Genomic DNA, 112,620 nt, shown 5'->3' with positions numbered 1-112,620 from the left:
GTAGCCCAGCGGGTGTGGGCGATGCCCAGGCGACCCACCAGCGGCTCGGTGGTCAATGCCTGCTCCAGCTCACTGACCTTGCCCGGGCGACGCAGGCGCTCGAGTTTTTCATCATTGGTGTAGACCGCCACGCCAGCGCTGTCATACCCACGGTATTCGAGGCGTTTCAGGCCTTCGACGAGGATGGCGGTGATGTTACGTTCTGCGACTGCGCCGACAATTCCACACATGTTATTTCTCCTGACTGACAGCCGCGCATATCAAATTGATGCCGCGGGCCTGAATCTGATCGCGAGCCTCAAGCGGCAGGCGTTCATCGGTAATAAGGGTATGGACGCTGCTCCAGGGCAGCTCCAGGTTGGGAATCTTGCGGCCGATCTTGTCGGCCTCCACCATCACGACGACTTCACGGGCAACTTCGGCCATGACCCGGCTCAGTCCGAGCAGTTCGTTGAAGGTGGTTGTACCGCGAACCAGATCGATGCCATCGGCACCGATAAACAGCTGGTCGAAATCGTAGGAGCGCAGTACCTGCTCGGCAACCTGCCCCTGGAAAGACTCGGAGTGCGGGTCCCAGGTGCCACCGGTCATCAACAGCACCGGTTCATGCTCAAGTTCGCTCAAGGCATTGGCGACATGCAGCGAGTTGGTCATCACCACCAGGCCAGGTTGTTGGCCGAGTTCCGGGATCATGGAGGCGGTGGTACTGCCACTGTCGATAATGATGCGCGCATGCTCGCGAATCCGCGCGACGGCGGCGCGAGCGATGGCTTGTTTGTACTTGGAAACCGGTTGACCAAGGTCGGCCACCAGTTCCTGAGGCATGGTGATCGCCCCGCCGTAACGACGCAGCAACAGACCATTGCTTTCAAGTGCCGCCAAATCCTTGCGAATCGTAACTTCCGACGTTTCAAAACGCTTGGCCAACTCATCCACACTGACTTCGCCCTGCTCGGTGAGCAAGGCGAGGATGTTGTGACGACGTTGAGGTGTGTTGCGCTTCGACATGACTTGGTAAGTTTCGATTCGAAAGATAACGGAAGCAATAAAAACCTATCGGCGAAACTTCGTCAAGCGCGGAGTGATGAAAAGATCTGTGGATAAATGAAAAAAGATCGCAGCCTGCGGCAGCTCCTACAGGGAAAACATAAACCCCATGTAGGAGCTGCCGAAGGCTGCGATCTTTTGATTTCCACGATCTGTGGATAACTCAGCCCTTCTTGACCTTCTCCGGCCGCTTCCAGCCGTCGATGTTCTTCTGACGAGCACGCCCGATGGCCAACTGGGATTTATCCACAGTCGACGTAATGGTCGAACCAGCCGCTGTGGTCGCGCCGTCGAGGATATCCACAGGCGCCACCAACGAGTTGTTGGAGCCAATGAACACGTCTTCACCCAACACGGTTTTCCACTTGTTCACACCATCGTAGTTGCAGGTGATGGTGCCGGCACCAATGTTTGTGCGCGCGCCGATCTCGGCATCGCCCAGATAAGTCAGGTGACCGGCCTTGGCGCCTTCGCCCAGGTGCGCGTTTTTCAACTCGACGAAGTTACCCACATGCGCGCGGGCTTCCAGCACAGTACCTGGACGCAGACGAGCGAATGGGCCGGCATCGCTGCCTTCACCCAGGATGGCACCTTCGATATGGCTGTTGGCCTTGATGACCACGCCTTTGCGCAGGGTGCTGTCCTTGATCACGCAGTTCGGGCCGATCACCACGTCGTCTTCAATGACGACCTTGCCTTCGAGGATCACGTTGATGTCGATCAGCACGTCGCGGCCAACCGTGACGTCACCGCGAATGTCGAAACGAGCCGGGTCGCGCAGCGTCACACCTTGAGCCATCAAACGACGACCGGCGCGCAATTGATAATGCCGTTCCAGTTCGGACAGCTGCTTGCGGTCGTTGGCGCCCTGCACTTCCATGGCGTCGTGCGGTTGCTCGGTGGCCACCACTAGACCATCGCTCACGGCCATGGCAATGATGTCGGTCAGGTAGTACTCGCCCTGGGCGTTGTTATTGGAGAGACGGCTCATCCAGTCGCCGAGACGGGCAAAAGGCAGCGCCAGAATGCCGGTATTGCCTTCGGTGATTTTGCGCTCGGCTTCATTGGCATCTTTCTGCTCGACAATGGCCGTGACCTTGCCCTGCACATCACGAACAATGCGGCCGTAACCAGTCGGGTCATCCAGCTCGACAGTCAGCAAGCCCAATTGCTCTGGCCCCACCTGCTTGAGCAGACGTTGCAGGGTATCGACTTCGATCAACGGCACATCGCCATAAAGCACCAGCACGGTGTCGGACTGAATGAACGGCACGGCTTGAGCAACGGCGTGACCGGTACCCAGCTGTTTATCCTGCAGGACGAAGTTCAGATCATCCGCCGCCAGGCGTTCGCGCACGGCATCGGCGCCATGGCCGATCACCACGTGAATGCGCTGTGGATCAAGTTGCCGGGCGCTGTGGATAACATGGCCGAGCATGGAGTTGCCGGCAATCGGGTGCAAGACTTTCGGCAAAGCGGAACGCATGCGCGTGCCTTGGCCAGCAGCGAGAATAACGATTTCAAGAGACATGACTGGCTACCAATCCTGGGTGGTCAGCGGCTGCGACCAGGTTGTAAAAATCGGAAAAGAAAAAAGGGTAGCCGAGGCTACCCTTTTTAATCAATCGCACAACAAGCGCAACCTTAGTGGCCGAACTTCTTGCGGATCTGCTGGACGGTGCGCAGCTGGGCTGCAGCCTCGGCCAGACGTGCGGCAGCAGAACCGTAATCGAATTCAGCGCCACGTTCATGCAAGGCCTTCTCGGCAGCCTTAACGGCTTCCTGAGCGGAGGCTTCATCCAGATCGGCAGCACGTTGCACGGTGTCGGCAAGTACCTTGACCATGTTCGGCTGAACCTCGAGGAAACCACCGGAGATGTAATACACCTCCTCTTCCCCGCCCTGCTTGACCAGGCGGATCGGACCTGGCTTCAGATTAGTGATCAGCGGCGCGTGACCCAGGGCGATACCAAGATCACCCAGTGCACCGTGCGCAATCACCATCTCGACCAGACCGGAAAAGATTTCCCCTTCCGCGCTGACGATATCGCAATGGACTGTCATAGCCATCTGATTGCCTCAACCTAAATTAGCGCCCGTTGCCGGGCGCCGGGATTACAGTTTCTTGGCTTTCTCGATCGCTTCTTCGATGCCGCCAACCATGTAGAACGCTTGTTCTGGCAGGTGGTCGTAGTCACCGTTGAGGATGCCTTTGAAGCCAGCAATGGTGTCTTTCAGGGAAACGTATTTACCCGATGCACCGGTGAAGACTTCAGCCACGAAGAACGGCTGCGACAAGAAGCGCTGGATCTTACGAGCACGGTTTACCAACTGCTTGTCGGCTTCCGACAGCTCGTCCATACCCAGGATCGCAATGATGTCCTTCAGTTCTTTGTAACGCTGCAGCACGTACTGAACGCCGCGAGCGGTGTCGTAGTGGTCCTGGCCGATTACGTTCGGGTCCAGCTGGCGCGAAGTCGAGTCGAGTGGATCGACCGCTGGGTAGATACCCAGGGAAGCGATGTCACGGGACAGAACGACGGTAGCGTCCAAGTGGGCGAAGGTGGTCGCTGGCGACGGGTCGGTCAAGTCATCCGCAGGTACGTATACCGCTTGGATCGAAGTGATCGAACCTTCCTTGGTCGAAGTGATACGTTCTTGCAGAACGCCCATCTCTTCAGCCAGGGTCGGCTGGTAACCTACTGCCGAAGGCATACGGCCCAGCAGTGCGGATACTTCAGTACCGGCCAGGGTGTAACGATAGATGTTGTCGACGAACAGCAGAACGTCGTTACCTTCGTCACGGAACTTCTCGGCCATGGTCAGGCCGGTCAGAGCTACGCGCAGACGGTTTCCCGGCGGCTCGTTCATCTGACCGTAAACCAGTGCCACTTTGTCCAGAACGTTGGAGTCCTTCATCTCGTGGTAGAAGTCGTTACCCTCACGAGTACGCTCACCCACACCGGCGAACACGGAATAACCGCTGTGCTCGATGGCGATGTTACGGATCAGTTCCATCATGTTTACGGTCTTGCCTACACCGGCACCACCGAACAGACCGACTTTACCGCCTTTGGCGAACGGGCAAACCAGGTCGATAACCTTGATGCCGGTTTCCAGCAGGTCGTTGCCGCCTGCCTGTTCAGCGAACGAAGGCGCTGGACGGTGAATGCCCCAACGCTCTTCGGTGGCGATAGGACCAGCTTCGTCGATCGGGTTGCCCAGAACGTCCATGATCCGGCCCAGAGTCGCTTTACCGACCGGTACGGAGATGGCTGCGCCAGAGTCGACAACGTCCAGACCGCGCTTCAAGCCTTCGGTGGAACCCATCGCAATGGTACGAACCACGCCGTCGCCCAGCTGCTGCTGAACTTCCAGGGTGGTCCCGGCCGCGCTTTGTACAGTCAGCGCGTTGTAGATGCTCGGTACGCTGTCGCGTGGAAATTCCACGTCGATAACGGCGCCGATGATTTGAACGATACGTCCGCTACTCATAGCTGGATCCTCTGAATATTTGAACCGTTAAACCGCGGCAGCGCCGCCGACGATTTCCGAGATCTCTTGGGTGATCGCAGCCTGACGCGCCTTGTTGTAGACCAGCTGCAAATCGCTGATCAAATCACCGGCGTTGTCGGTAGCGTTCTTCATCGCGATCATCCGCGCAGCTTGTTCAGCCGCGTTGTTCTCGACCACCGCCTGGTAGACCTGCGACTCCACGTAACGGACCATCAAGCCGTCCAGCAGCTCCTTGGCATCCGGTTCGTAGAGATAGTCCCAGTGGTGCTTGAGGTCTTGATCCGGGGTTGCCACCAGTGGAATCAACTGCTCCACGGTAGGCTGTTGCGTCATGGTGTTGATGAACTTGTTGGACACCACGGACAGGCGGTCAATACGGCCGTCCAGGTAGGCATCCAGCATCACCTTGACGCTGCCGATCAGATCATTGATCGACGGCTCTTCACCCAGGTGGCTGATAGCTGCAACGACGTTACCGCCGAAGTTGCGGAAAAAGGCCGCACCCTTGCTACCAACTACACACAGATCGATCTCGACGCCGTTTTCGCGGTTTACCGCCATGTCCTTGACCAGGGCCTTGAACAGGTTGGTGTTCAAGCCGCCGCACAGACCACGGTCACTGCTCACTACGACATAACCGACACGCTTGATTTCGCGGTCGATCATGAACGGGTGGCGGTATTCCGGGTTGGCGTTGGCCAGATGCCCAATTACCTGGCGGATACGCTCCGCATAAGGACGGCTAGCAGCCATGCGCATTTGTGCCTTGCGCATTTTGCTGACCGCCACTTTTTCCATGGCGCTGGTAATCTTTTGCGTGCTTTTGATGCTCGCAATCTTACTGCGAATCTCTTTTGCGCCTGCCATGTAACACCTATCAGGTTAGCAAGCGGGAGCCTTGCGGCTCCCGCTGCGGCTTACCAGGTTTGGGTGGCCTTGAACTTCTCGATACCGGCTTTCATGCCAGCGTCGATTTCGTCATTGAAGTCACCTTTCACGTTGATCTTCGCCATCAAATCGGCGTGATCGCGGTTGAAGAAAGCAATCAGCGCTTGCTCGAAGCTGCCGATCTTGGCGATTTCAACGTCAGTCAGGAACCCACGCTCAGCGGCATACAGCGACAGCGCCATGTCAGCGATCGACATTGGTGCGTATTGCTTCTGCTTCATCAGCTCGGTAACGCGCTGACCATGCTCAAGTTGCTTACGGGTCGCTTCGTCCAGGTCAGAAGCGAACTGGGCGAATGCCGCCAGTTCACGGTACTGAGCCAGAGCGGTACGGATACCACCGGACAGCTTCTTGATGATCTTGGTCTGAGCGGCACCACCCACACGGGATACCGAAACACCGGCGTTCACTGCAGGGCGGATGCCCGAGTTGAACATGGCCGATTCCAGGAAGATCTGACCGTCGGTGATGGAAATCACGTTGGTCGGAACGAACGCGGAAACGTCGCCAGCCTGGGTTTCGATGATCGGCAGTGCGGTCAGGGAACCGGTTTTGCCGGTCACTGCGCCGTTGGTGAACTTCTCTACGTATTCTTCCGAAACGCGGGATGCGCGCTCCAGCAGACGGGAGTGGAGATAGAACACGTCGCCTGGGTAAGCTTCACGGCCTGGTGGACGGCGCAGCAGCAGGGAAATCTGGCGATAAGCCACTGCTTGCTTGGACAGATCGTCATAAACGATCAGCGCGTCTTCACCGCGGTCGCGGAAGAATTCACCCATGGTGCAACCGGAGTACGGTGCCAGGAATTGCAGCGCAGGAGATTCCGAAGCACTGGCAGCCACGATGATCGTGTTGGCCAGGGCGCCGTTTTCTTCCAGCTTGCGAACCACGTTGGCGATGGTCGATTGCTTCTGACCGATCGCTACGTAGACGCAGTAGATGCCGCTGTTCTTCTGGTTGATGATCGCGTCGATCGCCAGAGCGGTTTTACCGATCTGACGGTCACCGATGATCAGCTCACGCTGGCCACGGCCGACAGGAATCATGGCATCGACAGCCTTGTAGCCAGTCTGTACAGGCTGGTCTACCGACTTACGCCAGATCACGCCTGGAGCAACTTTCTCGACCGCGTCGGTCTCGGTGTTGCCCAGTGGACCTTTGCCGTCAACAGGGTTACCCAGTGCGTCGACTACGCGACCCAGCAGTTCCTTACCAACCGGAACTTCCAGGATGCGGCCGGTGCACTTGGCGCTCATGCCTTCAGCCAGAGACTGGTATGCGCCCAATACAACGGCACCTACGGAGTCTTGCTCCAGGTTGAGTGCCATACCGAAGACGCCGCCCGGAAACTCGATCATCTCGCCGTACATTACGTCGGCCAGACCGTGAATCCGCACGATACCGTCAGATACGCTGACGACAGTGCCTTCGTTACGGGCTTGGGAGGTCACATCGAGCTTGTCGATGCGGCCCTTGATAATTTCACTTATTTCGGAAGGATTGAGTTGCTGCATTGCTCTGCTGCCCCTTCAAACTCAAGATTTCAATGCTTCGGCAAGTTTCGCGATTTTGCCGCGAATCGAGCCATCGATAACCAGGTCGCCGGCGCGGATGACGACACCACCAATAAGGGCAGCGTCCTCCGCAACTTGCAGGCGCACTTCCCGGTTGAGTCGTGCACTGAGAACCTTGGCGAGTTTGTCTTGCTGTTCTTGGTTCAATGCGAAAGCACTGGTCACTTCAACGTCTACCGACTTCTCTTGTTCGGCCTTGTACAGGTCGAACAGAGCGGCGATCTCCGGCAACAGCGGGAGACGGTCGTTTTCGGCAACGACGTGGATGAAGTTCTGTGCCTTGGCATCAAACTTGTCGCCGCACACGTCAATGAACGTGGCGGCCTTTTCTGCGCTCGTCAGTCGCGGGGCCTTGAGCACGCGCTGCATGGTGTCGTCTTCCGACACCGCTGCAGCCAGGCCGAGCATGGCTGACCAATTGGCCAGTTGCTGGTGGGCCTGAGCGTGCTCGAAGGCCGCCTTAGCGTAAGGTCGGGCCAACGTGGTCAGTTCTGCCATGATCGCCCTCGCTTAGATTTCAGCAGCCAGTTGGTTAACCAGCTCTGCGTGCGCGTTTTGATCGATTGTGGCACCCAGGATCTTCTCGGCGCCGCCGACTGCCAGCAAGCCCACTTGGGCACGCAGCGCGTCTTTGACACTGTTCAGTTCCTGTTCGATCTCGGCCTGAGCCTGAACCTTCACACGGTCAGCGTCGATACGGGCTTTTTCAACAGCCTCTTCAACAATCTGGTTACCGCGTTTCTTGGCTTGCTCGATGATTTCAGCTGCCTGAGCTTTCGCTTCGCGCAGTTGGTGACCCGCTTTTTCTTGGGCCAACTCCAGGTCGCGAGCTGCACGGCTGGCAGCGTCCAGACCATCAGCGATCTTCTTTTGACGTTCGTGCAGAGCCGCAATGACCGGAGGCCATACGAACTTCATGCAGAACAGTACAAAAATCAGGAACGCAACGGACTGGCCAATCAGGGTCGCATTAATGTTCACGCCAACACCTCGCAGTTACGTTGTCCATCACACCAAATTACCCGGAAGATCCGAGTAATTAGCCAGCGATCTGACCAACGAACGGGTTCGCAAAGGTGAAGAACAGAGCGATACCAACACCGATCATGGTTACGGCGTCGAGCAGACCGGCAACGATGAACATTTTAACTTGCAGCATTGGAACCATTTCTGGCTGACGCGCTGCGCCTTCCAGGAACTTGCCGCCCAGCAGGCCGAAACCAATTGCGGTACCCAGTGCGCCCAGGCCGATCAACAGTGCAACAGCGATAGCGGTTAGACCAACTACAGTTTCCATCTTTCCTCCCGACTTTTACGTCGTATGGTTTAGGTTTTTTTAATTTAAAGCGGTAAAACAAATCGTTTCAGAGGCCCCGTGAAGAGCCCCTTCCCGTTTGACCGGGAAGGACATCAGACTAGTCGAGACTGGTCTTAATGGTTTTCTTCGTGCGCCATCGACAGGTAGACGATGGTCAACATCATGAAGATGAACGCCTGCAGGGTGATGATCAGGATGTGGAACACAGCCCACGCCCACTGCAGAACGACGCCCAGGCCGCTGAGCCAGAGCAGACCGCTGCCGAACATCACAGCAATCAGAATGAAGACCAGTTCGCCGGCATACATGTTGCCGAACAGACGCAGAGCCAGGGAGATCGGCTTGGCGATCAGGGTCACGAATTCCAGCAGGAAGTTCACCGGGATCAGCAGGGCTTGAACGAAGATGTTCTTGCTGCCGAACGGGTGCAGGGTCAGCTCGCCGATGAAGCCGCCGAGGCCCTTGACCTTGATGCTGTAGAAAATGATCAGTGCGAAAACCGAGAACGCCATGCCCAGGGTCGCGTTCGGGTCAGTGGTCGACACGGCACGGAACGGGATGTGTGCGTCGCCGGAGATCAGGATGGCCAGTTGAGGAATCCAGTCGACCGGTACCAGGTCGACGGCGTTCATCAGGAACACCCAGACGAAGATGGTCAGTGCCAGCGGTGCAATCACCGGGCTACGGCCATGGAAGCTGTCTTTCACGCTGCCATCGACGAATTCGACCAATACTTCAACGAAGTTCTGCAAAGCACCTGGCTGACCGGAAGTCGCCTTCTTTGCCGCCATGCGGAAAAGAAGAACGAAGATCAGACCCAATGCGACCGACCAGCCGAGGGTATCGACGTGGAAAGCCCAGAAGCCCATTTCCTTGGCTTCTGCTGCGGTGTGGGCAAAGCCCCAGCCGCCGGTTGGGTGCTGACCGAAGGTCAGGTTCTGCAAGTGGTGCTGGATATAGCCCGAAGCGGTTGTTTCTGCCATGGTTGCCTCAAACGCCCTAAGGTCTCGAAAGTCTTGTTCTCATCAGCAGGGGAGCGAACCAGCTGACTGACTGAGTCAGCACGAAGACACCGAATACTGCAATCGGCGCCAATGGCTTCACACCTGCAAACACCAGTGCAAACAGCACTGCCGTCAAAATCAGTTTGCCTGCCTCGCCGGCATAAAAAGACCGGACGATGGACTGGGCTGCTCGGGCGCCGGAAAACCGAAATGCCCTGTGAGCGAAATAAACATTGGGCAGCAAGGCTATCAGGCCTCCGCAAAGTCCCGAGTACCCGGCAACGACTCCCCGCCATTGCCAGAGCGCCAAAGCAGCGATGAGCAAAACGACAAATTGAGCCATTAACACCGGAAAAACTGCCAGGCGATGGAAGGGCAAGCGGTTTGGCGTGCGGGTTTCCATCACTTTTGCTCTCCAATGGTCGGCTGCCAGAATTCAATAACTTGGCATAATTTGTGCCGACAAAATGCGCGCAGAGTATAGGGGCGGTTCTGCCCCTATTCAACTGTCAGGTAGTGATTTCCGACTGCGCGCTACATGAGGAAATGTTTCAGCGAATATGTGCAAGTACGCCTTGAAGCTCATCCAGGGAGTTGTAGCCAATCACCAACTGCCCTTTACCCTTCTTACCGTGGCGGATCTGCACCGCAGAGCCTAGGCGCTCGGCCAGGCGCTGTTCGAGGCGGGCGATATCCGGGTCCGGTTTTGCAGGTTCCACAGGCTCCGGTTTGCCACTCAACCACTGGCGAACCAGTGCCTCAGTCTGGCGCACGGTCAGCCCGCGTGCGACAACATGTCGCGCCCCTTCAACCTGTTGATTTTCAGGCAAACCGAGCAAAGCACGGGCATGACCCATTTCCAGGTCGCCGTGGGACAGCATGGTCTTGATGACTTCCGGCAAGGAAATCAGGCGCAACAAGTTGGCCACGGTCACCCGGGACTTGCCCACGGCTTCGGCCACCTGTTGCTGGGTCAGCTGGAACTCCTGCTGCAAACGCTGCAGGGCCACCGCCTCTTCAATCGGGTTCAGGTCTTCGCGCTGGATGTTCTCGATCAGGGCGATGGCGATCGCGGTTTCATCGGGTACATCGCGAACCATCGCCGGGATGGTTTCCTGCCCGGCCTGCTGGCTGGCGCGCCAGCGACGTTCGCCCGCAATGATTTCAAAACGACCGCTGCCGATCGGGCGAACCACGATGGGCTGCATGACGCCCTGGGCCCTGATCGACTGTGCCAATTCTTCCAGCGCCTGCGGGTCCATATCACGACGCGGCTGGTATTTGCCGCGCTGGAGCAGATCCAGGGGAAGGTGCTGCAGCTCACGCTGGTCGGCTTGCGCCGCTTGTTCTTCCAGCGAGCTGACAGTCGGACCACTCAACAGAGCATCCAGTCCACGTCCGAGACCTCGTTTCTTGACGGCCATGGGGATTCCTTAAGTTGCCTGAGCGGCGGCGATGCGTGAGTTTTTGCGTTGACGACGAACCATTTCGCCCGCCAATGCCAGATAGGCAACGGCACCTCGCGACGATTTGTCGTACGCCAGCGCCGGCATGCCGTAGCTTGGCGCTTCGGCCAGACGGATGTTGCGCGGAATGACGGTGTCATAGAGCTGTTCGCCGAAGTGTTCCTTGAGCTGCGCCGAGACATCGTTCATCAGGCTCAGGCGCGGGTCGTACATCGTCCGCAGCAGGCCTTCGACCTTGAGGTTCGGATTGAGCAGTTCAGCGATGCGCTTGATGTTATCCACAAGGTCGCTCAAGCCTTCGAGTGCGAAGTACTCGCACTGCATGGGGATAATGACCCCATCGGCGGCAACCAGTGCGTTCAAGGTCAGCATCGACAGCGACGGCGGGCAGTCGATCAGGATGTAATCGTAGTTTTCCCGGATCGGCGCCAGCGCACTGCGCAGACGGCTTTCCTTCATCTGCATTTCCAGCAGCACCACTTCGGCCGCGGTCAGGTCGCGGTTGGCCGGCAACAGCTGGTAACCACCGTGTTCGGAGAAGTGCATGGCCTGGGCCAGGTCGCACTCACCGATCAACAGGTCGTAGACCGAGTTTTCCAGGCCATGTTTATCCACACCGCTACCCATGGTGGCGTTGCCCTGTGGATCGAGATCGATCAACAGCACCCGGCGCTTGGTCGCGACCAGGGATGCTGCGAGGTTGATGCAGGTGGTGGTTTTGCCCACGCCACCTTTTTGGTTCGCTATCGCGAATACCTTAGCCATTCTTGCTTGTGTTCCCAATCATGCCGTGCGGCGCAGTATCAGCAGATGGCGTTGGCCTTGGCAACCAGGTACGGCCAGGGCGTGTTCGCTATCGAGGTGGAAGTCTGCCGGCAATGCTACCAGCTCATCGGCCGGATGAACGCCCTTCATTGCCAGCCAGCGTGTTTCGCTATCGCCGAGGTGGCGAGTCCAGTTGCTGAAGTTTTCCATGCTGCTGAACGCCCGGGAAATGATCCCGTTGAAGGGTTGGGCAGGCTGGAACGCTTCGACGCGACTGTGGATAACTTGCAGGTTATCCAGTTTGAGCTCGAGTTTGACCTGGGTCAGGAAGCGGGTTTTCTTGCCGTTGCTGTCCAGGCAAGTCACCTGGGACTCGGGAAACAGGATAGCCAGCGGAATGCCGGGCATGCCGCCGCCACTGCCGACGTCGAGCCAGCGTCCGTTTTCGATGAATGACATCACGCTCAGACTGTCGAGCAGGTGACGGGAGACCATTTCGTCCGGATCACGCACGGCGGTGAGGTTGTAAGCCTTGTTCCATTTGATCAACAGGGCCAGATAACCCAGCAGTTGCGCGTGCTGGGTTTCTGTCAGCGTGACGCCAAGCTGGCGGGCACCTGTGGATAACTCTTCTGCATGTTGCGAAGTGACCAACGAACTCAAGCGCTTTGCTCCAACTGACGGCCCGCGCCGCGTTTTTTCAAATGAATCATCAACAGCGAAATGGCTGCCGGCGTTACGCCCGGGATACGCGAGGCCTGGCCCAAGGTTTCAGGGCGGGTCGCACCGAGCTTGCTCTGGATCTCTTTGGAGAGTCCGGAAATATTCGTGTAATCGATATCCACAGGCAGTTTGGTGTCTTCGCTGGCGCGCAGGCGGGCGATTTCATCCTGTTGACGATCGATGTAGCCGGCGTACTTGGTCTTGATTTCGACCTGTTCGGCGACTTGTGGATCTTCTGCACCGCCACCGGTCACGGCGATCAGACCAGCGTAGTCGATTTCCGGACGGCTCAAGAGATTCAGCAGGTTGTATTCGTGGGTCAGCGGCGTGCCGAATTTTTCGGCAATCGCATCGCCCTGTTCAGTGCCCGGGCGAACCCAGGTGCTTTTCAGGCGCTGCTCTTCCAGTTCGATGCTTTCGCGTTTTTTGCAGAAAGCCGCCCAACGCGCGTCGTCCACCAGGCCCAGTTCGCGACCTTTTTCGGTCAGGCGCAGGTCAGCGTTGTCTTCGCGCAGGATCAAACGGTATTCGGCGCGGGAGGTGAACATCCGGTACGGCTCTTGGGTGCCGAGGGTAATCAGGTCGTCGACCAACACACCGATATAGGCCTCGTCGCGACGCGGGCACCAGGCGTCTTTGCCTTGCGCGCGCAGTGCGGCGTTGGTTCCGGCGAGCAAACCCTGGGCGCCGGCTTCTTCGTAACCGGTCGTGCCGTTGATTTGCCCGGCGAAGAACAGGCCGCCGATCACTTTGGTTTCCAGGCTGTACTTCAGGTCGCGCGGATCGAAGTAGTCGTACTCGATGGCGTAGCCCGGGCGCACGATGTGTGCGTTTTCCATGCCGCGGATCGATTGCACGATCTGCAATTGCACATCGAACGGCAAGGATGTGGATATCCCGTTCGGGTACAGCTCGTTCGTGGTCAAACCTTCCGGTTCGATGAAGACCTGGTGGCTTTCCTTGTCGGCAAAGCGATGAATCTTGTCTTCGATCGACGGGCAGTAACGCGGGCCGATGCCTTCGATCTCGCCTGCATCGGAATACATCGGCGAACGGTCGAGGTTGGCCGCGATGATTTCGTGGGTACGGGCGTTGGTGTGGGTAATCCAGCAACTGATCTGACGTGGATGCTGCTCTTTGGAACCCATGAACGACATCACCGGGATCGGCGTATCGCCGGCCTGCTCGGTCATCACCGAGAAATCCACGGAACGGGCGTCGATACGCGGCGGCGTACCGGTCTTCAGGCGACCGACCCGCAAAGGCAATTCACGTAGACGGTGAGCCAAAGCAATCGACGGTGGATCACCGGCACGGCCGCCGGAGAAATTCTGCAATCCAATGTGGATAAGTCCACCGAGGAAGGTGCCAGTGGTCAAAACCACCGAGTCGGCGAGGAAACGCAGGCCCATCTGGGTCACTACGCCGCGCACTTGTTCCTGCTCGACGATCAGGTCATCAGCGGCCTGTTGAAATATCCACAGGTTCGGCTGGTTTTCCAGGATTTCGCGGACAGCGGCCTTGTACAGAATCCGGTCGGCCTGTGCACGGGTTGCACGCACGGCCGGGCCTTTGCGGCTGTTCAACACGCGAAACTGGATGCCGCCTTTATCGGTGGCCATGGCCATCGCGCCGCCGAGGGCGTCGATTTCCTTGACCAGGTGGCTTTTGCCGATCCCGCCAATGGCCGGGTTGCAACTCATGGCACCGAGGGTTTCCACGTTATGCGTCAGCAACAGGGTTTTCACCCCCATACGTGCTGAGGCCAGTGCTGCCTCGGTACCGGCATGACCGCCGCCGATGACGATCACTTCAAAACGGGAAGGGAAATCCACCACGCACCTCGTGCCTGCTTAAGTAGGTAATTCAGGAATAGTTTGAGCTCAGGTTTTCGGACCTGGTCGACAAGTATAGGGACTTCGCCCTTCCTAAAGAACCCTTTGCACAAAATTTAACCAGCTGTGGAAAAGTCGGAGTTATAGAAATTAAAAAGAGAGAAATTTATTAAATCTTTGTTTTTATGTTTATTTCTATGCACCTGCCTTTCTGTGGATAGATCTCTACAGCCCTTAATTTTCAATATGTACAGCGATTCAAAACCCTGTGTTCATGTGCCAATGAGGCCCTTGGATAACCGGTGTAAGCCTGTGGATGAAAGGGGTGGTTATCCACAGAGGCGGTTATGTTCAGTTTTCGGGCCCTGTTATCAACTGACCTTAGCGGCGGTTATTCACAGGGCTTAATCCACAGAAAATCGTTGTTTGCCCGAAATTCAGGCACGAGAATTTCGCTCAAGCAGACAAAGTCCGCTCGGCACTGGAGGGTTTATTCAGGAAAAGAGAGAGCAGACAGGCACGAACGGCCTGTCTGTGAATAACAGGAGGGCTACTTGCCGATACAGAAGCTGGAGAAAATTCGCCCCAACAGGTCGTCAGAGCTGAAGGCGCCGGTGATTTCTCCCAGCGACTGCTGAGCCTGGCGCAGATCCTCGGCCAACAACTCGCCAGCGCCAGCCAGGGTCAATTGGGCACGACCATGCTCGAGGGCAGTACTGGCATGACGTAGCGCCTCCAAGTGGCGCCGGCGAGCACTGAAGCTGCTTTCGGACGTTTGCTCGTAGCCCATGCAGGCCTTGAGGTGATCACGCAGCAGCTCCAGACCGACACCTCCGGACCTGGCGCTCAGGCTGATGGTGACGTGGCCGTCGTCGCTGATCTCCAGGGCAATGGCTTCGCCCGTAAGGTCGGCCTTGTTGCGGATCAGGGTTACTTTCGCGGGATCGGGACGGGTTTCGAGAAATTCCGGCCATAGTGCGAACGGATCGAGGGCTTCCGGTGCCGTGGCATCGACCACCAGCAGTACCCGATCCGCTTCACCGATGGCTTTCAGGGCACGTTCGACGCCGATTTTTTCCACATGGTCATCGGTATCGCGCAGACCGGCGGTATCCACCACATGCAGCGGCATGCCATCAATGTGGATATGTTCACGCAGTACGTCACGGGTAGTGCCGGCAATTTCGGTCACGATCGCCGCTTCGCGCCCGGCCAGTGCATTGAGCAGGCTGGATTTACCGGCATTCGGACGACCGGCAATGACCACGGTCATGCCGTCACGCAGCAAGGCACCCTGCCCGGCTTCGCGCATGACAGTGGATAACTCGTCGCGGACTTTGTCGAGCATGCTCAGGACATGGCCATCGGCGAGGAAGTCGATTTCCTCTTCCGGGAAATCGATGGCCGCCTCGACATAGATGCGCAGGCCGATCAGTTGCTCGGTGAGATTATGCACACGTGACGAGAAAGCACCCTGCAGGGAGCGCAACGCGTTTCGCGCAGCCTGGGCAGAACTGGCTTCAATCAGGTCGGCAATGGCCTCGGCCTGGGCCAGGTCAAGCTTGTCGTTGAGAAACGCGCGCTCGCTGAATTCCCCCGGCCGGGCGAGCCGGCAACCCAGTTCCAGGCAGCGCTTGAGCAACATATCCAGAACGATCGGGCCACCATGCCCCTGGAGTTCCAGCACATCCTCGCCGGTAAACGAGTTTGGCCCCGGAAAATACAGCGCGATGCCCTGGTCCAGCACCTCGTCGTGTTCACCAAAAAACGGACCGTAGTGGGCAAATCGCGGCTTGAGCTCGCGACCACTGAAAGCCTTGGCCGCAACACTGGCCAACGGCCCGGAAATACGCACGATGCCTACACCGCCACGACCTTGAGCGGTGGCGACGGCGGCGATGGTTTCACGAGGAACGCTCATAAACCGGAATCCAGACAAAAGTGACAGATAGCAAAACGCCCCACTAGGGGGCGTCTTGAGTGGTTATCCACAGTGTAAATCAGGCAGCTGCTTTGGCGGCCGCTTCGATCTTACGTGTGATGTACCACTGTTGGGCGATCGACAGGCAGTTGTTCACTACCCAGTACAGCACCAGACCCGCCGGGAACCACAGGAAGAAGAAGGTGAAGATGATTGGCATCAGCTTCATCACCTTGGCCTGCATCGGATCCGGAGGCGTCGGGTTCAGCTGCTGCTGGATGAACATGGTTGCACCCATGATGATCGGCAGAATGAAGAACGGATCCTTGATCGACAGGTCAGTAATCCACAGCATGAACGGTGCCTGGCGCATTTCAACGCTTTCCAGCAGAACCCAGTACAGCGAGAGGAAAACCGGCATCTGCACGAGGATTGGCAAGCAACCACCCAGCGGATTGATCTTCTCTTTCTTGTACAGCTCCATCATGGCTTGCGACATTTTCTGCCGGTCATCGCCATGTTGCTCTTTCAGCGCGGCCAGTTTCGGTGCCACTGCACGCATGCGCGCCATGGATTTGTAGCTGGCAGCCGACAGCGGGAAGAAGATCCCTTTGATCAGCATGGTCAGGAATATGATCGACCAGCCCCAGTTACCCACAATGGCGTGGATGTGTTGCAGCAACCAGAAGATCGGTTGGGCGATGAACCACAGAATGCCGTAGTCGACGGTCAGTTCCAGGCCTGGGGACAACTCTTTCAGCACGGCCTGGCTTTTCGGGCCGGCGTACAGCACAGCGCTGGTCTCGGCCTTGGCGCCCGGGGCAACACTCATCGATGGGCCGGTGTAGCCGATGATGTAGTTGCCTTTGCTGTCTTTACGGGTCTGGACGACGTTGTTTTCGCCCTTGGCCGGAATCCACGCGGTCACGAAGTAGTGTTGCAACCAGGCAACCCAACCGCCAGTGACGGTTTCTTTCACCGGCGCCTTGTCCATATCTTTCATGGACACTTTCTTGTACGGCTCCGAACTTGTCCACAGGGCGGCGCCCAGGTAAGTCGCGGTGCCGGTGGCCGTGGTCGACGAAGGATCGGCGCTGGCGTCACGCTTCAACTGGGCGAACATCGCACCGGTCCAAGGCTGGGCGCTCTGGTTGTCGATCAGGTAGGAAACGGTTACGTCATACTGGCCGCGTTTCAGGGTGAAACGCTTGATGTAGTTGACGCCGTCCTTGCTGAACTTCAGGTCCACGACCAATTGGTCCTGACCGTCAGCCAGTTGATAAACCTTCTTCTCCGAGGAATAAACCGGACGACCGGCCGGATTTGCATCCGGACCGTTGGTGCCGATCAGACCGCTTTGGGCCAGATAAGTACGTTCGCCGCCGTTATCGAACAGCTGGAACGGAATTTCCGGGTGATCCTGACGACGCGGATACAGCGGCAGGGTCAGCTGGGCAACATCACCACCTTGTGGGTCGATAGCCAGGTCCAGTACATCCGTTTTGATCTGGATGAGGTCCTTGCTCACAGCCACCGGTGTTTCGGCAGGTGCGCTGGTGTCGCTAGCAGCACGTGGAATGTCGTCACTGGCGGAAGCGTTGGAGCCAGATGCCGTATCCGGCAGGCCCGATGCAGTCGTATTGGTGGCAACATTCTGAGTCGGCAGGGCAGCCTGGCCATAGTCCTGGTTCCATTTAAGAACCATAACGTAGGACACGATTGCCAGGGCGACGATCAGGATCGTGCGTTTGATATCCATGATTACTCGGCCATCGAAGAAGAACGGGAGGTAGGGATAGGTGGAACCGGGTCATAACCACCGGGATTCCACGGATGACAGCGACCTAAACGACGAAAGGTCAGCCAGCCACCGCGAAGAAGGCCATGATTTTCGATGGCTTCTAACGCGTAGCAGGAACAACTGGGGTAGAAACGACAGTGACTGGCCATCAGGGGACTAATGGCATAGCGATAAAACTGGATCGGAACGAGTGCCAGTTTACGCATCTGGACTGTCTACCCCTACAGTTTCGGTTTTGACTGCTGGTACCGGCGAACTGCGAGCCAGGCGTTTCCAGAGTTTGCCGAAATGCTGAATCAATTCGGGGTTTTCTACGTCACCCAAACCTTTGCGCGCGACGATAACAATGTCCCAACCGACCAGTGAATCCTGGTTCAGGCGAAACGATTCGCGCATCAGACGTTTGAGGCGATTGCGCTCGACGGAGAGCTTTACGCTCTTTTTCCCGATAACCAACCCGAGACGGGGGTGATCAAGATCGTTGTTGCGCGCAAGGAGCAGGAGATTTTTCCCCGGAACCTTGCCGGTAGGGGAGTCAAAGACTGCCTTGAAATGCCGGGGAGTAAGCAGACGCTTTTCCCGACTGAAGTCCTGACTCACCTCCAGTGCCGGCTTATCAAACTGCCAGACGCGCACGACCTTTGGCGCGACGACGCGACAGTACGGCACGACCGTTCTTGGTAGCCATGCGAGCACGGAAACCGTGGGTACGAGCGCGTTTGATAGTGCTTGGTTGGAAAGTACGTTTCATTGTCGTGTTACCTGGTTCGTCCACAACGGGCCGGAATGGCCCCCGTTTTAAGAGACCGGGGATTCTAGAGAAAGCAAGCCTTCAGGTCAATTTCCAACCAGCGTTTCCTTATAAATAGATCTCCAGGCGTTTTGCGCTGAACGAACCGCCGGTAAATATAAAAATAAGAAAGGAAAGTATTTAAAGCTTTTCTGTAAAGCTTATAAAAGCTAGGCCTGCACCCTTCTGTGGATAAGTACCTTTAGCCCTTGTTTTACCTGCTGTACAGAGAATGACAACTACGGTGGAAAACCGTGTTCAGCCTGTGCTGCGCTGTCGGATAACCTGTGTGTGGAATGCCGGTTTATCCACAGGCCGGTTATCCACCGAGTTTCGCTCCCACTTGTGCAATGACCTTAACCCCGGTTATCCACAGAGCTTATGCACAGACCACTGGTCGTCTTTTTTGCGTATGAAACGGCGATTCTTCTTGGTCGATGAACCACCTTCGTGTGGATAAGTCGGCGTCTGGTCGCTACAATGGCCGCTTGTTTTTGCCTCACCGGCTTTCAACTTAGGGGATATCCGTGTCAGTGGAACTTTGGCAGCAGTGCGTGGAGCTTCTGCGCGATGAGCTGCCTGCCCAACAATTCAACACTTGGATCCGTCCACTACAGGTCGAAGCCGAAGGCGACGAGTTGCGTGTCTATGCACCCAATCGTTTTGTTCTGGACTGGGTCAACGAAAAGTACCTGGGGCGTGTTCTCGAATTGCTCGATGAGCACGGCAATGGCATGGCGCCTGCGCTTTCCTTATTAATAGGCAGCAAACGCAGTTCGGCACCGCGTGCCGCGCCAAATGCTCCCCTGGCAGCCGCTGCTTCCCAGGCCCAGGCTGCTCAAACACCCGCCAGTCCGCCGCCGCCAGCACCTGCTGCGGCTTCGACCAAGCGCGCCACGCAGAAAATGGCCGAGGTCACCGAGGAAGAACCTTCCCGCGACAGCTTCGACCCGATGGCCGGCGCCAGTTCGCAACAGGCCCCGGTTCGCGCCGAGCAACGTACCGTGCAGGTCGAAGGTGCGCTCAAGCACACCAGTTACCTGAACCGTACCTTTACCTTCGAGAATTTCGTTGAAGGTAAATCCAACCAGTTGGCGCGCGCCGCCGCCTGGCAGGTGGCTGACAACCCCAAGCACGGTTACAACCCGCTCTTCCTTTATGGTGGCGTCGGCCTGGGTAAAACCCACTTGATGCACGCTGTGGGTAACCATCTATTAAAGAAGAACCCGAATGCCAAGGTGGTGTACCTGCATTCCGAGCGTTTCGTGGCGGACATGGTCAAGGCCCTGCAACTGAACGCGATCAACGAGTTCAAACGCTTCTACCGTTCGGTGGATGCATTGCTGATCGATGACATTCAGTTCTTCGCCCGTAAAGAGCGTTCCCAGGAAGAGTTTTTCCACACCTTCAACGCCCTGCTCGAAGGTGGCCAGCAGGTCATTCTCACCAGTGACCGCTACCCGAAGGAAATCGAAGGCCTTGAAGAACGCCTCAAATCCCGCTTTGGCTGGGGCCTGACCGTAGCGGTCGAGCCACCGGAGCTGGAAACCCGCGTGGCGATTCTGATGAAAAAGGCCGATCAGGCCAAAGTCGAGCTGCCGCATGACGCCGCGTTCTTCATTGCCCAGCGTATTCGCTCCAACGTCCGTGAGCTGGAAGGCGCGCTCAAACGCGTGATCGCCCACTCGCACTTCATGGGTCGCGATATCACCATCGAGCTGATTCGCGAATCCCTGAAGGACTTGTTGGCGTTGCAGGATAAACTGGTCTCTGTGGATAACATTCAGCGCACCGTCGCCGAGTACTACAAGATCAAGATCTCCGACTTGCTGTCCAAGCGTCGTTCTCGCTCGGTCGCACGTCCGCGTCAGGTTGCAATGGCCTTGTCCAAAGAGTTGACTAACCACAGCCTGCCGGAAATCGGCGACGTGTTTGGCGGCCGCGACCATACGACTGTTTTGCACGCCTGCCGCAAGATCAACGAACTTAAGGAATCCGACGCGGACATCCGCGAGGACTACAAGAACCTGCTGCGTACACTGACCACTTGATGAACACCAGCGCAGCTAATTAAGGCAAGGGACTAGACCATGCATTTCACCATTCAACGCGAAGCCCTGTTGAAACCCCTGCAACTGGTCGCAGGCGTCGTCGAACGCCGCCAGACCTTGCCGGTGCTCTCCAACGTGCTGCTGGTTGTCGAAGGCCAGCAATTGTCGCTGACCGGTACCGACCTGGAAGTCGAGCTGGTCGGTCGTGTCCAACTCGAAGAGCCGGCGGATCCGGGTTCCATCACCGTACCTGCGCGCAAGCTGATGGACATCTGCAAGAGCCTGCCAAACGATGCGCTGATCGACATCAAGGTCGATGAGCAGAAGCTTGTGGTCAAGGCCGGCCGTAGCCGCTTCACCCTGTCGACGCTGCCGGCCAACGACTTCCCTACCGTGGAAGAAGGCCCGGGCTCGCTGACCTGCAGCCTGGAGCAAAGCAAACTGCGCCGTCTGATTGAGCGCACCAGCTTCGCCATGGCCCAGCAGGACGTGCGTTATTACCTCAACGGCATGCTGCTGGAAGTTTCCGCGGGTGTGATCCGCGCCGTGGCTACCGACGGTCACCGCCTGGCCATGTGCTCGATGCAGGCCGACATCGGCCAACCGGATCGTCACCAGGTCATCGTCCCGCGCAAAGGTATTCTCGAACTGGCACGCCTGCTCACCGAGCCGGATGGCAATGTCAGCATCGTTCTGGGTCAGCACCACATCCGCGCCACCACCGGTGAATTCACCTTCACCTCGAAATTGGTCGACGGCAAATTCCCGGACTACGAACGCGTTCTGCCAAAAGGCGGCGACAAGCTGGTACTGGGCGATCGCCAGGCGCTGCGCGAAGCGTTCAGCCGTACCGCGATCCTGTCCAACGAGAAGTACCGTGGTATCCGTCTGCAACTGGCCAGCGGTCAGCTGAAGATCCAGGCGAACAACCCGGAGCAGGAAGAAGCGGAAGAAGAAGTGGGCGTTGAATACAACGGTGGCTCCCTGGAAATCGGCTTCAACGTGAGCTACCTGCTCGACGTGCTGGGCGTGATGACCACCGAGCAGGTTCGTCTGATCCTGTCCGACTCCAACAGCAGTGCGCTGGTGCAGGAATCGGATAACGACGACTCGGCCTACGTTGTCATGCCGATGCGTCTGTAATCATGCCCAGCAGAAGCTAGATGTCCTTAAGTCGCGTCTCGGTCACCGCGGTGCGCAATCTGCACCCGGTGACCTTCTCCCCCTCCCCCCGAATCAATATCCTTTACGGCGCCAACGGCAGCGGCAAAACCAGTGTTCTGGAAGCCATCCATCTGCTGGGGCTTGCCCGTTCGTTTCGCAGCACCCGACTGTTGCCGGTCATTCAGTACGAGCAACTGGCGTGCACGGTCTTTGGCCAGGTTGAACTGGCAGAGGGTGGGCACAGCGCCTTGGGCATTTCGCGGGATCGCCAAGGCGAATTCCAGATCCGTATCGATGGGCAGAACGCCCGTAGCGCCGCGCAACTGGCCGAGATCCTGCCACTGCAACTGATCAATCCTGACAGCTTTCGATTGCTGGAAGGCGCGCCGAAGATTCGCCGGCAGTTTCTCGACTGGGGCGTGTTCCACGTGGAACCGCGCTTCATGTCAACCTGGCAGCGCTTGCAGAAGGCCCTGCGCCAGAGAAACTCTTGGCTGCGGCATGGTACACTTGACGCCGTTTCGCAAGCGGTTTGGGACAGGGAACTGTGCCAGGCCAGCGCTGAAATTGATGAATACCGCCGCGCTTATATCAAAGCCTTGAAACCAGTCTTTGAACAAACCTTGAGCGAACTGGTTGAGCTTGAAGGCTTGACGCTCAGCTATTACCGCGGCTGGGACAAGGACCGTGAACTGAGTGCTGTGCTCGCCGGGTCTCTGCAGCGGGACCAGCAAATGGGGCATACCCAGGCCGGACCACAACGTGCTGATTTGCGTCTCAGACTGGGCGCACACAACGCCGCGGACATCTTGTCCCGTGGCCAGCAGAAGTTGGTGGTTTGCGCATTGCGGATTGCCCAAGGGCACCTGGTCAGCCAGGCTCGACGCGGTCAGTGTATTTATCTGGTGGATGACTTGCCGTCCGAACTGGACGAGCACCACCGTCGCGCGCTTTGCCGCTTGTTGGAAGACTTACGCTGCCAGGTATTTATCACCTGTGTAGATCACGAATTATTGAGGGAAGGCTGGCAGACGGAAACGCCAGTCGCTCTGTTCCACGTGGAACAGGGCCGTATCACCCAGACCCACGACCATCGGGAGTGAAGGCATTGAGCGAAGAAAATACGTACGACTCAACGAGCATTAAAGTGCTGAAAGGCCTGGATGCCGTACGCAAACGTCCCGGTATGTACATTGGTGATACCGACGATGGCAGCGGTCTGCACCACATGGTGTTCGAGGTGGTCGATAACTCGATCGACGAAGCGCTCGCCGGCTACTGCGACGATATCAGCATCATCATCCACCCGGATGAGTCCATCACCGTTCGCGACAACGGCCGTGGCATCCCGGTAGACGTACACAAAGAAGAAGGCGTTTCGGCAGCCGAGGTCATCATGACCGTGCTGCACGCCGGCGGTAAATTCGACGACAACTCCTATAAGGTTTCCGGCGGTCTGCACGGTGTGGGTGTGTCGGTCGTTAACGCCCTGTCGGAAGAGCTGGTCCTGACCGTTCGCCGTAGTGGCAAGATCTGGGAACAGACTTACGTCCACGGTGTTCCGCAAGAGCCGATGAAAATCGTTGGCGACTCCGAAACCACCGGTACGCAGATCCACTTCAAGGCTTCCAGCGAAACCTTCAAGAACATCCACTTCAGCTGGGACATCCTGGCCAAGCGGATTCGTGAACTGTCCTTCCTCAACTCCGGTGTCGGCATCGTCCTCAAGGACGAGCGCAGCGGCAAGGAAGAGCTGTTCAAGTACGAAGGCGGCCTGCGCGCGTTCGTTGAATACCTGAACACCAACAAGACCCCGGTCAACCAGGTGTTCCACTTCAACATCCAGCGTGAAGACGGCATTGGCGTGGAAATCGCCCTGCAGTGGAACGACAGCTTCAACGAGAACCTGTTGTGCTTCACCAACAACATTCCACAGCGCGACGGCGGTACTCACCTGGTGGGTTTCCGTTCCGCACTGACGCGTAACCTGAACACCTACATCGAAGCAGAAGGCCTGGCGAAGAAGCACAAGGTCGCCACTACCGGTGACGATGCCCGTGAAGGCCTGACCGCGATCATTTCGGTGAAGGTACCGGATCCGAAGTTCAGCTCCCAGACCAAAGACAAGCTGGTGTCTTCGGAAGTGAAGACCGCGGTCGAACAGGAAATGGGCAAGTACTTCTCGGACTTCCTGCTGGAAAACCCGAACGAAGCCAAGCTGGTCGTCGGCAAGATGATCGACGCCGCTCGTGCCCGTGAAGCGGCGCGCAAGGCCCGCGAGATGACCCGTCGCAAAGGCGCGCTGGACATCGCCGGCTTGCCGGGCAAACTGGCGGACTGCCAGGAAAAGGACCCTGCCCTGTCCGAACTGTACCTCGTGGAAGGTGACTCCGCGGGCGGCTCTGCCAAGCAGGGACGTAACCGCAGGACCCAGGCGATTCTGCCCCTCAAGGGTAAGATCCTGAACGTCGAGAAGGCTCGCTTCGACAAGATGATCTCTTCCCAGGAAGTAGGCACCTTGATCACCGCGCTCGGCTGCGGCATCGGTCGCGAAGAGTACAACATCGACAAGCTGCGCTATCACAACATCATCATCATGACCGATGCTGACGTCGACGGTTCGCACATCCGTACCCTGCTGCTGACCTTCTTCTTCCGTCAGTTGCCGGAGCTGATCGAGCGTGGCTACATCTACATCGCCCAGCCGCCTCTGTACAAAGTGAAGAAAGGCAAGCAAGAGCAATACATTAAAGACGACGACGCCCTGGAAGAGTACATGACGCAGTCGGCCCTGGAAGATGCGAGCCTGCACCTGAACGAGGAAGCACCGGGTATCTCCGGCGAAGCCCTTGAGCGTCTGGTGAACGACTTCCGTCTGGTAATGAAGACCCTCAAGCGTCTGTCGCGCCTGTACCCGCAGGAACTGACCGAGCACTTCATCTACCTGCCGGCGGTCAGCATGGATCAACTGTCCGATCACGCAGCGATGCAGGATTGGCTGGCCCAGTACGAAGTGCGTCTGCGCACCGTCGAGAAGTCGGGTCTGGTCTACAAGGCCAGCCTGCGTGAAGACCGTGAGCGTAACGTCTGGCTGCCAGAGGTCGAACTGATCTCCCACGGCCTGTCGAACTACGTCACCTTCAACCGCGACTTCTTCGGCAGCAACGACTACAAGACCGTGGTTTCCCTGGGCGCTCAACTGAGCACCTTGCTGGACGACGGCGCGTACATCCAGCGTGGCGAGCGCAAGAAGCAGGTCACCGAGTTCAAGGAAGCCCTTGAGTGGTTGATGGCCGAAAGCACCAAGCGCCATACCATCCAGCGATACAAAGGACTGGGCGAGATGAACCCGGATCAGCTGTGGGAAACCACCATGGACCCGGGCTCGCGCCGCATGCTCAAAGTGACCATCGAAGACGCCATTGGCGCGGACCAGATCTTCAACACCCTGATGGGTGATGCGGTCGAACCTCGTCGTGACTTCATCGAGAGCAACGCCCTGGCGGTGTCCAACCTGGACTTCTGATCCCGGTCGACGCCAACGAAAAGGCCAATGCATCTGCATTGGCCTTTTTTTTTGGTTCAACGCACCGCGAGGCGAGCTAACGCTCGACCTCGTTGTTTGGTGGTGCACGCGTTCCCCCTGTAGGAGCTGCCGAAGGCTGCGATCTTTTGATCTTGCTTTTGCGATCTGGAGATGTCTGAAGATCAAAAGATCGCAGCCTTCGGCAGCTCCTACAGATATTTCGTAATCTGTGAACCTTTTTTTATTGCCTGCGACTCTCGCTCGCCGGTGCCACACTCTCCAACCGATACCCGTACCCATAAATCGTCAGCAACTGCCAACCGCGATCCGCTGTCAGGCCAAGCTTGTTGCGCAGGCGGTAGATGTGGGTGTCCAGCGGCCGGGACGAGGACATTTCTTCGTGGGGCCAGAATCGTTCGTACAGGTAATCCCGCGACAGCGGTCGACCGAGGTTGCTGAACAGGCAATGCGCCAGGCGGTATTCGCGTTCGGTCATGACGATCGGTTTGCCGTCGCGAGTGATGGTCAGTTCGGCGTCGTCGAACACCAGGTCATTGAAGCTCAACCCTTCGGCGGCCATGCGCTGCTGGCCATGGCGGCGCAGGACCGCGCCAACACGGGCTTTCAGTTCATTGGGGCGGAACGGTTTGCTGACGTAGTCGTCGGCGCCAGCATTCAGGGCCTGAACGATATCGCTTTCGCCGTCGCGGCTGGTGAGCATGATGGCCGCCGGTGGCGCTTCCAGGTGTTCGCGGGTCCATTGCAGTAATGACAAACCCGAGAGGTCGGGCAGTTGCCAGTCGAGGATCAGCAGGTCGAAGGTTTCCCGCCGCAGTTGGCGCAACAGGTCTTCGGCCCGTTCGAAGCTGTGCAGTGACCACGGCTGCTCTCCGGCCTCGGCCATCTGTTGCAGGGTTTGTTCGACCCGGCGCAGTTCGGCGGGCTCATCGTCCAGAATCGCAACGCGCATACAGGGTGATTCCTTGTTGCTTGGCAGCTCTTTATCGACGATAGCGGCTCATCCGACACAGTGAAAGCAAGCCGCCCGCCGTTGGTCGCGGCGTCCGCTATGATTCTTTGAGTCGACGCCTCAGACGCAGGAACCATGAAACCATTTACCCCGCCCTGCCCCGTTGGCCATGATTGACCAACGCCGCGGTGAAAGCCGAGAGCCAAGCCAGGTACAACGATTATTTCGGCAATTGGTGCGCGAATGGTTGTGGATAAGTCTTGTACTGTTACCGCTGACGACACTGCTGTCCTATCGCGTGCAAATCAACCTGAACGATGCCTCCCCCGGCTTGAGCGCATTGTTTTCCCTTGGTCTGGTGACGGGTGTACTCGGGCTGTTGTTATGGCGTCCGCGGCTGGCGCTCTGGTTGACGCTCACGGGGATGGCGTGTGCGTTGATGACCAGTGCCGGCCTTGCGGAATTCAAGCGCTGGTGGTGGTCGCCGACGCCTGCCTTGTTGGGGATGCTGTTTGGTTATCTGATCTGGAACTGGCGGCGTCTCAGTGTGGTGCTGACCTATTTCGGTTGGGAATTGGCGCGGCTGGACAGCGAGCCGAAAGTGTTTCCGGAGCGCCGTCGTGCCCGGTATCCCGGTGACGACCGTTTGCAGAAACAAATCATCGCGCTGGAACAAGCCGTGAGCCTGACCCGCGATACCCACCGATTCATCGCCGATGGTCTGGAATACTTGCCGGTGGCGACGTTGATCAGTGATCCCCAGGGGAAGATTCTGCTCGGCAATCGCAAGGCCCGTGATCTGTTTGGTGGGGATCTGGTCGGCGCAGATGTGCTGGAGCGACTTGAACAGCTCGGTTATCCGGACATGGGCCGCAAGCCGGATTCGTCCTTATCGACGCTGCCGCTGCTGGAGTTTCGTGACTTCAAGGAGCGCAGCCTGCGTCTGGAGCGCGCCGGGCTATTGCCGGTGGACGGTGAGGCTCCGGTCGGTTGGCTATGGAACCTGACTGATTTGAGCGTCGAGCGCGATGCGGAGCAACAGCGTGCGGTGCTGTTGCGGTTCCTGTCTCACGACCTGCGGGCGCCTCACTCGGCCATCCTTGCGTTGCTCGATGTCCATCGTCATCAAGTAGGCGGTGATTCACCACTCTTTGATCAAATCGAGCTACAGGTTCGTCGGGCGCTGGAGTTGACTGACGGCTTCGTTCAACTGGCGAGGGCCGAGTCCGAGGCTTATCAGTTTCAGCCGAGCCTGTTTGCGATGCTGGTGCTGGATGTGTTCGATCAGGCGCTGCCCATCGCGCAGTTGAAGCAGATCGAACTGGTTCATCAAGTGGAAGAGCAGGCACAGGAAAGCCTGGTTCTGGCGGACCAGGCGCTGCTGACCCGGGCGTTGTTCAATCTGTTGGAAAATGCCATCAAGTACAGTGTTTCAGGTACGCGTATCCGTTTGCATGTCAGTCAACTCGACGGCTGGCTGACTTGTGAGCTCATCGATCAAGGCAAAGGCATTGCCGCTGAGGAGCTGCCTGAGCTGTTCAGCCAATACCGGCGCTTTTCTTCCGCCCAGGGTATCGATGGCGTGGGGTTGGGATTGTCGATGGTCAAAGCCGTTGTGGACCGGCACGGCGGGCGAATCGAGTGTCAGAGCGAGGTGGGCCTGGGGACGACATTCAGGCTGCAATTTCCGCTGTTTACGGAATGAAAGCGAACGATCCAGGTTGCTCCGTCGTGTCGACTGCCGGCGATTATTCCGGGCATAAAAAAACCGGCTATATCAGCCGGTTTTTTTACGTCCAAAAAAAACTTATGCACGTTTTTATGGGATTTATCATTCTAAGAAATATGTAAAAAAATCATAAAGTTACGTACAAATAACAACGGTTTTAAAGGAAACGGTACACAGGTTATCCACAGAATCTCAGACAGTCACCTGATCGCTTGAAACCGGCGCTTGCGGAGCCGGTGGCAGTGAGCCCATTTCCCGTTGCATCTGCTCGTTCCAGGCCTGGACCCGGTCGTTCAATTCAGCAATGGCTCGTGGTCCGGTGCCTTCGGCATACATCGGTGTGCCAATGATCACGGTGATGACGCCCTGCTTCTTCGCCCAACCGGTTTTCGGCCAGAACTTGCCGGCGTTGTGCGCAATCGGCAGCACGGGCAATTCGGCGTTGACCGCCAATGCACTGCCACCGCGCGAGAACTTTCCGATGGTGCCGTAAGGAACGCGCGTGCCTTCGGGGAAGATCAGTACCCAGACATTGTCCTTGAGCAACTCATCGCCTTTCTGCGCCACATGCTTGAGTGCGGCTTTCGGGTTGTCGCGATCGATGGCGATCGGTCGCAGCATGGCCATGGCCCAACCGAAGAACGGCACATAGAGCAATTCGCGTTTGAGCACCTGGCTCAGCGGCGAGAAGTAGGCAGAGAGAAAGAACGTCTCCCAGGTGCTCTGGTGGTTCGACTGAATGACGCAAGGCCGTTCAGGTACGTTCTCGGCACCCTTCACTTCGTAGCGGATACCCAGAAACACCTTGCTCAGCCACAAGGCGCAGCGGCACCAGTACACGTTGATGAAGCGATAGCGCGCCTTGAACGGCAGAAACGGCGCGATAAAAAAACTCAGGCTGCACCACAGCAAGGAGCTGGTGCCCAGCAGCAGGTAAAAGAGGAAGGTTCTGATGGCCTGCAGTATCGACATGGCGACGTTTACCAATGCGGGCAATGCCCGCCCTATATAAAGCGCACTCCCGATCAATCCTTTGTCAGGAACAATCGAAGCACTCTAATTGTGGATAAGTTCTGCGGCAATCGCCGCCAGATCGTCAAAAATCAAGGTGCCTGCCGGTAAGGTCTTGCCCAAGGTTTTTTCGCCTTTTCCGGTCTTAACCAAAACTGGCTGTGAATCGACGGCTTTAGCGGCTTCCAGGTCACCAAGGCTATCGCCGACGAACCATAGATCAGTCAGCGATACGTTGTAATGTGCGGCGATGTTTTTCAACATCCCGGGTTTCGGCTTGCGGCAATCGCAGCCCTCGTCCGGCCCGTGGGGGCAGTAGACGATCAGGCCGACTTCACCACCCTGCTCCGCCACCAGCGCGCGCAAGCGCTCGTGCATGGCATCCAGGGTAGCGAGGTCGTAGTAGCCGCGAGCGATGCCCGACTGGTTGGTAGCGACGGCTACCGTCCAGCCGGCCTTGCTCAACTGCGCGATGGCTTCGATCGAACCGGGGAGTGGAATCCACTCCTCCACCGACTTGATGTAAGCGTCGGAGTCGTAATTGATCACTCCGTCCCGATCGAGAATCAGCAGTTTCAAACAGTCTTACCCCAGCAACGAAATATCGGCGACGCCGAGGAACAACCCACGCAGACGCGCCAGCAACGCATAACGGTTGGCGCGGACTTTGGCGTCTTCCGCGTTGACCATCACAGCTTCGAAGAACGCATCCACCGGCTCGCGCAATGCAGCCAGGCGTGCCAGGGATTCGCTGTACTGACGCGAGGCGGCCATTGGCTGTACAGCCTGGTCAGCCTGCTGGATCGCCGAGTACAGGGAGAACTCGTTGGCATTGTCGAAGTACTTGGCTTCGACGATTGTAGGCACCGAACCTTCGACCTTGCTCAGCAGGTTCGAAACGCGCTTGTTCACCGCGGCCAGGGCAGCGGCTTCCGGCAATTTGCGGAAGGCCTCTACCGCCTGCACGCGCTGGTCGAAGTCCAGGGCCGAGCCTGGCTTCAGGGCACGTACCGACAGGTAGGTGGCGACATCGACGCCTTCGTCTTCGTAACGGGCACGCAGACGGTCGAAGATGAATTCCAGCACCGAGTCGTTGAGGCCGGCAGCCTTGACCTTGGTACCGAACGCATCCACGGCGAAGGCCACGGCCTCGGTCAGGTCCAGGTCCAGTTGTTTCTCGATCAGGATGCGCAACACGCCCAGTGCCGCACGGCGCAGGGCATAGGGGTCCTTGCTACCGGTCGGCAGCATGCCGATGCCGAAAATACCGACCAGCGTATCGAGCTTGTCGGCGATGGCCACGGCCGCACCGGTCAGGGTGGACGGCAGTTCGGCGCCGGCACCGCGCGGCATGTACTGCTCGTTCAGGGCCAGGGCGACATCTTCCGGCTCGCCATCGTTGAGGGCGTAGTAGTAACCGGCGACACCTTGCATCTCCGGGAACTCACCGACCATTTCGGTCGACAGGTCGCACTTCGACAGCAGGCCGGCACGAGCGGCCCACGCGGCGTTGCCGCCGATGCGTTGAGCGATGAACGCGGCCAGTTTGGAAACACGCTCGGCCTTGTCGTAGACGCTGCCGAGTTTTTCCTGGAACACCACGTTCTGCAGGCGCAGGTTGAAGTCTTCGAGCTTCTGCTTCTTGTCCTGCTTGAAGAAGAACTCGGCGTCGGTCAGGCGTGGGCGAACCACTTTCTCGTTACCGGCGATGATTTGCTGCGGGTCTTTGCTTTCGATGTTGGCCACGGTGATGAAACGTGGCAGCAACTTGCCGTCGGCATCCAGCAGGCAGAAGTACTTCTGGTTGTCCTGCATGGTGGTGATCAGGGCTTCCTGCGGCACATCGAGGAAACGCTCCTCGAACGAGCACACCAGCGGCACCGGCCATTCGACCAGCGCGGTCACTTCATCGAGCAGGGCCGGCGGAACGATTGCCGTGCCTTCCTGGCGGGTGGCCAGCTCTTCGGTACGCTTGCTGATGATCTCGCGACGCTCGTTGGCGTCGGCCAAAACGTAGGCGGCACGCAGGTCGGCCAGGTAGCTGGACGGCGAACCGATACGCACGCTTTCCGGGTGATGGAAGCGGTGACCACGGGAATCGCGACCGGCTTTCTGGGCGAGGATGGTGCAGTCGATGACCTGGTCACCGAGCAGCATCACCAGCCATTGGGTCGGACGCACGAATTCTTCCTTGCGCGCACCCCAACGCATGCGTTTCGGGATCGGCAGGTCGTTCAGCGAATCTTCGACGATGGTCGGCAGCAGGCTCGCGGTCGGCTTGCCGGCGATGCTCTGGCTGTAGCGCAGTTTCGGGCCGCTCTGATCGATTTCGCTCAGCTCGACGCCGCACTTCTTGGCAAAACCCAGTGCTGCCTGGGTCGGGTTGCCTTCGGCATCGAATGCAGCCTGACGTGGCGGGCCATCGAGGTTGATGCTGCGATCCGGCTGCTGGGTGGCCAGTGCAGTGATCAGCACGGCCAGGCGGCGCGGGGCGGCATAAACGGTTTTGGTCTCGTAGTTCAGGCCGGCAGCTTGCAGGCCCTTGTCGATACCGGCAAGAAACGCCTCGGCCAGGGTGTTCAGGGCTTTGGGTGGCAGTTCTTCAGTGCCCAGTTCAACCAGAAAATCCAGAGCACTCATTGTGCAGCCTCCAGCTTGGCCAGTACTTCGTCACGCAGGTCCGGGGTCGCCATCGGGAAGCCCAGCTTGGCGCGAGCCAGCAGGTAGGCTTGCGCAACGGAACGCGCCAGGGTGCGCACACGCAGGATGTATTGCTGACGCGCGGTCACCGAGATTGCCCGGCGCGCATCCAGCAGGTTGAAGGTATGGGAAGCCTTCAACACCATTTCGTAGCTCGGCAACGGCAGCGGCTGGTCGAGCTCGATCAGGCGCTTGGCTTCGCTTTCGTAGAAATCGAACAGTTCGAACAGCTTGTCGACGTTGGCGTGTTCGAAGTTGTAGGTCGATTGCTCCACTTCGTTCTGGTGGAACACATCGCCGTAGGTCACTTTGCCGAACGGACCGTCAGCCCAGACCAGGTCGTAGACCGAGTCCACGCCTTGCAGGTACATGGCCAGGCGCTCGAGGCCGTAGGTGATCTCGCCGGTCACCGGGTAGCACTCGATGCCGCCCGCTTGCTGGAAGTAAGTGAACTGGGTCACTTCCATGCCGTTGAGCCAGACTTCCCAGCCCAGACCCCAGGCGCCGAGGGTCGGCGATTCCCAGTTGTCTTCGACGAAGCGGATGTCGTGGACCAGCGGATCCAGGCCGACGTGCTTGAGGGAGCCCAGGTACAGTTCCTGGAAGTTGTCCGGGTTCGGCTTCAGGACCACCTGGAACTGGTAGTAGTGCTGCAGACGGTTCGGGTTTTCGCCATAGCGGCCGTCAGTCGGACGGCGGCTTGGCTGCACGTAGGCGGCGTTCCAGGTTTCCGGGCCAATGGCGCGCAGGAATGTAGCAGTGTGGAAAGTGCCGGCGCCTACTTCCATATCGTAGGGCTGAAGTACCACACAACCTTGCTCGGCCCAGTATTGCTGGAGGGCGAGGATCAAGTCTTGGAAGGTACGCACGGCTGGCGTAGGCTGGCTCACGAAATTCACCTGTTTCTTGGGCTGCGATTTAAAGAGCGGGAGTATACCCGATTCATTGCTGCGCACGCCCCCTGGAGCCTTATGCCACGCTGCTTTTGGTGTTCCGAAGATCCGCTGTACATGGCTTATCACGATCAGGAGTGGGGCACGCCGCTACGCGATGCGCAGGGATTGTTCGAGTTGCTTTTGCTCGAAGGGTTCCAGGCCGGGCTTTCCTGGATCACTGTGCTGCGCAAACGCGAGCATTATCGTCAGGTGATGTTTGGTTTTGATGTCCAGCGCGTGGCGCAGATGAGCGATGCCGAAATCGACGAATTGATGCTCAATCCGGGGATCATCCGCAACCGCCTCAAGCTCAACGCGGCCCGACGCAATGCACAGGCCTGGCTGGCGCTGGAGGACCCGGTGGCGTTTCTCTGGTCGTTCGTCGGTGGAAGGCCGGTGATCAATCATTTCAAGGACCGCAGCGAAGTCCCGGCCGTGACGCCGACCGCCGTGGAAATGAGCAAAGGCCTGAAAAAAGCCGGTTTCACCTTCGTCGGGCCGACCATTTGCTACGCGCTGATGCAGGCCTCGGGCATGGTCATGGATCACACTCGGGACTGCGACCGCTACGCGCAGTTGGCGAACGGCGGTTAGAATGGCCGCCTCGCGCACAGCACAAGATCAGGAGTGACCTGTGGATAAGTTGAAAGGCGCCTTGCTGGTAGGCGCTCTGCGGCTGTTTGCCCTGCTTCCGTGGCGGGCCGTGCAGGCCGTGGGCTCGGCGATTGGCTGGGTCATGTGGAAAACCCCGAACCGTTCCCGCGACGTGGTACGGATCAACCTGTCCAAGTGCTTTCCGGACATGGACCCCGCCGAGCGCGAACGTTTAGTCGGACAGAGCCTGAAAGACATCGGCAAGTCCCTGACCGAAAGCGCCTGCGCGTGGATCTGGCCGGCCCAGCGCTCCATCGACCTGGTGCGCGAGGTCGAAGGCCTCGACATTTTGAAGGACGCCCTCGCCTCCGGCAAAGGCGTGGTTGGCATCACCAGCCATCTGGGCAATTGGGAAGTGCTCAATCACTTCTATTGCAGCCAGTGCAAACCGATCATTTTCTACCGCCCGCCAAAATTGAAGGCGGTGGACGAATTGCTGCAAAAGCAACGGGTACAACTGGGTAACAAGGTCGCTGCTTCCACCAAGGAAGGCATCCTCAGCGTCATCAAGGAAGTGCGCAAAGGTGGTGCAGTGGGCATTCCCGCTGACCCGGAACCGGCCGAATCCGCCGGGATCTTCGTGCCGTTCTTCGCCACCCAGGCACTGACCAGCAAATTCGTGCCGAACATGCTCGCCGGTGGCAAAGCGGTCGGCGTGTTTCTGCACGCCCTGCGCCTGCCTGACGGTTCCGGCTACAAAGTGATCCTCGAAGCCGCGCCAGAGGCCATGTACAGCACCGATACGGCGGAATCCTGTGCGGCCATGAGTAAAGTGGTCGAGCGTTATGTTGGCGCTTACCCGAGCCAGTACATGTGGAGCATGAAGCGCTTCAAGAAGCGGCCACCGGGTGAAGAGCGCTGGTATTGATTCAATTGGCATGATCTGTGGATAACCCGGGATTCGGGGTTATCCACAACCGTTCATCAAAGGGCGCAGAAGATGTCCGAACACCGCAAGTCATTCCGCATCAAGATCAGTCACGAAAACATCGGCGAATGCCTGGGCCAGACGCGTAACCTGTCGACCACCGGGGTTTACGTCAAGCATCCGAAACTGTCGGCGTTGCCCCGGGGCGCGGTGGTCTACGGGCAGGTGCAAGACTTACCCACAGGCGCACCGCGGGTACGCATGGAAGTGGTGTTGGTGGATGCCGAAGGGATTGGCTTGCGCTATCTCTGAATGTTGCGATCCAGCTTTTTCAGAAACACCGTCATTTCCTTTTCTGCCTGCTTGTCGCCATGGTTGCGAGCGGCTTCCAGGCCTTGTTCCCAGGCTTGGCGCGCAGCCGCAAAGTCCGCCAGCGCCAGATGGGCCTTGCCCAGCAGTTTCCACGCCGCCGAATACTTCGGATCGAATTCGACGCAGCGCTGGAAATGCTCCGCCGCCTTGGCGTTCTCCCCCAGATCCAGATAACCCTTGCCCAGGCCGAAGCGCAGCAATGAGTTATCCACACCCTTGGCGAGCATTTTTTCCAGGGATTCGATCATCGGTGGATTCCTTTTTGAGGTAGGTCGGTTAGAGGTCAGGTGCCAGTCCGACCGCTATCGCGAGCAAGCTCGCTCCCACAGGGGCTTTGTGATCGACATATAACCAATGTGGGAGCGAGCTTGCTCGCGATGAGGCCAGTCTGCTCACCGAAAAATCCGGATCAGAAGAAGCTCAACCCCACATGGAACAACTTCTCCACATCGCGAATATGTTTTTTATCCACAAGGAACAGAATCACATGGTCGCCCGCTTCAATCACGGTGTCATCGTGGGCGATGATCACTTCTTCGTCGCGGATAATCGCACCGATGGTGGTGCCCGGCGGCAGGCCGATGTTCTCGATGGCCTTGCCGATCACTTTGCTCGATTTCGCATCGCCATGGGCAATCGCCTCGATGGCCTCTGCCGCGCCACGGCGCAGCGAGTGCACGCTGACGATGTCGCCACGGCGTACGTGGGCCAGCAAGGTGCCGATGGTCGCCAGTTGCGGGCTGATGGCGATGTCGATGTCGCCGCCCTGGATCAGATCGACATAGGCCGGGTTGTTGATGATGGTCATCACCTTCTTCGCACCGAGACGCTTGGCCAGCAGCGACGACATGATATTGGCTTCGTCGTCGTTGGTCAGGGCGAGGAACAGGTCCGCGTCGGCGATGTTCTCCTCCAGCAGCAGGTCGCGGTCCGAGGCGCTGCCTTGCAACACCACGGTGCTGTCGAGGTGGTCCGAGAGGTGACGGCAGCGTGCCGGGTTCATCTCGATGATCTTTACCTGATAACGGCTTTCGATGGCCTCGGCCAGACGCTCGCCGATCTGCCCGCCACCGGCGATGACAATGCGTTTATAGGTTTCGTCGAGACGGCGCATTTCGCTCATGACCGCGCGAATGTTCGCTTTGGCGGCGATGAAAAACACCTCGTCGTCGGCCTCGATCACGGTATCGCCCTGGGGCAGGATCGGCCGGTCGCGGCGGAAAATGGCGGCCACGCGGGTTTCGACGTTCGGCATGTGTTCACGCAACTGTCGCAGTTGCTGGCCCACCAGCGGCCCGCCGTAATAGGCGCGAACCGCGACCAGCTGCGCCTTGCCTTCGGCGAAGTCGATCACCTGCAAGGCGCCCGGATGCTGGATCAGACGCTTGATGTAGTTGGTGACCACTTGTTCCGGGCTGATCAGCACGTCCACCGGAATCGCTTCATTCTGGAATAACTGCTCTTCGCGGGTCAGGTACGCGGCCTCGCGAACCCGGGCGATCTTGGTCGGGGTGTGGAACAGGGTATGGGCGACCTGGCAGGCGACCATGTTGGTTTCGTCGCTGTTGGTTACGGCGACCAGCATGTCGGCGTCATCGGCGCCGGCCTGGCGCAGCACGGTCGGAAACGAACCGCGGCCCTGCACCGTGCGGATGTCCAGGCGGTCGCCAAGGTCGCGCAGGCGTTCGCCATCGGTGTCGACCACGGTGATGTCGTTGGCTTCGCTGGCCAGGTGTTCCGCCAGCGAACCGCCGACCTGTCCTGCGCCGAGGATGATGATTTTCATCCAGTCACTCCATTGAATCCGTTTAACCGCGTGCGGCGGCGATCTTGATCAGCTTGGCGTAGTAGAACCCGTCGTGGCCGCCTTCCTGGGCCAGCAACTGGCGACCATGGGGCTGCTTGATGCCGGCCGCCGTGGCGAGGTCCAGTTCACGGGCGCCCGGCGTGCGGGCGAGGAACGCTTCGATGACTTCGGTGTTCTCGGTCGGCAGCGTCGAGCAGGTGGCGTATAGCAGAATGCCGCCGACTTCCAGGGTGTTCCACATGGCATCGAGCAGCTCGCCTTGCAGCAGCGCCAGCGCGGCGATGTCGTCGGGCTGGCGGGTCAGCTTGATGTCCGGATGACGACGGATCACGCCCGTCGCCGAGCATGGCGCGTCCAGCAGAATGCGCTGGAACGGCTTGCCGTCCCACCACGCCTGAGTGTCGCGGCCGTCGGCGGCAATCAGTTCGGCGCTCAGTTTCAGGCGCTCGAGGTTTTCCCGCACTCGCACCAGACGCTTGGCTTCCAGGTCTACCGCCACCACCCCGGCCAGTTTTGGCTCGGCTTCGAGAATATGGCAGGTCTTGCCGCCGGGTGCGCAGCAGGCGTCCAGTACCCGTTGGCCCGGTGCCAGATCGAGCAGATCAGCGGCCAGTTGCGCCGCTTCGTCCTGCACGCTGATCCAGCCCTCGGCGAAACCTGGCAGGCTGCGCACGTCGGCGGCGGCTTCGAGCACGATACCGTCACGGCTGTAGACGCAGGGTGTGGCGGCGATACCGGCGTCGGTCAGCAAACCGAGGTAGGCATCCCGGCTGTGATGGCGACGGTTGACCCGCAGGATCATTGGCGGATGCGCGTTGTTGGCGGCGCAGATGGCTTCCCATTGCTCTGGCCAGAACGCCTTCAGGGATTTCTGCAGCCAACGCGGGTGCGCGGTGCGCACCACCGGATCGCGCTCCAGTTCGGCGAAAATCGTTTCGCTTTCGCGCTGAGCGTTACGCAGCACCGCATTGAGCAAGGCCTTGGCCCATGGCTTTTTCAACTTGTCGGCGCAACCGACCGTCTCGCCAATCGCGGCATGGGCCGGGACGCGGGTGTAGAGCAACTGATAGAGGCCGACCAACAGCAGCGCCTCGACATCGGCATCGGCAGCCTTGAACGGCTTTTGCAGCAACTTGGCCGCCAGCGCCGACAGACGTGGCTGCCAGCGTGCGGTGCCGAACGCCAGGTCCTGGGTAAAGCCGCGATCACGGTCCTCGACCTTGTCCAACTGCGTTGGCAGCGAACTGTTGAGCGAGGCTTTTCCGTTCAGGACAGCGGCAAGTGCCTTGGCGGCGGCCAGACGCGGATTCATTGAGCGTCCGCCGCTTGACCGAGGACGGTGCCGGTGGCGAATTTCTCACGGCGGCTGTTGAACAGGTCGCTGAAGTTCAGCGCCTTGCCGCCGGGCAATTGCAGACGGGTCAGGCACAACGCCTGCTCGCCGCACGCGACGATCAGGCCATCCTTGCTGGCGCTGAGGATTTCACCGGGTGCACCTTTGCCTTCGGCCAGGTTTGCGGCCAGCACTTTCAGGGCTTCGCCATTCAAGGTGCTGTGGGTGATCGGCCACGGATTGAAGGCACGCACCAGACGCTCCAGTTCAAGCGCCGGACGAGTCCAGTCGATGCGAGCTTCGTCCTTGTTCAATTTGTGCGCGTAGGTGGCCAGGCTGTCGTCCTGCACTTCGCCTTCCAGCGTACCCGCGGCGAGGCCGGCAATCGCCTGAACCACGGCCGGTGGACCCATTTCGGCCAGACGGTCGTGAAGGCTGCCGCCAGTGTCTTCGGCGCTGATCGGCGTAGTGACTTTAAGCAGCATCGGCCCGGTGTCGAGGCCGGCTTCCATGCGCATCACGGTCACGCCGCTTTCGGCATCACCTGCTTGCACGGCACGCTGGATCGGCGCCGCACCGCGCCAGCGCGGCAGCAGCGAGGCGTGGCTGTTGATGCAACCCAGGCGCGGAATATCCAGCACCACTTGCGGCAGGATCAGGCCATAGGCGACCACCACCATCAAGTCCGGTTTCAGCGCGGCCAGTTCGGCTTGCGCGTCTTCGTTGCGCAGGGTTGGCGGCTGCAACACCGGGATGTTGTTCTCCAGAGCAAGCTGCTTGACCGGGCTCGGCATCAGTTTTTGCCCGCGACCGGCCGGACGATCCGGTTGGGTGTAGACCGCGACGATCTCGTAAGGGCTGCTCAGCAGGGCCTTGAGGTGTTCGGCGGCGAATTCCGGGGTGCCGGCAAAGACAATGCGCAGTGGCTCAGTCATGGGTGACGTCTCTTGAAAAGAAAAAGGCTTGCCGCAGCAAGCCTTTGAAGATGGGCATCAGGCGTTCTGGCGATGAAGCTTTTCCAGTTTCTTCTTGATGCGGTCGCGTTTGAGCGTGGACAGGTAATCGACGAACAATTTGCCATTGAGGTGGTCGCATTCGTGCTGGATGCACACCGCGAGCAAATCTTCGGCGATCAGTTCGTATGGCTTGCCGTCGCGGTCCAGCGCCTTGACCTTGACCCGTTGCGGGCGATCGACGTTTTCGTAGAAACCCGGCACCGACAGGCAGCCTTCCTGGTACTGGCCCATGTCGTCGGTCAGCGGTTCGAGCTCGGGGTTGATGAACACTCGAGGCTCGGTGCGGTCTTCGGAGAGGTCCATCACGACGATACGTTTGTGCACGTTGACCTGGGTAGCGGCGAGGCCGATGCCAGGCGCTTCATACATTGTTTCAAACATGTCGTCGACCAACTGACGCACTTCGTCGTCCACTACGGCCACTGGCTTGGCGATAGTGCGCAGACGGGGATCAGGGAATTCGAGGATGTTTAAAATGGCCATAAGCTTGATCAGTGCACGTGTGAAGTAAGGTCGGGTCGATGGCCTGGCGGGTCCGAAGAAATGCAGGCTACCGTTGTAAAACGTAGCTCCCTTCTGTTGACAAGCAAGTTTTGACAAGCAAGCCGGGAGCGAGCCACTGACGGCTCTGGCGTTTCACGCGAATGCACATAATAAAGGGATTCACCGCATGAGGAAATCACTACTCACCCTGCTGCTCCTGGCTTCGGCAGGTTGGGCGTACGGGCAGGTGCAACTTCGGGAAGATATTCCCACCATAAAGCTGTCGCCTCAGGTTCGCAGCAGCCCGGTGACCGAGGTTATCCCCAGCATTGCGCTGAAATCGATCAACAGCTTTCTGCTGAGCAACCGCATCGTCGACAAGGCCGAGGATTTCACCAAGGCGCCTTACATCGTCGCTGGTGATTCCGAACGGGTGCTCAGCGGCGCGGGTGACCGCATCTTTGCCCGTGGCCATTTCGATCCGGCAAAACCGGCGTACGGCATCTTCCGCCAAGGCAAGGTCTACACCGATCCGCAGAGCAAGGAAATCCTGGGGATCAACGCCGACGACATCGGCGGCGGCGATGTTGTGGCCATCGAAGGTGATGTCGCCACCCTGGAGTTGCAACGCACGACCCAGGAGGTCCGCCTCGGCGATCGCTTGTTCAGCGGTGAAGAGCACGCGATCAACTCGACCTTCACGCCCAGGGCACCGAGCCACGAAATCAACGGTTTGATCATCGATGTTCCGCGCGGGGTCACGCAGATCGGCGAGTTGGACGTAGTTACCTTGAACAAGGGGCAGCGCGACGGTCTGGTCGAAGGCAATCTGCTGGCAGTGATGAAAACCGGCGAAACAGTGCGGGACCGGATCACCGGTCAGCCGTTGAAAATTCCCGATGAGCGCGCCGGTCTGCTGATGGTTTTCCGTACCTACGACAAACTCAGTTATGGGCTGGTGCTCAGCGCTTCGCGCTCGCTGTCGGTGATGGACAAGGTACGAAATCCGTAAGAGTGCTTCACAAGTTACCAACAGAGTTATCCACAGCTTATTCCCGTTTGTACGGGTGCTCATAACGATCAAGGATGATCCATGTCGCTGTCTGCCGTTACACCGGTTTCCCCCGCGGAACTGGAAGCTCGTTTGCGTCTGCACCGTTTGCCGGAACTCGGCCAGGCGCGTTTCAAGAAATTGCTCGAAGCCTTCGGCTCGGCATCCAAAGCCCTCAGTGCACCTGCCAGTGCCTGGCGCGCGCTGGGTTTGCCACTGGCCTGTTCCGAGGCCAGGCGTAGCGCTGAGATCCGTGACGGCGCCAGTCATGCATTGGCCTGGCTGGAGCATCCGGCCCAGCATTTACTGATGTGGGACCAACCGGACTACCCGGCGCTGCTGGCACAAATCAGCGATGCACCACCGCTGTTATTTGTCGCCGGCGATCCCGGCATTCTGGAAAAACCACAACTGGCGATGGTCGGCAGCCGTCGCGCTTCCCGGCCGGGGATGGACACCGCTGCCGCGTTTTCCCGCAGCCTGGCGGGTGCCGGTTTTGTCATTACCAGCGGCCTGGCCCTGGGCATTGACGCCGCCGCACATCAGGCCGCGCTGGACGTTGGCGGGCAAACGGTGGGTGTGCTCGGCACGGGGCTCGAGAAGTTTTATCCACAGCGCAATAGACGCCTGGCGGACGCCATGATCGCCTCGGGCAGCGCGGTACTTTCGGAGTTTCCGCTGGATGCAGGCCCCAGCGCCGGCAACTTCCCCCGGCGCAACCGGATCATCAGCGGTTTGTCCCTCGGAGTGCTGGTAATTGAAGCCAGTGTCGCCAGTGGATCACTGATTACCGCGAGGCTGGCAGCGGAACAGGGGCGCGAGGTGTTTGCGATGCCCGGGTCGATCCATCATCCCGGTGCCCGCGGCTGCCATCAGTTGATCCGTGACGGTGCGGTGCTGGTGGAAACCATCGAACATATCCTCGAAGCCTTGCGCGGCTGGCAACGACTGCCGTTATCCACAGAATCCTTCACCCCTGAAACGACTCACCCCTTGTTGAAGTTGCTGCATGCCGCACCTCTGACCAGTGAAGCGTTGGCCGACGCAAGCGGCTGGGCCTTGCCGAAAGTGCTGGCGGCGTTGACGGAACTGGAAATGGACGGTCGCGCTATTTGCGAAAGCGGGCGTTGGTTTGCACGGGTGAGCTAGGTTTTATAAACAAGATCGGTAAACTGCGCAGAGCCTTATTCTGGAGAGTTTTTCATGGTCAACAGTTGGCGTGTGCAACAAGCCGCGCAAGCAATTCGCGCCGGGGCGGTGATTGCCTACCCAACCGAAGCAGTCTGGGGCCTGGGTTGCGACCCGTGGGACGAGGAAGCGGTGGAGCGTCTGCTGCTGATCAAGGGTCGGTCTGAGGATAAAGGGCTGATCCTGGTCGCCGACAACATCCGTCAGTTCGATTTCCTCTTCGAAGACTTCCCCGAATTGTGGATGGACCGCATGGCCAGTACCTGGCCGGGACCGAACACCTGGCTGGTGCCGCACCAGAACCTGCTGCCGCAGTGGATTACCGGCGTGCATGAAACCGTGGCGCTGCGGGTCAGCGATCACCCACTGGTGCGGGACTTGTGCGCGCTGGTCGGGCCGCTGGTGTCGACGTCAGCCAACCCGCAGGGACGCCCGGCGGCACGCACGCGGCTTCGCGTCGAGCAGTACTTCCGTGGGCAGGTGGATCTGGTGCTCGGTGGCAATCTGGGCGGGCGCAAGAACCCGAGCGTGATTCGCGATCTGGCGACCGGCAAGGTTGTGCGCCCGGATTGAGACCGGGTTGACCTCATTCGCGAGCAAGCCCGCTCCCACACTGGATCTGTGAACGACACAGGTTCAGTGTGGGAGCGGGCTTGCTCGCGAAGGGGCCCTACCGGTCAACTACCCATTCAGGGCAACAGAACCACCGACCCCGTCGTACGCCGTGCCGACAACTCGGTCTGCGCCTTCGCCGCGTCAGCCAGTGGAAAACGCTGACTGATGTCCACGGTCAGCTTGCCGCTGATGATCATCTCGAACAACTCGTCGGCCATGCGTTGCAGGTTCTCGGCGTTGTTCGCATAAGTGCCCAGGGTTGGCCGGGTCACGTACAGCGAGCCTTTCCCCGCCAGGATCCCCAGGTTCACGCCGTCGACCGCGCCGGACGCATTGCCGAAACTCACCACCAGGCCACGCGGTGCGGCGCTGTCGAGTGACGTCAGCCAGGTGTCCTTGCCAACGCCGTCGTACACCACCGGGACTTTTTTGCCGTCGGTCAATTCCAGCACGCGCTGGGCGACGTTTTCATGGCTGTAGTCGATGGTCGCCCAAGCACCGTTGGCCTTGGCCAGTGCGGCTTTCTCGGCCGAACTGACCGTACCGATCAGCTTCACGCCCAAGGCCCTGGCCCATTGGCAAGCCAGGGAACCGACACCACCGGCTGCGGCGTGGAACAGGATGGTTTCGCCACCCTTGAGTTCATAAGTCTGACGCAGCAGGTACTGCACGGTCAGGCCCTTGAGCATCACGCCCGCGGCCTGTTCGAAGCTGATGGCGTCCGGCAGTTTCACCAGATTGGCCTCGGGCAACACATGAACTTCGCTATAGGCGCCCAGAGGGCCGCTGCCATAAGCCACGCGATCGCCGATCTTGAAGCGGGTCACGTCGCTGCCTACCGCCTCGACCACGCCCGCACCCTCCGAGCCGAGGCCTGATGGCAGGGATGGCGGCGGGTACAGGCCGCTACGGTAATAGGTGTCGATGAAGTTCAGGCCGATGGCCTTGTTGGTCACGCGCACTTCCTTCGGACCTGGCTCGGCGGGTTGGTAATCCACATACTCGAGCACTTCGGGGCCGCCATGGGCGCGGAACTGGATACGCTTTGCCATCGGAACTCTCCATAGGTCGTTTTGCCAAGCGCCCTATCGGACTCCTAAGCTTGATTTTCGTCAACTGCGAAGGGGTAACTTGCGATGTTATGCTACGCGCCCATTTGCGCAGGCTGAGCTCCAATGGAGCGCCGCGTTGTTTTGCCCGATTCAAGGTGATGACATGACGACCCGCACCGAGGCCGTAAAAGCCTACCTGCTCGACCTGCAAGACCGTATCTGCGCCGCCCTGGAAGCTGAAGACGGTGGCACGCAATTCGTCGAAGACGCCTGGACCAGGCCGGCCGGCGGTGGCGGTCGCACCCGCGTGATTGAAAACGGCACGGTGATTGAAAAGGGTGGCGTGAACTTTTCCCACGTCTTCGGCAGCGGTCTCCCACCCTCCGCCAGCGCCCACCGGCCGGAACTGGCGGGCCGTGGCTTTGAAGCCTTGGGCGTGTCGCTGGTGATTCACCCGCACAACCCCCATGTGCCGACTTCCCACGCCAACGTGCGCTTTTTCATCGCTGAAAAAGAAGGTGAAGAACCGGTCTGGTGGTTTGGCGGCGGCTTCGACCTGACCCCGTACTACGGCAACGAAGAAGACTGCGTCCACTGGCATCGCATCGCCGAGCAGGCCTGCGCACCGTTCGGCCCGGACGTCTACTCGCGTTACAAGGCCTGGTGCGACAGCTACTTCCACATCAAGCATCGTCACGAACCGCGTGGCATTGGTGGGCTGTTCTTCGACGACCTGAACGAGTGGGATTTCGACACCAGCTTCGCCTTCATGCGTGCCATCGGTAATGCATACATCGATGCTTACCTGCCGATCGTGCAGCGTCGCAAGAACGACGCGTTCACAGCCAAGCAGCGCGAGTTCCAGGAGTTCCGCCGTGGCCGCTACGTTGAATTCAACCTGGTCTACGACCGCGGCACGTTGTTCGGCTTGCAATCGGGTGGGCGTACCGAGTCGATCTTGATGTCGCTGCCACCGCAAGTGCGCTGGGGCTACGACTGGAAGGCCGAGCCTGGCAGCGAAGAAGCGCGCCTGACCGAGTACTTCCTGCAGGACCGCGATTGGTTGGCCGAAGCTTGAACGAGGAATCCTGATGGACCGTTATGTCGTGTTCGGTAACCCGATTGGCCACAGCAAATCGCCGTTGATCCACCGTCTGTTCGCCGAGCAGACCGGGCAAAAGCTGGACTACAACACGCTGCTGGCGCCACTCGACGACTTTTCCACCTGTGCCCGGACGTTTTTCCTCGAAGGACGCGGCGCCAATGTGACGGTGCCGTTCAAGGAAGAGGCCTACCGGCTGGCGAACAGCCTGACGGCGCGGGCGCAGCGCGCCGGTGCGGTCAATACCTTGAGCAAGCTGGCCGATGGCAGCCTGCTGGGCGACAACACCGACGGTGCCGGGCTGGTGCGGGACCTGACGGTCAACGCCGGATTCAGCCTCAAGGGCAAACGCATCCTGCTGCTCGGCGCGGGCGGTGCGGTGCGCGGTGCTTTGGAGCCGTTGCTGGCCGAAGAACCCGCCTCGGTGATCATCGCCAACCGCACGGTGGACAAGGCCGAGCTGCTGGCGGAGCTGTTCTGCGATCTGGGGCCGGTCTCGGCCAGTGGCTACGACTGGTTGCAGGAATCGGTGGACCTGATCATCAACGCGACCTCCGCGAGCCTCACGGGCGATGTGCCGCCGATTGCGCCCAGCCTGATCGAACCGGGCAAAACGGTGTGCTACGACATGATGTACGGCAAGGAGCCGACCTCGTTCTGCCGCTGGGCCAGCGAACACGGGGCGGCGGTGGCGATGGATGGCTTGGGGATGCTGGCCGAGCAGGCTGCGGAGGCGTTTTTCCTGTGGCGCGGTGTGCGACCGGATACAGCGCCAGTGTTGGCTGAGTTGCGTCGGCAGTTGGCCCTTTAAAAGCTTCGCGAGCAGGCTCGCTCCCACAGGGGGTCACCAAGAACCTGTGGGAGCGAGCCTGCTCGCGAATGGCGCGACACCGATTTCGGCTCAGTCCTCAAACTGAATCGGGCACTTTTCCGCGCCCTCAAGCTTCCTAAGCTCTTCCACCACCTGCGGCCGGGCCCGGCGCAAGGTCAGGCTGCGGTCCTGGCGCAGCAATCGTCGCGCTTCCTGGTGCAGCATTTCCACCCCTGAGTAATCGATGAAGTTGATCTGCTGCGCCTCGATCACTACGCGCGCGCCGTGCATGCGTTGCAGGCGTACTTGCAGGTAGTGGCTGGCACCGAAAAAGATCGAACCGCCGACCCGCAGAATGTCCTCCTCGCCATCACGTACGTGCTGCACCCGTGGCTGGGATGTGCGTTTGAGATAGAAAAAAAGCGAGGCCAGTACGCCGGCGTAGATCGCCGTCTGCAATTCCAGCAGCAGCGTGGCGACGCAGGTCAGCGCCATGACCACGAACTCGGCGCGGCTGACCCGCAACAACGCGCGAATGCCGCGATGGTCCACCAGGCCCCAGGCGATCAACAGAATGCTGCCGGCCATGGCCGGAATCGGGATGTGCGCGATCAGGCTCGCGCCGAAGATCGCAAACAGCGCAACCCACAAGGCCGAAAAAATCCCGGCCAGTGGCGAACAGGCGCCCGCTTCAAAGCTCAGGCCTGAGCGAGTGAAGGAGCCGGCCGATAGCGATCCGGAAAAAAACGCGCCGACAATGTTCGACAAGCCCTGGGCGCGAACTTCCTGGTTGGCGTCGAGTAATTGCTGCGAACGTGCAGAGATCGAGCGGGCAATCGACAGGCTGGTGACCAGCCCGAGCATGCCGACCGCCACGGCGCTGGGCAGCAAACGCAGGATCAGGTCGAGATCCAGCGGCAACGGACTGAAAGGCGGCAGCCTGCCGGTAAAGGCGCTGACCAGTTGCACATGGCCGAACATCGACGGCCAGAGCCAGACCAGCAATCCGCCAAGGATCAGGGTGATCAACAGCGTCGGCCAGCGTGGCAGCAGCAGTTTGAGGATCACGCCCACCACCACGGTCGCCAGCCCCAGCGCCAGCGAAGGTTTGTCCATTTCGCCGAGATGGCGCATCAACGTGATGAAACTGTCCAGCGCGGTGGCTTGGCTGGGCAAGTCCAGTCCCAGCAGGTTAGGCAATTGACCGATGGCAATCACCACGGCAGCACCCAGGGTGAAGCCGAGTACCACGGAGTGCGAGACGAAATTCACCAGCGCGCCAAACCGCAGTAAACCCAGCAGCCATTGAAAGATGCCGGCCAGGAAGGTGAGCAACAGGATCACGGTGACGTAGTCCTGCGTCGCCGGAACGGCCAGAGGACTGACGCTGGCGTACAGGACAATCGAGATGGCCGCTGTAGGACCGCAGATCAAATGCCACGACGAACCCCAGAGGCAGGCGATCAGCACGGGGATGATTGCGGCATAGAGGCCGTATTCCGGAGGGAGACCGGCAATCAGCGCGTAGGCAATGGATTGCGGCAACGCGAGAATCGCGCCACTGAGGCCGACAATCAGGTCACGACCGACGCTGGCGCGGGTTTGCTTGGGCAGCCAACTGAGGAATGGAAAGAGTGAATGGCGGCTTGGCAGGGCCATGGGGCCTCTCGGTCGGGAATTTTGCGCAAGGGTAGCAGGACATGATCTGTGGGAGCGGGCTTGCTCGCGAAGGCGGTGGTTCAGCCAATATCTCTATTGGATGTGCCGGCCTCTTCGCGAGCAGGCTCGCTCCCACAGGGATTGTGGCCAGCCGCGGGATTGGCGTTCACTGAAGATCAAAACTGTGGAAGCGGGCTTGCTCGCGAAGGCGGTGGGTCAGTCGACATCTCTGTTGGATGTGCCGGCCTCTTCGCGAGCAGGCTCGCTCCCACAGGGATTGTGGCCAGCCGTGGGATTGGCGTTCACTGAAGATCAAAACTGTTGGAGCGGGCTTGCTCGCGAAGGCGGTAGTTCAGTCAATATCTCTATTGGATTTGCCGGACTCTTCGCGGGCAAGCCCGCTCCCACAGGGATTGTGGCCGGCCGCAAGGTAGGTATTCACTGAAGATCAAACTGTGGGAGCAGGCTTGTGACTGCGGGCTAACAACAGGTAATTTGAACGGCCAGCCCTCCAAGACACGCCGGAGTTGATCCATGCGCATCGCCTTGCTGTCCGACATGCACCTGTCCGTCAACGCGGTCCCGTTTCCCGCCGTGGAGGCCGATATTGTCGTGCTCGCCGGGGACATCGCGCGCCCCGCCAAGGCCATCGAGTGGGCCAGGGCGTGCCCGGTTCCGCTGCTGTACGTGGCGGGCAATCACGAGTTCTATGGCAGTGACCTGGTCTCCACCTACGAACAGCTGAACAGTTTGTCGCAAGGCACGCAGATCCACGTGCTGGAACGTAAGGAATACGTGCACGACGGCGTGCGTTTTCTTGGTTGCACCTTGTGGTCTGACTATCGTCTGCTCGACAGTCCCGAGGATCGGGCGCTGGGTATCAACCTGGCGACTCAACTGATCCGTGACTTCAGCCACATCAAGATCGCCCCCGATTTTCCCGACCTGTTCACGCCGGCCATTTCCCAGCTGGTGTTTCTACAGACAGTCGCCTGGCTGGAAGACTGCTTCGCCCGCGACAGCCGCACACCCACAGTGGTGATCTCTCATTTCGCCCCGACACGATCGAGCATCAGCCCGACCTTTGCCGGTTCGCCGATCAACTCAAGTTTTGTCTCGGACCTCGAATCGCGGATCAAAGACTGGCAGCCGGCGCTTTGGCTGCATGGCCACACCCATGGCAGCTTCGACTATCGGGTGGGCAATACCCGCGTGGTCTGCAACCCACGGGGCTATGCCAAGAACGGCATCAACGAAAATCCCGATTTCGATGATGCCTTCGTGATCGATCTGGATTTCTGAGGTAACGCTCGGGTCAGCAGCACCGCGTATTGCATTTCCCCCGGCCAAAACGCGCTTCCTGACGTTCGCGGAAAAACATCTCATAACTCATCACTGGCTCCCCCGGACGGTTGCGGGCCATTTGTGCCACGTAGTTGTCGTACTCGGGAACGCCGACCATCAATCGGGCGCTCTGGCTGAACATTCTGGCGACCTGCTGCAGTTTGCGGAACATGGCGGATCTCTCTGTGAACGTGGGACCTGGCCACATGTAACCGCGCTCATGTATCGGCATTGTGTCCAGATCGGGCGCCTTTGTATGTTCAAGTATCCAGGCTCGCGACCGATGGACCGCCGGCAACCCGCTACACTTTCCTCGCTCCGCCACTGCACCCCAGCGGCCAAGACCCCTGACTTCTGATCTGGAGGTATCCCATGAGCGACAGCAGCGAACTCACCACCTTTACCGGCTGGGCCGCCACGACAGCGGGCGCGCCACTGGAACGCTACAGCTACGATCCCGGTCCGTTGGGCAACGATGAGGTGGAAGTCGCCGTGGAATATTGCGGCGTCTGCCACTCCGACCAGTCGCTGATCGACGACGACTGGGGTATCAGCCGCTACCCGTTCATTCCCGGCCATGAGGTGGTCGGCCGTATCGTTCGGATGGGCGCCCAGGTGCGCGGCCTGGAACTGGGGCAACGGGTGGGCATCGGTTGGTACAAGGGCAGTTGCATGCATTGCACGTCCTGTATCGAAGGCTCGCATAACCTGTGTCGCACGGTGCAACCGACCATCATCGGCAGTAACGGCGGCTTTGCCGACCGCGTCCGCTCGCACTGGGCCTGGGCCCTGCCGATCCCGGCCGGACTCGACCCGGCGATGGCCGGGCCGTTGTTCTGTGCCGGCTCGACCGTGTTCAACCCGCTGGTGGAATTCGGCATCAAGCCCACTGACCGCGTCGGCGTGGTGGGCATCGGTGGCCTTGGTCACCTGGCGCTGCGCTTTCTCAACGCCTGGGGCTGCGAAGTCACGGCGTTCACCTCATCGCTGAGCAAGCAGGACGAAGCCAGGCGCCTGGGCGCACACAAGGTGGTCGCCTCGACCGACTCCGATGCGCTCAATGCCATTGCCGGCACCCTGGATTTTCTCCTGGTCACCGCCAACGCCAACCTCGACTGGACCGCCATGCTCGCCACCCTGCGCGGCAAGGGGCGCCTGCACTTTGTCGGCGTCGTGCCCGACGCCATTCCGGTGCACGTGTTCAACCTGATTCCCCAGCAAAAAACCATGTCCGCCTCACCGGTCGGTTCACCCGCTAACACAGCCGCCATGCTGGAATTCTGCGCACGCCATCAGATCCTGCCGCAGGTCGAGATGTTTCCCATGAGCCGGATCAACGACGCCATCGATCACTTGCGCAGCGGCAAGGCGCGCTACCGCGTGGTGCTGGACGCCAGCCAGTGACAGGAGAGCCGAACGCGGTCCCTTGTAGGCGCTGGCCTGCCAGCGATGGTCGTTAACGATAACGCTGGTGACCTGGATAAACGCGGTCCCCTGTAGGAGCTGGCCTGCCAGCGATGGTCGTCAACGATAACGCGTGTGAACTGGATGAACGCGGCCCCCTGTAGGAGCTGGCTTGCCAGCGATGGTCGTTAACGATAACGCGTGCGATCTGGATGAACGCGGCGCATTCGAGTCCATCGCCAGCAGGCTGGCTCCTACAGTTTCAGCGTGGGCACGGTCCATTGTGGGAGCTGGCTTGCCAGCGATGGTCGTCAACGATAACGCGTGCGATCTGGATGAACGCGGCGCATTCGAGTCCATCGCCAGCAGGCTGGCTCCTACAGGTTCCCCGGATTGCGTGAAGGACCTTTTTCACCCTCAGGGATTGGCTGCCTGCGCCGGCACCATTGGCATGTGCGGGTCATTCCAGCTGAACCGATAGGCTTTGCCGGTTTCTGGCGGCTGGCATTTGCCGTTGTCGGCATCCGCGCCCACGATCGACCAGTTCGCCCGGGCGTTTTCGCCCAGTTCACGGGCCGCTTCGGCGTTGAAACACTGGTTCAAAACGTCATCCGGCACCAAGGCGTAGGCCTTGGGGTGTTCGCGCAGATACAGCGCGGCCTTTTCGATGGACGAGTTATCCATGCCGAAATGCACGATCGGCTGGCGGGCGAACAACCAGTGCCCCTCCTCCCAGTTGACCAGCACCAGATCGGCGCCCTGGGTCATGGTCGCCGCCTGCGCCATCAGCACCTGGTCGATGTTGGTGCCATCCTTGAGCGGTTCGATGAACCCCCGGGCGAACCACAGCGCGAACCAGGTCGCCACCAGTGCCGGGAACACCCGTCGCAAACGCGGGTGCTTTTTGAACCAGCGCTTGAGCAGCCACGGAATCAGCGGTGCAGCGACCAGCACCAGCCCGGGCAGCGCCGGGTAAATGTACAACTTGCGCTTGCCCGTGCTGATGCAGAAAAACAGCACCACCAGCACCACCCAACCGAGCAATACCAGGACCCGGCCGTCGCGTTTTTGCAACTGACGGCGCCAGGCAGGTACCAGCCATGGCAGCACCAGCACCAACGGTAGCCAATACTGCGGAATCACCTTGGTGAAGAAGTACCAGAACGGTTCACGGTGATGCCATGCAGCGGCATAGCGGCCCGCGGTCTGGCGCAGGAGGATCTCCCGCGCATAGGCCATTTCGTCCGCGCTGCCATTGAAGAAGATCGACAAGGCCAGGGGCAACAGCCAGATCGCGATGGCGCCGAGCATCAGCGCAAACCCGAGCAACCACTTGCGCGCCTCGCCAGGCATGGCCACCACACCGGGCCAGCCTTTGCGCACCGCATAGGCGTACGGAATCAGCAACAGCGCCGGCAGGAAACCCACGCCCTTGGTGATCACCCCGATGCCCATGGCCGCGCAGCCGGCGTAAAACCAGCGCCACGCCGGGCCGAGCAGCAGGTGCCGTGCCAGACCGTACAGGCCAAGCGAGGTGAACAGAATCAAAAAGCTGTCGATCTGGCCGGTGCGCAGGATGCTGTAGGTCTGGTAGGTCGCCAGGTACAGCAGCGCGGCGTTGCGCCCGGTACGCTGGGTCCACAGGCGACGGCCCAGGTCATAGACCATCGCCGTGACCGTCACGGCCGAAAACAATCCCGGCAGGTAGAGCGCGATGTTGGGCTTGCCGGTCAGCCAGGTGAAGAACGCCACCGTCCACATGAAAATCGGCGGTTTGTCGCCGTAGATCTCGGCGGCACGGTGCGGGATCAACCACGAGCCGTTCTGCAGCATCTCCAGGGCGACGCCGAGGAAGCGCTCCTCATCCACGTTCTGTGCCTGGCGTAGCCCCAGCCCCGCGCCGATCAGCAATAGGGCAAGCAGCATCAGCCCCAGGCACTCGATCCGGGGCGACAACGATCTACGCATGGTTCATTCCTTCACGCTGCGGCTTTTGGCAATCAATTGCAGGTTGCGAAAATAGACGATGGAGCCAAAGGCCTGCCCGGCAATGAATACCGGATCCTGACGGTAGATGGCGTAAGCCAGCAGCAAGGAACTGCCGACGATGCTCAAGTACCAGAAGCTGGTCGGGATCACGCTGCGTTTTTTGTATTCGCTGTACAGCCACTGCAGGACAAACCGCCCGGTAAAAGCGATCTGCCCGGCAAAGCCGACCACCAGCCACAGGGTTTCACGGGTCAGCATCATCCTTCGAGCTCCTGGGCAATGGTGTTCAGCCGCGTGCGCTTGATCAGCCACCAGACGCCGATCAGGTCAAGAATGCCGACCAGCGCGCGGTCGAGGTTGCCGTATTTCGACACCCCGGCCGTGCGCGGCCGGTGGTTGACCGGGTGCACGATCATCCGCCCGTTGTGACGCTGGATCAGCGCCGGAATATAGCGGTGCATGTGGTCGAAGTACGGCAGGCGCAGGAACGCCGTGCGTTCGATCAGCTTCAGGCCGCATCCGGTGTCCGGGGTGGCGTCCTTGAGCAGGCGCCGGCGCAGGTTGTTGGCGAACCGCGAGGCGTAGCGTTTGCTCGCGGTGTCGCGCCGATTGACCCGGTGCCCGGCGACCAGTTGCACATCGACCTTGCCCGGTTCGCCGCGCACCAGCGCGAGCATGCCGGGGATGTCCGCCGGGTCGTTCTGGCCGTCGCCATCGAGGGTCGCCAGCCATTGCCCGCGGGCCTCGCGGGCGGCGTGGTACAGCGAAGTGCTCTGTCCCAGCGACCGCTCGTGATGGAGGATGCGCAGGGTGTTCAAGCCGTCGTGGCGGATCTGCCGCAGTTCCTGCAGGGTCGCATCGGTGCTGCCATCGTCGACGACGATGATTTCGTACGACTCATCGGCCAGCGCCACGCGGATTTCCCCAAGCAGCGGCTTGAGGTTGTTCGCTTCGTTCCTGGCGGGAATCAGTACGGATACAAAAATGTCTTGGCTCATGGGGTCTCTCTCGCCTTTTATGATTTTTCGAGATCAGAGGCGAACGCTTCAAATCCGGTAGAACTGCCGATACCACTGCACAAACGCTGCGACGCCGGTTTCCAGCGTCACCTGCGGGCTGAAGCCCACCCATTCGGCCAGTGCCGAGACATCGGCCCAGGTGCTGACCACATCACCGGCCTGCATCGGCAGGTAGTTACGCCGGGCCTGCCGATCCAGGGCCGACTCCAGGCACTCGACGAAATCCAGCAACGCCACCGGCTTGCCACGCCCGATGTTGAACAGCCGGTTGACGCCAGCGCCAGAGCCTTGCGGCACCGGAGGCTTTGGCCGCAGTCGGGCGATGCCTTCGACAATGTCGTCGACATAGGTAAAGTCGCGCGCCATCTGGCCCTGGTTGTAGATGTCGATGGGCAGGCCTTTGAGGATGGCGTCGGTAAACTTGAACAGCGCCATGTCCGGGCGGCCCCACGGGCCGTAGACGGTGAAAAAGCGCAGGCCACTGGCTTTCAAGCCATACAGATGGCAGTAACTTTCGGCCAGCAGTTCATTGGCGCGCTTGCTCGCGGCGTACAGCGAAACGGGATGTTCGACAGGGTCCTCGACACTGAACGGCATCTTGCTGTTGGTGCCGTACACCGAGCTGCTTGAGGCGTAGATCAGGTGCTCGGGGCGATGGTGCCGACAGGCTTCCAGCACATTGAGGAAACCCACCAGGTTCGACTGGGCATAGACATCCGGGTTGTCCAGCGAGTACCGCACCCCGGCTTGCGCCGCCAGGTGCACCACCTCGGTAAACCCGTGGTCGCGGAACAGGTCCATCAGGGCCGGTTTGTCGACGATGTCCATTTTCCGGAAGCGAAAACCCGGCAACGTCTCCAGCACCTTGAGGCGTGCGTGCTTGAGCTCCACGTCGTAGTAGTCATTGAGGTTGTCGATACCGACGACGTCCTGACCCTCGCGGCACAAGCGCTGGACCGTATGAAAACCGATGAAACCGGCGGCACCGGTGACCAGGACGGTCATGGCACGCACGCCGGCGACTGCGCCGCGATCGGCGCGAGGTTACTGATCCGGACCCTCGTCAACTTCATGTGTAGTCCCTGCTTATCGCGTCATTCACGCACGGTTGCGTCATGAAGCTTATAAAACAGACACATTTCAGTTTGGATAACGCCGCGCACGAGCTCTGCAAAAAACACTATTGGGCCGAAATCAGCGCCGCTACCTGGCCGATCCGTCGTGGGGTTTATAAAACCGGAACAGGCCGATATCCACGGTCCTGATGTATTCCCTGGCCCAATCCGGCTTGACCGTACGATCATGGAAATACAGGGCTCCCTGGGTGCGATCCGGCAGCTCCTTGTTCAGGGCCTTGCGCGCGATTTCCTTGGCCATCGCGTAAGGCACTTCTTCCTGGACCGAATCGGATTTGCCGTCACACCACCAGGAGAACTGACAGCTCTTGGTCTCCGATCCCTGCTTGACCACTTTGCACACCGTGTCCGGAAAGCCCTCGTGCCCCAGGCGATTCATGACCACATTGGCCACCGCCTCCATGTCGGCAGAGTCCTTGCCTTTGGCTTCCCAGTAAATGGAGCGGGCCAGGCACGTGATCGCATCGTCCAGCGGCGCGGCACCCGCCGGGTCAACGGCCTGGACCTCGGACGGGGTAATGGCTTCGACCTCGGGTTCCGTCGCGGGCTTTTTGCTCTCGGCGGCCTTCTGTTCCAGCACCTCGGCCTTGTTCTCGGCCGACTCCTGTTTTTGTTCTTGATCCGTAGCCGATACCGGGCCGGCGAGCAGCGTGAGGGCAAGGCAGGTGGCGATCCAGTCGAGGCGCATGGTCGATGTCACTCGGTGAGCGATTCGATTCAGTGTAGTAGTGAAATGATTTCGCTTACCCCACTACACTCTGGATAAATCCGTTGTCTTAAATGGGCCAACTTCGCGCATCATGGGCGCCATCTGCTCAAGGGGGATTTTCATGGGATTCATCTCATCCGCAATGCGCCTGGCCGGTGTGTCACTGGGCCTGGTATGTGCCGCCAACGCCATGGCGGCGGACGAAGCGCAATTGATCGAATCGATCAACGTCTACCGCAGCCAACTGCAGCGCTGTGCCGGCCAGGTGTCATCGGAGCTGCCGCCACTGTCGGCCGACCCGCGCCTGGTGCTCACCGCCCCGAGCATCGGTGATCTGCAGCAGGCCATGGCCACTGCCGGTTATCCGATGAAAAACGTGCAAGCCATCAGCCTGTCCGGACCTCGCGATGCAGCCGCGGCGATGAAGGCGATCCAGGAGAGTTTTTGCCAGATCGTCCTCGACCCGCAATTCGTCGATGTCGGCGTCTTCCGCCAGGACCGGCAATGGCGCATCGTGCTCGCTCGGCCATTGTTGAGCGCAAGCCTGGGCGACGCGCAGGCCGAAGGCCAGAAGCTGCTCACCGAACTCAACGCCGCACGCACCCGCCCACGCCAGTGCGGCGCGCAATCCTTCGCCGCCGCGCCACCGCTGGTCTGGAACGCCACACTGGCCAGCGCCGCCGAAGGCAACTCGCGCTCCATGGCCAACAACAACTATTTCGACCACAAGGACCGCGACGGCCGCACCCCGGGCGACCGCGCGGAACTGGCCGGCTACGACTTCCAACAGATCGGCGAAAACATCGCCGCCGGGCAAGACACCGCACACAAAGTGGTCGAAGGCTGGCTGTCCAGCCCCGGCCACTGCGCCAACCTGATGAACCCGCAGTTCCGCGAACTGGGCGCGGCTTACGCGACCGATCCGAAGAGCGATGCGGGGATTTACTGGACGGCGATGTTTGGGGCGCAGTGAGTGCCATAGCCCCCGAAGCGATTGCATCGGGGGTTCTTTGTGGTCAATGAACAGGTCGAGGAGCGGAGTAACTTTACGCTGACAAGATAGGTTGAAGTTGCCGCGGGTGATGGGCAGGAGGGGAAACAGGAAAATGGAGCGGTTAAAAAATGACAAATATCCCGACAGGTCTGATTGCCGGATTGATCTTGGCGCCGATGATACTGACTTGTTTCGCTGTCGCCTTCATCGCACACAAGTACGTTGACGCAATCGAAGAACGTCTACCCAATTGCTCTTTTATAAAAACCACCAGAGACGCATTTTCAGCGGGTGGCCTGATCGGCAAGGTCATGCGCGGCGGCGTTATTGCCATGGTATTGATGATGCCCGCACTCAGCGCTCGAAGAGGCGTTGTTGATGCCAAAGAAGTGAAAAACCTTCCAAGGCACTACAAGAATCTTTTGATATTTCCGGTGATTATTTTGTTCGTTTTGTTTTTTTCCCTGATCGCACTCAGGGTTTCAGCCTACTTCATTGAGAGCCATTGAAAGGTACAAAAGAATAAAGTCCGTATTGGAGAAAATCACACAGCCTGTCCAACAAAAAACCCGAAGCCCTGTCATGGGCTCCGGGTTTCTTTTTCCACAGTGAACCTCAGTGACTACTCATCCCAGCCGCCTGCATCAACATCCGCAACGCCCCCGCCACCACCCCCAACGCAACCACACTGCCCAGCCAGATCAACACCAGCCACCCCAGGCGCTTGTACCAAGGCGCCGGTGCCGGTTCACGGGAATCAATGGTAGCCATCGCCAATCCTCACTTTGCCGCGGAACACGTAGTAGCTCCAGACTGTGTACATCAGGATGATCGGCAATATGAACAGCGCCCCGATCAGGATGAACAACTGGCTGGTCGGTGGTGACGCCGCGGCCCACAGGCTGATCGACGGCGGCACGATGTTCGGCCAGATACTGAACGCCAGACCGATGTAACCTAGGAACACCAGCATCAGGGTGAAGGCGAACGGCCAATGGGTGTGGCGTTGGCGCAGGGTCTTGAGCAAGCCGAACATCGCCAGCAAGGCCAGCACCGCCAGGCCTGCGAACACCACCAGGTGCGCATGGGCAAACCAGCGGGTGGCGATGTCCGGATGCAGGATCGGCGTCCACACACAGATCACACCGATCACCGCCAATAGCAGCCAGGCCAGGGGCCGGGTGAACAGGCGCATGCGCGATTCGAGCATGCCTTCGGTCTTGACCAGCAACCAGGTGCTGCCGAGCAGGGCATAGGCGACGATCAGGCCGACTCCGCAGAACAATGGAAACGGCGCCAGCCAGTCCAGCGAACCACCAGCGAACTGGCGGTCGACCACCGGGATACCGGCAATGTAAGTGCCAATCACCACACCCTGGGAGAAGGTCGCCAGCAGCGAACCGCCGATGAACGCCATGTCCCAGACATGCCGCTTTTCAGGGCTGGCCTTGAAGCGAAACTCGAACGCCACGCCGCGGAAGATCAAGCCGCACAACATCAGGATCAACGGCAGGTACAGCGCCTCCAGGATCACCGAATAGGCCAGCGGGAACGCGCCGTACAGCGCCGCGCCACCCAGCACCAGCCAGGTCTCGTTGCCGTCCCAGACCGGTGCCACGGTGTTCATCATCACATCGCGCTCCTTCGCATCCGGGATCAGCGGAAACAGAATGCCCAACCCCAGGTCGAAGCCGTCCATGATCACGTACATCATCACGCCGAAAGCGATGATCACGCCCCAGATCAGCGATAAATCGATACCTTGAATACCCATGACTCAACTCCCTTCCTTCAATTGACGCGGGCGTCGGTTTCGAGGATTTCAGCGTCGGCAGACAGCGGCCGGCGCGGTGTGATCACCTGATCGGAATGCCCTGCAGGCGCATGCTCGTGATGGGGTTTGGGCCCCTTGGCCACCAGTTTCATCATGTAGCCGATACCCACCGTGAAGACCGAGAAGTAGATCACCACGAACAGCGCCAACGAGAGACTCAACTGCGTGACGCTGTGATTGGACGCGGCATTCGCGGTACGTTGCAGGCCATACACCACCCACGGCTGGCGCCCCACTTCCGTGGTGATCCAGCCGGCGAGCATGGCGATCAGGCCGCTGGGGCCCATCCACAGCATCAGGCGCAGGAACCAGCGGTTGCGGTAGATGGCACCGCTGCGACGCAGGACCAGGCCGAGCACGCCGGCCAGCACCATCAACATGCCCAGCCCGGCCATAACGCGGAAGCTCCAGAAAATGATCGTCGCGTTGGGGCGATCCTCTTTCGGGAAGCTCTTGAGCGCCGGGATCTGCTTGTCGAGGCTGTGGGTCAGGATCAGGCTGCCCAGGTACGGAATCTCGATGGCGTATTTGGTTTTCTCGGCCTGCATGTCCGGGATGCCGAACAGCACCAGCGGCGTCGCTTCGCTACCGTTGTTTTCCCAGTGCCCTTCGATGGCCGCGATCTTCGCCGGTTGATGCTCCAGGGTATTCAAGCCATGGGCGTCACCGACCACGGCCTGGATCGGCGCGACGATCAAGGCCATCCACAACGCCATCGACAGCATCTTGCGCACTTGTTTGGTGTCGTTGCCGCGCAGCAGGTGCCACGCCGCCGATGAGCCAACGAAGAACGCGGTGGCCACGAAAGCGGCGATCGCCATGTGCGCCAGGCGGTACGGGAACGACGGGTTGAACACGATGGCCAGCCAATCCAACGGCATCACGCGCCCGTCGACGATCTCGAAACCCTGGGGCGTCTGCATCCAGCTGTTGGAGGCGAGAATCCAGAAGGTCGAAATCAGCGTGCCGATGGCCACCATCACCGTCGAGAAGAAGTGCAAGCCGCGCCCTACCCGGTTCCAGCCGAACAGCATGACCCCGAGGAAGCCGGCCTCGAGGAAGAACGCCGTGAGCACTTCATAGGTCAGCAACGGCCCGGTGATGCTGCCGGCGAAGTCGGAGAAGCGGCTCCAGTTGGTGCCGAACTCGTAGGCCATGACCAGCCCCGAGACCACGCCCATGCCGAAGTTGACGGCGAAGATCTTCGACCAGAAATGGTAGAGATCGCGGTAGGTGTCGTTGTGGGTCTTCAGCCAAAGCCCTTCGAGCACCGCCAGGAAACTGGCCAGCCCGATGGTGATGGCGGGAAAGATGATGTGGAACGAAACCGTGAACGCGAATTGCATCCGCGCCAGGTCCAGTGCCTCCAGGTTAAACATGTCGATATCCTCATCGCGGATTTAAAACTGTGGGAGCGAGCTTGCTCGCGATGAGGCCGGCACCTTCAACATCAATGGCGCCTGGCACCCTGCAATCGCGAGCAAGCTCGCTCCCACAAAGTCTTGAGTGATCGGTACTACGCAGCGGAGGTCGAAATCAGGTTGCTGGCCCTGGCCTGCTCCAGCCGGATGGCGACGAACTTGGAAGTCGGGGTGAAGGTGCGGTCACCGTAACTTTCCAGCGGCACCAGCGGATTGGTCTCCGGGTAGTACGCCGCGGCCTGACCGGCCGGAATGTCGTAGGCGATCAGGGTGAAACCGCTGACCCGACGCTCGCGCTCGTCGTCCCACAGCGCCACCAGGTCGACCTTCTGCCCCGGTTCGAAACCCAGCCGGCGAATGTCCTGCTCGTTGGCGAACACCACGTCGCGCATGCCGTACACCCCGCGATAACGGTCATCCAGGCCATAGAGCGTGGTGTTGTACTGATCGTGGGAGCGCATGGTCTGCAGGATCAGGTGCGGCTTGACCGCCAGGTTGCGCACGCCCTCGCTGATCAGGTGCTCCGGCAGCACGCTCGGGGTGAACTGGGCCTTGCCGCTGGCGGTTTTCCAGATGCGCCTGGCTGCGTCGTTGGGCATGTGGAAACCGCCCGGGTGCAGCAAGCGCCGGTTGAAGTCTTCGAAGCCGGGAATGGTGTCGGCAATCATGTTGCGGATGCGGCCGTAGTCGCCGATGGCCCAGTTCCAGTCGATCGGGTGCTTGCCCAGTGTCGCGGCAGCGATGCCGGCGATGATCGCCGGTTCCGACAGCAGGTGTTTGGACTTGGGTTTCAGTTGGCCGTGGGAGATGTGGATCATGCTGAAGGTGTCTTCCACGGTCACGCCTTGCGGCCCTTCGGCCTGGATGTCGATGTCGGTGCGGCCCAGGCATGGCAGGATCAGCGCTTCCCGGCCGGTGACCAGATGGCTGCGGTTGAGCTTGGTGGCGATGTGCACGGTGAGGTCGCACTTGCGCAACGCAGCGTGGGTCCGCGGCGTGTCGGGGGTGGCCTGAGCAAAGTTGCCGCCCAGGGCGATAAACACTTTCGAGCGCCCCTGCTCCATCGCGCCGATCGCCATCACGGTGTTGTGGCCATGCTCACGCGGCGGCTTGAAGGAGAAGCGTTTTTCCAGGGCATCGAGCAACTCGGTGGGCGCCAGCTCGTTGATGCCCATGGTGCGGTCGCCCTGCACGTTACTGTGGCCGCGAACCGGCGACAGCCCCGCACCGGGACGGCCGACGTTGCCGCGCAGCAGCATCAGGTTGATGACTTCCTGCAGGGTCGGCACCGAGTGCGTGTGCTGGGTCAGGCCCATCGCCCAGCACATGATCACCCGTTTGGCCCGGGCGTACATGCGGGCGGCGAGCTCGATGTCAGCCAAAGACATGCCCGACTGCTGCTCGATGTGCTCCCAGCTGGTGGCGTCGACTTCGCCCAGGTAGGCCCCCATTCCCGAAGTGTGTTCGGCGATGAACTCGTGGTCGAATACCGGCTCGCCGCCGCTGACCTGTGCTTCGCGCTCCCACTGCAGCAGGAACTTGACCATGCCGCGCATGACCGCCATGTCACCACCCAGTGCCGGGCGGAAGTACGCGGTGTTGGTCGGCTCGGAGCCGTTCATGAGCATTTCGATCGGGTGCTGTGGATGCTGGAAGCGCTCCAGTCCGCGCTCCTTGAGCGGGTTGATGCAGATCACCTGGGCTCCGCGCTTGACCGCTTCACGCAGCGGTTCGAGCATCCGCGGGTGGTTGGTGCCGGGGTTCTGGCCGATGACGAAGATCGCGTCGGCATGTTCCAGGTCGTCGAACACCACGGTGCCTTTGCCCACGCCGAGGCTTTCGATCATGCTCACCGCGCTGGCTTCGTGGCACATGTTCGAGCAGTCCGGAAAGTTGTTGGTGCCGTAGGCCCGGACGAACAGCTGGTACAAATAAGCCGCCTCGTTGCTGGCCCGGCCCGAGGTGTAGAACTCGGCCTGGTCCGGCGATTCCAGCGCGTTGAGGTGCCGGGCGATCGTCGCGAAGGCCTCGTCCCAGGTGGTTTCCACGTAACGGTCGGTGACCGCGTCATAGCGCATCGGGTGGGTCAGGCGGCCCTGATACTCCAGCCAGTAATCGCTCTGCTCGGCCAGCGCCGAGACGCTGTATTTGTTGAAAAAGGCCGGGTCGACCAGACGGCCCGTGGCTTCCCAGTTAACCGCCTTGGCGCCGTTTTCGCAGAACTTGACCATGCCGTTTTCCGGCGACTCGCCCCAGGCGCAACCGGGGCAGTCGAAGCCGCCGTTCTGGTTGGTCTTGAGCATGGCGCGAATGTTCTTCAGCGCGTTTTCACTGCCCAGCCAGTTCTTGGTGACAGCAATCAGTGCACCCCAACCGGCGGCGGCACCTTTGTAGGGTTTGTAGCGGTCGACTTGAGACATGGTACTTCTCCGTGACCTGATTCAGGCCATTGATCGTTTGACGGAGAAAAGCATATGAACAGGGGTAAATTATTGTCTAATCGCTATTTACGACCACATTATCGAAACGCTCTATCACGGCTTTTTATCCTTGTTTATCAATTACTTGAAATCACTTAGAGCCCTTTAAACCAGAAAACAAAGTTCATCATCGACCCGCTCGATCACCCGGTTGTTAATAGTGATTGGACGCCCGTTAAAGTTGCTCTTAGCCTGCGCTCAACAGATCCGTTTACAGCGCAATACCTGTAGGAGCGAGCCTGCTCGCGATGGACTCAAGAGCACCGCGTTCAGTCAGCCAGCACGCGTAATCGTTAACGACCATCGCGAGCAGGCTCGCTCCTACACCTGTTCTCAACAGATCCGTTATCAGCGCAATACCTGTAGGAGCGAGCTCGCTCGCGATGGACTCAAGAGCACCGCGTTTAGCCAGTAAGCACGCGTCATCGTTAACGACCATCGCGAGCAGGCTCGCTCCTACACCTGCGCTCAACAGATCGGTTAACAGCGCAATACCTGTGGGAGCGAGCTCGCTCGCGATGGACTCAAGAGCACCGCGTTCAGTCAGTAAACACGCGTCATCGTTAACGACCATCGCGAGCAGGCTCGCTCCTACAAAGACAAAACCCGATTAACGGAATGTCCATTCAACGCATGCAGTACCAAGCGAGGGTGTCATGTCAGAACGAGTCTTGATCGATGGCTTCTCCCGGCGCGTGGACTATCTGCGCATGTCGGTCACCGACCGCTGCGATTTCCGTTGCGTGTATTGCATGGCCGAGGACATGCAGTTTCTACCGCGCCAACGGGTGCTGACCCTGGAAGAGATCTATCAAACGGCGCAAAGCTTCGTCGCACTGGGCACCCGCAAGATCCGTCTCACCGGAGGCGAGCCGCTGATTCGTCCGGGCGTGGTGCAGTTGTGCGAGAAGATCGCCGCCCTGCCCGGCCTGCGTGAACTGTGCATGACCACCAACGGTTCGCAACTGGCCAGACTGGCCGGGCCGTTGTTCGAGGCCGGGGTCAAGCGCCTCAACATCAGCCTCGACTGCCTGGACCCGCAACGCTTTCGCGAACTGACCCGCACCGGTGACCTGGCGCAGGTGATCAAGGGCATCGACGCGGCCAACCAGGCGGGCTTTCGCAACACCAAGCTCAACTGCGTGGTGATGAAGGGCCGCAACGACCATGAGATCAATGATCTGGTGAGCTTCGCCATCGACCGCAACCTCGACATCTCCTTCATCGAGGAAATGCCGTTGGGCACCATCGACGAGCACAGCCGCGCCGAATCGTTTTTCGCAAGCGCCCAGGTCCTCGAACGCATCGCCGAACGCTACACTTTGATTGATTCCGCCGAGTCGACCCAGGGTCCGTCGCGCTACTGGCGCCTGGCCGAAGCGCCGCAGATTCGCCTGGGGTTCATCTCCCCCCACAGCCACAACTTCTGCGGCACCTGCAATCGGGTGCGGCTGACCGTGGAAGGACGCCTGCTGCTGTGCCTGGGCAATGAGCACTCGGTGGATCTCAAGGCTGTCTTGCGCAGCCACCCCGGACAGCCCGAGCGCCTGGAGAAAGCCATTATCGAGGCGATGAAACTCAAGCCTTATCGGCACAACTTCGAAGTGAACGACGATGTCCAGGTCATTCGCTTCATGAACATGACGGGCGGCTGAAACCCATGATCGTGAGACCCAAACCCAACCTGATCGGCGTGCTGACGTCCCTCAAGGGTTCGATTGCCAAGCGCATTGCCTGGCGCAGCCTGATGGTGACGTTGCTCGCCTCGGCCATCGTGCTCATTGAAACCTTGCACCCCAGCTACTTTTCCAAGGTCAGTGCCACGCCCTTCACGCTGCTGGGTTTGTCGTTGTCGATCTTCATGAGCTTTCGCAACAACGCCTGTTATGACCGCTGGTATGAAGCGCGCAAGGCGTGGGGCGAGGTGATCGTGGAGATCCGCTCGATGATTCGTGAAACCCTGGTGCTCAAGGACACGGATGAGCGGCATACGATCCTCAGCAACCTGTGCGGCTTCGCCCATGCCCTCAACGCGCGGCTGCGCCGGGAAAACGAACTGGCCGCCAGTGGCGACTGGCTGCACCCGATGCCCAAGGGCGACACCACGGACATCAGCGGGCAGATCCTGATGCAGGTCGGTCAGCAGTGCTCGACACTCAACGAGTCCGGAGCGATCAACGACTGGCGCTACACGCTCATGGCCAACCACCTGGCCGGCCTGACCCACGCCCAGGCGGTCTGTGAACGGATCAAGAACACCCCGCTGCCGTTTCCCTACACCCTGTTGCTGCACCGCACCATCTACCTGTTCTGCATCCTCCTGCCGTTTGCCATGGCCGAACCCCTGGGCTGGCTGACACCGATTTTCACCGCGATTGTCAGCTACACCTTTTTTGGCCTGGATGCGATTGCCGACGAACTGGAAGACCCCTTCGGCCGAGATGAGAACGACCTGCCCACCGACGCCATCGTGCGCAACATCGAGCGCGATGTGCTGGCGGCACTGGGCGTGACGGAGTTGCCGCCGCAACTGGAGCCGGTGGATTTTGTGTTGAACTGACACTAAAGAAACACACAGGACCTGTGGGAGCGAGCTTGCTCGCGATAGCGGTGGGTCAGGCAACATCTCTGTTGAATGTGCCGGCCCCTTCGCGGGCAAGCCCGCTCCCACAGGGATTGTGGCCGGCCGTGGGATTAGCGTTCACTGAAGATCAAAATTGTGGGAGCGGGCTTGCTCGCGAAGGCGGTCTGTCTGCCAACATCTCTGTTGAATGTACCGGTCTCTTCGCGAGCAGGCTCGCTCCCACAAGGGGCAGTGTCAGAACAGTTCGCTGAAGGGTATGAACCGCGCTGTGTCGCCCGCTTGCAGCGTAATGCCCTCAAGCACTTCCACCAGCCCGTCCGCCCAGGCTGCGCCCAGCAACACGCCTGAGCTCTGGTTCGGATACAACACCGCTCGACCGTCTTCAAGTTTCGCCCGCAGGTACTCGCGGCGGCTCCCGGGTTTGGGCCAGGCAAAGCCGACACTGACCGGGAAGCTCAACGGCTCGACCTCTTCCACGCCCTGAATCCGCAACAGATAAGCCCGGGCCAACAGGCCGAAAGTGACCAATGCCGATGTCGGATTACCCGGCAGGCCAATCACCGGCACGCGGCCGAAGTGGCCCACGGTCAATGGCTTGCCGGGTTTGATCGAGAGTTTCCACAGCAGCGGCTTGCCGCACTCGCGCAGCACCTGGCCGAGGCAGTCGGCGTCACCGGCGGACACACCGCCCGTGCTGAGCATCAGGTCCGCCGTGTGTTGCAGCTGTTCGAGCTTGAGCCGCGTCTGGCGTGGCTCATCGGGAAGAATGCCGGCATCGATGACCTCGCAACCCAACGCATTCAACCAATGGCTCAACAATGTCCGGTTGCTGTTGTAGATGCTGCCGGGCTTGAGGGGATTGCCCGGCTCGACCAGTTCATCGCCGGTGGACAGCAACGCCACCCGTGGTCGGCGCACCACCTGCACATGGGTGCAGCCCTGCGCCGCCGCGACCGCCAGTTCGAACGGGCCAAGACGCTTGCCGGCACGCAGCAGCACATCGCCGACGCGGTTCTCCTGGCCTTGCGGGCGGATGTTGCTGCCGGCGCTCAGGGGCTGCTTGAAGCGGATACGTCCGTCATCCAGTACCTGCGTGTTCTCCTGCATCTCCACGCAGTCGGCACCCGGCGGAACCGGTGCGCCGGTAAAGATGCGTGCGCAGGTTCCCGGTGCCAGGGCTTCGGGGGCCTGACCGGCAAACACCTGCTGCGACACGGCCAGCGGTGCCCCGTCCCAACCCTCGACATTCAGGGCATAGCCGTCCATGGCGCTGTTGGGCCACGGCGGCAGATCGAGGGTCGCGAGCAAGTCATTGGCCAATACCCGTTGCCGCGCGGCGCTGAGCGGCACGGCTTCGCTGTCTTCAATCCACTGCGCCTCGGCCATTGTCAGTAAACGGTCGATGGCGTCCTCTACCGGCATCAAGGGTGAAGCGCTCATCCGCGCGTCCCGCAGGCTTGCACAGGCTTGAGGTGCGGTACGAAATTGCATGGCCGGTGGCGCGCGTCGAGCTGCTCGGCAAGGATGCCTTCCCACGCGGTGCGGCAGGCGCCCGTGGAACCCGGCAGGCAGCAGACCAGCGTGCCATTGGCCAACCCGGCCAGCGCCCGGCTCTGCACTGTGGAAGTACCGATGTCGAGGATCGAAATCGCCCGGAACAGCTCACCGAAGCCATCGATCTGTTTATCCAGCAAGCAGGCCACTGCCTCGGGGGTGCTGTCGCGGCCGGTGAACCCGGTGCCGCCCGTGATCAGCACCACCTGGATGCCGTCGTCGGCGATCCAGGTCGCCACCTGGGCGCGGATCTTGTACAGGTCATCCTTGAGCAGGTTGCGCTCGCTGAGGGTGTGACCGGCTTCCAGCAAACGGCTGACGAGTAATTGGCCGGAAGTGTCATTGGCATATTCACGGGTATCGCTGACGGTCAGCACGGCAATATTCAAAGGTATAAACAAGGCATCCGGTTTGACGCTCATGGGGTTCTCCGGCAGGCATGAATTAGATAGCTAAATTAATATGACTCCCGGAGACTAATTCTATAAATCAAGCCGTGTCTAATCACTCTAACCAACCAGACTATCGAGGCGCTCTATCAATATAAAACGGCCAGAAAAAACATCAGTGATAGAGCCCGTCGATAACCCCTTAAACAACAGTGATTGGACGCACGCCAAAGACAGTGAGATCGTCCGCACCTCATGTTTGCGCCTCGCCTTGTGTCTTGCGCACCTGAGTCAATACTTACCCCCTCACTCCCCCGCCAGCAGGTGCCGTCATGGACATCAAACAACTCAAGTTCCTGATCGCCCTGGAGCAGACCCGCCACTTCGGCCAGGCGGCCGCGCGCTGCCACATCACCCAGCCCACGCTGTCGATGCGCCTGCGCAACCTGGAAGATGAACTGGACCTGGTACTGGTCACCCGGGGCCAGCGCTTCGAAGGTTTTACCGAGGCCGGCGAGCGTGTACTGGCCTGGGCCAGGACCCTGCTGGCCGCCCACGACGGGCTCTTCGCCGAGGCCGCCGCGTGCCGGGGCCAGCTCGTGGGTAACCTGCGCCTGGGGCTGGTGCCGCTCAGCAGCTTCAACCCGGTCACCTACATCCAGGGCCTGTCCCGCAGCTTTCCCGAGCTCAAGTACAGCCTGTCGTCCCTGAGTTCCGACCAGATCATCGAGGGCCTGGGCAACAATCAGCTGGACCTGGGCGTGTGCTACCTCGATCACGTCAACCCGAGCTATTTCGAGTTTTTCGAGATCGGCGAGACCCGCGTAGGCCTGCTGTACGACACCCGCCACTTCCATTTCGACGGCACGCAAATGAGCTGGGAGGACGCCGCCGAACTGCCGCTGGGGATGCTCAGCAACGGCATGCACTACCGCAAATCCATCGACCTGAGCTTTCGCAGCCGCGGACTGGACCCGCAGCCGATCCTGGAAAGCGATTCGACCTACCAGTTGCTGCAGGCGATCCACGAAGGCTTCTGCTGCGCGATCATGCCGCTGGACAGTGGCCTGGAAGAGCCCATCGAACACCTGTCGTTCATCGAATTGCCCGATGCCAGCGTGCTCGCGCCCCTGGGCCTGGTGATGCGCAAGACCGAGCCACGTTCGGCGATTGCCGAGAAGTGTTTCGCCGAAGCACGAACCCTGTTCAGCCGGACCGACTGATCAAGTTTGGGCTTTATATAAAACCGCACCGGGCATGTTTGCCCGGCGTGATAGACATCACCAATCGGCGCATCGGAACAAGCGATTGGACGCTGTGAAAAGTTACCCGTAGCCTGAACTTAATTCAGCGCTTCGAGGTTATTTTCATGTTGTGCAAAGTTGAACAAGCCGATGATCGAAGCGACACTAACGCACCCGCCCCCAAACCCTTGAGTGTGAACTTTCACGAATACGACAACGCCGCATCAGTCTGTCAGGCGGCGCTGGCCGCAGAGATCGCATTGGCAATCACCTACAACGGTTTGAGCCAGGCCGTGATGATGGTGTCGCCGGGCAACCTCGAAGATTTCATCCGAGGCTTCAGCGTCAGCAACGACATCGTTGCGCACCAGAGCGAAATCTACGACCTGCGCCTGACCCACTTCGACCAGGCCGTTCAAGCCGAGGTGCAGATCTCCAGCCGCGCGTTCTGGGCGCTGAAGAACCATCGTCGGCAAATGGCGGGTACCAGTGGCTGCGGACTGTGCGGCGTGGAAGCGCTGGAGCAGGCCCTGCCGAAGCTGGAGATTCTCGAACCGGTTGCCCTGCCGCCCGCCGAGCATTTCATCGACATCCGCCAGCGCATCGAACAGGCCCAGCAAATGGCCCGCAGCAGCGGCGCCCTGCACGCAGCACTGTACTTCGACAGCAACGGCAACGCGCTGATCTGCCGCGAAGACATTGGCCGCCACAACGCGCTGGACAAGCTGATCGGCGCCCTGCAACACGCCGGCATCGACAGCCGCAGCGGCTTCACCGTGGTCACCAGCCGTTGCAGCCTTGAGCTGATCCACAAGGCCGTCAGGGCCCGGCTCGGCACGCTGGTCAGCCTGTCGGCGCCCACCGCCCTGACCGTGCAATGGGCGCTCAAGCATCGCCTCAACCTGATTCACGTCCCCCACCGCAACGCGCCACGCATTTACAGCCCGGCATGATGCCTTCACCTGATCACCGCGCCGGCCAGCGCAGGAACCTCCCATGACAGACATTTCAAATGCATCGCCCAACGGCCTGACCCACCTCGACAACCAGGGTCGCGCCAACATGGTCGATGTCAGCGAAAAAACCCCGACGCAACGTGAAGCACAGGCCCAGGCCTGGGTGCGGATGCGCCCGCAAACCCTGAAGCTGATTCAAAGCGACGGCCACCCCAAGGGCGACGTATTTGCCGTGGCGCGGATCGCCGGCATCATGGCGGCGAAAAAAACCCATGAGTTGATCCCGCTGTGCCACACCCTGCTGCTCAGCTCAATCCATGTCGAACTCAAGGCCTGCACACCGGACAGCGTGAAAATCCTCGGCACCTGCCGCGTCGAGGGCCAGACCGGGGTCGAGCTCGAAGCCCTGACCGCCGTCAGTGTGGCGGCCCTGACCCTCTACGACATGTGCAAGGCCGTGGACCGGGGCATGGTCATCGACGACATCCGCCTGCTCAGCAAACAAGGTGGCCGCTCCGGTCATTTCAAGTTCGAGGACGCACAATGATCTTGATCAATTACTTCGCCCGTTACCGTGAGCAGCTCAACCTGGGCGGTGAAAAACTGCCCCTGACCGACAGCCTCAGAACCATCGAAGACGTGCGCCGCTTGCTGATGGCTCGCGGTGAGCTGTGGCGCCAGGTGCTTGGTGAAAACAACCTGATGTGCGCACTGAACCAGGAGCTGTGCCATCCGGACAGGGTGATCGAGGACTTTGACGAGATCGCCTTTTTTCCACCGGTCACCGGGGGCTGAGACATGACGGTTCGGGTCCAGCGTGAAGTGTTCGACGTCACTCAGTTGATCGACAGCCTGCAGGCCAACGATCCGGGCGTGGGTGCCGTGGTCAACTTCGTCGGCTATGTGCGCGACATTAATCAGGGTGAGGCGGTCGCCGGTTTGTTTCTGGAGCACTACCCCGGCATGACCGAACGCTCGCTGCAAAAGATCATCGGCAACGCCCGGGCCCGATGGCCACTGCGGGCCGTACAGATCGTGCATCGGATCGGCTCGTTGTCGATCAGTGAGCCGATCGTGTTTGTCGGCGTCAGCAGCCCGCATCGCCAGGCCGCTTTCGAGGCCTGTGCGTTCATCATGGACTACCTGAAAACCGACGCGCCGTTCTGGAAACGCGAAGACGTGGCGGACGGCGCACGCTGGGTCGATGCCAGGGACAGCGACCGATCCGCTGTCGAGCGCTGGGCAGGGGCGCCACAAGAGGCGGCTATGCAACGCGATCCGGCATAGCTACAGTCACGGGCTCAACGTTTCCCTGCACAAGGAACCCGCGCTTGAGCCCCACGCCCTCCCCGATCACGCAACAGACTGTGCCCCAGCCCCGGACCATCAGCCTGCGCGAAGCCTTCCTGTTCTGGCTCAAGCTTGGTTTCATCAGTTTCGGCGGGCCAGCGGGGCAGATTTCGATCATGCATCAGGAACTGGTCGAACGCCGGCGCTGGATCTCCGAGCGACGCTTTCTGCACGCCCTCAACTACTGCATGCTGCTGCCCGGCCCCGAGGCTCAGCAGTTGGCGACCTACATCGGCTGGCTGATGCACCGGACCTGGGGCGGCGTGATCGCCGGCGTGCTGTTTGTGCTGCCGTCGTTGTTCGTCCTGATTGCCCTGTCCTGGGTGTACATCGCCTTTGGCGAATTACCCGTGGTCGCCGGACTGTTTTACGGGATCAAGCCGGCGGTCACGGCCATCGTGGTGCAGGCGGCTCACCGGATCGGCTCGCGGGCGCTGAAGAATGGCTGGTTATGGGGCATCGCCGCCGCGTCCTTCGTGGCCATCTTCGTGATCAACCTGCCGTTTCCGTTGATCGTGCTCGGCGCGGCGGTCATCGGTTACTTCGGCGGACGACTGGCACCGGAAAAATTCAGGACCGGAGGCCACAGCGCGGCGAAACACTCCTACGGCCCGGCGGTGATCGACGACGACACCCCGTCCCCTGAACACGCCCGCTTCAGTGGTTTGAAGCTGGCGTACCTGGCGGTGATCGGTGCGATTTTGTGGACACTGCCCATGGCCATGCTCACCGCTCTGTTCGGCTGGGAAGGCACGCTGACCCAGATGGCCTGGTTCTTCACCAAGGCTGCGCTGCTGACTTTTGGCGGTGCCTACGCGGTGCTGCCGTATGTGTACCAGGGCGCGGTCGGTCACTACGGATGGCTGACGCCGACGCAGATGATCGACGGCCTGGCGCTCGGTGAAACCACCCCAGGCCCCTTGATCATGGTCGTCGCCTTCGTCGGCTTCATCGGTGCCTACGTGCATCAGGTCTTCGGCCCGGATCAAGCCTTTGTCGCCGGTGCCGTGGCCGCCACGCTGGTGACCTGGTTCACCTTCCTGCCCTCGTTCCTGTTCATCCTCGCCGGCGGGCCGTTGGTGGAATCGACGCATAACGAACTCATCTTCACCGCGCCGCTGACGGCCATTACGGCCGCCGTGGTGGGCGTGATTCTCAATCTGGCGTGCTTCTTTGCCTATCACGTGCTGTGGCCTAAAGGCTTCGAAGGGCAACTGGACTGGCCTTCGCTGCTGATCGCCATCGTGGCGGGCATTGCCTTGCTGCGGTTCAAGCGCGGAGTGATCGAGGTGTTGATCGGCTGCGGGCTGATCGGGCTGGTGGTGCACCTGATGTTCTGAATCAAACATTTACACGCGCGCCAATCCTCCCTAGTATCCAGCCATCCCCGGATGGCTTGCCCTGCTCGCCACCGACGATTTCCGCCGCCGGAAACCTGCGCCATGCGTACTTTGCCGTCACTGCTGAACATTTCGATCCAGGCCACCTCGCTGCTGGCCGCGGACGGCATTGCATGAAGCGCATCGTCAACCTGCCCATGGCCCTGCGCCGTTCCAAGTTGCGTCACTCCGCACGTCCGCCGGATAGCGCCCTGCTCGCCTGATCGGCGAGCGCCCTCCTTTCGCTATCCCAGCTCAGCGCTCCCACAGGTTGCGCACTTTGACTGACTGGCATTGAGTTTCTTTCAATTTCGCGTGGACACCGACATGACTCAACGTTGCAACTCCTACTACACCGCCACCCTCAACCAGGACACCGATTACCCGACGCTGCAAGGCCGGCACAAGGTTGACGTGGTGATCATCGGCGGCGGCTTCACCGGCGTGGCCACCGCCGTCGAGCTGGCGGAAAAAGGCCTGAAGGTCGCCATCGTCGAAAGCCACAAGATCGGCTGGGGCGCCACCGGGCGCAACGGCGGCCAGGTCACCGGCAGCTTGTCGGGCGACGAGGCCATGCGTAAACAGATGCGCCGCTCCATCGGCGACGAAGCCGACGATTTCATCTGGAACCTGCGCTGGCGCGGACACCAGATCATCCGGCAGCGCGTGGAAAAATACGGCATCGCCTGCGACCTCAAGCACGGCCACCTGCACGCCGCGTACAAACCCGTGCACATGGACGGCTTGCGCAGGGATTACGACGAGGCAGTGCGTCGTGGCATGGGCGACGAGGTCAGCCTGCTCGACCGCAGCCAGGTGCGCGACCTGCTGCAAAGCGACCTCTACCACGGCGCGATCAAGAACACCCGCAACATGCACCTGCACCCGCTCAACCTGTGCATCGGCGAGGCCCGCGCGGCCGAAAGCCTGGGTGCGTTGATCTTCGAAAACAGCGAAGTGCTGGAGATCATCCATGGCGATGGCCTTCACAAGAGCCCTGGCGTACGCACCGCCCACGGGCACATCGACGCCAACCAGGTGCTGCTGGCCGGCGACGTCTACCACAAGCTGGAACCGGGCAAGCTCAAGGGCAAGATTTTCCCGGCCATGGGCGGCATCGTCACCACCGCGCCGCTGGGCGAACTGGCCAGGCAGATCAACCCCGAAGACCTGGCGGTCTACGACTGCCGCTTCGTGCTCGATTACTACCGCCTCACCGCTGACGGTCGCCTGCTGTTCGGTGGCGGCGCCAACTACAGCGGCAAGGATTCACGGGACATCGCCGCCGAGCTGCGCCCGTGCATCGAGCAGACCTTCCCGGCGCTCAAAGGCGTGGCCATCGATTACCAGTGGAGCTGCGCGATGGGCATCGTGATCAACCGCATCCCGCAACTGGGCAAGCTGTCGGACAACGTCTGGTATTGCCAGGGCTACTCCGGCCACGGCATCGCCACCACCCACATCATGGGTGAAATCATGGGCCGCGCGATCACAGGACAAATGGAGCAGTTCGACACCTTCGCCGCCTGCCAGCACATCCGCGTGCCCATGGGCGACCTGCTGGGCAACCCGATGCTTGCCGCCGGGATGTGGTACTACCAGATGCTTGAGCGATTGCGCTGAGGTTATTGGCCAGAACATTCAACATGGATGTTGTTTGTACCGGCCTCTTCGCGGGCAAGCCCGCTCCCACAGGGATTTATGTCGACCACAAATTTTGAGGCTGACAAATAACCCTTGTGGGAGCGGGCTTGCTCGCGAAGAGGCCAGCACATTCAACACATCTACCAGCAAAAAAGGCTCAAGCCTGCTCCACCTCAACCCCCAACGCCCGGTAGTCCTCCACATTGCCAGACGCCACATGCCGCTCGGTGATCAGCGTGTGCACACGGTTGCAAGGCGCGACGACAAAGGGCTCCACCGCGCCCAGCTTATCGGCGGTGGTAACGGCAATCACATGGGACGCACAATCGAGCATCGCCTGCTTCACCGGCACTTCATCAAAGTGCAGTGAGCTCAAGCCCACCTGCGGGTGAATCGCGCAGACCCCGGTAAACAGCAGATCAGCCTTGATGCCCGCCAGCAGCCGCAGGGTTTCGTGGCCGCTGGCCGACATCGTCGCCGGGTTGAGCTGGCCGCCGGCCAGGATCACCTTGATGCCCTTGTATTCGGACAGGGTAATGGCCGTCATCGGCGATGCGGTGATCGCGGTGATGGCGATCTCCGACGGCAGCGAACGCGCGATCTGCAAGGTGGTGGTGCCCGAATCGAACACCACGATCTGACCGTCCTGCACCCGTTGCGCAGCCAGTCGCGCCAGATGGGTTTTCACCTCATCGGTTTCGCTGATCCGGGTGAAATAGTCCTTGCCCGTGTCTTTGGGCCGCGGCAACGCCCCGCCGTGCACCCGCTGTACCAGGCCGGCACTGGCCAGTTCCGCCAGATCGCGGCGGATGGTGTCTTCGGACACCGCGAAATGCTGGCTCAACTCCGAGGCCATGACCTTGCCGTCGCGTTCGAGGATCAACAGGATTTTTTGCCGGCGCACTGACGGCATTTCGGCAGCCGAATGGTTGTCTTGCATGTTTTTGCCCGTTTATGCGTGTAACTGCGTGTTGCACGAGAGTATCCGCAACCCCCGGCAAAAACAACGAACCGGCCCGGTATCATTTTTTTCGATCTTTCAAATCATTACAGCGAATTTTTTATTTCCCCGTGAGCTGTTCAAGATGGCGCCGTCGCTCATGTCCTGGATGGAAACCTCATGAATATCAATTTTGCCTTTGCCTGCATGATCGTGGTCTCGTTCACCATTGCGCTGGTACACGCCTGACCAAAAGGTCGTGAGGCGTCAAGATGTGCAAGGTCGCGGTAAAAGCCTGACAGATCAGGAAAATGCTCTATAACCAGTGGTGACACGATTTTCGATGCTGGGGAACTGGAAGGCTCCCTCGGAAGTTGATCTCTTAAAAAGTTGCGGACAATTGAGTGCCCGCCTGGAGACGCCACGATGAAACCCCTGAAAATAGCCGCCAGCGACGGCGCCGCCGCAAGCTTCAAGAACGCTCGGGAAGTGGTAGCGCTCAGCCAGACCGATTTCACCAACGTCGCGGTGGCGGTGGTGTCTGTCAATGACGTCATGGCCGGCGCCCTGGGTGCCATTCAGCGCACCGGTTTCGACATTCCGATTTTCCTGGTGGCCTCGCCGGATTCAGCCAACCGTCCCCGGGAAGTCTATAAGCACCTGACGGACGTGCTGCTGCAGGTGAACGGCATTTTCGATCTCACCCGCGCCAACGCCGAGTACCATGGCAACCAACTGGAAACAGCGGCCCGAGCCTATGAAGACAGCCTGCTGCCGCCATTCTTCGACTCACTGAAGAAGTACACCGAAGCGGCCAACGCGACCTTCGCCTGCCCCGGTCACCAGGGCGGCCAGTTCTTTCGCAAGCACCCGGCCGGCCGGCAGTTTTTCGACTTCTTCGGCGAGACGCTGTTTCGCGCCGACATGTGCAACGCCGACGTCAAGCTCGGTGACCTGCTGATCCACGAAGGCCCGGCGCTGCTGGCGCAGAAACACGCCGCGCAAGTGTTCAACGCCGACAAGACCTACTTCGTGCTCAACGGCACCTCGGCGTCGAACAAGGTGGTGACCAACGCCCTGCTGACCCCGGGCGACCTGGTGCTGTTCGACCGCAACAACCACAAGTCCAACCACCAGGGCGCGCTGCTGCAGGCCGGGGCTACGCCGGTGTATCTGGAAACCGCGCGCAACCCCTACGGCTTCATCGGCGGCATCGATGCCCACTGTTTCGAAGAAGACTACCTGCGCGAACTGATTGCCGAAGTCGCCCCGGACAAGGCCCAGCTGCCACGGCCATTCCGCCTGGCGATCATTCAGTTGGGCACCTATGACGGCACCGTGTACAACGCCCGGCAAGTGGTCGACCGCATCGGCAAGCTGTGTGACTACATCCTGTTCGACTCGGCGTGGGTCGGCTACGAGCAGTTCATCCCGATGATGAAAGACTGCTCGCCGCTGTTGCTCGACCTGAACGAGAACGACCCGGGCATCTTCGTCACCCAATCGGTGCACAAACAGCAGGCCGGCTTTTCCCAGGCCTCCCAGGTGCACAAGAAAGACCGGCACATCAAGGGCCAGGCCCGCTATTGCAACCACCACCGGCTCAACAACGCCTTCATGGCCCAGGCCTCCACCAGCCCCTTCTACCCGCTGTTCGCCTCGCTGGATGTCAACGCGCGCATTCACTCCGGCCGCAGCGGCCTGCGCCTGTGGGAAGACTGCGTGAAGTTCGGCATCGAAGCGCGCAAGCTGATTCTCGAAGCCTGCACCATGGTCCGCCCGTTCGTGCCGGACACCATCGAAGGGCGCGCCTGGGAAGACTACCCAACGGAAGACATCGCCAACGACATCCGCTTCTTCGAGTTCCATCCCAAGGACCGCTGGCACGCCTTCGGTGGCTACGCCGAGAAACAGTACTTCATCGACCCGTGCAAATTGCTGTTCACCACGCCGGGCATCGACCCGGTGGACGGCAGCTACACCGACTTCGGCATTCACGCCGGCATCCTCGCCAACTTCCTGCGCGAGAACGGCATCGTCCCGGAAAAATGCGACCTCAACTCGATCCTGTTCCTGCTCACCCCGGCCGAAGACTGGGCGAAGATGACCCACCTGGCCGCCCAGATCGCCCGCTTCGAACGCTTCGTCAGCGACGATGCGCCGATGAGCCGGGTGCTGCCGGCCATCTACGCGCAGCATCAGGAGCGCTACCACAACTACAGCATTCGCCAGCTCTGCCAGGAAATGCACGACCTGTATCGCCACCACAACGTGCAGCAACTGCAGAAGGACATGTTCCGCAAGGAACACTTCCCGAAAAAGGCCATGAACCCGCAGCAAGCGCAAATCGAGTACATCCGCGGCAACGTCGAACTGGTGGCGCTGGCCGATGCCGACGGGCGTATCGCCGCTGAAGGTGCGCTGCCCTATCCACCGGGTGTGCTCTGCGTGGTGCCGGGTGAAATCTGGGGGGGCGCGGTGCTGAAGTACTTCCTGGCGCTGGAGGAAGGCATCAACCGCTTGCCCGGCTTCACGCCGGAGTTGCAAGGGGTGTACCTGAAGCAGGAAGGCGGTCGTACCCGGGCGTATGGGTATGTGATCAAGGCTTGATGGCATGCGGCAGGAGCTGGCGTGGGCCGGCTCCTGCTCAATGCATCGTTCTAGAATTTTTCCGCAATGTACTTGAACGGATAGTTCGGATCCCGATAGTTGCCAGGACTTTGGCGCTTGGGCAGTTTCACTTTCGCCCGCGGTACTTCCTCATAAGGGATGCTGCTCAGCACATCGCTGATGATGTTCAGTCGCGCCCGCCGCTTGTCATTCGAGTTGGCGACCCGCCAGGGGGCGAACTCGGTGTCGGTGGCCTCGAACATGTCGTCCCGGGCACGGGAGTAGTCGTACCAGCGGTTATAGGACTTGAGGTCCATCGGTGACAGCTTCCAGATCTTGCGCCCGTCGGTGATGCGCGCCTTGAGGCGTCGGGTCTGCTCCTCCGGGCTCACTTCAAGCCAGTACTTGATCAGGATGATTCCCGATTCAACCAGTGCATGCTCGACGCGCGGCGCCACGGTGAGAAATGAGCGCACCTGCTCTTCGCTGCAAAACCCCATGACCCGCTCGACACCGGCGCGGTTGTACCAACTGCGATCGAAGATCACCACTTCACCGGCCGCCGGCATGTGCGGCAGATAGCGTTGCACATACATCTGGCTTTTTTCCCGATCGGTCGGTGCCGGCAACGCGATCACCCGGAACACCCGCGGACTGACCCGTTCGGTCAGTGCCTTGATGGTCCCGCCCTTGCCGGCGCCATCACGGCCCTCAAAGACGATGCAGACCTTGGCGCCCGAGTGCTGTACCCACTCCTGCAGCTTGACCATCTCGACATGCAGCCGTGCCAGCTCCTCGAGATACACCTTGTTCTTGAGCTTGCCGCTTTCAATCGGCTTGCTCTTCGTTGCCGTCTTCTTCTTTGCCATGCCCGTTACCTCCTCAAATGCGTCACACAGCGTCCGGGATACACCCGGCCGCGCTCATTCAGCGTCGACTGCGCTGGTAATGTTCAACCGCCTGTTCCAGGTTCAGGAACATGCGGGCCTCGCCCAACGTATGGCCCAGGGGTGCCTTGATGACCATGTCCCATACGCTCGGGCTCATACCCACCAGCCACAGTGAAATGCCCTTCTCGCTCATGCGCTGCTCGGCGCTGGTGAGCATTTTCAGGGCCGTGTATTCCAGGTCGAACACACTGCGCAGGTCCAGGACCACGACCCTGGGTGTCGCCGCATCGATCAGCGGCCGGATTTTCTCGGCGATGCGCTCGGCATTGGCGAAGAACACCCGCCCCTCGGGCCTGAGCAACAGCAGCCCGTCAAACTGTTCGTCATCTGCGTTATCGGTGGCCTGCGGGCGATAGACGTTGGTGCCGGGCTTGCGTGCAAGGACATGCACGGGCGGGTCCGAGAGCTGATAGGCCAGGGCCAGCAACGAGACGATGATCGCCACGACGATCCCTTGCAGCGTGCCCAGCAGCATCACGCCGATCATGGCCACCACGGCCCAGGCGAATTCGGTACGGCGAACCGACAGGATCTCGCGAAACTCCGCCGGCTCGATCAGGCCCACCGAATACACGATCACCACGGCGGCGAGCGTGGCATTGGGCATCAGGCCAATGAGCGGTGCCAGCAGCAGGCAAGTGCCCAATGCCAGTGCAGCGGTAATCAGTGCGGCCAGTTGCGAGCGGGCGCCGGCCAGGCGGTTGACCGCCGTTTGAGTGGTCCCGCCACCCGCGACCATGGCCCCGAGAAACGCACCGCCTATGTTGGCAACGCCAGTGGCCAGCAGCTCCCGATTCGGTTGTGGCGCAGGCTCGTCACTGCGGGCGAACGCACGTCCCGCGGCGATGGTTTCGGTGAAACTCATCAGCGCGATACCCATCGCCGAAGGCCACAGGGTTTCGGCCAGCGACCATAGCGGCAGGGTCGGCGCCGGCAACCCGATCGGCACCACGCCGACGGCGGACACACCAAAACTCTCCAGGCCAAGCAGGCTCATGCCGAGGATGCCCAGCGCCACCGCAATCAAGGGAGCGGGCAGTCGAGGGGTAAAGCGCTTCATGCCGACCAGCAGCAGTATCATGAACACCCCGACTGCCGCGGTCGGCAGCGAGGCATGAGGGATGCTCTGAACCGTAGCCACCAGGTTGTGCAGGAAGCCACCTTTGTCGATATGGGTGCCCAGCAGCTTGGGTAGCTGGTCGAGCACGATGACCACGCCAATGCCGGCCTTGAACCCCACCAGCACCGGTTCGGAAATGAAATTGGCGACGAAACCCAGGCGCAGCAACCCCGCGACGATCAGGATCGCACCCACCATCAACGCCAGCGTGGCGGAGCCCGCCAGCAGGGTCGCCGCATCGCCATCGGGGCTGATCTGGCCCAGTGCGGAACCGGCGAGAATGGCCAGGGTAGTCGTGGTGCTGACACTGAGCGGACGCGACGTGCCGAGCACGGCATAGATCACCATCGGCACCAGCACCGTGTACAGCCCGACCTGCACCGGCAGGCCGGCAATCGTGGCGTACGCCAGCGCCTTGGGAATGACCACGGCCGCTGCCGTCAGTCCGGCGACCACATCGCCCCGCAGCCAGTCCGGCCGATAGCTGCCGAGCCACTCCGGGATCAACAGGCTGCGCACAGTACCCCGCTGTGGAATGCCGGGGTTGCGCACTTGCGGATCGCTGCCTTGTTGATTCATCAGTCACTCCAGTCGCAAATCGTCCGTGCGGATGATGAGTGGGCTCAACTGACCGCACAATCCGTTAACTGCACGCGTAACCACTGCAAACCTTCATCGGCATCGAAGCGCGCGTGGCAGCAGGCAATCCGCGCAGGCTCGACTACAAATGTAGCCGGTTTGCACGGCTACGCCGCCACATGGCAGGGGAAGGAGACAGACGCCCCAGCATCTGCGCGCAAAAATGGAAAGCCTTATATGGACGACGCCATGAAAGCGATTATTGAGCTATACCCGCTAATTCCCCCATTGCAGTTCTTCAACTCAGGAGTTTGGCAATGAAGCTCAAGACCTCTCTGGCAGCACTCATGGTGGCGGCAAGCCTTTTCGGCTGCGCCACTTCCTCGCACCACGGCGTGAACGTCAACCTGGTCGCCACCCGGCAAAACGCCGGTCAGATCGGCACCGTCACCTTGACCGACTGGGACAAGAAAACCGGGCTCAGCTTCTTCATCAGCGGTGTTCCAACCGGGGGTACCCTGCCCCTGCGCCTTTACTCGTTCATCAATAACGGCACCTGCGAGCAACCCGGATCAGTCGCCTACGCGATGAACGACACCGTCAACACCGAACGCCAACCCATACGCGGCTGGTCCTTTACCCGAACCGCGCCCGTGCCGTTGCAAACCCTGGTTGACGGCAAATATTCGGTGGTCGTGCGAACGGCTCCGACCGATGGCAACGTCGATATCTTTTGCGGGGACATCAAGGCGACAGAGCCGGTGAAATAGCCCCGGCCAGTGCAGGCCAGCCCACGCCCCGGTACCGCTCGTGCCACCGGTTGTCCGGTGCGGGCGGTGGCGTCGGGTGATCTAAAACGGAGCTAGCAGCAACAATCGGTAACAAGCCTGTCATTACTCACTGATAACGTCCTGACGCTTTCCCGAACCGCATCCGCTCGATCTCCGATCGTCCGTTCCCTGTACCAGGGCTTTGCCCATCCGCTCAAGGTGACCCTTCAGGTGTACGCAAGCACGACGCGCAAGCAAATCATCATCAGGTCCAACGACATGAGCTGCGACGACTTCGGCGCGTTGTTCTCGAACCTGTTCGGCAACCTGTATGCCGACTCTCCGCCACCGCCGAAAAACGTCATCATCGGCGGGGTCTACGGCCGGCACGAAGGTGTCAGTTTTCGGCGCATGCACTATCGCGGCGACTTCACGGTGGACTTTCCCGCGCCCCTGGATGAAATCACTTTCGTCATTCCTACCGCCGGCAAGATCATCTTCAACCATGTCACCCAGTCGGTAGGTTTCGCGCAGATCGGCCTGGCGATCGACAAGGCCGAGGTACGCTCGGCGCGCTTTGTCGATAACCACGCACAGCACGGGATTTCGATCAGTCGTCGGCTGATCACCGAGCGCCTGTCGACGCTGCTGGGCAAACCCATTCTGCAAAAGGTGCAGTTCGAACCGGTGGTGGATCTGCAGGCATCGGCCTTGCAGGGCATCCGGGCATTGATCGACCTGGCCACGGGCAGCGAGTTCGACCTGCTGATCAACAGCGGTTCGCTGATGCCTTCGCGCCTTCGCGAAATGCTGGTCGATGCGGTGCTCGAAACCTGGCCGCACAACTTCACCGAGGCCCTCCGGCGCCCTTCCCCACTGATAGCGCCGCGGCATGTGAAGCTGGCCGTCGAGTACATCCAGGCGCACCCCGACCACCTGGCCAGCGGCACGGAGCTGGCGCAACTGACCCATGTCAGCCTGCGCGCCTTGCAGGAAGGTTTTCAGCGTTTCATGGGCACTTCGATCGTTGCCTATCAGCGCCAGGTACGCCTGGAGCGCGCCTTTGCCGCGCTGTCCCAGGGGGCGGCGCCGTCGGTGACAGACGTGGCCTTGCAATACGGCTTCAGCAACGTCGGGCGGTTTTGCCAGTATTTCCAGAGCGCCTACGGCATCAGTCCTGCAGACGTGAGGAAGGGTGTGCGAACGCGGCCGATGGATTCAGCAATGCTCTGAACCCTCGGGGATTCAGGTATGGCAATGAACCCATGTGGGAGCGAGCCTGCTCGCGATGGCGGTGCGTCAGTCACCCTGATGTTGAATGTGACGACGTATTCGCGAGCAGGCTCGCTCCCACATTGATCTCCAGTGAATGGCTTCCCGTCAGAACAGATAGCTGGCCTTCAGCCCGCCATTGAAGCCGTGGCTGTCGCCGCCACCGCTGGCGCCGATTTCCGCACCCACGCTCCATGGCCCAAGGTTGGCCATGACGTTGACGCCACCGGTGAACTGGTTACGGTTGTCGAAGGCGGCCTGTTGCTCAATGTCCAGGCCCAGCAGGTGCCCTTCGCTGTCGACTTCAGCGTCGCCCAGCACATGCTCGTAGCCCACTTGCACCCCCGGCACCAGTTGCCAGGCGCCCAGGTTGACCGGTGCAAAGGAGGCGTTGAGGTTGGCCACCGCGCTCTTGCGGGTCTCGTGGATACCTTCGACGTCCAGCGCCAGCTCACTGCCTTTTTCCTGGAAGCCCGACAGATTGACGTGACTGATCCGCACACCGAGGCTTGGCTCGAGGGTCACGCCGTTCACCGGAACACGGTAGCCCACGGCCAGGGTCGCGCCGGTGAGGTTGCCATGGCTGTCGCCCTTGGCGGTGCCCAGGCCGCCGCCGAGTTCGCGCTTGCTCTCGTAATCGAGATAACCGGCACTGGCGTCGGCATCCACAAACAGGCCGCGCTCCAGACCGTTCGGTGCAAAGCGGGCACCCACGCTGAAGAAGGTCAGGTCGGTATCGGCCTCGCCACCGGCGCCACCGACATTGCCGCGGCTGTAGCCGAAGCCGGCATGGGCGCTGAGCTGTTCGGAAAAGCGCTGGGTCAGGCCAATCATCAGGCCCTGGCTATGCTCGTTGCTGCTGGAGGCCTGAGACGAGCCGTCGGTGCCCAGATACCCCGCCAGGGCGGTGCTCCACAGGCGATATTGCCCGGTCTTGAGGTCGGTGCCGCTGGTGAAGGGCGCAGCGGCCTGGTCGATCATCGCGCCCTGGCGCAGCAGATAACTGGCAGCGTCGGCATGCACCTGGCCGCCAACGGTGGACTCGACGCCGCCGAGGCTGCGCGCATCGATGGCCGATTGCAGGTAGTAGTTGTAGGCGCTGTAGGTGCCCGACAGGTTGCTGTTCTGCAGTTGTTGCAACAGCTGCGCGCCCGCCGCGGCGTTGCCGGCCAGGTCCGCCGCGCCCGGCAGGCTGTTGTAGAACACCATCTTGCCGCGCAGCACGTAAATGGTTTCCTGGGACAGGCCGAGGCCTTGCTTGAGGTAGTTGTCCATGGTGCCGTACTGCGCGGTCACCTGGTCCAGGCCGGCTTGCAGGTAGCTGGCCTCCACACCGATCAGCGGCCCATAGATGGTCGCCATGCCGGGCGGCATCGCCGCCAGGGTCGCCTTGATACGTGCGGCGGTGTAGTCGTTGGTCGCCAGGTAGTTGCTCATGATGGTGGCATCGTCGACCCCGGCGATGCTTTGCAGCACGGCGGCGGTCCAGCCCGTGCGGTCCTTGCCGGCGGTGCAATGGAACAGCGCGGCACCGTCGACCGAGGCCAGTTCATTGAACAGCTGGTTGAACTCGCTGCGCATGCCCGCGTTCCTGACGAAATCACGGTTGGTGTCCTGCATCATCGCGGTGGCTTCGGCGGCGCTGTGGAACGCGACGTTGGTGACGTTGGCGCCAGACGTGGAGCCGCCGATGATGTCGATGTTGCTGTAGGTCGCGCCCGTGGGCATCGTGTCGGGCGTGGCGGCGATCTCGGTGGGCGTGCGCAGGTCGTAGACTGCCTTGATGCCCTGGCTGTTGAGGGTCACCAGATCCGCCGCCGACGGGGTCAACGCGTTGGAGCGGTAAAACACCCCGCCACGCATCGTGCCGTCGTTGGCGGTGGTGTATGCCGTGGTGAGACCGGCGACATCGCGGAAATTGTCGATGCTCTTCAGGCGTGGGGTGTTGAGGGGAACAGTCTCGGCCGCCTGGGCGGCAGCGATGGACAGGCTCAAAACAGACAGCGAACACACAAGTCGTTGGAACACAGTGCAGCCTCATTGGAGTCACGTTGGGCTGACCAATATCTACATTGCGTTGACGCTGAACATGACAAATCGCCTGCAAACGCAAATCACTGCGCGATGTGTCCGGGTGGCTCGTTTTCTGTCCGTGCATGGCCCGGTGTGCGGCCAGCTTCAGTGCCGAAAACCCATGACAGGCCGGGTGGGAAATGTGCTGCGCAATGTCCGCCGATCAAATGCCGGACGCAAAAAACCCGCTTTTCAGCGGGTTTTTGGCTTTTCTGAAACGGCTCGCTACTGCTGTGAACTCAATGGGTTTTTTTCGAGGTCGACAGCCCGGCTTTACTCAAGCCTTTGGTGTTGTGCTCACCCGGCGTCGAGTCCGAAATGGCCCTGGCCTTGGAGAGGCCGCGAGTATCCTTGGAATGGGCGATGCCTGAGGTCGTGGTGCCATGACCGTTGTCATCGTTGCGCTCACTACCGTAGTGGTTGCCGCTCAGGCCATGGTCGCGCACGGATTTGCCGGCATGGTCGCTGTCCAGCCCGTTGCCGCGGCCGTTGCTGCCGGAGTGGCCTGTGCCGGCGTGTCCGCCACCCATGCCGCCGCCGTGACCTGCGCCGTTTCCGCCGCCGTGGCCTCCACCGTTTCCGCCGCCATTACCACCGCCGTTTCCACCGCCGCCGCCACCACCGTTTCCACCGCCACCGCCACCGCCGTCCTTCGCGTAGGCGGAACCCATGATCGACAGGCCATCAGGCAGCAAAGGGGCGGCTGCAAGCATCATGGCGCATGACATTACAGCAACGAGACTCTTGTTTTTGAAAAGCATGATTGCTTCCGTAGGTGGTTGATATCGCGTGACGTATGACGCGATATCCCTCAAACAGTTCCAGCCCGACGACAGGCGGCTGGAAGTCCACTCACACATCAATCGAACACACCGTTGAGAATTTCATAGACGAGCCCGGTGGCCAACGCGACCAGGATCAGATCCGTGCCGACTTGCTGCCATTCGTAACCGTCATAGTGGGGCAACCTGCCGACCAGCCGGCCATCCAGTTTTTTGGCAATGCCCGGTGGAAGCGGCTTGCCTCGGGCAAGGTTCTTTTGAATACCCGGTGGCAAGGCAGGCCCGGGGCTCCAGTAGCCCGTGCTGGCGCCAATGATCTCGAGCACGCTACTGCGATTGATGCTGGGACCATGACTCCAATCCCCGCCGCCGGAATTCTTGTTCTTGTTGCCATGACTGCCCTGGTTGCCCTGGTTGCCATGGCTGGCCTTGTTGTTGCCCTGGCCGTTTCCTGGATCAGCCAGTGCAGACACTGAGCCGCTGACCAGGGCCAGGCAGGTGATTGCTGCAATCAACGATCGAGACTTGATCATGAGTCGTTCCTTCATAGTGGGAATGTTCCCTAAAATTTAGACGCCATTTTCGATGTTGGTTCCATCGAGTCATCGAACGCAACTATCCGCTCACCCCGCTTGATACGTCGCAGATACTTCAATGCATGGCGCTGCTTCCCGTTTGTTACCTCAGCGCCGCAGTTGTCACTTCTGCGCCGCCGAACGGGCCAATAAAGTATGGCCGTCGGTGTGGAACAGGCTCGTCGACTTGTCGGCCCGCGCAAGCACCGATCCCCCCATCACGGAAGAGGTGAATCATGAGTTTCGTCAAAGTGGAAAAAAACCAGAGCAGCGCCCCGTCGGATGCCGACATGAAAAAAGCCATGGTCGAGTCGGGCGGCACGCCGGGCGAGGTCACCGGGACCAATGCCGCCCGCACCCTGACCTACATCGGCGTGGTCAATCACACGGTGTACGAGAACAAGCTGATCGAGATCGCCAAGGGCAAACGCACCAGCTGGAACTTCGTCTGGGCCGATGCCCGGGCCGCCTGAGGTCAAGGCGGGGCGGCCGATCGGCTGCCCCGCTGACCCGGCCCCTGATACAACCCCGATACCCGCTTGTAACACCAAGACACTTAGCCGCCCTGCCCCTCGACCCTAGAGTGAAGCCGTCAATGCACTGCAGCGCCAAGCGCCAGCAGCCCATTGCTTGCCCAACACACCACCAAGGAAGAGGGAAACCATGAGCAAATCAATCGCTGTCAGCCAACAGAGCCAGCAGCTTCACAATGATGTGCAAGAAGCCGTCAAGTCGATCATGGGTGCAACGCAACTGAAGGCGTCGGATTACGGCCGGGTACTGAGGTCGGCCCTGGCGGCTTCGCAAAAAACCGTCACCATCGAAATCGCCGCCGGCGACCTGGCGCAGCTGAAGAAGTCCGGCTACAAGCTGTGCTTTGCCAAGAAAGTGGGCACCGAAGACTACAACGTGGTCTGGCAGTCCTATGACGCTTACCTGAGCAACAACGAGTTCAGCTGGACGCCGCAGTATCAGCTGTTCGCCTCCAATGTGTTCAAGGAAAACGTGCAAGTCAGAGTCTCGACCAACATCGTCAACATTGGCCTGGGGCAAACTTCGACACTTGATGAACACGGCCTGCTGAGCCAGGCGGTAACCGGTGGCCCGGACATTTCCCTGACTTTCGTGAACGACTACGCGCCGATTCATCCGGGGGTCAACCAATTGTCCACCGGCATTGATGGCAATCAGGTCAGTACGCCAATCTACGTGGCCGTAAACCAGGTCGTCACCGGCAGTACCGCGCTGACGCCGGTGGAGACCATTCTCGTGTGGTTCGAACAGAACGTACAGACCAGCACCATGTTCAGTACCTCACGCTCCAAGGCGATCGAAATCGACCTGACGTTCGATAACACCGCAGGTCGCCTTTACGAAGGCGGTCAGTGGAAAACCGTGTAACCGTCATGCCAGGGCAACCTCGCGGTTGCCCTTTCACTTCTCTTTACCTGCCGTGGCGAAGTAGCCCGTCAGCGAGCGACAGATCGACTGCGCGAGATCCTCCTGGGTGGCGATGCCATAGGGTCGATCACGATCGAACTGCGCCGACCAGCGAATCCGCCCCTGCGCCACATCCACCAGGCGCAATGACGCGCGCACCCGCGAAGGCTCGACTCGCACGCTGCCCTCCAGGCAATAGCTGTAACGCCCGCCACGCTTGAAGTCCGCTATCGGCTCGCTGTTGCGTGCCACCCGCATCAACACATGATTGGTCCCGGTCTGCGCCTGCTCGAACGACTCGAACAGGCGGCAACTCAACTCCTCGCACAAGCCCCGGGCAAAGTCATTGCCATCGCGGGTGAGACAGGTAAACGGCTGGATCTGGACCACAGGATGGCGAGTGACGACGCTCTTGGGCCGCAGCCGCTGATAGGTCAAGCGATAACACCCGGGTGGAATGTTGAAGCGCACCGGGTCCTGCTGGCCGTTGCCGGCGTAATGCGCTGCGAGCTTGCGCCGCAAGCGTCCCACCTGCACCCGCACCACCGGATCGTCGCCGGTGCAATACACTGCCGGGTCACGACGAAACACCGCAATGCCGATGGCATGTTCGGTCAGCGGCGTTTTGCACGCCTGAAGGTCGTGCTCGACCAGAAAGCGCAACAGACTGCCCATGCGCCTGGACTTGGCAAACAACGGGCTGACCAGCAACAGCGCCAGCACCCGCTCGATTTCTTCCCGATCGAGCGGCTCGGGAAACCCCGCCGCCGTCGAATCGGCCATGCTCATGATCACCATCGCCTGCCTCCGTGCAGGTTGCCGACAGGAATGGATGTCGCACTCCGTGATTACCCTTGCAGCGTGAGCAGGAACGGGGCTCGGACACTGCAACGACCAAGCTTAGCAGCCGTGTTGATATCGGCAGGCAATTGCGATGATAGCAACCCGCCATCCGACGAACGTTCAATCTTGACGTCTGAAAAACTTGTAGGACTTGCCTCTCTGTGGCGAGGGAGCTTGCTCCCGCCGGGCTGCGAAGCGGCCCTCATTCCTTGCAACTCATTTCCTCAGACACATCGCAGTGCCCGGTTTTACGGCGGCGGAGCCGCCGAACGGGAGCGAGCTCCCTCGCCACAGGGGGTATTTGGCGTCCTACAGGTCGGTTGCAGCGCTGGAAATCGACGCCTAATGTGCGCCCGTCGCTGACTTGAATTGGCGACAGGGTTTCGCAGCCCTGTAGAAGATGGCACACCGCTAAATGACAACTGTGGCAAAATTTGCCGCCGTTTCGTTTTATGGCGGCTGTGTGTGGGAGACCTTCGGGTCTGCCGGGCTTCACTCTTCTCCGGTCTGCGAACCCGCACATAGCTGCCACCCATTTGTTTCGCAGCAAAAGGTGGCACTTCATGATCCCTTGAAGAGTTCTACCTTATGACAATGCAAAACCCGCCCCGCCGCTTCACCCCCATGAAACAAATCGCCACCAGCTACCCCGTCCTCCTCATCGACAGCGACGCGCCCTTGCGCGAACTCCACAATTGCGTCGCCGAACGCCTCAACGCCGTCCTGCAATACCTCAACCTCATGGCCTGCACCAGCCTCCCCGACTACGCCGAAAACGACATCAACACCGTCAGCAACATTTCGCGGATTCTGCTGCAGGATGTGCGGGATGTGTTTGGGGTAATCGAGCAGCGGGGATTTGAGGCACCAAAGCGCTGATCATCTTCGGACAACAAAAAACCGCGTAACCGCGGTTTTTTTTGTCGCTCCACTGCGCACTCTTCGCGGCTCTGGCTTGTCTCGAATAACTGAAACCGGGCCACGAAAATAACGCCGTTCGAATTACTCAGCCATGATCGCCTGGTACTGCTTCTGGTACTCCGCATAAGGGAGCTTTTGATCCATCAGTGCTTTCAGCCGTGCTTCCTTGTACTGCGCAGGCGTCAGCATTCCAACTGGTACAGACGTGCTTGTAGCAGCTGAAGCCTGGTTCGACGGTGTGATGTTACCAATGCATTGATATTTAACGATCATTTGGCCTGCGGTGCAGTTACCCCAACCATCCCGCGCTTGGCAATTCTGAGTTTGCCCGCCGAAAGGTTCTGCGCGTTCATAACCCCACACCGCACATTTGCTGTTTGCAATGGATACAGCTTGATTGTAATCAACGACCGGTGTCTCAAAAGGTTTGAAGTCGTAAGCCATATCAATCGAACCGTCCGCACGGCTACCGCCGGTTGCGTAGAAGTTTTTACGGGTGGAACAGCCTGTGACTACCACAGCCAGCATGACCAAAATAAGTAACTTACGCATTGATAAAATCCATTTGAGATTCAAGTGCCACAATGATGGCAATAGGCCTCATCTCTGTCTACACAAACGACAAATGAATGGACGAGCGATTCGGTTACCAAGACGGTTAATGACCAAAAACAGCCTGCCGGACTCAATAACTCGATACAAAAAGCCCGGCATAAGGCCGGGCACTTTTATGCAAACAGAGTCGTAACCTGACCGCCAGCCAGTTTGCCGCCACTGCCTTGCTCGCGAAAGCGGAGTGTCAGTCAACATTGATGTTGAAGCTAATGTCCCTTTCGCGAGCAAGCCCGCTCCCACAGGTTATGTGTGACCATGGCGCCAATGCGGGATCAGAAGTTCGCCGGGGTGTTGGCGCTGATGATTTCCGCTTCATCCGCCCCGATATTGCGAAACCGATGTGGCAAGGTCGTCGGGAAGTAATAACCATCCCCGGCGTTCAGCACGCTCACCTGGCCATCCACGGTCAACTCAACCGTACCCCGTGTTACCAGCCCACACTCCTCGCCTTCGGAATGCACGATCGGCTCTTCGCCCGAGCTTGCGCCCGGTGCGTATTGCTCGCGTAGCAGGCGCATCTGCCGGCTCGGTACGGACGCGCCGATCAGCAGCAGGCGCAGGCCATGGCGACCGAGGTCGGGCTGTTCGTTGGCGCGGAAGACGTACTGGTGTTCGCGGGGTGGCTGATCGAAGGTGAAGAAGTCGGCCAGGGACATGGGAATGCCCTCCAGCAGTTTCTTCAGGGAGCTGACGGAAGGACTGACCCGATTCTGTTCGATCAGGGAGATGGTTGCATTGGTGACGCCGCTACGCCGGGCCAGCTCGCGCTGGGACAGTTTGTAGCTTTCGCGTACTAATTTGAGTCGTGAGCCCGTGTCCATGACAGCCTTATGTGAGAACGACTTAAGGGTAATGGGGGTGGAAAACAGGCGCTGATCTTGCCGTTCTCCTGTCCCTGAACCGTGAAAGGCGGCTATTAAATCACGTTTGTGGGTGTTGCTGTAGGAGCTGCCGAAGGCTGCGATCTTTTGATCTTGAAAAGCAAGATCAAAAGATCGCAGCCTTCGGCAGCTCCTACAAAGGTTGCAGTTCTTGAAAAATCCGGCGGCATCCCTGGGGATGGCCGCCGGCGAGGTAAAGCTTAGATGCCGAAACGGTCGCGCAGGGAGTAGTACACGGCGCCCAGGGCGGTCAGCGGTGCCGAGAAGGTGCGCCCGCCGATCATCGGCATGTGCGGCAACGAGGCAAACGCGTCGAAACGCTCGGCGTCGCCACGGATCATTTCCGAGATCAGTTTGCCGGCCAGGTGCGAGCAGGTGACGCCGTGGCCGCTGTAGCCCTGCATGTAGTAGGCGTTTTTCTCGATACGACCGAATTGCGGCATGCGCGACATGGTCAGCAGGAAGTTGCCGGTCCAGCGGTAGTCGATCTTCACGTCCTTCAACTGCGGGAAGGTCTTGAGGATTTTCGGGCGAATCAGTTGCTCGATGTCGTCCGGTTCACGCGCACCGTAGACCACGCCACCGCCGTAAAGCAGGCGGTTGTCCGCGGTCAGGCGGTAGTAGTCGAGCAGGTAGTTGCAGTCTTCGACGCAGTAGTTGTTCTTGATCAGGCTGCGGGCCTGCTTTTCCGACAATGGCTCGGTGACGACGATCTGCGAACCGCACGGCATGCTCTTGCTGGTCACTCGGTTGTCCAGACCCTGCGGCAGGTAGGCGTTACCGGCGATCAGCAGGTACTTGGCCTTCACCACGCCTTTGGCAGTGCGCACGGTGATCGGCTCGCCATAGGTGATTTCCACCGCCGCCGATTGCTCGTAGATCTTGCCGCCCAGGCCGATGATCGCCGAGGCTTCGCCGAGGGCCAGGTTCAGCGGGTGAATGTGACCGCCCTGCATGTCCAGCAGGCCGCCGACGTACGCATCGGAACCCACTTCGCGCTTGATGTCGGCTTCGCCAAGCAGTGTCAGGTTCTTGTTGCCGTAACGTTCCCAGCTCTTCTTCTGCTCGGCCAGGCCCTTGAGTTGCTTCTTGTTCATCGCCGCGAAGATGCCGCCGGGACGGTAATCGCACTGGATGTCGTAGTGCTGTATGCGCTGACGAATGATGTCGGCGCCTTCGAAAATCATGCTGCCGAGCACTTCGGCGGTCTTGTCGCCATAGCGCTCTTCGATGACATCGACGTCGCGGCTGTAGGAGTTGACCAGTTGGCCGCCGTTGCGACCGCTGGCGCCGAAACCGACTTTGGCCGCTTCGAGCACGGTCACGCTGTAGCCCGCTTCGGCGAGGAACAGCGCCGAGGACAGGCCGGTGTAGCCGGCGCCGATCACGCAGACGTCACAGTCCACCGCCCCTTCCAGCACCGGGAAATCGCCGGTGAAGTTGCGGGTGGCGGCGTAGTAGCTGTTTACATGCTGTTGATTGCTGGAGCTGTGTTTCATAAATTTCTCCGATGGCCGCCGCAGGTTGCCGGCGACCGCCGCTTTATTGTTGTTAGAGCTTGATCCAGGTCGCTTTGAGCTCGGTGTACTTGTCGAACGCGTGCAGCGATTTGTCCCGCCCGTTACCCGACTGCTTGTACCCGCCGAACGGCGCGGTCATGTCGCCGCCGTCGTACTGGTTGACCCAGACGCTACCGGCACGCAAGCCACGGGCGAAGGTGTGGGCCTTGCTCAGGTTGCGGGTCCAGACGCCGGCGGCCAGGCCGAAGATGCTGTCGTTGGCAATCGCCAGGGCTTCTTCAGCAGTGTCGAAGGTGATGACCGACAGCACCGGACCGAAGATTTCTTCCCGGGCAATGGTCATGGCGTTGGTCACGCCGTCGAAAATCGTCGGTTCCACGTACTGGCCACCGGTGTCTTCGAGGGTGCGGCTGCCGCCGGCGATCAGTTCGGCGCCCTGCTCCTTGCCGATGCCGATGTAGCGCAGCACGTTATCCAGTTGACGCTGGTCGACGACCGCGCCAACGCTGGTCGCAGGATCGAGCGCGTGGCCCGGCTTCCAGGCTTGCAAGGCTTCTACCAGCAATGGAATGAACTGTTCGCGAATCGAACGCTCCACCAGCAGGCGCGAACCGGCGGTGCAGACTTCGCCCTGGTTGAAGGCGATGCCGCTGGCCGCGGCCTGTGCCGCCGCGCGCAGATCCGGTGCATCGGCGAACACCACGTTCGCGCTCTTGCCCCCGGCTTCGGCCCAGACGCGTTTCATGTTGCTTTGCCCGGCGTAGATCATCAGCTGCTTGGCAATCGCCGTGGAGCCGGTGAAGGCCAGCACGTCGACATCCATGTGCAATGCCAGCGCCTTGCCCACGGTGTGGCCGTAACCCGGCAGGACGTTGAACACGCCTTTCGGGATGCCGGCATCGAGTGCCAGCTGCGCGATGCGGATCGCGGTCAGCGGCGACTTTTCCGAAGGCTTGAGGATGAACGAGTTGCCCATCGCCAGGGCCGGGGCGAACTTCCAGCTGGCCATGATCAGCGGGAAGTTCCACGGCACGATGGCCGCGACCACGCCGGACGCTTCGCGCATCACTAGACCAAGCTGATCGTGGGGCGTGGCGGCGACTTCGTCGTAGATCTTGTCGATGGCTTCGGCGGTCCAGCGGATCGCGTTGGCGGTCGCCGGAATGTCGATGCTCATGGAGTCGCTGATCGGCTTGCCCATGTCGAGGGTTTCGAGCAGGGCCAGTTCTTCCTGGTTCGCCAGGATCAGGTCGGCGAAACGGATCAGGATGCGCTTGCGCTCGGCCGGGGCCAGGTTGGCCCACACACCGGATTCGAAAGTGCGGCGCGCGACGGCGACCGCCGCATTGGCGTCGGCTTCGTCGGTGCTGGCGACGTTCGCCAGGAAGCGGCCGTCCACGGGGCTGATGCATTCGAACGTGGCGCCACTGGCGGCCGCGCAGTATTGGCCGTCGATGAATGCGCGACCTTCAATGGAGAGGGACTGGAAGCGTTGCTCCCAATCGCTGCGAGTGTTTGTCATGGTTGTGACTCGATAAGTGATCGTCGGACTGATGCCATTCGGTCATGGATCAGATTGCCGCAGTACCTGTGGGAGCGAGCTTGCTCGCGATAGCGGTGCAACAGTCACTATTAATGTTGAATGTGACGGCCTCATCGCGAGCAAGCTCGCTCCCACAGGGGACTGGTGGTGTCACAGACTCTGTGTACACCCCCCATCCACGAGGCCGTTAAACGGTGTGCAAGTACCAGTTGTACTCAAGGTCGGAGATGGAATTCTCGAACTCGGCCAGCTCGCTTTCCTTGCACGCCACGAACACATCGATGTACATCGGGTCGATGTAGCGCGCCATGACTTCGCTGTCGTCCAGTTCGCGCAGGGCATCGCGCAGGTTGTTCGGCAGGCTCTGCTCGTTCTGTTCGTAGCTGTTGCCTTCCACCGGGGCGCCCGGCTCGATCTGGTTGGTCAGGCCGTGGTGCACGCCGGCCAATACCGAAGCCATCAACAGGTACGGGTTCGCGTCGGCACCGGCCACGCGGTGTTCGATGCGCACGGCGTCCTTCGAGCCGGTCGGTACGCGCACGGCCACGGTGCGGTTGTCGATGCCCCAGCTCGGCGAGTTCGGCACATAGAACTGCGCGCCGAAACGACGGTACGAGTTGACGTTCGGGCAGAGGAACGCCATCTGCGCCGGCAGGGTCTCGAGCACACCGCCGATCGCGTGTCGCAGCGCGGCGTTCTGCTCGGGATCCTCGCTGGCAAAGATGTTGTTGCCTTCTTTGTCGAGAATCGAAATGTGCACGTGCAGACCGTTGCCCGCCTGGCCCGGATACGGCTTGGCCATGAAGGTGGTGTCCATCTCGTGGTCGTAGGCGATGTTCTTCACCAGACGCTTGAGCAGGACCGCGTAGTCGCAGGCCTTGATCGGGTCAGCCACGTGATGCAGGTTGACTTCGAATTGCGCCGGGGCGCTTTCCTTGACGATGGCGTCAGCCGGGATGCCCTGCTCTTTAGCGCCTTCGAGGATGTCTTGCAGGCAGTCGACGTATTCGTCGAGGTCGTCGATCAGGTACACCTGGGTCGACATCGGACGCTTGCCGGATACCGGCGAACGTGGCGATTGCGGACGACCGTTCACGTTGTCCTGGTCGATCAGGTAGAACTCCAGTTCGAACGCGGCGCAGATGGTCAGGCCCATGTCGTCGAACTTGCGCACGACATTGGCCAGCACTTCACGCGGGTCGGCGAAAAATGGCTCGCCTTCGAGTTCGTGCATGGTCATCAGCAGTTGCGCAGTCGGGCGCTTCTGCCAGGGTTCGATGCTCAGGGTGCCCGGGATTGGGTAGCAGATCCGGTCGGAGTCGCCGATGTCCAGACCCAGGCCGGTGCTTTCCACCGTGGAGCCATTGATGTCCAGAGCAAACAGAGACGCCGGCAGGTTGATGCCTTTCTCGTAAACCTTATGAAGACTGGTGCGCTCGATGCGCTTGCCGCGCACCACACCGTTCATATCCGCAATCAGAAGGTCGACGTACAAAACCTCAGGATATTTCTTAAGGAATGCGTTTGCTTCGTTGAGTTGAACGGCACGCAGAGGGACCGACATGATGCACCTATTTTTTACTGTTAATTATTATGTTCACCGCCCTTTCACGAGCCCAGTCAATCCGAAAGGCAAAGTGAAGTCAATAGCGAACATCTGGCCTTTCAACGTTTATTTTCGGGCCTCTCAGAAGGACGAGAGTGCCAGATACGCCCTCAAACACGCATAAATCCTGAAGATCGGACGTGCGGCGTTTAGAATTTTTTACATGAGAGTTGTTAATTAAAATCAACAAGGCTAAGCTCCAGAAAAGCTCGTTCAAGTGTGAAACTTCGAGGTGATAAAAATGGCATTCAAGCCATTGATCGGCGTTACTGCGTGCGTCAAACAGATTGGCCTGCACCCCTACCACATCAGCGGCGACAAGTACTTGCGTGCTGTCAGCGTTGCAGCGCTGGGGCTGCCTGTCGTTATTCCTTCCTTAGGCGAACTGACCGAAATCGATGACCTGCTGCCGCAGCTCGACGGTCTGTTGCTGACCGGCTCGCCGTCGAACGTGGAACCCTTCCACTATCAAGGCCCCGACAGCGCCCCCGGTACGGAGCACGATCCGCAACGGGACCGCACCACCCTGCCACTGATCCGCGCAGCCATCGCTGCCGGCGTTCCGGTGCTCGGCATCTGCCGCGGCTTCCAGGAAATGAACGTGGCGTTCGGTGGCAGCCTGCATCAGAAAGTCCATGAACTTCCCGGCTTCCTCGACCACCGCGAGGCCAACCACCCGGACCTGGCCGTGCAATACGCTCCCGCCCATGCGGTGAATGTACAGCCCGGTGGTGTGTTCGAAGCCCTGGACCTGCCACCGGTGTTCCAAGTCAATTCGATTCACAGCCAGGGCATCGACCGCCTCGCGCCCGGCCTGCGTGCCGAAGCCGTCGCACCCGATGGCCTGATCGAGGCGATCTCGGTCGAGCACAGCCAGGCCTTCGCCCTCGGCGTGCAATGGCACCCGGAATGGCAGGTTCTGAACAACCCGCCTTACTTGAGTATTTTCCAGGCGTTCGGCGAAGCCTGCCGGCAACGGGCGGCGCTGCGTCACTCGAGCTGACGACCCGGCACCCACATTCAACGATTGACTGCCCAACGCGAGCGGGCGGGCGCTTTTGCGCGTCCCGTTCGCGGTAACAACACACTGCAATAACAACAAGTACGACCAGGCAGCCAGGATGGCGGCGCCGAATAAACCCGAGCGGTATGGGAGAGTTCGATCAACAAACGCAAATCCCTGTGGGAGCGAGCTTGCTCGCGATAGCGGTAGAACAGTCACCATCAATGTTGAATGTGGCTGCCTCATCGCGAGCAAGCTCGCTCCCACAGGGTCTGCGCTCTGACCGAAGTCCCCGATACGGGTTTGCAATCCACTATTAAGCCGGGCCGTGTTGGCCTGGCGACTGAAACCTGTTGGGAGTTTCACATGGCAAACGCCTCCAGCATTTACAGGAAGGCTATTGAAGGTCACCAGGCACCAAAAAAGGTCCTGGTGAAAGTCGATCGCGTCACCAAGAAATTCGACGAAACCACCGCAGTGGACGATGTGTCCCTGGAAATCCACCAGGGTGAAATCTTCGCCCTGCTCGGCGGTTCCGGCTCCGGCAAATCGACCCTGCTGCGCATGCTCGCCGGTTTCGAGCGCCCGACCGAAGGCCGGATTCTACTCGACGGTGTCGACATCACCGACATGCCGCCGTACGAACGACCGATCAACATGATGTTCCAGTCCTACGCCTTGTTCCCGCACATGACGGTGGCGCAGAACATCGCCTTCGGCCTCAAGCAGGACCGTTTGCCAGCGGCCGAGATCGAAGCCCGGGTGCAGGAAATGCTGCGCCTGGTGCACATGACCCAGTACGCCAAGCGCAAGCCGCACCAACTGTCCGGCGGCCAGCGTCAGCGCGTGGCCCTGGCCCGTTCCCTGGCCAAGCGTCCGAAGCTGCTGCTGCTCGACGAACCGATGGGCGCCCTGGATAAAAAGCTGCGCTCGCAAATGCAGCTGGAGCTGGTGGAAATCATCGAGCGCGTGGGCGTGACCTGCGTGATGGTGACCCACGACCAGGAAGAGGCCATGACCATGGCCCAGCGCATCGCGATCATGCACCTGGGCTGGATCGCCCAGATCGGCAGCCCGGTCGACATCTATGAAGCACCGGTCAGCCGCATGGTCTGCGAATTCATCGGCAACGTGAACGCTTTCGACGGCACCGTGGTGGAAGACCTGGAAGGTCACGCGATCATCCATAGCCCGGACCTGGAGCAGAAGATCTACGTCGGTCACGGCGTCAGCACCTCGGTGCAGGACAAGTCGATCACCTACGCGATCCGCCCGGAAAAACTGCTGGTCAGCACCGTCAAGCCGGACAACCGCTACAACTGGTCCAGCGGCAAGGTGCATGACATCGCCTACCTCGGCGGCCACTCGGTGTTCTACGTCGAGCTGCCTGGCGGCAAAATCGTCCAGTCGTTCATGGCCAACGCCGAACGCCGTGGTGCACGTCCGACCTGGGACGATCAGGTCTACGTGTGGTGGGAAGACGACAGCGGCGTGGTACTGCGCGCATGAAAACCTTCAATCAGCAATTTCTGAGACTGGTCCCCAGCGGGCGCAAGTTCGTCATCGGGATTCCATTCATCTGGCTGTTCCTGTTCTTCATGTTGCCGTTCTTCCTGGTGATGAAGATCAGCTTCTCGGAAGCGGCCCTGGCCATTCCGCCCTACTCGGAGATCTACACCTTCGCCGAGCAGAAATTCCAGCTGTTGCTCAACATCGGCAACTACACCTTGCTCGGCCAGGACGAGCTGTACCTCTCGGCTTATCTCGGTTCGTTGAAGGTCGCGCTGTTCAGCACCCTGATGTGCCTGGTGATCGGTTTCCCGATGGCCTACGCCATCACCAAGGCCAGCAAGGAAGCGCAGAACGTGCTGATGCTGCTGATCATGATGCCGACCTGGACCGCGATCCTGATCCGCGTGTATGCGTGGATGGGCATCCTCAGCAACAACGGCCTGCTCAACGGGTTCCTGATGTGGACCGGGCTGACGTCGCACCCGATCGAGATCCTCAACACCAACACGGCTGTTTATATCGGCGTGGTGTATGCGTACCTGCCGTTCATGGTGCTGCCGCTGTACGCCAACCTGGTCAAGCACGACCAGAGCCTGCTGGAAGCCGCGTCGGACCTGGGTTCGAGCACCTTCAACAGCTTCTGGAAAATCACCGTGCCGCTGGCCAAGAACGGCATCATCGCCGGCTGCATGCTGGTGTTCATTCCGGTGGTCGGTGAGTTCGTGATTCCGGAACTGCTCGGCGGTCCGGAAACCCTGATGATCGGCCGTGTGTTGTGGCAAGAGTTTTTCAACAACCGCGACTGGCCGGTGGCGTCTGCCCTGGCGGTGGTGATGCTGTTGATCCTGATTGTGCCGATTCTGCTGTTCAACCGCAGCCAGGCCAAAGAGATGGAGGCACGGGGATGAAACGCTTCGGATTTTCAAAGTTCATGCTGATTTTCGGCCTGTCGTTTATCTACCTGCCGATGCTGATCCTGGTGATCTACTCGTTCAATGCCTCGAAGCTGGTGACGGTGTGGGGTGGCTGGTCGTTCAAGTGGTACGCCGGCCTGCTCGACAACTCGCAATTGATGGGCTCGGTGGTGCGCTCGCTGGAGATCGCCTGCTACACCGCCATCGCGGCGGTGGCGCTGGGTACCCTGGCAGCGTTCGTGCTGACCCGCGTTACCCGCTTCAAGGGTCGCACCCTGTTCGGTGGCCTGGTCACCGCGCCACTGGTGATGCCTGAAGTGATCACCGGTCTGTCGCTGTTGCTGCTGTTCGTGGCCATGGCGCAGTTGATCGGCTGGCCGATGGAACGCGGCATCGTGACGATCTGGATCGCCCACACCACGTTTTGTGCCGCTTATGTGGCGGTGGTAGTCTCCGCCCGCCTTCGCGAACTGGACCTGTCCATCGAGGAAGCAGCCATGGACCTGGGCGCGAAACCGTTCAAGGTGTTTTTCCTGATCACCATCCCGATGATCGCGCCGTCGCTGGCAGCGGGCGGCATGATGTCGTTCGCCCTGTCGCTGGATGACCTGGTGCTGGCGAGCTTCGTCTCCGGCCCGGGTTCCACGACCCTGCCGATGGAAGTGTTCTCGGCGGTACGTCTGGGGGTGAAGCCCGAGATCAACGCCGTGGCCAGCCTGATCCTGTTGGCCGTGTCGATCGTGACCTTCATGGTCTGGTACTTCAGCCGCCGTGCCGAAGCCACCCGCAAACGCGCGATCCAGGAAGCCATGGACCAGACCGCCAGCGAATCCTGGCAACAACCGAAAAAGCAGATGGCGGCGGCCACCGCCTGATGCCGCCCCTGTAGGAGCGAGCTTGCTCGCGATGGACGTTAACGATGACGCGGGCTACCTGAATTAACGCGGCGTCCTTGAGTTTTTCGCGAGCAAGCTCGCTCCTACAAAGGAGCGCGCAAGCGTTCGCCCACAAATGTTTGCCGTGTGATCTTGAATAAAAAAGAAATGGAGTTGTACCGATGAAAATGTTTGGCAGGACTCTGCTGACACTGTCCTTATTGGGCGCGATCGCCACCGGCGCCCAGGCCAATGACAAGGTTCTGCGCGTCTACAACTGGTCGGATTACATTGGCCCGGACACCGTCAAGAAGTTCGAAGACGAGACCGGCATCCAGGTGACCTACGATGTGTTCGACAGCAACGAAACCCTCGAAGCTCGCCTGCTGGCGGGCAAATCCGGCTACGACATCGTCGTGCCGTCCAACAGTTTCCTGGCCAAGCAGATCAAGGCCGGCGTCTACCAGACGCTGGACAAGTCGAAGCTGCCGAACTGGAACAACCTCAATCCGGTGCTGCTGAAAAACGCCTCCGCGAGCGATCCCGACAACGCTCACGCCATCCCGTACATGTGGGGCTCGATCGGCATCGGCTTCAACCCGGCCAAGGTCAAGGAAGTGCTCGGCGCCAACGCCCCGACCAACTCCTGGGACCTGCTGTTCAAACCGGAAAACGCCGAGAAGCTCAAGGCCTGCGGCATCAGCTTCCTCGACTCGCCGACCGAAATGATTCCGACCGCCCTACACTACCTGGGCTACCCGGTGAACGATCAGGACAAACAGCACATCGCCCAAGCCCAGGCGCTGTTCATGAAGATTCGCCCGAACGTGGCGTACTTCCATTCGTCGAAATACATCTCGGACCTGGCCAACGGCAACATCTGCGTGGCCGTCGGTTACTCCGGCGACGTGCTGCAGGCCAAGGCCCGCGCCCAGGAAGCCGGGGACAGGGTGAAGATCGACTACAGCATCCCGAAAGAAGGCGCCGCCAGTTTCTACGACATGCTCGCGATCCCGCGCGATGCCGCCAACGTCGAGAACGCGTACCTGTTCATGAACTTCCTGATGCGCCCCGACGTGATCGCCGACATCACCAACAACATCGGCTACAGCAACGCCAACGCGGCGGCCACGCCACTGGTCGATGAAGCGATCCGCAACGATCCGGGTTCCTACCCGTCGGAAGCGGTGATGGCCACGCTCTATGCCGTACCGGACCAGCCGATCGCCATCCAGCGAATCATGACCCGAGGCTGGACCAAGGTGAAACTCGGCCAGTAATTCACTCAATTGATTTGCTGAGCCTGACATAGCCATCGCGAGCAAGCTCGCTCCCACAGGGATAGCGCGAACTTCAAGGTACATGCCGTACCTGTGGGAGCGAGCTTGCTCGCGATGAGGCAAGAACATCCAGCACAGATTTCAGCTCTACCCATTTCCGTTCACGCAGCGCCTTACCACCGCTGCCTCTCCTGCAAGTAGAACGGCCTCACCTGGCTCCCTCGGTTCAGGTGAATTTGGCGCCCTCGGGCGCCTTTTTTTATGGGGGATCAAGCAACGGCCATTCGGCCAGCGCCCGATAGCGGCCCTTGTGGGATTCGAACAGGGTGAAGCGCTCGGCACGCAGGAAGAATTGCGGCGCGGTCGGGGACTCCGGCACCGGCGCCCGATAGTCCCGCGCCAGGGTCAGGTGCGGGCGATACTCCCTTGGGGCCTCCTCCAGCCCGAACGGCAACATCGCCTGTTCCAGGGCATACACCAGACGCAGCAATGCCGGGGGCGCCTGCTGTGGCGCGAGCACCAACGCCCCGGCCCTGCGCCATACATCCAGCCGGTCAAGCTCCACCGTCAAGCGCTCGCCCGGGGTGCGGATGGACGCCGCAGCGGTGCATAGCTCGGCGATCTGCGCCACACCAACCGCGCCCAAAAACTTCAGCGTCAGGTGAAAGTTGTCCGCTGGCACCGGTCGTCCGTTGCGCAGTTGCAGCGCGCTGCGCCACTGGGCGATCTCCCGGCGTTGGGCCGGGGCGCAGTCCAGCGCAAAGAACAGCCGCTTGATCGGCTCGCGGGTTTCGTCGTTCATGCCGCACTCCTTGTGGGAAGACTGTCTGAGTGTACTCAACACCCGCCTGCCGGCCAGCGGATTTCTGGCACCGTCCGGCAGGCGCGTTATAGTTCTGGCATCCCACAAAAGCAGAGGGGACCATGCGACAGATCATCAGCAAAGAGCCATGGTGGGCCAGACCGCCCGCGCCAGGTCAGGATGAACTCCAGCTGGAGTGGGGCTGGCTGGTGCATTACAGCGAAGGTGAACCGCGCTTCGAGTTCATCCGCGAGCGGCCGACGGACGACGAGATCCGCCAGCGCAAGAGTTGCAGGATCACCCCGACGCCGGAGTGATCCCGCGTCCGGCATCACGCCGTGAGGAGTACTTCAAACCCGCCGTACACCATGCGCTGGCCATCGAAGGGCATCGGATTGACGTCCGGCTTCATGCGCGGGTCCTGCATCATCCTGTCCATCCCGGCATTGCGGGTGGCCTTGTCCGGCCAGATGATCCAGCCAAAGGCAACGGTTTCGCCCTCCTTGAGCTTCACCGACATCGGGAACGAGGTGACCTTGCCTTCCGGCACATCCTCGCCCCAGCATTCGACCACGCTCAAGGCACCGTTTTCCTTGAAGACCGAGGCGGCGATTTCCGCGTGTTTAAGGTATTGCCCACGGTTGGCGGTGGGTACGGCAGCGATAAAACCATCGACATAAGACATGAGTGCTTCTCCTTGGGTCATGGGGTGTTCTGCTGGGTAGTCGGTTGCGCCGGCGTCCAATCGACAGTGCCGGCACTCAAACCGACCGGCGGTGGTGCGCCGCCGCCCAGATTCCCTTCGATCTGTCCCGCCATGTAAAGCGTGCCAGCCATGACGCCGGTGGTCGGGTTCTGCACCAGCTTGATCCAGGCCTTGTCGAAGGTATTGCCCAGACTGCTGCGGATCAGCGCTTCGCTGTCCGGCCTGTCATTGGCCTGAATGATCGCGCGAATGGCGGCCACACCGACGGTAATCAAGCCGCCGGCGAGTCTCCCGGCAGCGGCGGCCACGGCACTGGCGGCCCCGCGCGGGGCCATCTCGGCTTCCATGCGCTGGCTGGCGCGCTTGGCCACCGGCGCCATCGCGGTGTCGGTCGAACCCACGCCCTTGTCACCGCCGGCCTTATGGATTTTGTCGAGCAACGCAGCGTAAGCCGGCAATGTGTTCAACGATTCGGTGTGCACGATCTGGTACAACGAGGCGTCCCGCGCCGGCGGTGGCCCGAGGGCAATGGCCGGGATTTTCTGGATGCGCCCGTTGAGCTGGGCCATCGGCACGCCGTGGCGGGTGGAGATTTTCTGCAGTTCTTCCTTGAGGATGTCGACGTAGAAGGCCGCTGCCAGGCCAAGAATCGCATCGGGATCGATTTCCGCCGCCACCGGGGCCAGGACCTTCTCCTGGTAGGCCTCGAGCAGGTACGCCGCCAGGCGCTTGGCCGAGGCATCCTGCTCACCCTTGGCGCTGATGGTGTACCAGCTGACCTTCATCGACATCCATTCCTGGGTCCAGTAGCTGCTGAACCACGGAATGAAATTTTCTTCGGTCAGTTCATAGACCCGCGTACGCCAGTATTCCATGGCGCCACGGGCGTAGATTCGGGTCTGCTCGGTGGCCGACTGCGACGCGGCGACGATCTCCCGGTCCACCTGTTGCCAGGTGCTGGCGGGAACGATGACCGGGGCCACTTCCACCGGCGCACGCGGCGGCGTGGCGCACCCTGCCAGCACCACCAGCACGGCAATGATCAGCGAACGCAGGTTCAAGATGGCGGCTTCCTGAAGTGTGCACCGGGCGGGATGTCCAGCACTCGAAAACCATGATTCAAGTATAGGTCGCGGCGCCCCTGAGGCCGCCTTCGCGAGCAGGCTCGCTCCCACAGGAAAGCGGCTGGCCACGGACCTGTGGGAGCGAGCCTGCTCGCGAAGGGGCCAGAGCAGACAGCACAAAAACCACCATCACTGGCGTCGATATTCACCATCGCCGCGATTGCCTTCCGCTTGCACGCCGTCAGCGTAGGATCGATCCCAAGCCAACACGAAACCCCGAATCGGAGGGAAACCTCATGCTGATCCATCTGCTGACCTGCCTGGCCCTGACGGCGTTCACATTGAGTGTGTTTGCCTGGTACGTCCTGAGCGAGGAGCAAACATCATGATGCACACCGTCTCCCTCGCCGTGCGTTTTCCGCTGTTCGGCAAGAATTTCTACACGCAGAAATTCGAGTCACGTAAAGAGTTGACTCTGCTGTTCGACGAGAAGTTCGAAGCGTTGCTGATCCCTTCAGCCGATCATCACTTCAGCAATGAAGTGGTCGGTCTCAATGATCAGTTCCGCTTTTTGAATGACGTGCTGGCCGAGCATTTGCTGGATGTCGAGGTGGCAAAAGGCTCGGCCCGTTCGTTCGGATTCTGACAGCGACCGCCGGTCACCCGGGCACGGACGCGAACCGCTCACAACGTACGCTGGCTATTGCCAGTGCCCCTCGCAATATCGATTCCCCAATCCATCGCCGCCTCCATGTCCAGCATGTGCGGCCGTGGGTCGTGGTTTTCGTCGATGACCGAGCCGTCCGGTTTGTAGACACCGATAAACATGCCCAACGAACCGTCTTTCAATATCTCGGCGGTGACTTTGATTTTGCATCCGTTCGATAGCGTCTCCTTGTGCTCAATGTGGCGCTCGGTCATGACTGCATTCCTCCCCTGACTGGATTCAAACCCTACTGGCCATGCTAGCTCAGGCCTCTGAAATGCGCCGCCCCGCTGGACCGGAGGGCCTGGCCTGACAGCGGCGCAATGCCACCTATACTGAAGGCCACCTCCCCCCCCAGGGGATCTGCACGTCCAACAATAAAAAGCAGAGGTGGAACATGGTCTGGCAGCAAGTCTACGATCCGTTCGGTAACCCGGTGCTTTCAACGCTCATGGCGGCTGTGCCGGTGGTGGTGATGCTGGCGTCCCTCGCGTTTTTCCATATCAAGGCGCACCTGGCGGCGCTGCTCGCCCTGGCCTCGGCCTTGCTGATCGCGATCTTCGCCTTCGGCATGCCGGCGAACATGGCCGGTTCCGCGGCGCTGTTCGGTGCAGCCAACGGTTTGCTGCCGATTGGCTGGATCGTGTTGAACATCATCTTCCTGCACCGCCTGACCACCGAGAACGGTTCGTTCAAGGTGCTGCAAGACTCCCTGGCGCGCATCACCGATGACCGGCGCCTGCAATTGCTCCTGATCGCCTTCTGCTTCGGTGCGTTTTTCGAAGGCGCGGCCGGCTTCGGTACGCCGGTGGCAGTGACCGGGGCGATTCTCATCGGGCTCGGCTTTTCGCCGCTTGCCGCCTCGGGACTGGCGCTGATCGCCAACACCGCGCCGGTGGCCTTCGGCGCCCTCGGTACGCCGATCATCACCCTGGCCAAAGTCACCGGGCTGGATGAGATGGAGCTGTCGATGATGGTCGGTCGGCAATTACCCTTCTTCTCGGTGCTGGTGCCGTTCTGGCTGATCTGGGCCTTTGCCGGCTGGCGCAAGATGCTGGAGATCTGGCCGGCGATCCTGGTGGCGGGGGTCAGTTTTGCCATTCCGCAGTTCCTCGTCTCGAACTATCACGGGCCCATGCTGGTGGATGTGATCGCCGCGCTGATTTCCATGGCCTGCCTGACCGGTTTCCTCAAGGTCTGGAAACCGGCCACCGTGCACACCTCTGCCGCCCTGTCCGGCCGGGTCGACAACTCGAAGATCGACGCCGAGCACGACGAAAAGCCCGTACCCACTGCAACCTTTGCCAACGAGGCGAAACCGGCGGTGATGCGAGCCTGGATGCCGTGGATCATCCTCACGGTCTTCGTGTTCATCTGGGGCACCCAGGGCTTCAAGAACACCTTCGACACCCGCCCTGCCATCGACCCGCAAACCAGTGCCGCCAAGCTCGATCCGCAAGGCAAGCCGATGCGCGAGGCCAACCCGCTGTTTGCGCCGGTCGTGACCTTCACCACCCTGCACTTGCAGGTCGAGAAAGTCCCGCCCGTGGTGGCCGCGCCGAAAACCGAGGAGGCGGTGTACAAGTTCACCTGGTTCACCGCCACCGGCAGCGGCATTCTGCTGGCGGCAATCGTCGGCGGCTTATTGATGGGTTACTCGATCCCGCAACTGATTCACCAGTACCTGCGCACGTTGTGGGTGGTGCGTTACTCGTTGATCACCATTGCGGCGATGCTCGCGCTGGGCTTTCTCACACGCTACTCCGGCCTGGATGCGACCATGGGCCTGGCCTTTGCCGCGACGGGCATTTTCTACCCGATGTTCGGCACCCTGCTCGGCTGGCTCGGCGTGGCGCTGACCGGCTCGGACACCGCGTCCAACGTGCTGTTCGGCGGCCTGCAACGGGTGACGTCCGAGCAACTGGGCATCAGTCCGGTGTTGATGGCCGCCGCCAACAGTTCCGGCGGGGTCATGGGCAAGATGGTCGACGCCCAGTCGATCGTGGTCGCCTCCACCGCCACCCGCTGGTACGGCCATGAAGGGGAAATCCTGCGCTACGTGTTCTTCCACTCGATTGTGCTGGCGATTCTGGTCGGCGGGCTGGTGACCTTGCAGGCCTATGTTGCGCCGTTCAGCCATATGGTGGTGGGCGGGCGTTGAACTGTGGGAGCGGGCTTGCTCGCGAAGGCGGTGTGTCAGACAGCAATGTCTTCGACTGACACTCCCTCTTCGCGAGCAAGCCCGCTCCCACATGGGCGAGTGGTTTTTTTTGAATGAATGGTCCGTCGTGCGGACAAACATCCCATGGACAGCCGGCCGTATCAGGCCAATGATGAAGGTCGCAGGTCTCCAGCGAGAATCGTGATCCCATGAACATACTCTACGATGAACGCGTTGACGGCGCCTTGCCCGACGTCGACAGACAGGCACTGTTGCAGGCCCTGCAGAGCCGTTTGCCGGGCCTGGAAATCCTGCATCAGCAGGAGGAACTCAAGCCCTACGAATGCGACGGCCTGTCGGCCTATCGCACCACGCCGATGCTGGTGGTGCTGCCCCGGCACATCGACGAAGTGCAAGGGGTGCTGCGGGTCTGTCATGAGCTGCACGTCCCGGTCGTCGCCCGTGGCGCCGGCACCGGTTTGTCCGGCGGTGCGCTGCCCCTTGAGAAAGGCGTGCTGCTGGTGATGGCGCGCTTCAACAACATCCTGCACATTGATCCAGCCGCGCGTATTGCACGGGTTCAGCCGGGTGTGCGCAACCTGGCGATTTCCCAGGCGGCGGCACCGTTCGGCCTGTATTACGCGCCGGATCCATCCTCGCAAATTGCCTGCTCCATTGGCGGCAACGTCGCGGAAAATGCCGGTGGCGTGCATTGCCTGAAGTACGGCCTGACCGTGCACAACGTGCTCAAGGTCGACATCCTCACTGTCGACGGCGAGCATTTGAGCCTGGGCTCCAACGCCCTCGACGCCCCCGGTTTCGATCTGCTGGCACTGTTCACCGGTTCCGAAGGCCTGCTCGGGGTGATCACCGAGGTCACGGTCAAGCTGCTGCCCAAACCGCAGACCGCCAAGGTCTTGCTGGCGGCGTTCGACTCCGTGGAAAAAGCCGGGCGCGCCGTCGGCGACATCATTGCCGCCGGCATCATCCCCGGAGGCCTGGAAATGATGGACAACCTGGCCATCCGCGCCGCCGAGGACTTCATCCACGCCGGTTATCCGGTGGAGGCCCAGGCCATTCTGCTGTGCGAACTCGATGGTGTTGAAGCCGATGTCTCGGATGACTGCGACCGGGTGCGCCAGGTACTGCAACAGGCCGGTGCGACCGAGGTGCGCCAGGCCAAAGACGAAGCCGAGCGCGTGCGCTTCTGGGCCGGGCGCAAGAACGCCTTTCCGGCAGTGGGCCGCCTCTCGCCGGATTACTACTGCATGGACGGCACCATCCCCCGTCGCGAACTGCCCGGTGTGCTGCACGCCATCGCCGAACTGTCGAACGAATACGGCCTGCGGGTGGCCAACGTATTCCACGCCGGCGACGGCAACATGCATCCGTTGATCCTGTTCGATGCCAATCAACCCGGTGAACTGGAGCGCGCGGAAAACCTGGGCGGCAAGATTCTGGAGCTGTGCGTGAAGGTCGGCGGCAGCATCACCGGTGAGCACGGCGTGGGCCGCGAGAAGATCAACCAGATGTGCGCGCAATTCAACAGCGATGAGCTGACCCTGTTCCATGCGATCAAAGCCGCCTTCGACCCGAGCGGCCTGCTCAACCCCGGCAAGAACATTCCGACCCTGCACCGCTGCGCCGAATTCGGTGCCATGCACATCCATGGCGGTCAATTGCCCTTCCCCGAGCTGGAGCGTTTCTGATGCGCGGCCCTGAAGATTTCGATGACAGCCAACTGCTCCTGGAACAGGTCAATCAGGCGCTGGAAAACGCTACGCCGTTGCGCATCCAGGGTTCCAACAGCAAAGGCTTCCTCGGCCGCACCACGGCCGGGGAAATTCTAGATACCCGTGCGCACCGGGGCATCGTCAGTTATGACCCGACCGAACTGGTGGTCTCCGCCCGTTGCGGCACGCCGCTGGCGGAGCTGACGCAGGCGCTGGATGCCGCGCAACAGATGCTGCCCTGCGAGCCGCCGTCCTTTGGCGACGGCGCCACGGTCGGCGGCATGATCGCCTGCGGACTGTCCGGCCCACGGCGCCCGTGGTCCGGCTCGGTGCGCGATTTCGTCCTCGGCACGCGGGTCATCACCGGGCAAGGCAAGCTGTTGCGCTTCGGTGGCGAGGTGATGAAAAACGTCGCCGGCTACGACCTGTCACGCCTGATGACCGGCAGTTACGGCTGCCTCGGGCTGATCACCGAAGTCTCGCTCAAAGTGCTGCCAAAACCCCGGAAAGTCCTGAGCATCAGCCTGGAAATGGACCCTGAACGCGCCTTGCTGCGCCTGGCGGAATGGGGCCAGCAACCGTTGCCGATCAGCGCGGCCTGTCACGACGGTACACGCCTGCACCTGCGGCTCGAGGGCGGTGAAGGTTCGGTGGCGGCGGCCCACGAGCGCCTCGGTGGCGAACGGCTGGACGCTTCGTACTGGGAAGATCTCAACGAACAGCGCTTGAGCTTCTTCGATGAAGACCAGCCGCTTTGGCGCCTGTCACTGCCGCACAACACACCGCGCCTGTCGCTGCCGGGGCGCCAGTTGATCGACTGGGGCGGCGCCCAGCGCTGGTTGAAATCCGATGCCGAAGCGGCGTTCATCCGCCAGGTCGTCGACGAAGTCGGCGGCCATGTCACCTGCTTCAGCCACGGCCTCACCGACACCCCGTTCCAGCCGCTGCCCCCGGCCCTGATGCGCTATCACCGCAACCTGAAACAACAACTCGATCCACGGGGCATCTTCAACCCCGGACGCCTGTACGCGGAGCTTTGAACCATGCAGACGACCCTGAGTGAAAGCGCCCGCCATCTGCCCCGCGCCGCAGAAGCCGAAAGCATCCTGCGTACCTGCGTGCACTGCGGCTTCTGCAATGCCACCTGCCCGACCTATCAATTGCTCGGCGATGAACTGGACGGACCGCGGGGCCGCATCTACCTGATCAAGCAAGTGCTGGAAGGCAACGACGTCACGCAAAAGACCCAGCAACACCTGGATCGCTGCCTGTCGTGCCGCAACTGCGAAACCACCTGCCCATCGGGCGTCGACTACCACAACCTGCTGGACATCGGTCGCGCGGTGGTCGATGCGGCGGTGCCGCGTCCGCTCGGACAGCGCCTGTTGCGCGAAGGACTGCGGCAGACCGTGCCGCATCCGGATTTGTTTAAAAGCCTGGTCAATGGCGGCCAGGTGTTCCGCGCACTGCTGCCCGATACCCTGCAAAGCAAATTGCCGCGCCATGCACCGCCGGCCAAGCCGCGCCCCATGACCCTGCGCGCGCGTCAGGTGCTGATGCTCGAAGGTTGCGTGCAGCCCGGCCTGTCGCCCAACACCAATGCCGCGGCGGCGCGGGTGCTGGACCGGTTGGGGATCAGCGTCATCGCGACCCGCGAAGCCGGTTGCTGCGGCGCCGTGGACTACCACCTGGACGCCCAGGCCGCCGGTCTCGATCGCGCCCGGCGCAACATCGACGCATGGTGGCCGGGCATCGAAAAAGGCGCCGAGGCGATTGTGCAGACCGCCAGCGGTTGCGGCGCCTTCATCAAGGACTACGGCCATCTGCTCGCCAGCGACCCGGCCTATGCCGACAAGGCGAAAAAGGTCAGCGAACTGGCCCGGGACCTGGTGGAGGTGTTGCGCGACGAACCACTGGAAAAGCTCGGGATCCACGCCTCGCAGCGCCTGGCTTTTCATTGCCCCTGCACCTTGCAGCACGGGCAGAAACTCGGCGGCGCCGTGGAAGCGCTGCTGACCGGACTTGGTTTCAACCTGACGTCCGTGCCCGACGGGCACCTGTGCTGCGGCTCGGCGGGCACCTATTCGCTGACCCAGCCCGAACTGTCGCGACAACTGCGCGACAACAAGCTCAATGCCCTGGAAAGCGGCCATCCCGAGGTCATCGTCACGGCCAACATCGGCTGCCAGTCGCACCTCGACGGCGCGGGCCGGACCCCGGTGCGGCACTGGATCGAACTGGTCGAAGCCGCCCTGCCTTAACCGAATCCCGGAGATGCCCATGAACCGCAAAGCCGTGCTGAGCCAGACCGAAGTCCAGCAGATCATCAAAGCCGCCCGTGCCGAAGCACAGGCCAATCAATGGGCCGTGACCATAGTGGTGGTCGATGACGGCGGCCACCCGCTGGCCCTCGAACGCCTCGACGGTTGCGCACCGAGCAGTGCGTACATCGCTACCGAAAAGGCCCGCACCTCAGCCCTCGGGCGGCGCGAATCGAAAAGCTATGAGGACATGGTCAACGGGGGGCGCTACGCTTTTCTGTCAGCACCGTTGCTGACTTCGCTCGAGGGTGGCGTGCCGATTGTTTTCGATGGCCAGGTGATTGGGGCTGTCGGGGTGTCGGGCGTCAAGCCTGAGCAGGATGCGCAGGTGGCGAAGGCCGGGGCGCAGTGCGTGAAATGAGGTTTTAGCCTCACCCTGGATCCCTGTGGGAGCGGGCTTGCTCGCGAATGCGGTGTGTCAGACGGCAATGTCTTCGACTGACACACCGCTTTCGCGAGCAAGCCCGCTCCCACAGGGGCCGTGTTCAACCTTCTTTGAGGAGTTGCACCGATGACCCGTCTAACTGCCAAAGACTTTTCCCCGCAACTGCTTGAGTTATACGACTACTACGCCCACGGCAAGATCAATCGCCGGGAGTTTCTCGACCGCGCCGCGTTGTTCACCTTCGGAGGTTTGACCGCCGGTGCCCTGCTCGCCGCGCTAAGCCCCAACTACGCACTGGCCGAGCAAGTCGAGTTCACCGACCCGGACATCATTGCCGAGTACGTCACCTACCCTTCGCCCAAGGGCAACGGCCAGGTACGGGCGTATCTGGTGCGCCCGGCCAAGGCCACCGGCAAGGTGCCGGCGGTGGTGGTCGTGCATGAAAACCGCGGGCTCAACCCGTACATCGAAGACGTGGCCCGGCGTGTGGCCAAGGCCGGTTTCATCGCCCTGGCCCCGGACGGCCTGACCTCGGTCGGCGGTTATCCCGGCAATGACGACAAGGGCCGCGAGCTTCAGGCCACGGTCGACCCGGAAAAGCTGATGAACGACTTTTTCGCCGCCGTCGAGTGGATAATGAAACACCCTGCCGCCACCGGAAAAGTCGGCATCACCGGGTTCTGCTACGGCGGTGGCGTGACCAACGCCGCCGCCGTGGCCTATCCGGAACTGGGCGCCGCCGTGTCGTTTTATGGCCGTCAGCCTACGGCTGAGGAAGTGCCCCGGATCAAGGCACCGGTGATGCTGCACTACGGCGAACTGGATACACGGATCAACGAGGGCTGGCCGGCCTATGAGAAAGCGTTGAAGGCCGGGGGCAAGACCTATGAGGCCTACATTTATCCGGGCGCCAATCATGGTTTCCACAACGACTCGACGCCGCGTTATGACGAGGCGGCGGCGAAGCTGGCGTGGGAGCGGACGTTGGGGTGGTTTAGAAAGTATCTGGTTTGAAGTACTCGGCCAGCAGGGCCGGCCTCTTCGCGAGCAGGCTCGCTCCCACAGGGGATCTCTGTCGTACACAGATCTTGTGTTCACCGGAGATCCCTGTGGGAGCGAGCCTGCTCGCGAAGGCGGTTTCAGGGCTGCCGCGGTTACTTCGGCTGAGCCACCGTCCGCAAATACGGCTTCAGTGTCTTGAAACCATCCGGGTATTTCTTCTTCGCATCTTCATCAGACACCGAAGTCGGGATGATCACATCCTCGCCCGGCCTCCAGTTCACCGGCGTGGCAACGGTATGCTTGGCATTCAGTTGCAGGGAGTCGAGCAGACGCAGCACTTCATCGAAATTGCGCCCGGCGCTCATCGGGTAGATCAGCATGGCCTTGACCTTCTTGTCCGGGCCGACGATGAACACCGAGCGCACCGTGGCGTTGTCCACCGCCGTGCGCGCGCCGCCACTGGCATTGGGGTGGATCATGTCGTAGAGCTTGGCCACCACCAGGTTTTCATCGCCGATCAGCGGATAGTTGACCGCGCAGCCCTGAGTCTCGGCGATGTCGCCGACCCAACGATTGTGGTCACTGACCGGGTCGACGCTGAGGCCGATGACCTTGGTGTTGCGCTTGTCGAATTCGGGCTTGAGTTTGGCCAGGTAGCCCAGTTCAGTGGTGCACACCGGGGTGAAATCCTTGGGGTGGGAAAACAGGATGGCCCACCCATCGCCGATCCATTGGTGAAAATTGAGCGTGCCTTCGGTGGTTTCGGCGGTGAAATCCGGTGCTTCGTCGCCAATGCGGATAGCCATGTTCGATCTCCTTGCAGTGATGGACAGGGACGCCGTCAGGGCAACGAATGCGCTTTCAACGGCATGGACGCGGACAGTATAGGAGAGGTTGCGCAACTCGCCGGCTGCGTTAGTCCACCAGCGCAATCAGCTGCTGACGCTGGGCATCGGTCAGCATCGGGCCGAAACCGGCCCGGGCATTTTCCGCCATGTAGCGCGGGTTGCCGGTGCCCGGAATCACGCAGGTCACCGCCGAATGCGACAACAGGAACTTCAGTGCCAGTTGCGGCCAGCTCTTGACCCCGACTTGCGCCGCCCAGCCTGGCAGCGGTTTGTCTTTCAGTCTGGCCAGCAGGCCACCACCGCCGAACGGCCGATTGCAGATCACCGCCACGCCCCGTTCACGGCACAACGGCAGCAAGCGTTTCTCGGCGCCGCGATCATCCAGGGCGTAGTTGATCTGCAGGAAATCCAGCGGCTCGGCCTTGAGTACCGCTTCCACTTCGTCGTAGGCCGACGCCGTGTAATGGGTGATGCCGATGTAGCGGATGCGCCCCTGTTCTTTCCAGTGGCGCAGGGTCGGCAAGTGCGTCTGCCAGTCCAGCAGGTTGTGGATCTGCATCAGGTCGATCCGGTCGGTCTGCAACAGGGCGAAGGATTGTTCCATCTGCGCGATGCCTTCTTCGCGCCCGCGGGTCCACACCTTGGTGGCCAGGAACGCCGGCGAGCGCGGCTCATGGATCGACAGCAGTTCACCGGTGGTCTGTTCGGCGCGACCGTACATCGGTGAGCTGTCGATCAGCTTGCCACCCTTGTCGAACAACGCATCCAGTACCGCGGGCAAGTCCTTGTAGGCCGGTTGCGAAGGCTCGACGTCGAATCCGCGGTAAGTGCCCAAGCCTACGATCGGCAAGGACTCGTTGCTGGAAGGAATGGCGCGAGTCTGCATGGTCTTGCCTCCTGTTCCCGTCGACGGCGCGGGTTGCGCACCCGCCGGACCGAACGTGAAGACCGCCGAAGCACCGGCAGCCAGCGTGAGTATTTCTCTACGGGTGTAACCCTCAGGATGGCTCATAAAACGCTTCTCACCAGTCGTTCGGGTTCGGCCTGTGGCACCGACACGGCGAAAAACCCGCGCCCAGGGTCGATTGACTACACTCACAAGGCCCTGCGGCGCCAGCCACTTTCAAACCCCGAGCCGTCAATGCCGCCCACTAACGTTAGTCGAATGTCGCGCACCCTGGTGTTACTCGTCGTCATCGTCGCTGCGTTGTACCTGACGCTGTGCGTGACGCTGTTCGTGTTTCAGCGGTCGCTGATCTATTACCCGCAACCGCGCGCCGTCGGCACAGCCGGGACGCTGCTCACCCTGCCGGTCGCCGACGCACGGGTGCTGGTGTCCATCCGGCCTCACGAAGGCCCGAATGCGCTGATCTACTTTGGCGGCAATGCCGAAGACGTCTCGCGCAATCTGCCCGGGTTCTCCCAAGCTTTCCCTGACTACGCCCTGTACCTGCTGCACTACCGGGGCTATGGCGGCAGTTCCGGGTCGCCTTCGGAAGAGGCTATCGCCCGCGACGCCTTGACCTTGTTCGACCAGGTGTATGCCAGTCATTCGCATGTGGCGGTGGTCGGACGCAGCCTGGGGTCCGGGGTCGCCGTGCGCCTGGCCAGCCAGCGCCCGGCGGCGCGCCTGGTGTTGATCACGCCCTACAACAGCCTCGAGGGGCTGGCCGCTCGTCAGTTTCGCTGGTTTCCGGTGCGCTGGTTGTTGAAGGACAAATACCCGTCCTGGCAGTACGCCGGCCGCATCGCGGTGCCGACTCGCCTGATTGCCGCCGAACATGATGAAGTGATTCCGCGTTCGAGCACCGAGCGTTTGTTCACACACTTCGCCAAAGGTGTGGCGTCGTTGCAGGTGATAGCGGGGACGGGGCATAACTCGATCAGTGAAAGCCCTGAATACTTGAAGGCGCTGGGGGATGGGTTATAGCAAGCAAGGTAGAACATACCTGTGATCTGTGATCTGTGATCTGTGATCTGTGATCTGTGATCTGTGATCTGTGATCTGTGATCTGTGATCTGTGATCTGTGAT

General features: G+C 60.4%; 109 protein-coding genes and 1 pseudogene (1 of these 110 only partly in view). 46 read left to right on the top strand and 64 right to left on the bottom strand.

The features are described from left to right. The 21 genes from glmS to rpmH all read right to left on the bottom strand — a co-directional run. Positions 1 to 230, bottom strand: the start of a protein-coding gene (glmS, locus tag AC07YV_RS10810) for a glutamine--fructose-6-phosphate transaminase (isomerizing) (RefSeq protein ID WP_102700981.1). Its footprint begins 1,603 nt before the window's first position; 230 of the gene's 1,833 nt are visible here — the first part of the coding sequence; it begins with the start codon at positions 228 to 230; the stop codon falls past the left edge of the window. A 1-nt stretch (position 231) separates the two neighbouring features. Then, entirely contained in the window at positions 232 to 1,008 is a 777-nt protein-coding gene (locus AC07YV_RS10805; protein WP_007969913.1) for a DeoR family transcriptional regulator, read from the bottom strand. Between the two features lie 202 nt (positions 1,009 to 1,210). After that, positions 1,211 to 2,578: a bifunctional UDP-N-acetylglucosamine diphosphorylase/glucosamine-1-phosphate N-acetyltransferase GlmU gene (glmU, locus tag AC07YV_RS10800; protein ID WP_102700982.1), complete on the bottom strand. Its 1,368-nt coding sequence runs from the start codon at positions 2,576 to 2,578 to the stop codon at positions 1,211 to 1,213. A 113-nt stretch (positions 2,579 to 2,691) separates the two neighbouring features. Further along, entirely contained in the window at positions 2,692 to 3,117 is a 426-nt protein-coding gene (locus tag AC07YV_RS10795; protein WP_007969909.1) for a F0F1 ATP synthase subunit epsilon, read from the bottom strand. A 45-nt stretch (positions 3,118 to 3,162) separates the two neighbouring features. Then, complete coding sequence (atpD, locus tag AC07YV_RS10790) at positions 3,163 to 4,542, bottom strand: F0F1 ATP synthase subunit beta (RefSeq protein WP_008045671.1); 1,380 nt, start codon at positions 4,540 to 4,542, stop codon at positions 3,163 to 3,165. Between the two features lie 27 nt (positions 4,543 to 4,569). Continuing rightward, positions 4,570 to 5,430, bottom strand: coding sequence for a F0F1 ATP synthase subunit gamma (atpG, locus tag AC07YV_RS10785; RefSeq protein ID WP_008045673.1), 861 nt, complete (start codon positions 5,428 to 5,430; stop codon positions 4,570 to 4,572). 50 nt (positions 5,431 to 5,480) lie between these two features. Continuing rightward, the gene (gene atpA / locus AC07YV_RS10780) at positions 5,481 to 7,025 is read right to left on the bottom strand and encodes a F0F1 ATP synthase subunit alpha (protein ID WP_008045678.1); all 1,545 of its coding nucleotides are present in this window, start codon (positions 7,023 to 7,025) and stop codon (positions 5,481 to 5,483) included. A gap of 21 nt (positions 7,026 to 7,046) precedes the next feature. Next, the gene (locus tag AC07YV_RS10775) at positions 7,047 to 7,583 is read right to left on the bottom strand and encodes a F0F1 ATP synthase subunit delta (protein ID WP_008045680.1); all 537 of its coding nucleotides are present in this window, start codon (positions 7,581 to 7,583) and stop codon (positions 7,047 to 7,049) included. Positions 7,584 to 7,595: 12 nt separating this feature from the next. Next, a complete protein-coding gene (locus AC07YV_RS10770) occupies positions 7,596 to 8,066 on the bottom strand; it encodes a F0F1 ATP synthase subunit B (protein WP_102700983.1) in 471 nt (156 codons plus the stop codon). A 58-nt stretch (positions 8,067 to 8,124) separates the two neighbouring features. After that, a complete protein-coding gene (atpE, locus tag AC07YV_RS10765) occupies positions 8,125 to 8,382 on the bottom strand; it encodes a F0F1 ATP synthase subunit C (protein ID WP_003097235.1) in 258 nt (85 codons plus the stop codon). A gap of 134 nt (positions 8,383 to 8,516) precedes the next feature. Continuing rightward, positions 8,517 to 9,386 carry a F0F1 ATP synthase subunit A gene (gene atpB / locus AC07YV_RS10760; RefSeq protein ID WP_015097443.1) on the bottom strand — a complete coding sequence of 290 codons (870 nt, stop codon included), beginning with the start codon at positions 9,384 to 9,386 and terminating at the stop codon, positions 8,517 to 8,519. A gap of 16 nt (positions 9,387 to 9,402) precedes the next feature. Beyond that, entirely contained in the window at positions 9,403 to 9,810 is a 408-nt protein-coding gene (locus AC07YV_RS10755; protein ID WP_007969901.1) for a F0F1 ATP synthase subunit I, read from the bottom strand. A 148-nt stretch (positions 9,811 to 9,958) separates the two neighbouring features. After that, positions 9,959 to 10,831: a ParB/RepB/Spo0J family partition protein gene (locus AC07YV_RS10750; protein WP_102700984.1), complete on the bottom strand. Its 873-nt coding sequence runs from the start codon at positions 10,829 to 10,831 to the stop codon at positions 9,959 to 9,961. Positions 10,832 to 10,840: 9 nt separating this feature from the next. After that, positions 10,841 to 11,638 carry a ParA family protein gene (locus AC07YV_RS10745; protein WP_008002319.1) on the bottom strand — a complete coding sequence of 266 codons (798 nt, stop codon included), beginning with the start codon at positions 11,636 to 11,638 and terminating at the stop codon, positions 10,841 to 10,843. Between the two features lie 18 nt (positions 11,639 to 11,656). Continuing rightward, positions 11,657 to 12,301 carry a 16S rRNA (guanine(527)-N(7))-methyltransferase RsmG gene (gene rsmG / locus AC07YV_RS10740; RefSeq protein ID WP_007969895.1) on the bottom strand — a complete coding sequence of 215 codons (645 nt, stop codon included), beginning with the start codon at positions 12,299 to 12,301 and terminating at the stop codon, positions 11,657 to 11,659. After that, positions 12,298 to 14,196, bottom strand: a complete 1,899-nt coding sequence (mnmG, locus tag AC07YV_RS10735) for a tRNA uridine-5-carboxymethylaminomethyl(34) synthesis enzyme MnmG (RefSeq protein WP_102701003.1) — start codon at positions 14,194 to 14,196, stop codon at positions 12,298 to 12,300. Before mnmG ends, rsmG begins: the two co-directional genes overlap by 4 nt. 550 nt (positions 14,197 to 14,746) lie before the next feature. Continuing rightward, positions 14,747 to 16,117, bottom strand: a complete 1,371-nt coding sequence (mnmE, locus tag AC07YV_RS10730) for a tRNA uridine-5-carboxymethylaminomethyl(34) synthesis GTPase MnmE (RefSeq protein WP_102700985.1) — start codon at positions 16,115 to 16,117, stop codon at positions 14,747 to 14,749. Between the two features lie 79 nt (positions 16,118 to 16,196). Beyond that, positions 16,197 to 17,876, bottom strand: coding sequence for a membrane protein insertase YidC (gene yidC, locus AC07YV_RS10725; RefSeq protein WP_102700986.1), 1,680 nt, complete (start codon positions 17,874 to 17,876; stop codon positions 16,197 to 16,199). Between the two features lie 2 nt (positions 17,877 to 17,878). After that, positions 17,879 to 18,124, bottom strand: a complete 246-nt coding sequence (yidD, locus tag AC07YV_RS10720) for a membrane protein insertion efficiency factor YidD (RefSeq protein WP_010207715.1) — start codon at positions 18,122 to 18,124, stop codon at positions 17,879 to 17,881. Continuing rightward, entirely contained in the window at positions 18,117 to 18,518 is a 402-nt protein-coding gene (gene rnpA, locus AC07YV_RS10715) for a ribonuclease P protein component (RefSeq protein ID WP_015097448.1), read from the bottom strand. The genes yidD and rnpA overlap by 8 nt, the downstream gene beginning before the upstream one ends. 16 nt (positions 18,519 to 18,534) lie before the next feature. Further along, positions 18,535 to 18,669, bottom strand: coding sequence for a 50S ribosomal protein L34 (rpmH, locus tag AC07YV_RS10710; protein WP_003213577.1), 135 nt, complete (start codon positions 18,667 to 18,669; stop codon positions 18,535 to 18,537). Between the two features lie 566 nt (positions 18,670 to 19,235). Between rpmH and dnaA the strand changes: the two genes are divergently transcribed. Genes dnaA through gyrB form a run of 4 tightly spaced genes read left to right on the top strand, consistent with a single transcriptional unit; the run spans position 19,236 to position 25,449 of the window. After that, complete coding sequence (dnaA, locus tag AC07YV_RS10705) at positions 19,236 to 20,759, top strand: chromosomal replication initiator protein DnaA (RefSeq protein ID WP_102700987.1); 1,524 nt, start codon at positions 19,236 to 19,238, stop codon at positions 20,757 to 20,759. A gap of 39 nt (positions 20,760 to 20,798) precedes the next feature. After that, positions 20,799 to 21,902, top strand: coding sequence for a DNA polymerase III subunit beta (gene dnaN, locus AC07YV_RS10700; RefSeq protein ID WP_007969885.1), 1,104 nt, complete (start codon positions 20,799 to 20,801; stop codon positions 21,900 to 21,902). A 20-nt stretch (positions 21,903 to 21,922) separates the two neighbouring features. Further along, positions 21,923 to 23,026: a DNA replication/repair protein RecF gene (gene recF, locus AC07YV_RS10695; RefSeq protein WP_007969883.1), complete on the top strand. Its 1,104-nt coding sequence runs from the start codon at positions 21,923 to 21,925 to the stop codon at positions 23,024 to 23,026. 5 nt (positions 23,027 to 23,031) lie between these two features. After that, positions 23,032 to 25,449: a DNA topoisomerase (ATP-hydrolyzing) subunit B gene (gene gyrB / locus AC07YV_RS10690; protein ID WP_102700988.1), complete on the top strand. Its 2,418-nt coding sequence runs from the start codon at positions 23,032 to 23,034 to the stop codon at positions 25,447 to 25,449. A gap of 241 nt (positions 25,450 to 25,690) precedes the next feature. Here gyrB and AC07YV_RS10685 read toward each other — a convergent pair whose 3' ends face one another. Further along, positions 25,691 to 26,419, bottom strand: a complete 729-nt coding sequence (locus tag AC07YV_RS10685) for a response regulator transcription factor (RefSeq protein ID WP_102700989.1) — start codon at positions 26,417 to 26,419, stop codon at positions 25,691 to 25,693. Between the two features lie 169 nt (positions 26,420 to 26,588). Here AC07YV_RS10685 and AC07YV_RS10680 point away from each other — a divergent pair, with 169 nt between their 5' ends. Further along, complete coding sequence (locus tag AC07YV_RS10680) at positions 26,589 to 28,124, top strand: sensor histidine kinase (protein WP_102700990.1); 1,536 nt, start codon at positions 26,589 to 26,591, stop codon at positions 28,122 to 28,124. A 216-nt stretch (positions 28,125 to 28,340) separates the two neighbouring features. On the opposite strand, the gene AC07YV_RS10675 is transcribed toward AC07YV_RS10680, so the two are convergent. The 4 genes from AC07YV_RS10675 to glyQ form a co-directional block, all read right to left on the bottom strand. Continuing rightward, complete coding sequence (locus AC07YV_RS10675) at positions 28,341 to 29,120, bottom strand: lysophospholipid acyltransferase family protein (RefSeq protein ID WP_102700991.1); 780 nt, start codon at positions 29,118 to 29,120, stop codon at positions 28,341 to 28,343. A gap of 84 nt (positions 29,121 to 29,204) precedes the next feature. Continuing rightward, on the bottom strand, positions 29,205 to 29,738 hold the full coding sequence (gene gmhB / locus AC07YV_RS10670; RefSeq protein WP_102700992.1) for a D-glycero-beta-D-manno-heptose 1,7-bisphosphate 7-phosphatase: 534 nt from the start codon (positions 29,736 to 29,738) through the stop codon (positions 29,205 to 29,207). 6 nt (positions 29,739 to 29,744) lie between these two features. Then, positions 29,745 to 31,799 (bottom strand): glycine--tRNA ligase subunit beta, encoded by a 2,055-nt coding sequence (glyS, locus tag AC07YV_RS10665; RefSeq protein WP_102700993.1) that lies wholly within the window; start codon positions 31,797 to 31,799, stop codon positions 29,745 to 29,747. After that, complete coding sequence (glyQ, locus tag AC07YV_RS10660; RefSeq protein ID WP_003187265.1) at positions 31,796 to 32,749, bottom strand: glycine--tRNA ligase subunit alpha; 954 nt, start codon at positions 32,747 to 32,749, stop codon at positions 31,796 to 31,798. The genes glyS and glyQ overlap by 4 nt, the downstream gene beginning before the upstream one ends. Positions 32,750 to 32,830: 81 nt before the next feature. Between glyQ and AC07YV_RS10655 the strand changes: the two genes are divergently transcribed. The 3 genes from AC07YV_RS10655 (at position 32,831) to AC07YV_RS10645 (ending at position 34,628) form a co-directional block, all read left to right on the top strand. Further along, positions 32,831 to 33,388, top strand: coding sequence for a DNA-3-methyladenine glycosylase I (locus AC07YV_RS10655; RefSeq protein WP_102700994.1), 558 nt, complete (start codon positions 32,831 to 32,833; stop codon positions 33,386 to 33,388). 40 nt (positions 33,389 to 33,428) lie between these two features. Further along, positions 33,429 to 34,316, top strand: coding sequence for a lysophospholipid acyltransferase (locus AC07YV_RS10650; protein WP_008018389.1), 888 nt, complete (start codon positions 33,429 to 33,431; stop codon positions 34,314 to 34,316). A gap of 72 nt (positions 34,317 to 34,388) precedes the next feature. Further along, on the top strand, positions 34,389 to 34,628 hold the full coding sequence (locus AC07YV_RS10645; protein WP_015092855.1) for a PilZ domain-containing protein: 240 nt from the start codon (positions 34,389 to 34,391) through the stop codon (positions 34,626 to 34,628). Here the strand turns inward: AC07YV_RS10645 and AC07YV_RS10640 are convergent. The 5 genes from AC07YV_RS10640 to def all read right to left on the bottom strand — a co-directional run bounded on the left by AC07YV_RS10640 (position 34,619) and on the right by def (position 39,327). Then, positions 34,619 to 34,936: a tetratricopeptide repeat protein gene (locus AC07YV_RS10640; protein ID WP_102700995.1), complete on the bottom strand. Its 318-nt coding sequence runs from the start codon at positions 34,934 to 34,936 to the stop codon at positions 34,619 to 34,621. The two genes, AC07YV_RS10645 and AC07YV_RS10640, sit on opposite strands and share 10 nt — an antisense overlap. 161 nt (positions 34,937 to 35,097) lie before the next feature. Continuing rightward, positions 35,098 to 36,474 carry a Trk system potassium transporter TrkA gene (gene trkA, locus AC07YV_RS10635; protein ID WP_007969870.1) on the bottom strand — a complete coding sequence of 459 codons (1,377 nt, stop codon included), beginning with the start codon at positions 36,472 to 36,474 and terminating at the stop codon, positions 35,098 to 35,100. Positions 36,475 to 36,496: 22 nt separating this feature from the next. Then, positions 36,497 to 37,807: a 16S rRNA (cytosine(967)-C(5))-methyltransferase RsmB gene (gene rsmB / locus AC07YV_RS10630; protein ID WP_015092858.1), complete on the bottom strand. Its 1,311-nt coding sequence runs from the start codon at positions 37,805 to 37,807 to the stop codon at positions 36,497 to 36,499. Next, positions 37,804 to 38,763, bottom strand: coding sequence for a methionyl-tRNA formyltransferase (gene fmt / locus AC07YV_RS10625; RefSeq protein WP_102700996.1), 960 nt, complete (start codon positions 38,761 to 38,763; stop codon positions 37,804 to 37,806). Before fmt ends, rsmB begins: the two co-directional genes overlap by 4 nt. Positions 38,764 to 38,820: 57 nt before the next feature. Then, positions 38,821 to 39,327 carry a peptide deformylase gene (def, locus tag AC07YV_RS10620; protein WP_007969867.1) on the bottom strand — a complete coding sequence of 169 codons (507 nt, stop codon included), beginning with the start codon at positions 39,325 to 39,327 and terminating at the stop codon, positions 38,821 to 38,823. A 232-nt stretch (positions 39,328 to 39,559) separates the two neighbouring features. Between def and AC07YV_RS10615 the strand changes: the two are divergent. From AC07YV_RS10615 to tsaC, 3 genes and pseudogenes are all read left to right on the top strand, one after another. Then, a pseudogene (locus AC07YV_RS10615) lies at positions 39,560 to 40,339 on the top strand (peptidoglycan-binding protein); the annotation flags it as partial. Between the two features lie 81 nt (positions 40,340 to 40,420). Continuing rightward, the gene (dprA, locus tag AC07YV_RS10610) at positions 40,421 to 41,527 is read left to right on the top strand and encodes a DNA-processing protein DprA (RefSeq protein ID WP_102700998.1); all 1,107 of its coding nucleotides are present in this window, start codon (positions 40,421 to 40,423) and stop codon (positions 41,525 to 41,527) included. A 54-nt stretch (positions 41,528 to 41,581) separates the two neighbouring features. After that, positions 41,582 to 42,139 (top strand): L-threonylcarbamoyladenylate synthase type 1 TsaC, encoded by a 558-nt coding sequence (gene tsaC, locus AC07YV_RS10605; RefSeq protein ID WP_102700999.1) that lies wholly within the window; start codon positions 41,582 to 41,584, stop codon positions 42,137 to 42,139. Between the two features lie 116 nt (positions 42,140 to 42,255). Here tsaC and AC07YV_RS10600 read toward each other — a convergent pair whose 3' ends face one another. Continuing rightward, entirely contained in the window at positions 42,256 to 43,233 is a 978-nt protein-coding gene (locus AC07YV_RS10600) for an NADPH:quinone reductase (RefSeq protein ID WP_102701000.1), read from the bottom strand. 163 nt (positions 43,234 to 43,396) lie between these two features. Between AC07YV_RS10600 and hemF the strand changes: the two genes are divergently transcribed. Together hemF and aroE are read left to right on the top strand one after the other, a co-directional pair. Further along, positions 43,397 to 44,311, top strand: a complete 915-nt coding sequence (gene hemF / locus AC07YV_RS10595) for an oxygen-dependent coproporphyrinogen oxidase (protein WP_102701004.1) — start codon at positions 43,397 to 43,399, stop codon at positions 44,309 to 44,311. Positions 44,312 to 44,324: 13 nt separating this feature from the next. Continuing rightward, on the top strand, positions 44,325 to 45,146 hold the full coding sequence (gene aroE, locus AC07YV_RS10590; protein WP_102701001.1) for a shikimate dehydrogenase: 822 nt from the start codon (positions 44,325 to 44,327) through the stop codon (positions 45,144 to 45,146). 90 nt (positions 45,147 to 45,236) lie between these two features. Here aroE and AC07YV_RS10585 read toward each other — a convergent pair whose 3' ends face one another. Beyond that, positions 45,237 to 46,805 (bottom strand): SulP family inorganic anion transporter, encoded by a 1,569-nt coding sequence (locus AC07YV_RS10585; RefSeq protein WP_102701002.1) that lies wholly within the window; start codon positions 46,803 to 46,805, stop codon positions 45,237 to 45,239. A 534-nt stretch (positions 46,806 to 47,339) separates the two neighbouring features. Here AC07YV_RS10585 and AC07YV_RS10580 point away from each other — a divergent pair. Continuing rightward, the gene (locus AC07YV_RS10580) at positions 47,340 to 48,107 is read left to right on the top strand and encodes a metallophosphoesterase (protein WP_102701261.1); all 768 of its coding nucleotides are present in this window, start codon (positions 47,340 to 47,342) and stop codon (positions 48,105 to 48,107) included. 13 nt (positions 48,108 to 48,120) lie between these two features. Here the strand turns inward: AC07YV_RS10580 and AC07YV_RS10575 are convergent, their stop codons facing one another. After that, positions 48,121 to 48,321 carry a YbdD/YjiX family protein gene (locus AC07YV_RS10575; protein WP_007981151.1) on the bottom strand — a complete coding sequence of 67 codons (201 nt, stop codon included), beginning with the start codon at positions 48,319 to 48,321 and terminating at the stop codon, positions 48,121 to 48,123. Positions 48,322 to 48,521: 200 nt separating this feature from the next. Here AC07YV_RS10575 and ahr point away from each other — a divergent pair, with 200 nt between their 5' ends. Continuing rightward, complete coding sequence (gene ahr / locus AC07YV_RS10570) at positions 48,522 to 49,553, top strand: NADPH-dependent aldehyde reductase Ahr (RefSeq protein WP_102701260.1); 1,032 nt, start codon at positions 48,522 to 48,524, stop codon at positions 49,551 to 49,553. A gap of 417 nt (positions 49,554 to 49,970) precedes the next feature. Here ahr and AC07YV_RS10565 read toward each other — a convergent pair whose 3' ends face one another. The 5 genes from AC07YV_RS10565 to AC07YV_RS10545 form a co-directional block, all read right to left on the bottom strand. Continuing rightward, positions 49,971 to 51,521: an ArnT family glycosyltransferase gene (locus AC07YV_RS10565; RefSeq protein WP_102701258.1), complete on the bottom strand. Its 1,551-nt coding sequence runs from the start codon at positions 51,519 to 51,521 to the stop codon at positions 49,971 to 49,973. 3 nt (positions 51,522 to 51,524) lie between these two features. Then, positions 51,525 to 51,803: a lipid-A-disaccharide synthase N-terminal domain-containing protein gene (locus AC07YV_RS10560; protein WP_007976061.1), complete on the bottom strand. Its 279-nt coding sequence runs from the start codon at positions 51,801 to 51,803 to the stop codon at positions 51,525 to 51,527. Then, a complete protein-coding gene (locus AC07YV_RS10555; RefSeq protein ID WP_102701257.1) occupies positions 51,800 to 52,540 on the bottom strand; it encodes a glycosyltransferase family 2 protein in 741 nt (246 codons plus the stop codon). Before AC07YV_RS10555 ends, AC07YV_RS10560 begins: the two co-directional genes overlap by 4 nt. Positions 52,541 to 52,588: 48 nt before the next feature. Beyond that, complete coding sequence (locus AC07YV_RS10550) at positions 52,589 to 53,566, bottom strand: NAD-dependent epimerase (protein WP_102701256.1); 978 nt, start codon at positions 53,564 to 53,566, stop codon at positions 52,589 to 52,591. Between the two features lie 198 nt (positions 53,567 to 53,764). Beyond that, positions 53,765 to 54,385, bottom strand: a complete 621-nt coding sequence (locus tag AC07YV_RS10545) for a cell wall hydrolase (protein ID WP_102701255.1) — start codon at positions 54,383 to 54,385, stop codon at positions 53,765 to 53,767. Between the two features lie 142 nt (positions 54,386 to 54,527). Between AC07YV_RS10545 and AC07YV_RS10540 the strand changes: the two genes are divergently transcribed. Continuing rightward, a complete protein-coding gene (locus AC07YV_RS10540) occupies positions 54,528 to 55,379 on the top strand; it encodes a CAP domain-containing protein (RefSeq protein WP_102701254.1) in 852 nt (283 codons plus the stop codon). A 149-nt stretch (positions 55,380 to 55,528) separates the two neighbouring features. Then, positions 55,529 to 55,909 (top strand): hypothetical protein, encoded by a 381-nt coding sequence (locus AC07YV_RS10535; protein WP_102701253.1) that lies wholly within the window; start codon positions 55,529 to 55,531, stop codon positions 55,907 to 55,909. 106 nt (positions 55,910 to 56,015) lie between these two features. Here the strand turns inward: AC07YV_RS10535 and AC07YV_RS10530 are convergent, their stop codons facing one another. The 5 genes from AC07YV_RS10530 to AC07YV_RS10510 form a co-directional block, all read right to left on the bottom strand. Continuing rightward, positions 56,016 to 56,171, bottom strand: a complete 156-nt coding sequence (locus AC07YV_RS10530) for a DUF2474 domain-containing protein (RefSeq protein ID WP_008051210.1) — start codon at positions 56,169 to 56,171, stop codon at positions 56,016 to 56,018. After that, on the bottom strand, positions 56,158 to 57,174 hold the full coding sequence (gene cydB / locus AC07YV_RS10525; protein WP_102701252.1) for a cytochrome d ubiquinol oxidase subunit II: 1,017 nt from the start codon (positions 57,172 to 57,174) through the stop codon (positions 56,158 to 56,160). The genes AC07YV_RS10530 and cydB overlap by 14 nt, the downstream gene beginning before the upstream one ends. 17 nt (positions 57,175 to 57,191) lie before the next feature. Then, a complete protein-coding gene (locus AC07YV_RS10520) occupies positions 57,192 to 58,613 on the bottom strand; it encodes a cytochrome ubiquinol oxidase subunit I (RefSeq protein WP_102701251.1) in 1,422 nt (473 codons plus the stop codon). A 137-nt stretch (positions 58,614 to 58,750) separates the two neighbouring features. After that, a complete protein-coding gene (locus AC07YV_RS10515; protein WP_102701250.1) occupies positions 58,751 to 61,075 on the bottom strand; it encodes an FdhF/YdeP family oxidoreductase in 2,325 nt (774 codons plus the stop codon). Positions 61,076 to 61,346: 271 nt separating this feature from the next. Further along, complete coding sequence (locus AC07YV_RS10510) at positions 61,347 to 61,709, bottom strand: hypothetical protein (RefSeq protein WP_494990283.1); 363 nt, start codon at positions 61,707 to 61,709, stop codon at positions 61,347 to 61,349. An 82-nt stretch (positions 61,710 to 61,791) separates the two neighbouring features. Here AC07YV_RS10510 and moaA point away from each other — a divergent pair, with 82 nt between their 5' ends. Together moaA and AC07YV_RS10500 are read left to right on the top strand one after the other, a co-directional pair. Then, the gene (moaA, locus tag AC07YV_RS10505; RefSeq protein WP_102701249.1) at positions 61,792 to 62,790 is read left to right on the top strand and encodes a GTP 3',8-cyclase MoaA; all 999 of its coding nucleotides are present in this window, start codon (positions 61,792 to 61,794) and stop codon (positions 62,788 to 62,790) included. Between the two features lie 5 nt (positions 62,791 to 62,795). After that, a complete protein-coding gene (locus AC07YV_RS10500; protein ID WP_102701248.1) occupies positions 62,796 to 63,695 on the top strand; it encodes a bestrophin family protein in 900 nt (299 codons plus the stop codon). 258 nt (positions 63,696 to 63,953) lie between these two features. On the opposite strand, the gene AC07YV_RS10495 is transcribed toward AC07YV_RS10500, so the two are convergent. Both AC07YV_RS10495 and moaB read right to left on the bottom strand, forming a co-directional pair. Next, entirely contained in the window at positions 63,954 to 65,159 is a 1,206-nt protein-coding gene (locus tag AC07YV_RS10495; protein WP_102701247.1) for a molybdopterin molybdotransferase MoeA, read from the bottom strand. Continuing rightward, a complete protein-coding gene (moaB, locus tag AC07YV_RS10490; RefSeq protein ID WP_102701246.1) occupies positions 65,156 to 65,695 on the bottom strand; it encodes a molybdenum cofactor biosynthesis protein B in 540 nt (179 codons plus the stop codon). Before moaB ends, AC07YV_RS10495 begins: the two co-directional genes overlap by 4 nt. A gap of 299 nt (positions 65,696 to 65,994) precedes the next feature. Here moaB and AC07YV_RS10485 point away from each other — a divergent pair, with 299 nt between their 5' ends. The 7 genes from AC07YV_RS10485 (at position 65,995) to AC07YV_RS10455 (ending at position 72,214) form a co-directional block, all read left to right on the top strand. Then, positions 65,995 to 66,885, top strand: coding sequence for a LysR family transcriptional regulator (locus AC07YV_RS10485; protein WP_007976034.1), 891 nt, complete (start codon positions 65,995 to 65,997; stop codon positions 66,883 to 66,885). A 146-nt stretch (positions 66,886 to 67,031) separates the two neighbouring features. Beyond that, on the top strand, positions 67,032 to 67,859 hold the full coding sequence (gene fdhD / locus AC07YV_RS10480; RefSeq protein ID WP_102701245.1) for a formate dehydrogenase accessory sulfurtransferase FdhD: 828 nt from the start codon (positions 67,032 to 67,034) through the stop codon (positions 67,857 to 67,859). 43 nt (positions 67,860 to 67,902) lie between these two features. Then, positions 67,903 to 68,409 carry a cyclic pyranopterin monophosphate synthase MoaC gene (moaC, locus tag AC07YV_RS10475; RefSeq protein WP_102701244.1) on the top strand — a complete coding sequence of 169 codons (507 nt, stop codon included), beginning with the start codon at positions 67,903 to 67,905 and terminating at the stop codon, positions 68,407 to 68,409. Continuing rightward, positions 68,406 to 68,657 (top strand): molybdopterin converting factor subunit 1, encoded by a 252-nt coding sequence (moaD, locus tag AC07YV_RS10470; RefSeq protein ID WP_095967284.1) that lies wholly within the window; start codon positions 68,406 to 68,408, stop codon positions 68,655 to 68,657. The genes moaC and moaD overlap by 4 nt, the downstream gene beginning before the upstream one ends. Positions 68,658 to 68,660: 3 nt before the next feature. Beyond that, positions 68,661 to 69,149 (top strand): molybdopterin synthase catalytic subunit MoaE, encoded by a 489-nt coding sequence (gene moaE, locus AC07YV_RS10465; RefSeq protein ID WP_102701243.1) that lies wholly within the window; start codon positions 68,661 to 68,663, stop codon positions 69,147 to 69,149. A 44-nt stretch (positions 69,150 to 69,193) separates the two neighbouring features. Further along, positions 69,194 to 70,552 (top strand): chromate efflux transporter, encoded by a 1,359-nt coding sequence (chrA, locus tag AC07YV_RS10460; RefSeq protein WP_102701242.1) that lies wholly within the window; start codon positions 69,194 to 69,196, stop codon positions 70,550 to 70,552. A gap of 366 nt (positions 70,553 to 70,918) precedes the next feature. Then, positions 70,919 to 72,214 (top strand): NAD(P)/FAD-dependent oxidoreductase, encoded by a 1,296-nt coding sequence (locus tag AC07YV_RS10455; RefSeq protein WP_102701241.1) that lies wholly within the window; start codon positions 70,919 to 70,921, stop codon positions 72,212 to 72,214. Positions 72,215 to 72,392: 178 nt separating this feature from the next. Here AC07YV_RS10455 and AC07YV_RS10450 read toward each other — a convergent pair whose 3' ends face one another. Continuing rightward, positions 72,393 to 73,175 (bottom strand): DeoR/GlpR family DNA-binding transcription regulator, encoded by a 783-nt coding sequence (locus tag AC07YV_RS10450; RefSeq protein WP_102701240.1) that lies wholly within the window; start codon positions 73,173 to 73,175, stop codon positions 72,393 to 72,395. Positions 73,176 to 73,601: 426 nt separating this feature from the next. On the opposite strand from AC07YV_RS10450, the gene speF reads away from it, so the two are divergent. Continuing rightward, positions 73,602 to 75,785: an ornithine decarboxylase SpeF gene (speF, locus tag AC07YV_RS10445; protein WP_102701239.1), complete on the top strand. Its 2,184-nt coding sequence runs from the start codon at positions 73,602 to 73,604 to the stop codon at positions 75,783 to 75,785. A gap of 50 nt (positions 75,786 to 75,835) precedes the next feature. Here the strand turns inward: speF and ppk2 are convergent, their stop codons facing one another. Both ppk2 and AC07YV_RS10435 read right to left on the bottom strand, forming a co-directional pair. Then, the gene (ppk2, locus tag AC07YV_RS10440) at positions 75,836 to 76,654 is read right to left on the bottom strand and encodes a polyphosphate kinase 2 (protein ID WP_102701238.1); all 819 of its coding nucleotides are present in this window, start codon (positions 76,652 to 76,654) and stop codon (positions 75,836 to 75,838) included. A 58-nt stretch (positions 76,655 to 76,712) separates the two neighbouring features. Further along, positions 76,713 to 78,434, bottom strand: coding sequence for a SulP family inorganic anion transporter (locus AC07YV_RS10435; RefSeq protein ID WP_102701237.1), 1,722 nt, complete (start codon positions 78,432 to 78,434; stop codon positions 76,713 to 76,715). A 317-nt stretch (positions 78,435 to 78,751) separates the two neighbouring features. Between AC07YV_RS10435 and AC07YV_RS10430 the strand changes: the two genes are divergently transcribed. Beyond that, positions 78,752 to 79,204, top strand: coding sequence for a hypothetical protein (locus tag AC07YV_RS10430; protein WP_007976006.1), 453 nt, complete (start codon positions 78,752 to 78,754; stop codon positions 79,202 to 79,204). Positions 79,205 to 79,483: 279 nt separating this feature from the next. Next, on the top strand, positions 79,484 to 80,437 hold the full coding sequence (locus AC07YV_RS10425) for an AraC family transcriptional regulator (protein ID WP_494990282.1): 954 nt from the start codon (positions 79,484 to 79,486) through the stop codon (positions 80,435 to 80,437). A 147-nt stretch (positions 80,438 to 80,584) separates the two neighbouring features. Here AC07YV_RS10425 and AC07YV_RS10420 read toward each other — a convergent pair whose 3' ends face one another. From AC07YV_RS10420 to AC07YV_RS10410, 3 genes are all read right to left on the bottom strand, one after another. Continuing rightward, on the bottom strand, positions 80,585 to 82,504 hold the full coding sequence (locus AC07YV_RS10420) for a tyrosine-protein phosphatase (RefSeq protein ID WP_102701235.1): 1,920 nt from the start codon (positions 82,502 to 82,504) through the stop codon (positions 80,585 to 80,587). 284 nt (positions 82,505 to 82,788) lie between these two features. After that, positions 82,789 to 83,310, bottom strand: a complete 522-nt coding sequence (locus AC07YV_RS10415) for a hypothetical protein (protein ID WP_178085958.1) — start codon at positions 83,308 to 83,310, stop codon at positions 82,789 to 82,791. A 98-nt stretch (positions 83,311 to 83,408) separates the two neighbouring features. Further along, a complete protein-coding gene (locus AC07YV_RS10410; RefSeq protein WP_102701233.1) occupies positions 83,409 to 83,864 on the bottom strand; it encodes an anti-virulence regulator CigR family protein in 456 nt (151 codons plus the stop codon). 278 nt (positions 83,865 to 84,142) lie between these two features. On the opposite strand from AC07YV_RS10410, the gene AC07YV_RS10405 reads away from it, so the two are divergent. Then, positions 84,143 to 84,379: a hypothetical protein gene (locus AC07YV_RS10405; protein WP_102701232.1), complete on the top strand. Its 237-nt coding sequence runs from the start codon at positions 84,143 to 84,145 to the stop codon at positions 84,377 to 84,379. 190 nt (positions 84,380 to 84,569) lie between these two features. Beyond that, positions 84,570 to 85,307 carry a hypothetical protein gene (locus AC07YV_RS10400; RefSeq protein ID WP_102701231.1) on the top strand — a complete coding sequence of 246 codons (738 nt, stop codon included), beginning with the start codon at positions 84,570 to 84,572 and terminating at the stop codon, positions 85,305 to 85,307. Between the two features lie 33 nt (positions 85,308 to 85,340). On the opposite strand, the gene AC07YV_RS10395 is transcribed toward AC07YV_RS10400, so the two are convergent. Continuing rightward, on the bottom strand, positions 85,341 to 86,144 hold the full coding sequence (locus AC07YV_RS10395) for a hypothetical protein (protein ID WP_102701230.1): 804 nt from the start codon (positions 86,142 to 86,144) through the stop codon (positions 85,341 to 85,343). 633 nt (positions 86,145 to 86,777) lie between these two features. Between AC07YV_RS10395 and AC07YV_RS10390 the strand changes: the two genes are divergently transcribed. Beyond that, positions 86,778 to 87,068 carry a fructose-bisphosphate aldolase gene (locus tag AC07YV_RS10390; RefSeq protein WP_102701229.1) on the top strand — a complete coding sequence of 97 codons (291 nt, stop codon included), beginning with the start codon at positions 86,778 to 86,780 and terminating at the stop codon, positions 87,066 to 87,068. A 123-nt stretch (positions 87,069 to 87,191) separates the two neighbouring features. Here AC07YV_RS10390 and yecR read toward each other — a convergent pair whose 3' ends face one another. The 5 genes from yecR to AC07YV_RS10365 form a co-directional block, all read right to left on the bottom strand. Then, on the bottom strand, positions 87,192 to 87,662 hold the full coding sequence (yecR, locus tag AC07YV_RS10385; RefSeq protein ID WP_102701228.1) for a YecR family lipoprotein: 471 nt from the start codon (positions 87,660 to 87,662) through the stop codon (positions 87,192 to 87,194). A 335-nt stretch (positions 87,663 to 87,997) separates the two neighbouring features. Further along, positions 87,998 to 88,546, bottom strand: coding sequence for a cupin domain-containing protein (locus AC07YV_RS10380; RefSeq protein WP_007975263.1), 549 nt, complete (start codon positions 88,544 to 88,546; stop codon positions 87,998 to 88,000). A gap of 260 nt (positions 88,547 to 88,806) precedes the next feature. Beyond that, the gene (locus AC07YV_RS10375) at positions 88,807 to 90,105 is read right to left on the bottom strand and encodes an NAD(P)/FAD-dependent oxidoreductase (RefSeq protein WP_102701227.1); all 1,299 of its coding nucleotides are present in this window, start codon (positions 90,103 to 90,105) and stop codon (positions 88,807 to 88,809) included. A 52-nt stretch (positions 90,106 to 90,157) separates the two neighbouring features. After that, on the bottom strand, positions 90,158 to 91,648 hold the full coding sequence (locus AC07YV_RS10370; RefSeq protein WP_102701226.1) for an aldehyde dehydrogenase: 1,491 nt from the start codon (positions 91,646 to 91,648) through the stop codon (positions 90,158 to 90,160). Between the two features lie 208 nt (positions 91,649 to 91,856). Next, positions 91,857 to 93,233 (bottom strand): glutamine synthetase family protein, encoded by a 1,377-nt coding sequence (locus tag AC07YV_RS10365; RefSeq protein WP_102701225.1) that lies wholly within the window; start codon positions 93,231 to 93,233, stop codon positions 91,857 to 91,859. 283 nt (positions 93,234 to 93,516) lie between these two features. On the opposite strand from AC07YV_RS10365, the gene AC07YV_RS10360 reads away from it, so the two are divergent. The 5 genes from AC07YV_RS10360 (at position 93,517) to AC07YV_RS10340 (ending at position 98,859) form a co-directional block, all read left to right on the top strand. Continuing rightward, positions 93,517 to 94,278: a gamma-glutamyl-gamma-aminobutyrate hydrolase family protein gene (locus AC07YV_RS10360; protein WP_102701224.1), complete on the top strand. Its 762-nt coding sequence runs from the start codon at positions 93,517 to 93,519 to the stop codon at positions 94,276 to 94,278. 366 nt (positions 94,279 to 94,644) lie between these two features. After that, the gene (gene potA / locus AC07YV_RS10355; RefSeq protein ID WP_007982155.1) at positions 94,645 to 95,787 is read left to right on the top strand and encodes a polyamine ABC transporter ATP-binding protein; all 1,143 of its coding nucleotides are present in this window, start codon (positions 94,645 to 94,647) and stop codon (positions 95,785 to 95,787) included. Beyond that, positions 95,784 to 96,698 (top strand): ABC transporter permease subunit, encoded by a 915-nt coding sequence (locus tag AC07YV_RS10350; protein ID WP_102701223.1) that lies wholly within the window; start codon positions 95,784 to 95,786, stop codon positions 96,696 to 96,698. Before potA ends, AC07YV_RS10350 begins: the two co-directional genes overlap by 4 nt. Then, on the top strand, positions 96,695 to 97,579 hold the full coding sequence (locus tag AC07YV_RS10345) for an ABC transporter permease subunit (RefSeq protein WP_015095584.1): 885 nt from the start codon (positions 96,695 to 96,697) through the stop codon (positions 97,577 to 97,579). Before AC07YV_RS10350 ends, AC07YV_RS10345 begins: the two co-directional genes overlap by 4 nt. A 182-nt stretch (positions 97,580 to 97,761) precedes the next feature. Further along, on the top strand, positions 97,762 to 98,859 hold the full coding sequence (locus AC07YV_RS10340; RefSeq protein WP_102701222.1) for a polyamine ABC transporter substrate-binding protein: 1,098 nt from the start codon (positions 97,762 to 97,764) through the stop codon (positions 98,857 to 98,859). A 259-nt stretch (positions 98,860 to 99,118) separates the two neighbouring features. Here AC07YV_RS10340 and thpR read toward each other — a convergent pair whose 3' ends face one another. Beyond that, a complete protein-coding gene (gene thpR, locus AC07YV_RS10335; RefSeq protein ID WP_102701221.1) occupies positions 99,119 to 99,661 on the bottom strand; it encodes an RNA 2',3'-cyclic phosphodiesterase in 543 nt (180 codons plus the stop codon). Positions 99,662 to 99,783: 122 nt separating this feature from the next. Here thpR and AC07YV_RS10330 point away from each other — a divergent pair, with 122 nt between their 5' ends. Next, entirely contained in the window at positions 99,784 to 99,978 is a 195-nt protein-coding gene (locus tag AC07YV_RS10330) for a hypothetical protein (RefSeq protein ID WP_095967791.1), read from the top strand. Positions 99,979 to 99,992: 14 nt separating this feature from the next. On the opposite strand, the gene AC07YV_RS10325 is transcribed toward AC07YV_RS10330, so the two are convergent. Both AC07YV_RS10325 and AC07YV_RS10320 read right to left on the bottom strand, forming a co-directional pair. Continuing rightward, entirely contained in the window at positions 99,993 to 100,346 is a 354-nt protein-coding gene (locus AC07YV_RS10325) for a DUF1428 domain-containing protein (RefSeq protein ID WP_102701220.1), read from the bottom strand. 17 nt (positions 100,347 to 100,363) lie between these two features. Beyond that, a complete protein-coding gene (locus tag AC07YV_RS10320; RefSeq protein ID WP_102701219.1) occupies positions 100,364 to 101,428 on the bottom strand; it encodes a hypothetical protein in 1,065 nt (354 codons plus the stop codon). A gap of 388 nt (positions 101,429 to 101,816) precedes the next feature. Between AC07YV_RS10320 and AC07YV_RS10315 the strand changes: the two genes are divergently transcribed. After that, positions 101,817 to 102,077: a hypothetical protein gene (locus AC07YV_RS10315; RefSeq protein ID WP_102701218.1), complete on the top strand. Its 261-nt coding sequence runs from the start codon at positions 101,817 to 101,819 to the stop codon at positions 102,075 to 102,077. 38 nt (positions 102,078 to 102,115) lie between these two features. Here AC07YV_RS10315 and AC07YV_RS10310 read toward each other — a convergent pair whose 3' ends face one another. After that, a complete protein-coding gene (locus AC07YV_RS10310; RefSeq protein ID WP_007975246.1) occupies positions 102,116 to 102,352 on the bottom strand; it encodes a hypothetical protein in 237 nt (78 codons plus the stop codon). 182 nt (positions 102,353 to 102,534) lie between these two features. Between AC07YV_RS10310 and AC07YV_RS10305 the strand changes: the two genes are divergently transcribed. From AC07YV_RS10305 to yghX, 6 genes are all read left to right on the top strand, one after another. Further along, a complete protein-coding gene (locus tag AC07YV_RS10305; protein WP_102701217.1) occupies positions 102,535 to 104,298 on the top strand; it encodes an L-lactate permease in 1,764 nt (587 codons plus the stop codon). A gap of 209 nt (positions 104,299 to 104,507) precedes the next feature. Next, positions 104,508 to 106,007, top strand: coding sequence for a glycolate oxidase subunit GlcD (glcD, locus tag AC07YV_RS10300; protein ID WP_102701216.1), 1,500 nt, complete (start codon positions 104,508 to 104,510; stop codon positions 106,005 to 106,007). Continuing rightward, positions 106,007 to 107,071, top strand: coding sequence for a glycolate oxidase subunit GlcE (gene glcE / locus AC07YV_RS10295; protein WP_102701215.1), 1,065 nt, complete (start codon positions 106,007 to 106,009; stop codon positions 107,069 to 107,071). Before glcD ends, glcE begins: the two co-directional genes overlap by 1 nt. A gap of 3 nt (positions 107,072 to 107,074) precedes the next feature. Next, positions 107,075 to 108,292 carry a glycolate oxidase subunit GlcF gene (gene glcF / locus AC07YV_RS10290; protein WP_102701214.1) on the top strand — a complete coding sequence of 406 codons (1,218 nt, stop codon included), beginning with the start codon at positions 107,075 to 107,077 and terminating at the stop codon, positions 108,290 to 108,292. A gap of 19 nt (positions 108,293 to 108,311) precedes the next feature. Further along, the gene (locus AC07YV_RS10285; RefSeq protein ID WP_102675035.1) at positions 108,312 to 108,713 is read left to right on the top strand and encodes a heme-binding protein; all 402 of its coding nucleotides are present in this window, start codon (positions 108,312 to 108,314) and stop codon (positions 108,711 to 108,713) included. Between the two features lie 150 nt (positions 108,714 to 108,863). Beyond that, the gene (gene yghX, locus AC07YV_RS10280) at positions 108,864 to 109,751 is read left to right on the top strand and encodes a YghX family hydrolase (protein ID WP_102701213.1); all 888 of its coding nucleotides are present in this window, start codon (positions 108,864 to 108,866) and stop codon (positions 109,749 to 109,751) included. Positions 109,752 to 109,891: 140 nt separating this feature from the next. Here yghX and AC07YV_RS10275 read toward each other — a convergent pair whose 3' ends face one another. Both AC07YV_RS10275 and AC07YV_RS10270 read right to left on the bottom strand, forming a co-directional pair. Next, complete coding sequence (locus AC07YV_RS10275) at positions 109,892 to 110,545, bottom strand: peroxiredoxin (RefSeq protein ID WP_015095597.1); 654 nt, start codon at positions 110,543 to 110,545, stop codon at positions 109,892 to 109,894. 109 nt (positions 110,546 to 110,654) lie between these two features. After that, a complete protein-coding gene (locus AC07YV_RS10270) occupies positions 110,655 to 111,599 on the bottom strand; it encodes an aldo/keto reductase (protein ID WP_173900838.1) in 945 nt (314 codons plus the stop codon). A gap of 129 nt (positions 111,600 to 111,728) precedes the next feature. Here AC07YV_RS10270 and AC07YV_RS10265 point away from each other — a divergent pair, with 129 nt between their 5' ends. Further along, positions 111,729 to 112,517, top strand: coding sequence for an alpha/beta hydrolase (locus AC07YV_RS10265; RefSeq protein ID WP_102701211.1), 789 nt, complete (start codon positions 111,729 to 111,731; stop codon positions 112,515 to 112,517). Positions 112,518 to 112,620: the final 103 nt, after the last annotated feature.

This window comes from Pseudomonas sp. GW456-E7 (assembly GCF_059424105.1).
This window is presented reverse-complemented; position numbering and strand designations above follow the sequence as displayed.

Excerpts from the sequence above, each read along its gene's own strand:
- AC07YV_RS10805 (WP_007969913.1), bottom strand. The coding sequence starts at position 1,008 with ATGTCGAAGCGCAACACACCTCAACGTCGTCACAACATCCTCGCCTTG.
- glmU (WP_102700982.1), bottom strand. The coding sequence starts at position 2,578 with ATGTCTCTTGAAATCGTTATTCTCGCTGCTGGCCAAGGCACGCGCATG.
- AC07YV_RS10795 (WP_007969909.1), bottom strand. The coding sequence starts at position 3,117 with ATGGCTATGACAGTCCATTGCGATATCGTCAGCGCGGAAGGGGAAATC.
- atpD (WP_008045671.1), bottom strand. The coding sequence starts at position 4,542 with ATGAGTAGCGGACGTATCGTTCAAATCATCGGCGCCGTTATCGACGTG.
- atpG (WP_008045673.1), bottom strand. The coding sequence starts at position 5,430 with ATGGCAGGCGCAAAAGAGATTCGCAGTAAGATTGCGAGCATCAAAAGC.
- atpA (WP_008045678.1), bottom strand. The coding sequence starts at position 7,025 with ATGCAGCAACTCAATCCTTCCGAAATAAGTGAAATTATCAAGGGCCGC.
- AC07YV_RS10775 (WP_008045680.1), bottom strand. The coding sequence starts at position 7,583 with ATGGCAGAACTGACCACGTTGGCCCGACCTTACGCTAAGGCGGCCTTC.
- atpE (WP_003097235.1), bottom strand. The coding sequence starts at position 8,382 with ATGGAAACTGTAGTTGGTCTAACCGCTATCGCTGTTGCACTGTTGATC.
- atpB (WP_015097443.1), bottom strand. The coding sequence starts at position 9,386 with ATGGCAGAAACAACCGCTTCGGGCTATATCCAGCACCACTTGCAGAAC.
- AC07YV_RS10755 (WP_007969901.1), bottom strand. The coding sequence starts at position 9,810 with ATGGAAACCCGCACGCCAAACCGCTTGCCCTTCCATCGCCTGGCAGTT.
- AC07YV_RS10750 (WP_102700984.1), bottom strand. The coding sequence starts at position 10,831 with ATGGCCGTCAAGAAACGAGGTCTCGGACGTGGACTGGATGCTCTGTTG.
- AC07YV_RS10745 (WP_008002319.1), bottom strand. The coding sequence starts at position 11,638 with ATGGCTAAGGTATTCGCGATAGCGAACCAAAAAGGTGGCGTGGGCAAA.
- mnmE (WP_102700985.1), bottom strand. The coding sequence starts at position 16,117 with ATGAGCGTTCCTCGTGAAACCATCGCCGCCGTCGCCACCGCTCAAGGT.
- yidC (WP_102700986.1), bottom strand. The coding sequence starts at position 17,876 with ATGGATATCAAACGCACGATCCTGATCGTCGCCCTGGCAATCGTGTCC.
- yidD (WP_010207715.1), bottom strand. The coding sequence starts at position 18,124 with ATGCGTAAACTGGCACTCGTTCCGATCCAGTTTTATCGCTATGCCATT.
- rpmH (WP_003213577.1), bottom strand. The coding sequence starts at position 18,669 with ATGAAACGTACTTTCCAACCAAGCACTATCAAACGCGCTCGTACCCAC.
- dnaN (WP_007969885.1), top strand. The coding sequence starts at position 20,799 with ATGCATTTCACCATTCAACGCGAAGCCCTGTTGAAACCCCTGCAACTG.
- recF (WP_007969883.1), top strand. The coding sequence starts at position 21,923 with ATGTCCTTAAGTCGCGTCTCGGTCACCGCGGTGCGCAATCTGCACCCG.
- AC07YV_RS10685 (WP_102700989.1), bottom strand. The coding sequence starts at position 26,419 with ATGCGCGTTGCGATTCTGGACGATGAGCCCGCCGAACTGCGCCGGGTC.
- AC07YV_RS10680 (WP_102700990.1), top strand. The coding sequence starts at position 26,589 with ATGATTGACCAACGCCGCGGTGAAAGCCGAGAGCCAAGCCAGGTACAA.
- AC07YV_RS10675 (WP_102700991.1), bottom strand. The coding sequence starts at position 29,120 with ATGTCGATACTGCAGGCCATCAGAACCTTCCTCTTTTACCTGCTGCTG.
- glyS (WP_102700993.1), bottom strand. The coding sequence starts at position 31,799 with ATGAGTGCTCTGGATTTTCTGGTTGAACTGGGCACTGAAGAACTGCCA.
- AC07YV_RS10655 (WP_102700994.1), top strand. The coding sequence starts at position 32,831 with ATGCCACGCTGCTTTTGGTGTTCCGAAGATCCGCTGTACATGGCTTAT.
- AC07YV_RS10645 (WP_015092855.1), top strand. The coding sequence starts at position 34,389 with ATGTCCGAACACCGCAAGTCATTCCGCATCAAGATCAGTCACGAAAAC.
- AC07YV_RS10640 (WP_102700995.1), bottom strand. The coding sequence starts at position 34,936 with ATGATCGAATCCCTGGAAAAAATGCTCGCCAAGGGTGTGGATAACTCA.
- trkA (WP_007969870.1), bottom strand. The coding sequence starts at position 36,474 with ATGAAAATCATCATCCTCGGCGCAGGACAGGTCGGCGGTTCGCTGGCG.
- rsmB (WP_015092858.1), bottom strand. The coding sequence starts at position 37,807 with ATGAATCCGCGTCTGGCCGCCGCCAAGGCACTTGCCGCTGTCCTGAAC.
- fmt (WP_102700996.1), bottom strand. The coding sequence starts at position 38,763 with ATGACTGAGCCACTGCGCATTGTCTTTGCCGGCACCCCGGAATTCGCC.
- def (WP_007969867.1), bottom strand. The coding sequence starts at position 39,327 with ATGGCCATTTTAAACATCCTCGAATTCCCTGATCCCCGTCTGCGCACT.
- dprA (WP_102700998.1), top strand. The coding sequence starts at position 40,421 with ATGTCGCTGTCTGCCGTTACACCGGTTTCCCCCGCGGAACTGGAAGCT.
- tsaC (WP_102700999.1), top strand. The coding sequence starts at position 41,582 with ATGGTCAACAGTTGGCGTGTGCAACAAGCCGCGCAAGCAATTCGCGCC.
- AC07YV_RS10600 (WP_102701000.1), bottom strand. The coding sequence starts at position 43,233 with ATGGCAAAGCGTATCCAGTTCCGCGCCCATGGCGGCCCCGAAGTGCTC.
- hemF (WP_102701004.1), top strand. The coding sequence starts at position 43,397 with ATGACGACCCGCACCGAGGCCGTAAAAGCCTACCTGCTCGACCTGCAA.
- aroE (WP_102701001.1), top strand. The coding sequence starts at position 44,325 with ATGGACCGTTATGTCGTGTTCGGTAACCCGATTGGCCACAGCAAATCG.
- AC07YV_RS10585 (WP_102701002.1), bottom strand. The coding sequence starts at position 46,805 with ATGGCCCTGCCAAGCCGCCATTCACTCTTTCCATTCCTCAGTTGGCTG.
- AC07YV_RS10580 (WP_102701261.1), top strand. The coding sequence starts at position 47,340 with ATGCGCATCGCCTTGCTGTCCGACATGCACCTGTCCGTCAACGCGGTC.
- AC07YV_RS10575 (WP_007981151.1), bottom strand. The coding sequence starts at position 48,321 with ATGTTCCGCAAACTGCAGCAGGTCGCCAGAATGTTCAGCCAGAGCGCC.
- ahr (WP_102701260.1), top strand. The coding sequence starts at position 48,522 with ATGAGCGACAGCAGCGAACTCACCACCTTTACCGGCTGGGCCGCCACG.
- AC07YV_RS10565 (WP_102701258.1), bottom strand. The coding sequence starts at position 51,521 with ATGCGTAGATCGTTGTCGCCCCGGATCGAGTGCCTGGGGCTGATGCTG.
- AC07YV_RS10560 (WP_007976061.1), bottom strand. The coding sequence starts at position 51,803 with ATGATGCTGACCCGTGAAACCCTGTGGCTGGTGGTCGGCTTTGCCGGG.
- AC07YV_RS10555 (WP_102701257.1), bottom strand. The coding sequence starts at position 52,540 with ATGAGCCAAGACATTTTTGTATCCGTACTGATTCCCGCCAGGAACGAA.
- AC07YV_RS10550 (WP_102701256.1), bottom strand. The coding sequence starts at position 53,566 with ATGACCGTCCTGGTCACCGGTGCCGCCGGTTTCATCGGTTTTCATACG.
- AC07YV_RS10545 (WP_102701255.1), bottom strand. The coding sequence starts at position 54,385 with ATGCGCCTCGACTGGATCGCCACCTGCCTTGCCCTCACGCTGCTCGCC.
- AC07YV_RS10540 (WP_102701254.1), top strand. The coding sequence starts at position 54,528 with ATGGGATTCATCTCATCCGCAATGCGCCTGGCCGGTGTGTCACTGGGC.
- AC07YV_RS10535 (WP_102701253.1), top strand. The coding sequence starts at position 55,529 with ATGACAAATATCCCGACAGGTCTGATTGCCGGATTGATCTTGGCGCCG.
- AC07YV_RS10530 (WP_008051210.1), bottom strand. The coding sequence starts at position 56,171 with ATGGCTACCATTGATTCCCGTGAACCGGCACCGGCGCCTTGGTACAAG.
- cydB (WP_102701252.1), bottom strand. The coding sequence starts at position 57,174 with ATGGGTATTCAAGGTATCGATTTATCGCTGATCTGGGGCGTGATCATC.
- AC07YV_RS10520 (WP_102701251.1), bottom strand. The coding sequence starts at position 58,613 with ATGTTTAACCTGGAGGCACTGGACCTGGCGCGGATGCAATTCGCGTTC.
- AC07YV_RS10515 (WP_102701250.1), bottom strand. The coding sequence starts at position 61,075 with ATGTCTCAAGTCGACCGCTACAAACCCTACAAAGGTGCCGCCGCCGGT.
- AC07YV_RS10510 (WP_494990283.1), bottom strand. The coding sequence starts at position 61,709 with ATGGTCGTTAACGATGACGCGTGTTTACTGACTGAACGCGGTGCTCTT.
- moaA (WP_102701249.1), top strand. The coding sequence starts at position 61,792 with ATGTCAGAACGAGTCTTGATCGATGGCTTCTCCCGGCGCGTGGACTAT.
- AC07YV_RS10500 (WP_102701248.1), top strand. The coding sequence starts at position 62,796 with ATGATCGTGAGACCCAAACCCAACCTGATCGGCGTGCTGACGTCCCTC.
- AC07YV_RS10495 (WP_102701247.1), bottom strand. The coding sequence starts at position 65,159 with ATGAGCGCTTCACCCTTGATGCCGGTAGAGGACGCCATCGACCGTTTA.
- moaB (WP_102701246.1), bottom strand. The coding sequence starts at position 65,695 with ATGAGCGTCAAACCGGATGCCTTGTTTATACCTTTGAATATTGCCGTG.
- AC07YV_RS10485 (WP_007976034.1), top strand. The coding sequence starts at position 65,995 with ATGGACATCAAACAACTCAAGTTCCTGATCGCCCTGGAGCAGACCCGC.
- fdhD (WP_102701245.1), top strand. The coding sequence starts at position 67,032 with ATGTTGTGCAAAGTTGAACAAGCCGATGATCGAAGCGACACTAACGCA.
- moaC (WP_102701244.1), top strand. The coding sequence starts at position 67,903 with ATGACAGACATTTCAAATGCATCGCCCAACGGCCTGACCCACCTCGAC.
- moaD (WP_095967284.1), top strand. The coding sequence starts at position 68,406 with ATGATCTTGATCAATTACTTCGCCCGTTACCGTGAGCAGCTCAACCTG.
- moaE (WP_102701243.1), top strand. The coding sequence starts at position 68,661 with ATGACGGTTCGGGTCCAGCGTGAAGTGTTCGACGTCACTCAGTTGATC.
- AC07YV_RS10455 (WP_102701241.1), top strand. The coding sequence starts at position 70,919 with ATGACTCAACGTTGCAACTCCTACTACACCGCCACCCTCAACCAGGAC.
- AC07YV_RS10450 (WP_102701240.1), bottom strand. The coding sequence starts at position 73,175 with ATGCAAGACAACCATTCGGCTGCCGAAATGCCGTCAGTGCGCCGGCAA.
- speF (WP_102701239.1), top strand. The coding sequence starts at position 73,602 with ATGAAACCCCTGAAAATAGCCGCCAGCGACGGCGCCGCCGCAAGCTTC.
- ppk2 (WP_102701238.1), bottom strand. The coding sequence starts at position 76,654 with ATGGCAAAGAAGAAGACGGCAACGAAGAGCAAGCCGATTGAAAGCGGC.
- AC07YV_RS10435 (WP_102701237.1), bottom strand. The coding sequence starts at position 78,434 with ATGAATCAACAAGGCAGCGATCCGCAAGTGCGCAACCCCGGCATTCCA.
- AC07YV_RS10430 (WP_007976006.1), top strand. The coding sequence starts at position 78,752 with ATGAAGCTCAAGACCTCTCTGGCAGCACTCATGGTGGCGGCAAGCCTT.
- AC07YV_RS10425 (WP_494990282.1), top strand. The coding sequence starts at position 79,484 with ATGAGCTGCGACGACTTCGGCGCGTTGTTCTCGAACCTGTTCGGCAAC.
- AC07YV_RS10415 (WP_178085958.1), bottom strand. The coding sequence starts at position 83,310 with ATGCTTTTCAAAAACAAGAGTCTCGTTGCTGTAATGTCATGCGCCATG.
- AC07YV_RS10410 (WP_102701233.1), bottom strand. The coding sequence starts at position 83,864 with ATGATCAAGTCTCGATCGTTGATTGCAGCAATCACCTGCCTGGCCCTG.
- AC07YV_RS10405 (WP_102701232.1), top strand. The coding sequence starts at position 84,143 with ATGAGTTTCGTCAAAGTGGAAAAAAACCAGAGCAGCGCCCCGTCGGAT.
- AC07YV_RS10400 (WP_102701231.1), top strand. The coding sequence starts at position 84,570 with ATGAGCAAATCAATCGCTGTCAGCCAACAGAGCCAGCAGCTTCACAAT.
- AC07YV_RS10395 (WP_102701230.1), bottom strand. The coding sequence starts at position 86,144 with ATGGTGATCATGAGCATGGCCGATTCGACGGCGGCGGGGTTTCCCGAG.
- AC07YV_RS10390 (WP_102701229.1), top strand. The coding sequence starts at position 86,778 with ATGACAATGCAAAACCCGCCCCGCCGCTTCACCCCCATGAAACAAATC.
- yecR (WP_102701228.1), bottom strand. The coding sequence starts at position 87,662 with ATGCGTAAGTTACTTATTTTGGTCATGCTGGCTGTGGTAGTCACAGGC.
- AC07YV_RS10380 (WP_007975263.1), bottom strand. The coding sequence starts at position 88,546 with ATGGACACGGGCTCACGACTCAAATTAGTACGCGAAAGCTACAAACTG.
- AC07YV_RS10375 (WP_102701227.1), bottom strand. The coding sequence starts at position 90,105 with ATGAAACACAGCTCCAGCAATCAACAGCATGTAAACAGCTACTACGCC.
- AC07YV_RS10370 (WP_102701226.1), bottom strand. The coding sequence starts at position 91,648 with ATGACAAACACTCGCAGCGATTGGGAGCAACGCTTCCAGTCCCTCTCC.
- AC07YV_RS10365 (WP_102701225.1), bottom strand. The coding sequence starts at position 93,233 with ATGTCGGTCCCTCTGCGTGCCGTTCAACTCAACGAAGCAAACGCATTC.
- AC07YV_RS10360 (WP_102701224.1), top strand. The coding sequence starts at position 93,517 with ATGGCATTCAAGCCATTGATCGGCGTTACTGCGTGCGTCAAACAGATT.
- potA (WP_007982155.1), top strand. The coding sequence starts at position 94,645 with ATGGCAAACGCCTCCAGCATTTACAGGAAGGCTATTGAAGGTCACCAG.
- AC07YV_RS10350 (WP_102701223.1), top strand. The coding sequence starts at position 95,784 with ATGAAAACCTTCAATCAGCAATTTCTGAGACTGGTCCCCAGCGGGCGC.
- AC07YV_RS10345 (WP_015095584.1), top strand. The coding sequence starts at position 96,695 with ATGAAACGCTTCGGATTTTCAAAGTTCATGCTGATTTTCGGCCTGTCG.
- AC07YV_RS10340 (WP_102701222.1), top strand. The coding sequence starts at position 97,762 with ATGAAAATGTTTGGCAGGACTCTGCTGACACTGTCCTTATTGGGCGCG.
- thpR (WP_102701221.1), bottom strand. The coding sequence starts at position 99,661 with ATGAACGACGAAACCCGCGAGCCGATCAAGCGGCTGTTCTTTGCGCTG.
- AC07YV_RS10330 (WP_095967791.1), top strand. The coding sequence starts at position 99,784 with ATGCGACAGATCATCAGCAAAGAGCCATGGTGGGCCAGACCGCCCGCG.
- AC07YV_RS10325 (WP_102701220.1), bottom strand. The coding sequence starts at position 100,346 with ATGTCTTATGTCGATGGTTTTATCGCTGCCGTACCCACCGCCAACCGT.
- AC07YV_RS10315 (WP_102701218.1), top strand. The coding sequence starts at position 101,817 with ATGATGCACACCGTCTCCCTCGCCGTGCGTTTTCCGCTGTTCGGCAAG.
- AC07YV_RS10310 (WP_007975246.1), bottom strand. The coding sequence starts at position 102,352 with ATGACCGAGCGCCACATTGAGCACAAGGAGACGCTATCGAACGGATGC.
- AC07YV_RS10305 (WP_102701217.1), top strand. The coding sequence starts at position 102,535 with ATGGTCTGGCAGCAAGTCTACGATCCGTTCGGTAACCCGGTGCTTTCA.
- glcD (WP_102701216.1), top strand. The coding sequence starts at position 104,508 with ATGAACATACTCTACGATGAACGCGTTGACGGCGCCTTGCCCGACGTC.
- glcE (WP_102701215.1), top strand. The coding sequence starts at position 106,007 with ATGCGCGGCCCTGAAGATTTCGATGACAGCCAACTGCTCCTGGAACAG.
- glcF (WP_102701214.1), top strand. The coding sequence starts at position 107,075 with ATGCAGACGACCCTGAGTGAAAGCGCCCGCCATCTGCCCCGCGCCGCA.
- AC07YV_RS10285 (WP_102675035.1), top strand. The coding sequence starts at position 108,312 with ATGAACCGCAAAGCCGTGCTGAGCCAGACCGAAGTCCAGCAGATCATC.
- yghX (WP_102701213.1), top strand. The coding sequence starts at position 108,864 with ATGACCCGTCTAACTGCCAAAGACTTTTCCCCGCAACTGCTTGAGTTA.
- AC07YV_RS10275 (WP_015095597.1), bottom strand. The coding sequence starts at position 110,545 with ATGGCTATCCGCATTGGCGACGAAGCACCGGATTTCACCGCCGAAACC.
- AC07YV_RS10270 (WP_173900838.1), bottom strand. The coding sequence starts at position 111,599 with ATGAGCCATCCTGAGGGTTACACCCGTAGAGAAATACTCACGCTGGCT.
- AC07YV_RS10265 (WP_102701211.1), top strand. The coding sequence starts at position 111,729 with ATGCCGCCCACTAACGTTAGTCGAATGTCGCGCACCCTGGTGTTACTC.